This is a genomic window from Tardiphaga sp. 20_F10_N6_6 (genome assembly GCF_052076045.1).
Taxonomy (GTDB): domain Bacteria; phylum Pseudomonadota; class Alphaproteobacteria; order Rhizobiales; family Xanthobacteraceae; genus Tardiphaga; species Tardiphaga robiniae.
The window spans coordinates 1,075,541-1,190,883 of sequence record NZ_CP197239.1 but is presented as its reverse complement, the minus strand read 5'-3'; the positions used below and the strand labels follow the sequence as shown (position 1 = coordinate 1,190,883).

General features: G+C 60.0%; 102 protein-coding genes and 2 pseudogenes (2 of these 104 running past the window's edge). 47 read left to right on the top strand and 57 right to left on the bottom strand.

All coding sequences use genetic code 11. The features are described 5' to 3' along the window. Both AB7813_RS05635 and AB7813_RS05630 read right to left on the bottom strand, forming a co-directional pair. Positions 1–97 carry the start of an ImmA/IrrE family metallo-endopeptidase gene (locus tag AB7813_RS05635; protein ID WP_439083388.1) on the bottom strand. Its footprint begins 1,067 nt before the window's first position, so 97 of the gene's 1,164 nt are visible here — the first part of the coding sequence; its start codon is at positions 95–97; its stop codon lies off the left edge, out of view. A gap of 151 nt (positions 98–248) precedes the next feature. Then, positions 249–1,160: a hypothetical protein gene (locus AB7813_RS05630; RefSeq protein ID WP_439083389.1), complete on the bottom strand. Its 912-nt coding sequence runs from the start codon at positions 1,158–1,160 to the stop codon at positions 249–251. Between the two features lie 301 nt (positions 1,161–1,461). On the opposite strand from AB7813_RS05630, the pseudogene AB7813_RS05625 reads away from it, so the two are divergent. Then, positions 1,462–2,598, top strand: a pseudogene (locus AB7813_RS05625) (IS3 family transposase). 564 nt (positions 2,599–3,162) lie between these two features. Here the strand turns inward: AB7813_RS05625 and AB7813_RS05620 are convergent. From AB7813_RS05620 to AB7813_RS05590, 7 genes are all read right to left on the bottom strand, one after another. Further along, entirely contained in the window at positions 3,163–4,872 is a 1,710-nt protein-coding gene (locus tag AB7813_RS05620) for an integrase (RefSeq protein WP_441227957.1), read from the bottom strand. Positions 4,873–5,170: 298 nt separating this feature from the next. Further along, on the bottom strand, positions 5,171–7,132 hold the full coding sequence (locus AB7813_RS05615) for a hypothetical protein (RefSeq protein ID WP_441227956.1): 1,962 nt from the start codon (positions 7,130–7,132) through the stop codon (positions 5,171–5,173). Then, a complete protein-coding gene (locus AB7813_RS05610) occupies positions 7,129–8,112 on the bottom strand; it encodes a tyrosine-type recombinase/integrase (RefSeq protein ID WP_441227955.1) in 984 nt (327 codons plus the stop codon). The genes AB7813_RS05615 and AB7813_RS05610 overlap by 4 nt, the downstream gene beginning before the upstream one ends. Before the next feature lie 1,938 nt (positions 8,113–10,050). Next, the gene (locus AB7813_RS05605) at positions 10,051–10,359 is read right to left on the bottom strand and encodes a hypothetical protein (RefSeq protein ID WP_441227954.1); all 309 of its coding nucleotides are present in this window, start codon (positions 10,357–10,359) and stop codon (positions 10,051–10,053) included. Between the two features lie 347 nt (positions 10,360–10,706). Then, positions 10,707–11,105, bottom strand: a complete 399-nt coding sequence (locus tag AB7813_RS05600) for a hypothetical protein (protein ID WP_441227953.1) — start codon at positions 11,103–11,105, stop codon at positions 10,707–10,709. 10 nt (positions 11,106–11,115) lie between these two features. After that, positions 11,116–11,307: a hypothetical protein gene (locus AB7813_RS05595; RefSeq protein ID WP_439071653.1), complete on the bottom strand. Its 192-nt coding sequence runs from the start codon at positions 11,305–11,307 to the stop codon at positions 11,116–11,118. 1 nt (position 11,308) lies between these two features. Next, a complete protein-coding gene (locus AB7813_RS05590; protein ID WP_441227952.1) occupies positions 11,309–11,701 on the bottom strand; it encodes a hypothetical protein in 393 nt (130 codons plus the stop codon). A 1,427-nt stretch (positions 11,702–13,128) separates the two neighbouring features. Between AB7813_RS05590 and AB7813_RS05585 the strand changes: the two genes are divergently transcribed. The 5 genes from AB7813_RS05585 (at position 13,129) to AB7813_RS05565 (ending at position 20,976) form a co-directional block, all read left to right on the top strand. Continuing rightward, on the top strand, positions 13,129–14,820 hold the full coding sequence (locus AB7813_RS05585) for an outer membrane beta-barrel protein (protein WP_441227951.1): 1,692 nt from the start codon (positions 13,129–13,131) through the stop codon (positions 14,818–14,820). Between the two features lie 1,623 nt (positions 14,821–16,443). Beyond that, the gene (locus tag AB7813_RS05580) at positions 16,444–16,650 is read left to right on the top strand and encodes a hypothetical protein (protein ID WP_441227950.1); all 207 of its coding nucleotides are present in this window, start codon (positions 16,444–16,446) and stop codon (positions 16,648–16,650) included. A 1,808-nt stretch (positions 16,651–18,458) separates the two neighbouring features. Next, positions 18,459–18,770 (top strand): PilZ domain-containing protein, encoded by a 312-nt coding sequence (locus AB7813_RS05575; RefSeq protein ID WP_184514749.1) that lies wholly within the window; start codon positions 18,459–18,461, stop codon positions 18,768–18,770. Between the two features lie 121 nt (positions 18,771–18,891). Continuing rightward, positions 18,892–19,728, top strand: a complete 837-nt coding sequence (locus AB7813_RS05570) for a type I restriction enzyme HsdR N-terminal domain-containing protein (RefSeq protein ID WP_441227949.1) — start codon at positions 18,892–18,894, stop codon at positions 19,726–19,728. A gap of 114 nt (positions 19,729–19,842) precedes the next feature. Beyond that, positions 19,843–20,976, top strand: coding sequence for a hypothetical protein (locus tag AB7813_RS05565; RefSeq protein ID WP_441227948.1), 1,134 nt, complete (start codon positions 19,843–19,845; stop codon positions 20,974–20,976). Positions 20,977–21,004: 28 nt separating this feature from the next. On the opposite strand, the gene AB7813_RS05560 is transcribed toward AB7813_RS05565, so the two are convergent. Further along, the gene (locus tag AB7813_RS05560; protein WP_441227947.1) at positions 21,005–21,997 is read right to left on the bottom strand and encodes a SphA family protein; all 993 of its coding nucleotides are present in this window, start codon (positions 21,995–21,997) and stop codon (positions 21,005–21,007) included. An 862-nt stretch (positions 21,998–22,859) separates the two neighbouring features. On the opposite strand from AB7813_RS05560, the gene AB7813_RS05555 reads away from it, so the two are divergent. From AB7813_RS05555 to AB7813_RS05525, 7 genes are all read left to right on the top strand, one after another. Continuing rightward, positions 22,860–23,834, top strand: coding sequence for a formylglycine-generating enzyme family protein (locus AB7813_RS05555; RefSeq protein WP_441227946.1), 975 nt, complete (start codon positions 22,860–22,862; stop codon positions 23,832–23,834). Further along, the gene (locus AB7813_RS05550; protein ID WP_439058294.1) at positions 23,831–24,340 is read left to right on the top strand and encodes a hypothetical protein; all 510 of its coding nucleotides are present in this window, start codon (positions 23,831–23,833) and stop codon (positions 24,338–24,340) included. Before AB7813_RS05555 ends, AB7813_RS05550 begins: the two co-directional genes overlap by 4 nt. Positions 24,341–24,354: 14 nt before the next feature. Continuing rightward, positions 24,355–24,816 carry a YidH family protein gene (locus tag AB7813_RS05545; protein ID WP_439058295.1) on the top strand — a complete coding sequence of 154 codons (462 nt, stop codon included), beginning with the start codon at positions 24,355–24,357 and terminating at the stop codon, positions 24,814–24,816. Between the two features lie 94 nt (positions 24,817–24,910). Next, on the top strand, positions 24,911–26,455 hold the full coding sequence (locus AB7813_RS05540; protein WP_441227945.1) for an arylsulfatase: 1,545 nt from the start codon (positions 24,911–24,913) through the stop codon (positions 26,453–26,455). Positions 26,456–26,560: 105 nt separating this feature from the next. Further along, entirely contained in the window at positions 26,561–26,938 is a 378-nt protein-coding gene (locus tag AB7813_RS05535) for a DUF1622 domain-containing protein (RefSeq protein ID WP_439058297.1), read from the top strand. A gap of 2 nt (positions 26,939–26,940) precedes the next feature. Beyond that, the gene (locus tag AB7813_RS05530) at positions 26,941–27,930 is read left to right on the top strand and encodes an HAD family hydrolase (protein ID WP_441227944.1); all 990 of its coding nucleotides are present in this window, start codon (positions 26,941–26,943) and stop codon (positions 27,928–27,930) included. A gap of 28 nt (positions 27,931–27,958) precedes the next feature. Then, entirely contained in the window at positions 27,959–28,276 is a 318-nt protein-coding gene (locus AB7813_RS05525) for a hypothetical protein (RefSeq protein ID WP_441227943.1), read from the top strand. 88 nt (positions 28,277–28,364) lie between these two features. Here the strand turns inward: AB7813_RS05525 and AB7813_RS05520 are convergent, their stop codons facing one another. From AB7813_RS05520 to AB7813_RS05500, 5 genes are all read right to left on the bottom strand, one after another. Beyond that, the gene (locus AB7813_RS05520) at positions 28,365–31,802 is read right to left on the bottom strand and encodes an autotransporter outer membrane beta-barrel domain-containing protein (RefSeq protein ID WP_441227942.1); all 3,438 of its coding nucleotides are present in this window, start codon (positions 31,800–31,802) and stop codon (positions 28,365–28,367) included. Positions 31,803–32,276: 474 nt separating this feature from the next. Continuing rightward, positions 32,277–32,627 carry a hypothetical protein gene (locus AB7813_RS05515; RefSeq protein WP_441227941.1) on the bottom strand — a complete coding sequence of 117 codons (351 nt, stop codon included), beginning with the start codon at positions 32,625–32,627 and terminating at the stop codon, positions 32,277–32,279. A gap of 279 nt (positions 32,628–32,906) precedes the next feature. Beyond that, on the bottom strand, positions 32,907–33,875 hold the full coding sequence (locus AB7813_RS05510) for a quinone oxidoreductase family protein (RefSeq protein ID WP_441227940.1): 969 nt from the start codon (positions 33,873–33,875) through the stop codon (positions 32,907–32,909). 45 nt (positions 33,876–33,920) lie between these two features. Continuing rightward, positions 33,921–34,487 carry a TetR/AcrR family transcriptional regulator gene (locus AB7813_RS05505; RefSeq protein ID WP_441227939.1) on the bottom strand — a complete coding sequence of 189 codons (567 nt, stop codon included), beginning with the start codon at positions 34,485–34,487 and terminating at the stop codon, positions 33,921–33,923. 164 nt (positions 34,488–34,651) lie between these two features. Then, positions 34,652–35,473, bottom strand: a complete 822-nt coding sequence (locus AB7813_RS05500; protein ID WP_441227938.1) for an oxidoreductase — start codon at positions 35,471–35,473, stop codon at positions 34,652–34,654. A gap of 303 nt (positions 35,474–35,776) precedes the next feature. Here AB7813_RS05500 and AB7813_RS05495 point away from each other — a divergent pair. Further along, positions 35,777–36,801: pseudogene (locus tag AB7813_RS05495) on the top strand (alpha/beta fold hydrolase). Positions 36,802–36,929: 128 nt separating this feature from the next. On the opposite strand, the gene AB7813_RS05490 reads toward AB7813_RS05495, so the two are convergent. Continuing rightward, positions 36,930–37,346 carry a hypothetical protein gene (locus AB7813_RS05490; protein ID WP_441227937.1) on the bottom strand — a complete coding sequence of 139 codons (417 nt, stop codon included), beginning with the start codon at positions 37,344–37,346 and terminating at the stop codon, positions 36,930–36,932. 285 nt (positions 37,347–37,631) lie between these two features. Between AB7813_RS05490 and AB7813_RS05485 the strand changes: the two genes are divergently transcribed. The 6 genes from AB7813_RS05485 to AB7813_RS05460 all read left to right on the top strand — a co-directional run bounded on the left by AB7813_RS05485 (position 37,632) and on the right by AB7813_RS05460 (position 44,548). After that, positions 37,632–38,672: an alpha/beta fold hydrolase gene (locus tag AB7813_RS05485; protein ID WP_441227936.1), complete on the top strand. Its 1,041-nt coding sequence runs from the start codon at positions 37,632–37,634 to the stop codon at positions 38,670–38,672. A 26-nt stretch (positions 38,673–38,698) separates the two neighbouring features. Next, the gene (locus AB7813_RS05480) at positions 38,699–39,211 is read left to right on the top strand and encodes a cytochrome P460 family protein (RefSeq protein WP_441227935.1); all 513 of its coding nucleotides are present in this window, start codon (positions 38,699–38,701) and stop codon (positions 39,209–39,211) included. A gap of 25 nt (positions 39,212–39,236) precedes the next feature. After that, positions 39,237–39,656, top strand: a complete 420-nt coding sequence (locus AB7813_RS05475) for an organic hydroperoxide resistance protein (protein ID WP_441227934.1) — start codon at positions 39,237–39,239, stop codon at positions 39,654–39,656. A 157-nt stretch (positions 39,657–39,813) separates the two neighbouring features. Further along, a complete protein-coding gene (locus AB7813_RS05470) occupies positions 39,814–42,090 on the top strand; it encodes a PAS domain-containing protein (protein ID WP_441227933.1) in 2,277 nt (758 codons plus the stop codon). Between the two features lie 75 nt (positions 42,091–42,165). Then, positions 42,166–42,801, top strand: a complete 636-nt coding sequence (locus AB7813_RS05465) for a response regulator transcription factor (protein ID WP_441227932.1) — start codon at positions 42,166–42,168, stop codon at positions 42,799–42,801. 160 nt (positions 42,802–42,961) lie between these two features. Continuing rightward, entirely contained in the window at positions 42,962–44,548 is a 1,587-nt protein-coding gene (locus tag AB7813_RS05460) for an ATP-binding cassette domain-containing protein (RefSeq protein WP_441227931.1), read from the top strand. Positions 44,549–44,888: 340 nt separating this feature from the next. Here the strand turns inward: AB7813_RS05460 and AB7813_RS05455 are convergent, their stop codons facing one another. Further along, positions 44,889–45,095 (bottom strand): LysR substrate-binding domain-containing protein, encoded by a 207-nt coding sequence (locus tag AB7813_RS05455; protein ID WP_441227930.1) that lies wholly within the window; start codon positions 45,093–45,095, stop codon positions 44,889–44,891. A 1-nt stretch (position 45,096) separates the two neighbouring features. On the opposite strand from AB7813_RS05455, the gene AB7813_RS05450 reads away from it, so the two are divergent. Further along, positions 45,097–45,789, top strand: a complete 693-nt coding sequence (locus tag AB7813_RS05450) for a hypothetical protein (protein ID WP_441227929.1) — start codon at positions 45,097–45,099, stop codon at positions 45,787–45,789. A gap of 21 nt (positions 45,790–45,810) precedes the next feature. Here the strand turns inward: AB7813_RS05450 and AB7813_RS05445 are convergent, their stop codons facing one another. Then, positions 45,811–45,951 (bottom strand): hypothetical protein, encoded by a 141-nt coding sequence (locus AB7813_RS05445; protein ID WP_441229018.1) that lies wholly within the window; start codon positions 45,949–45,951, stop codon positions 45,811–45,813. Between the two features lie 3 nt (positions 45,952–45,954). Between AB7813_RS05445 and AB7813_RS05440 the strand changes: the two genes are divergently transcribed. Further along, on the top strand, positions 45,955–46,290 hold the full coding sequence (locus AB7813_RS05440; protein WP_441228965.1) for a Fic family protein: 336 nt from the start codon (positions 45,955–45,957) through the stop codon (positions 46,288–46,290). A gap of 360 nt (positions 46,291–46,650) precedes the next feature. Here AB7813_RS05440 and AB7813_RS05435 read toward each other — a convergent pair whose 3' ends face one another. After that, complete coding sequence (locus tag AB7813_RS05435) at positions 46,651–46,866, bottom strand: DUF6894 family protein (RefSeq protein ID WP_441227928.1); 216 nt, start codon at positions 46,864–46,866, stop codon at positions 46,651–46,653. Positions 46,867–46,921: 55 nt separating this feature from the next. Here AB7813_RS05435 and AB7813_RS05430 point away from each other — a divergent pair, with 55 nt between their 5' ends. Both AB7813_RS05430 and AB7813_RS05425 read left to right on the top strand, forming a co-directional pair. Beyond that, complete coding sequence (locus AB7813_RS05430) at positions 46,922–47,494, top strand: hypothetical protein (protein ID WP_441227927.1); 573 nt, start codon at positions 46,922–46,924, stop codon at positions 47,492–47,494. A 2-nt stretch (positions 47,495–47,496) separates the two neighbouring features. Further along, complete coding sequence (locus tag AB7813_RS05425; RefSeq protein ID WP_441227926.1) at positions 47,497–47,742, top strand: hypothetical protein; 246 nt, start codon at positions 47,497–47,499, stop codon at positions 47,740–47,742. Positions 47,743–48,076: 334 nt separating this feature from the next. Here the strand turns inward: AB7813_RS05425 and AB7813_RS05420 are convergent, their stop codons facing one another. Further along, positions 48,077–49,819, bottom strand: a complete 1,743-nt coding sequence (locus AB7813_RS05420; protein WP_441227925.1) for a hypothetical protein — start codon at positions 49,817–49,819, stop codon at positions 48,077–48,079. Positions 49,820–50,450: 631 nt separating this feature from the next. Then, positions 50,451–50,687: a hypothetical protein gene (locus AB7813_RS05415; protein ID WP_441227924.1), complete on the bottom strand. Its 237-nt coding sequence runs from the start codon at positions 50,685–50,687 to the stop codon at positions 50,451–50,453. A 1,181-nt stretch (positions 50,688–51,868) separates the two neighbouring features. Between AB7813_RS05415 and AB7813_RS05410 the strand changes: the two genes are divergently transcribed. Beyond that, a complete protein-coding gene (locus AB7813_RS05410) occupies positions 51,869–52,213 on the top strand; it encodes a hypothetical protein (protein ID WP_441227923.1) in 345 nt (114 codons plus the stop codon). Positions 52,214–52,422: 209 nt separating this feature from the next. Next, positions 52,423–52,932 carry a hypothetical protein gene (locus AB7813_RS05405; RefSeq protein WP_441227922.1) on the top strand — a complete coding sequence of 170 codons (510 nt, stop codon included), beginning with the start codon at positions 52,423–52,425 and terminating at the stop codon, positions 52,930–52,932. Here AB7813_RS05405 and AB7813_RS05400 read toward each other — a convergent pair. Further along, positions 52,914–53,357, bottom strand: a complete 444-nt coding sequence (locus AB7813_RS05400) for a hypothetical protein (RefSeq protein ID WP_441227921.1) — start codon at positions 53,355–53,357, stop codon at positions 52,914–52,916. The genes AB7813_RS05405 and AB7813_RS05400 overlap by 19 nt on opposite strands. On the opposite strand from AB7813_RS05400, the gene AB7813_RS05395 reads away from it, so the two are divergent. Continuing rightward, positions 53,356–53,781, top strand: coding sequence for a hypothetical protein (locus AB7813_RS05395; RefSeq protein WP_441227920.1), 426 nt, complete (start codon positions 53,356–53,358; stop codon positions 53,779–53,781). The genes AB7813_RS05400 and AB7813_RS05395 overlap by 2 nt on opposite strands. A gap of 57 nt (positions 53,782–53,838) precedes the next feature. On the opposite strand, the gene AB7813_RS05390 is transcribed toward AB7813_RS05395, so the two are convergent. The 3 genes from AB7813_RS05390 to AB7813_RS05380 form a co-directional block, all read right to left on the bottom strand. Continuing rightward, on the bottom strand, positions 53,839–54,192 hold the full coding sequence (locus AB7813_RS05390; protein ID WP_441227919.1) for a hypothetical protein: 354 nt from the start codon (positions 54,190–54,192) through the stop codon (positions 53,839–53,841). A gap of 642 nt (positions 54,193–54,834) precedes the next feature. Beyond that, on the bottom strand, positions 54,835–55,167 hold the full coding sequence (locus tag AB7813_RS05385; RefSeq protein ID WP_441227918.1) for a DUF6634 family protein: 333 nt from the start codon (positions 55,165–55,167) through the stop codon (positions 54,835–54,837). 46 nt (positions 55,168–55,213) lie between these two features. Continuing rightward, on the bottom strand, positions 55,214–55,891 hold the full coding sequence (locus AB7813_RS05380) for a hypothetical protein (protein ID WP_441227917.1): 678 nt from the start codon (positions 55,889–55,891) through the stop codon (positions 55,214–55,216). Between the two features lie 146 nt (positions 55,892–56,037). Here AB7813_RS05380 and AB7813_RS05375 point away from each other — a divergent pair, with 146 nt between their 5' ends. Further along, positions 56,038–56,298, top strand: a complete 261-nt coding sequence (locus AB7813_RS05375) for a helix-turn-helix domain-containing protein (RefSeq protein ID WP_441227916.1) — start codon at positions 56,038–56,040, stop codon at positions 56,296–56,298. A gap of 553 nt (positions 56,299–56,851) precedes the next feature. Here the strand turns inward: AB7813_RS05375 and AB7813_RS05370 are convergent. Next, on the bottom strand, positions 56,852–60,595 hold the full coding sequence (locus tag AB7813_RS05370; protein WP_309945975.1) for a vitamin B12-dependent ribonucleotide reductase: 3,744 nt from the start codon (positions 60,593–60,595) through the stop codon (positions 56,852–56,854). A 754-nt stretch (positions 60,596–61,349) separates the two neighbouring features. Here AB7813_RS05370 and AB7813_RS05365 point away from each other — a divergent pair. Then, positions 61,350–62,249: a DMT family transporter gene (locus AB7813_RS05365; RefSeq protein WP_068736749.1), complete on the top strand. Its 900-nt coding sequence runs from the start codon at positions 61,350–61,352 to the stop codon at positions 62,247–62,249. Here AB7813_RS05365 and AB7813_RS05360 read toward each other — a convergent pair. Continuing rightward, positions 62,212–62,823, bottom strand: a complete 612-nt coding sequence (locus AB7813_RS05360; RefSeq protein ID WP_439083391.1) for a cytochrome b — start codon at positions 62,821–62,823, stop codon at positions 62,212–62,214. The two genes, AB7813_RS05365 and AB7813_RS05360, sit on opposite strands and share 38 nt — an antisense overlap. 177 nt (positions 62,824–63,000) lie before the next feature. Between AB7813_RS05360 and AB7813_RS05355 the strand changes: the two genes are divergently transcribed. Continuing rightward, positions 63,001–64,461 (top strand): glycosyltransferase family 2 protein, encoded by a 1,461-nt coding sequence (locus tag AB7813_RS05355; protein WP_439083392.1) that lies wholly within the window; start codon positions 63,001–63,003, stop codon positions 64,459–64,461. A gap of 3 nt (positions 64,462–64,464) precedes the next feature. On the opposite strand, the gene AB7813_RS05350 is transcribed toward AB7813_RS05355, so the two are convergent. Next, on the bottom strand, positions 64,465–65,661 hold the full coding sequence (locus AB7813_RS05350) for a GAF domain-containing sensor histidine kinase (protein ID WP_439083393.1): 1,197 nt from the start codon (positions 65,659–65,661) through the stop codon (positions 64,465–64,467). Positions 65,662–65,861: 200 nt separating this feature from the next. Then, positions 65,862–66,377, bottom strand: coding sequence for a BA14K family protein (locus AB7813_RS05345; protein ID WP_093758378.1), 516 nt, complete (start codon positions 66,375–66,377; stop codon positions 65,862–65,864). Between the two features lie 287 nt (positions 66,378–66,664). Between AB7813_RS05345 and AB7813_RS05340 the strand changes: the two genes are divergently transcribed. Both AB7813_RS05340 and aspA read left to right on the top strand, forming a co-directional pair. Next, a complete protein-coding gene (locus AB7813_RS05340; protein ID WP_089264087.1) occupies positions 66,665–67,075 on the top strand; it encodes an NADH:ubiquinone oxidoreductase subunit NDUFA12 in 411 nt (136 codons plus the stop codon). A 300-nt stretch (positions 67,076–67,375) separates the two neighbouring features. Then, positions 67,376–68,791, top strand: a complete 1,416-nt coding sequence (aspA, locus tag AB7813_RS05335; protein ID WP_089264088.1) for an aspartate ammonia-lyase — start codon at positions 67,376–67,378, stop codon at positions 68,789–68,791. A gap of 22 nt (positions 68,792–68,813) precedes the next feature. Here the strand turns inward: aspA and AB7813_RS05330 are convergent, their stop codons facing one another. From AB7813_RS05330 to AB7813_RS05315, 4 genes are all read right to left on the bottom strand, one after another. Further along, complete coding sequence (locus AB7813_RS05330; RefSeq protein WP_439063992.1) at positions 68,814–69,251, bottom strand: type II 3-dehydroquinate dehydratase; 438 nt, start codon at positions 69,249–69,251, stop codon at positions 68,814–68,816. Positions 69,252–69,265: 14 nt separating this feature from the next. After that, positions 69,266–70,546 (bottom strand): TRAP transporter large permease subunit, encoded by a 1,281-nt coding sequence (locus AB7813_RS05325; protein WP_068736733.1) that lies wholly within the window; start codon positions 70,544–70,546, stop codon positions 69,266–69,268. Further along, positions 70,543–71,118 carry a TRAP transporter small permease gene (locus tag AB7813_RS05320; protein ID WP_439083395.1) on the bottom strand — a complete coding sequence of 192 codons (576 nt, stop codon included), beginning with the start codon at positions 71,116–71,118 and terminating at the stop codon, positions 70,543–70,545. The genes AB7813_RS05325 and AB7813_RS05320 overlap by 4 nt, the downstream gene beginning before the upstream one ends. Before the next feature lie 61 nt (positions 71,119–71,179). Next, on the bottom strand, positions 71,180–72,199 hold the full coding sequence (locus AB7813_RS05315; RefSeq protein ID WP_439088855.1) for a TRAP transporter substrate-binding protein: 1,020 nt from the start codon (positions 72,197–72,199) through the stop codon (positions 71,180–71,182). A 163-nt stretch (positions 72,200–72,362) separates the two neighbouring features. On the opposite strand from AB7813_RS05315, the gene AB7813_RS05310 reads away from it, so the two are divergent. Beyond that, positions 72,363–73,097: a GntR family transcriptional regulator gene (locus tag AB7813_RS05310; RefSeq protein ID WP_441227915.1), complete on the top strand. Its 735-nt coding sequence runs from the start codon at positions 72,363–72,365 to the stop codon at positions 73,095–73,097. On the opposite strand, the gene AB7813_RS05305 is transcribed toward AB7813_RS05310, so the two are convergent. Genes AB7813_RS05305 through AB7813_RS05295 form a run of 3 tightly spaced genes read right to left on the bottom strand, consistent with a single transcriptional unit; the run spans position 73,094 to position 75,370 of the window. Next, the gene (locus AB7813_RS05305; protein ID WP_439063988.1) at positions 73,094–73,585 is read right to left on the bottom strand and encodes a GFA family protein; all 492 of its coding nucleotides are present in this window, start codon (positions 73,583–73,585) and stop codon (positions 73,094–73,096) included. The two genes, AB7813_RS05310 and AB7813_RS05305, sit on opposite strands and share 4 nt — an antisense overlap. 30 nt (positions 73,586–73,615) lie before the next feature. Beyond that, positions 73,616–74,563 (bottom strand): alpha/beta hydrolase, encoded by a 948-nt coding sequence (locus AB7813_RS05300; RefSeq protein ID WP_439063987.1) that lies wholly within the window; start codon positions 74,561–74,563, stop codon positions 73,616–73,618. A gap of 27 nt (positions 74,564–74,590) precedes the next feature. Next, the gene (locus AB7813_RS05295) at positions 74,591–75,370 is read right to left on the bottom strand and encodes an SDR family NAD(P)-dependent oxidoreductase (RefSeq protein ID WP_439063986.1); all 780 of its coding nucleotides are present in this window, start codon (positions 75,368–75,370) and stop codon (positions 74,591–74,593) included. A gap of 225 nt (positions 75,371–75,595) precedes the next feature. On the opposite strand from AB7813_RS05295, the gene AB7813_RS05290 reads away from it, so the two are divergent. Next, the gene (locus AB7813_RS05290; protein ID WP_115028915.1) at positions 75,596–76,516 is read left to right on the top strand and encodes a DUF2155 domain-containing protein; all 921 of its coding nucleotides are present in this window, start codon (positions 75,596–75,598) and stop codon (positions 76,514–76,516) included. 15 nt (positions 76,517–76,531) lie between these two features. Here the strand turns inward: AB7813_RS05290 and aat are convergent, their stop codons facing one another. Continuing rightward, entirely contained in the window at positions 76,532–77,218 is a 687-nt protein-coding gene (gene aat / locus AB7813_RS05285; protein WP_093758385.1) for a leucyl/phenylalanyl-tRNA--protein transferase, read from the bottom strand. Positions 77,219–77,505: 287 nt separating this feature from the next. Between aat and AB7813_RS05280 the strand changes: the two genes are divergently transcribed. Both AB7813_RS05280 and AB7813_RS05275 read left to right on the top strand, forming a co-directional pair. Then, positions 77,506–78,861, top strand: coding sequence for an NAD(P)/FAD-dependent oxidoreductase (locus AB7813_RS05280; protein ID WP_439088856.1), 1,356 nt, complete (start codon positions 77,506–77,508; stop codon positions 78,859–78,861). A gap of 451 nt (positions 78,862–79,312) precedes the next feature. Continuing rightward, positions 79,313–80,758 (top strand): DASS family sodium-coupled anion symporter, encoded by a 1,446-nt coding sequence (locus AB7813_RS05275; RefSeq protein WP_439063984.1) that lies wholly within the window; start codon positions 79,313–79,315, stop codon positions 80,756–80,758. 57 nt (positions 80,759–80,815) lie between these two features. Here AB7813_RS05275 and upp read toward each other — a convergent pair whose 3' ends face one another. Genes upp through AB7813_RS05260 form a run of 3 tightly spaced genes read right to left on the bottom strand, consistent with a single transcriptional unit; the run spans position 80,816 to position 83,996 of the window. Beyond that, positions 80,816–81,445 carry a uracil phosphoribosyltransferase gene (gene upp / locus AB7813_RS05270; protein ID WP_089264099.1) on the bottom strand — a complete coding sequence of 210 codons (630 nt, stop codon included), beginning with the start codon at positions 81,443–81,445 and terminating at the stop codon, positions 80,816–80,818. A gap of 39 nt (positions 81,446–81,484) precedes the next feature. Continuing rightward, positions 81,485–82,729, bottom strand: a complete 1,245-nt coding sequence (locus AB7813_RS05265) for a URC4/urg3 family protein (protein ID WP_439061660.1) — start codon at positions 82,727–82,729, stop codon at positions 81,485–81,487. Between the two features lie 10 nt (positions 82,730–82,739). Next, positions 82,740–83,996: a GTP cyclohydrolase II gene (locus AB7813_RS05260; protein WP_092143569.1), complete on the bottom strand. Its 1,257-nt coding sequence runs from the start codon at positions 83,994–83,996 to the stop codon at positions 82,740–82,742. Between the two features lie 251 nt (positions 83,997–84,247). Here AB7813_RS05260 and AB7813_RS05255 point away from each other — a divergent pair, with 251 nt between their 5' ends. After that, positions 84,248–84,745, top strand: a complete 498-nt coding sequence (locus AB7813_RS05255) for a Crp/Fnr family transcriptional regulator (protein WP_320444282.1) — start codon at positions 84,248–84,250, stop codon at positions 84,743–84,745. Here the strand turns inward: AB7813_RS05255 and AB7813_RS05250 are convergent. From AB7813_RS05250 to AB7813_RS05210, 9 genes are all read right to left on the bottom strand, one after another. Next, positions 84,672–85,511 (bottom strand): metallophosphoesterase family protein, encoded by an 840-nt coding sequence (locus AB7813_RS05250; protein ID WP_439063983.1) that lies wholly within the window; start codon positions 85,509–85,511, stop codon positions 84,672–84,674. The genes AB7813_RS05255 and AB7813_RS05250 overlap by 74 nt on opposite strands. A 147-nt stretch (positions 85,512–85,658) precedes the next feature. Then, positions 85,659–86,753 carry a response regulator gene (locus AB7813_RS05245; RefSeq protein ID WP_439063982.1) on the bottom strand — a complete coding sequence of 365 codons (1,095 nt, stop codon included), beginning with the start codon at positions 86,751–86,753 and terminating at the stop codon, positions 85,659–85,661. Beyond that, positions 86,750–87,190: a response regulator gene (locus AB7813_RS05240; RefSeq protein WP_089264105.1), complete on the bottom strand. Its 441-nt coding sequence runs from the start codon at positions 87,188–87,190 to the stop codon at positions 86,750–86,752. Before AB7813_RS05240 ends, AB7813_RS05245 begins: the two co-directional genes overlap by 4 nt. Next, entirely contained in the window at positions 87,187–88,710 is a 1,524-nt protein-coding gene (locus AB7813_RS05235; protein ID WP_120289358.1) for a sensor histidine kinase, read from the bottom strand. Before AB7813_RS05235 ends, AB7813_RS05240 begins: the two co-directional genes overlap by 4 nt. 116 nt (positions 88,711–88,826) lie before the next feature. After that, positions 88,827–90,179 carry an acetyl-CoA carboxylase biotin carboxylase subunit gene (accC, locus tag AB7813_RS05230; RefSeq protein WP_120289360.1) on the bottom strand — a complete coding sequence of 451 codons (1,353 nt, stop codon included), beginning with the start codon at positions 90,177–90,179 and terminating at the stop codon, positions 88,827–88,829. Between the two features lie 30 nt (positions 90,180–90,209). Beyond that, complete coding sequence (gene accB, locus AB7813_RS05225) at positions 90,210–90,704, bottom strand: acetyl-CoA carboxylase biotin carboxyl carrier protein (protein WP_089264108.1); 495 nt, start codon at positions 90,702–90,704, stop codon at positions 90,210–90,212. Between the two features lie 51 nt (positions 90,705–90,755). Then, on the bottom strand, positions 90,756–91,223 hold the full coding sequence (gene aroQ, locus AB7813_RS05220; protein WP_093758393.1) for a type II 3-dehydroquinate dehydratase: 468 nt from the start codon (positions 91,221–91,223) through the stop codon (positions 90,756–90,758). Between the two features lie 290 nt (positions 91,224–91,513). Then, entirely contained in the window at positions 91,514–92,266 is a 753-nt protein-coding gene (locus AB7813_RS05215; protein WP_439063980.1) for a DUF1236 domain-containing protein, read from the bottom strand. A gap of 113 nt (positions 92,267–92,379) precedes the next feature. Then, a complete protein-coding gene (locus AB7813_RS05210; RefSeq protein ID WP_089264111.1) occupies positions 92,380–92,586 on the bottom strand; it encodes a DUF6894 family protein in 207 nt (68 codons plus the stop codon). 134 nt (positions 92,587–92,720) lie between these two features. On the opposite strand from AB7813_RS05210, the gene AB7813_RS05205 reads away from it, so the two are divergent. Then, complete coding sequence (locus tag AB7813_RS05205; RefSeq protein WP_439063979.1) at positions 92,721–92,888, top strand: hypothetical protein; 168 nt, start codon at positions 92,721–92,723, stop codon at positions 92,886–92,888. A gap of 141 nt (positions 92,889–93,029) precedes the next feature. Continuing rightward, the gene (locus tag AB7813_RS05200) at positions 93,030–95,054 is read left to right on the top strand and encodes a pyrroloquinoline quinone-dependent dehydrogenase (RefSeq protein WP_439063978.1); all 2,025 of its coding nucleotides are present in this window, start codon (positions 93,030–93,032) and stop codon (positions 95,052–95,054) included. A gap of 1 nt (position 95,055) precedes the next feature. On the opposite strand, the gene AB7813_RS05195 is transcribed toward AB7813_RS05200, so the two are convergent. From AB7813_RS05195 to AB7813_RS05185, 3 genes are all read right to left on the bottom strand, one after another. Next, the gene (locus tag AB7813_RS05195) at positions 95,056–95,964 is read right to left on the bottom strand and encodes a cation diffusion facilitator family transporter (protein WP_439083398.1); all 909 of its coding nucleotides are present in this window, start codon (positions 95,962–95,964) and stop codon (positions 95,056–95,058) included. A 197-nt stretch (positions 95,965–96,161) separates the two neighbouring features. Beyond that, positions 96,162–96,944, bottom strand: a complete 783-nt coding sequence (locus AB7813_RS05190; protein WP_093758397.1) for a DsbA family protein — start codon at positions 96,942–96,944, stop codon at positions 96,162–96,164. A 133-nt stretch (positions 96,945–97,077) separates the two neighbouring features. Beyond that, positions 97,078–98,337 (bottom strand): GGDEF domain-containing protein, encoded by a 1,260-nt coding sequence (locus tag AB7813_RS05185; RefSeq protein ID WP_439063976.1) that lies wholly within the window; start codon positions 98,335–98,337, stop codon positions 97,078–97,080. A 306-nt stretch (positions 98,338–98,643) separates the two neighbouring features. Between AB7813_RS05185 and AB7813_RS05180 the strand changes: the two genes are divergently transcribed. The 3 genes from AB7813_RS05180 (at position 98,644) to AB7813_RS05170 (ending at position 100,903) form a co-directional block, all read left to right on the top strand. After that, complete coding sequence (locus AB7813_RS05180) at positions 98,644–99,366, top strand: hypothetical protein (protein WP_441227914.1); 723 nt, start codon at positions 98,644–98,646, stop codon at positions 99,364–99,366. Next, the gene (locus AB7813_RS05175) at positions 99,323–99,664 is read left to right on the top strand and encodes an adenylate/guanylate cyclase domain-containing protein (RefSeq protein WP_441227913.1); all 342 of its coding nucleotides are present in this window, start codon (positions 99,323–99,325) and stop codon (positions 99,662–99,664) included. Before AB7813_RS05180 ends, AB7813_RS05175 begins: the two co-directional genes overlap by 44 nt. Positions 99,665–99,775: 111 nt before the next feature. Continuing rightward, complete coding sequence (locus tag AB7813_RS05170) at positions 99,776–100,903, top strand: patatin-like phospholipase family protein (protein ID WP_439063974.1); 1,128 nt, start codon at positions 99,776–99,778, stop codon at positions 100,901–100,903. A 239-nt stretch (positions 100,904–101,142) separates the two neighbouring features. On the opposite strand, the gene AB7813_RS05165 is transcribed toward AB7813_RS05170, so the two are convergent. The 4 genes from AB7813_RS05165 to AB7813_RS05150 all read right to left on the bottom strand — a co-directional run bounded on the left by AB7813_RS05165 (position 101,143) and on the right by AB7813_RS05150 (position 105,605). Then, complete coding sequence (locus AB7813_RS05165) at positions 101,143–102,402, bottom strand: ATP-binding protein (protein ID WP_439063973.1); 1,260 nt, start codon at positions 102,400–102,402, stop codon at positions 101,143–101,145. After that, positions 102,399–103,124, bottom strand: a complete 726-nt coding sequence (locus AB7813_RS05160) for a response regulator (RefSeq protein WP_089264118.1) — start codon at positions 103,122–103,124, stop codon at positions 102,399–102,401. Before AB7813_RS05160 ends, AB7813_RS05165 begins: the two co-directional genes overlap by 4 nt. A 105-nt stretch (positions 103,125–103,229) precedes the next feature. After that, positions 103,230–104,078, bottom strand: a complete 849-nt coding sequence (locus tag AB7813_RS05155) for a DUF3313 family protein (protein WP_184516964.1) — start codon at positions 104,076–104,078, stop codon at positions 103,230–103,232. A gap of 114 nt (positions 104,079–104,192) precedes the next feature. After that, positions 104,193–105,605: a M48 family metalloprotease gene (locus AB7813_RS05150; RefSeq protein ID WP_439084227.1), complete on the bottom strand. Its 1,413-nt coding sequence runs from the start codon at positions 105,603–105,605 to the stop codon at positions 104,193–104,195. A gap of 114 nt (positions 105,606–105,719) precedes the next feature. Between AB7813_RS05150 and AB7813_RS05145 the strand changes: the two genes are divergently transcribed. From AB7813_RS05145 to AB7813_RS05135, 3 genes are all read left to right on the top strand, one after another. Continuing rightward, on the top strand, positions 105,720–106,922 hold the full coding sequence (locus AB7813_RS05145) for a pyridoxal phosphate-dependent aminotransferase (RefSeq protein WP_184516961.1): 1,203 nt from the start codon (positions 105,720–105,722) through the stop codon (positions 106,920–106,922). An 11-nt stretch (positions 106,923–106,933) separates the two neighbouring features. After that, on the top strand, positions 106,934–107,545 hold the full coding sequence (locus AB7813_RS05140) for a biotin transporter BioY (RefSeq protein ID WP_439064630.1): 612 nt from the start codon (positions 106,934–106,936) through the stop codon (positions 107,543–107,545). A 118-nt stretch (positions 107,546–107,663) separates the two neighbouring features. Then, on the top strand, positions 107,664–109,004 hold the full coding sequence (locus AB7813_RS05135; protein ID WP_089264122.1) for a dicarboxylate/amino acid:cation symporter: 1,341 nt from the start codon (positions 107,664–107,666) through the stop codon (positions 109,002–109,004). A gap of 74 nt (positions 109,005–109,078) precedes the next feature. Here the strand turns inward: AB7813_RS05135 and AB7813_RS05130 are convergent, their stop codons facing one another. Further along, positions 109,079–112,276, bottom strand: a complete 3,198-nt coding sequence (locus AB7813_RS05130) for an Rne/Rng family ribonuclease (protein WP_439063971.1) — start codon at positions 112,274–112,276, stop codon at positions 109,079–109,081. Between the two features lie 699 nt (positions 112,277–112,975). Between AB7813_RS05130 and AB7813_RS05125 the strand changes: the two genes are divergently transcribed. Together AB7813_RS05125 and AB7813_RS05120 are read left to right on the top strand one after the other, a co-directional pair. Next, positions 112,976–114,274 carry an N-acetylmuramoyl-L-alanine amidase gene (locus AB7813_RS05125; protein WP_439063970.1) on the top strand — a complete coding sequence of 433 codons (1,299 nt, stop codon included), beginning with the start codon at positions 112,976–112,978 and terminating at the stop codon, positions 114,272–114,274. A 247-nt stretch (positions 114,275–114,521) separates the two neighbouring features. Beyond that, positions 114,522–115,343, top strand: the 5' portion of a protein-coding gene (locus tag AB7813_RS05120; protein WP_320444266.1) for a penicillin-binding protein 1A. It continues 1,671 nt past the right edge of the window; 822 of the gene's 2,493 nt are visible here — the first part of the coding sequence; the start codon lies at positions 114,522–114,524; its stop codon lies off the right edge, out of view.

Here is a 115,343-nt window from a genome sequence, read left to right as displayed (position 1 = left end):
GATCATGAATGTCTAAAAATTTTCGGATCAGCCGCGCCCGTTGCGCTATTTGCGCTGGCGTCAGATGCTCGTCTACGGATCGCTTATCGTACGGCATGTGGCTTTCTTTCCCAGCACGCTTTCGAATCGAATCACAAGCTAATGCTAGGAAAAAATCTGCAGTTGGCTACTATATATTGATGTGTATCCACTGAATTTGTTGGAGTTTTGTGCTGCTCGCGAGGGGGCAAGTAGAGGTATCCCCTAGGCTACGGTTGGTCGCTGGGATAGCTGGACCAGTCGCACGATCCGCACGTGGAATAGTAGTCGCCATTCTCCCCGATCGCGATATCAAAGTGTGTTCTCAGGTCTCGTGAGCCGCACCGCGGGCATGTTTCGATATTGTCCGTCTTACGGCGAACCAAGAGTTGGACGATGTGGCCAATGAGAGTGTCGCACGAATGCATGCAAATCGACGTGGCCGCGGAATTGGCGTCGCGGTCATGAGCAAGCCAATTGGCGAGTTGCCAAGTTTCCTTGGCCAGTGCCTTCATGTAATGCCGCAGTTGTTTGTTTGATGAGCTTGGCAAGAGTGCGTTCATCAAGAGGTCACACCAGCCTATGAAATCTGCTTCTTTAGGATGGAGTTGGTCAGAAATTTCGATGTGGCGGCGAATCGTCGACATCAAAGACATTAAACATTCGCGTAGTTGAAGCCCGATAGATTGAAACTCTTCCGGTTCGACGCAGAGATCAAAGCGGTCCTTTATTTGTTGCTGCCGTCGCCATATTTCGTCGAAAGGCGCGTGATCGTCTTCAAGACCGCGAGCGTTGTTCTCGCGCATTCGCAGCATCAGTCCAATGTGAAATGATAGTGTGTAGTCTAGGCTAGGAAAATGCTTCTGAGAGTAGAGATTGGTGAGATTGCCAATCACCCACCATCTGTTTGTATCGGTTACGACATCCCAAATGTCGTACCTCTCGCCCATGACTATTTCATCTTTTATCTTCTCAACGTGTTGGACAATCTCATCTCGGGTCTGGCTTTCGACGTACGCAGCGATGTCGCTCTCCAAAGAGGGATCGCGATTTGGGCTATAACGTTGGACTTCTTCGGCAGGGATGGGATGCGTATGGGAGCAGTCGTCGTTGGACAGGCGGTCGGTTTCTTGTTCCGGCATGGGGTGCTTCCGAATTTCGCGTTGGGCTGGTTCGTCAGTTCCACCGGTACGAATAGAGAAAAGGGCCGCTCTAATAGAGCAGCCCTTTGAATGTTCTCTCTTAGAGTATCACGAACACCCCGTCGTGCTGCCATAATTCCATTACGGGGACACATGGATTTCGGCGGGAAATCAATGGGGTAGTGCGCGGCATATGCCAAAATATCTGCCAGAAGCATATGAGCCTTGATTGATCGCCTGCGCCAGTGATCTGACCGGACCAAGCTTTGTGAGAAAGTGAGCTTGGAAAGGAGCTTTGGTCATGCCGAAGAAGAGGTTCAATGCGGAGCAGATCGTGGTTCTGCTACGCCAGATTGAAGTGTTGATGTCACAGGGGAAGGCCGCGCCGGTGGCCTGCCGGGAAGCCGAATTTCGCAGCAGAGTGATTATCGCTGGCGAAATGAATACGGTGGTCTTGAGCTCGATCAGGCGAAGCGGATGAAGGATCTGGAGCGGGAGAATATCCGCCTCAAGCGCCTCGTTGCCGATTTATCGCTGGAGAAGCAGGTGCTCAAGGACGTTGCCTCGGGAAACTTATAAGCCCCGAACGGCGCCGGCAGGCGGTCGAGGGCATTCGAGGGAAATACGGTCTCTCCGAACGCCAGGCCTGCCGGATCGTCGGCCAGCACCGCGGGACACAGCGATACGCCACCATCGTTCGATCTGATGAGGATGCGTTGACGAGAGCGATTATCTCTCTCGCGTCCCAATATGGGCGATATGGCTATCGTCGGATCACGTCGCTGCTGGTCGATGCCGGCTGGCACGTCGGATGTGATCGGGTCCAGAGGATTTGGCGCCGTGAGGGGCTAAAGGTACCCAGGAAGCAGAAGCGCGGGGGCGACTCTGGCTCAACGACGGATCCTGCATCCGTTTGAGGCCGCAGCATCGCAATCATGTCTGGAGCTACGACTTCGTCGAGGCGCAGACCCTCGATGGGCGCAAGCTGCGGCTGATGACTTTGATCGACGAGTTCACCTGGGAATGTTTGGCAATCAAGGTGGCTCGCCGGATCAACAGCTTCGGTGTCATCGAGACGATGGCCGACGTAATGCTTGCCAAAGGTGTTCCTGAACACATCCGGTCGGACAACGGCGCGGAGATGGCGGCTAAGGTCGTGCGTAACTGGTTCGCAAAGTTCGGAGCAAAGACGCTCTATATTGCGCCCGGCAGCCCATGGGAAAACGGCTACTGCGAGTCCTTCAACGGCAAGCTGCGCGACGATTGCCTGAACGGTGAAATCTTCTACAGCCTGAAGGAGGCCACTGTCGTCATCGAGCAGTGGCGCAAGCACTTCAACACGATCCGCCCGCACTCATCTCTGCATTACCGGCCGCCGGCACCGCAAACATCGGCGCCGACACTGCAGCATCTGGATCGGAGCGCAACGATGCAGTAGTCTCTATCACGCTGGTCCAAAATATTCGTCAGGTCACCAGTGAAAGGCCGTGCGCCATCTCCAACGTGTCACGCGAGGCGCCTCAGTCCCGCACAGGATTGTTCTGCCTATGCCGGCTGATGGGTATTACATTTGCTGGCTGATGCCTCAACTCAGTGATCTGAGCTTCCAACTCTTCGATCTTGCGGTGGGCTACTGTCAAATCTGAGAGGGTGGCAGCGTGTTGAATTTCGGCCTCAGCGTATGCTTGCATTAAGGCGATAACTTCGGGGCTACGGTGGCGGTTGCTTCGGGGAAGGGACTGCCGAAAGACGACACGAGATCGCTTCGAGAGAACTCCAATGCGATTAAGTCGCTCGATAGCCTTTTCCTTGAGGCTCTCAATCCCGCTGCGGTTCTTTGCAAGATATGAGGAATTCAGGCCCGCCAGACGTAGAACGGCAGCCATTGTCAATTTGCCGGATGTCGTTAGGGGGTACACGCCGTCGTTGTCTTGTACAGACCTCTCAATCTCTTCAATCACAGCGAAGAGACGTGTTTCACCGTCGTGTCGATTGGGACCTCTCATTTGGCTGGATAGTCCCTTTGCAACCAAACCTGTTGAAGGTGCGGATGAGCATTTAAAATGCGAGCCCGCACAGAATCCCATCTCTTGAGGTTTGCGCGGATTTCTCCGTCCAACCTCGCAACAAGCATGTTGTTTCCGTCAGCGAGCGCGGCCGCCCTTTCGATGACGAGGTATTCGAGGGATTCCTCGCAATCGCGCTCCGCCCTTGCCGTCTCAAGACGATGGTCACAAGACGTGCGGCATGCACCGGGATCTGGCGCTCCGCGCCCGCGCGTACAAGGTCCAAATTGACCATCCGCCTTCGTACATAGCACTCCGGGCCTTACAACCGACCACGTTCTGCCGTTGAACGTCAGTATCTCGATTAGCTCGCGCATATTTGTTGCCGAGAAGTCGATTTCTCCTCGGCTGAGAGCCAGAGATTGTAGACTTGCTTCGAGGGTGTTCGCAGCTGGGCCGGACGTCTCACCGGATATGTTCTGGGATACGACCTCTTCCATCATCGCATGAGACGCTTCCTCTGCTACCTTTAGTGCGAGTTCAACGATATCGGGATTGGAGCAGAGGTAGGTAAGAGTTGACTCAATGTTGTCATGGCCAAATAGGTCCTGCAGTATCTGAGGCGAAGATGTAAGAGTTATTGCGATCAGTTGAGCCATCGTGTGTCTCCATCTATGAATGTGGGGGGCATCATCGCCTGTAAGGTCGCTGAGGCCCATAAATTCTACAGCCGCTGTCAGAGGCCCTGTCATTTCATGTAGGGGCGTGCCAGTGTCCTCTCCTTTGAAGAGCATCACCCAAAGATGATCAGTTCCGGGCTGTCTCAGCGAAGAAGATAAAGTCTGTTGCAACCTAACGCCGCGTACAGCGATCGGATGCAGCGGCCAGTCACGCCGCGTTCCTTCATGATGGCTGGAGAATTTGAACACGCGCGAGTGGAAACGGTCGTTACTGAGTTGCTGCGGCGTATCCTTTGCGCCGAGAATCTCACTCGAGCGAGCGCCAGTACAGAAAGCGACTATGCCTGCGATAACCGATTGGATGAGCCCAATAACTCGATTGAGCCCGCGCGTATCGATCGGCGGCCAGTCAGTGGTTGCCGCATCGCGGTAATGCAGTACGAAGGGAAGTTCGAAAATCGGTTCGCCCGTTTTGTCGGTCCAGACGAAATCGGCAATCCGTGCAGCCCTCATCTTGCTTATCGTCGGATGAGCCGATGACATTCCAAGCGCTCGTGGAATCTCTCTCAGCTCAAGCCAGAGACGTATTGCATCCTCCGCGATGTTCTCGATTATCCATATGCTGCGGCTAATAAATTCGGTCGTGAAGATATCGGAGAAGGGCTGCCAATTTCTCTCTAAGCTCGGAGTTAGCTGTACCAGCTCTTTCGCACCGATCTCTATTCGTTCGACTGTTGGTTCACTGTGTGCGGTCTCAGGCTCATCGTAGTGGCGTGGCCAATCCGAGATGACACCACGTTCTCCTGCGTCAATTAGCCGATTGATTATTCTGAAGAGGTTCGTTCGTTCCACCTTACTTGGTGACAACGCTGGGATAACCTCATCATGCATCACTTGCCTGGTAAATCTCTCAAAGACGGACGTGTCGCAAGAATTTGGGTGGTCAAAATCCCATCGAGCAAGGTTCAGCAGAGTTCGGGAATAGCCGAGCCAAGTGGATGGTGCATAGCTGCGAACTCCGTTCATGGTCATTCCGGGAAGCCATAACGCCAGTAGGGCGCGGCGAATGGACTCGTCACGCGATGAGGCAAGCGCAGAATTCGTCGGCACACCGGCGCAACTTGGATCGATTGTGCGAGCCGAAAGCCGCCGCCTCTCGCCGGCCGGGGGCCAAGAATCGGGCATGATTAGGAACTCGGAGCCAAGAGGGCATCCAGGAAATAGCTCGACCAATCGAAGGTCGGACCAGGGGATTGCGGCAATTTCCGAGAAGTTTCCGAGGCATGAGAATGTATACTTGCGCCAATCGGAGTAAGTGGGAATTTTAATAGGAGGGGTAAGTATCATGAACTCTAAGTTCTCCCGAGCGAAAGCGGGTAATCCAGCTATCGATGCGATCTTGGACCTCGCTGGCCGGAAATAGCTTCAGCGTTTCCGCTAATGATATCAGCTCGTCGGCGAAGCTTGATCCGCTCCACGCAGCGAAAGGTATTGTCCGTTGTATGTGGACGAGCTCAGCGTATGCCCTTGTGAGCAGATCAATGCTATCCGCAAAGATAACACCGTGCGGACAACCAGTGCACCGCTGGACGCGGCAGAGCGTACCATCGACATGATCGGGAGCGATGTTGCGGGGAGGTGTGTATGGGGCGAGGCAAGCGGCACCGACTCGAGTGCGCTGTCGGAGGTCGAGTAAGCGACGCTCCTGCTCATCAGATATTTGCCCGTTCTGGACTAACAGTCTTAGGCGTGTAGGATCAACAAGTCGTCCCGCCGAGATCTCGTCGAATACTGCATTGTATAGTTTCCGAGCGGAAATCTCGCTCAACGCGCGATATCGCATAGACTTCAGATAGTGCTTTAAGGTCTTTGGGCTCTTATGAAATGCGGCAAGTTGAGCGATTAGAACATGATATCCGCTCTGAACGTAGGCGTACTGAATCCAGGTGTCGCGCGGTGATGAGGATGTAATGGTATCTAGTTCAGGATACTCTTCAACAAGATCATTACGACGTGCCACCTCGCGGATAATTGCATTAAGTGTGGAGGTGGGACCAGTAACGGCGGAAACACCGCCAAGGCGTTTTGACTGATGCAGCCAGGGACTTCGAATTATTGCCATCAGTTCGGCGATCCGTGCTGCCAATTTGGGCGTTGGCTCCGCGGCTTGCTTGTTGCGCGCTTGTTCTAGTTCATATCGCGCCGTTGCCCGCAGCGTCGATGTGATCTCCAGCGCGTACCGGATAATCTGATGAGGGTGAAACTCTGGAATTGCCAACGAGAAGGCGATTTGACGCCGCTTAGAGCGAGCTTTCATGGCGTGAATAATGACAAACTTCTGATTGGTAGGGTGTGCCTCACACCAATTCCGCTCCTCCGAAACGTCTAGTGCCAATGCCGTGGATAGATTCCAGCCGGTTCCGATCAAGAAGAGCCACAACAAGAGCGCGATATCACTGAGCGTGGGATGAAACCATCGAAGAGCTCCACTCCAGCCAACCGCACCGCGTTTCCCAACAAGCGGAGAAAGATACGAAGGGCCTTGCCCCTGATGTGCGTAGAGGGCGCGATAGACTCCGCGAGCCGATAACTCGTCCTTACTTAACAGGCGTAACGTAGAGGATTGTGCGGCCAGAAATGCCCGGTTTTCGGGCTTCGACCAGTGGAGTGGGGGTTCGTCATCATCAGGCATGGCGCCTGCTCGCGCGAGTTGTAAGCCCTCTCGATGCATGCGCTTAAGTTCGCGGCATTCTGCTTTCACCGCTTTGTAAAGTGCGCGCGCAGCTCCAGGAGACATAGGTTCCTCGGCGGCGATTACGTCCGGGCGTCGAGCCGGCCAGAATAGGGGTGGCATGCTGTAGTGGCTGCGCATGGCGTCTACAACAGCCTTAACGGAACGATAGTTAAACGGCTTGTCCGGGCCAATCCATTCGTGGATGCTGTAACCGTGCGCATCAGTTAGGTCCGCGAGTTGTCGAACGGGTGGTCCTCCGGATGCTTCGTCCTGGTCTAAAAATCGGAACAGCTCTCGCAACCCCGCCCGATATCGCTTCGTCGTCGTCTTGGGGAAGTTCTCACTCTGGATCATTCGGGCTAACTGTCGAGCGAAGGTAGGTCGCCCATTGAAGTCTCCTCGCCAGAGTCGCTTTACTCGTTCGTTTTTTTCAATGTATCGTCCACCAGTCGCGAATTCACGAAGATCGATCGCGTATCGAGAGCCGTCAGAGAACGTCACGAAGAAGCTCAGGTCGTCCTCCGACGGTGTGATTGAAGCTACATGGCTCATTCGCCTGCCTCGTCGTTCAGATAACGGTGCCATCCAGCGGCGTAATCCGAGATGCCAGCCGTTGCTACTAACCACCTCAGGTAGATCTGAGTTGTCTCTTCAGAGATGTGACCGAACTGCTTCTTCAGAAGCATGAGCCAGTGCCGTCCGCGATCGTAAATCCATTCAGGGCCCTTGGTTTTCAGTGAGGAATGCGAAGCCTGTGCTTCGCTCTCTAGAGCGTAAAGTACGAGGAAGACAGCATATGCGTGCCGTCCTTTGTGCGTGGTCCAGCGATCTGGGCGCGGCTCCACTTCTCGAAAACAACGCCAGATCGTCTGACCAGACAGGGGGGTGCCGGCATGCATTCCGGAGTCGGACAGAAACATGAGATCGATACGCCGTCCTGTGCGCTTGTAGTAGCGGTAGGCGTAAGTATTGCGCTTCTTGCGCCACGCTTGGACCTGCATCGCAAACGCCAAAGGAACTCTGATTTGACGGGGCCTTCCGCCTTTGGTGCCATGTTTGAGTGTCATGTGAACGAATGCACTGTTCTGTTGGATTGCCTTTGCGATGCGTTCGTCGCTAGGCCAGTCTGAGACCTTTAAGTTGGATACTTCGGACTTACGAGCACCAGTTTCTAGAACGAAGCGGCAGGCGAGCCACTTTGCTTCTCCCCGGATAGTCAGAACAGACTTGAGCCAGGCAGCGATCTGTGCCGCCGTGGGGAAGTGGGTTGGATCGTCTTCGTACAGAGCTTCGCGTGATCGACCGAGCCGGATAAGAAAGGTGCGTCGTCTACCGTTGATAATTCGATCGACAGTTTTGGTCTCGTAGTGAAATGATGGGCGAAGACCGTTCAGAGATGCCCACCGAAGAAAGTGCGTAACTTCATCTGCGCGTCTGTTAGCGGTTTTCGGGGTGACGCTTTTTCCGGCCGTTCCAAGCGAACGAAGTTGGCTGTTCTGATACTCGAGAACGTCCTCGTAACTGGCGGTCATCCAGCAGCAATCTGTCGCGGAACCCCAGTTAAAGAAGTGGCATAAGCGATATGCAACAGCACGTAGAGTCGCAGGGCGTGGATAGTCGTGTAGTTCACCGGCGGGTGAGTACTGCCGCGTCGCCCGCTCGCGGAGATATCGTGACGGGACGCGTAAGTATTCATAGCGATCATTGAAAAGAACTGGTGCGTTCTTCCAACGGCCAAAGCCGCGTTTCGTCATCTCGTCTGGATCTGGAATGAATACTTTTTGCATATGCAGAAGCTATGTGCTTGCAGGGCCCGCCTAGCGGTAACCAACTGGGATCGCTAATAAGGTCTCGCTGATGGTATAAAGTGTGTCCGCGTGGCAACTGCCTTGGCGCATCACGTCTTTGGCAATGCCTTCCCATAGGAGCCGCCTCTCGACCCACGCCGCTGATTGCCCATCATGCGTCTGATCTCAGCAGGAACCGCGGTCTCTACGGTGGCGTCGTCTAATATCGTGCCTCCGAACTTTTCGCGTCCAGTAAGTCGACCGACGATTTTCACTCGCCCCTCTCGGATCGCAGAGATCAGATGATCAATTCGGAAGTTCTTTCGATTTGGTGTGTCGGCTAGAAGTGAGCAGCCATCCGGCAACTCAGGAAAGTACGGAGGGTCGCCGACTAGGGTATCGACCCACGTCTCGACGTCAGCCCGACGGAAAACATATCGATGCTTATCGCCATGCTTTCCTCCCTGCATCCAAACAGGTATGTCCAGCTCGTCACGCATCCTCAATGCCATTCTAAGTCCGATGCCTAATAGCGGAGCTAATCCGGCGAAGGGAATTGAATTCGCGTACTCCTCTCGTAGTTGGTTGATGTCTTCGTTCGACACATGGACCATTGTTCGCAGCCCAGGGCGGACAGTGAGCATCCCCTTAGCAATAAGCATTGACTTTAGTGTATTGCGATTTACGCCGATTGCTCCCGCTGCTTCCGAGAGGTTCGACGCGGAGGCTGTTCGAGGCGTCCGACACGATTGCGGTCGATATTTCCAAGGGTCGTGTGACACAGTATCTCCGAAAGTTGTTGCTTAGCGCCGTAAAAATTAATCTGGGCGAGTGCGAGTATGCAAGTGATCACGGTGAGACGTGTTCGTTCTCGTGATCACGCATCGGGTATTTGCTATTACGATACTGCAGGTAGCTTCAAGAGGAAAATCTCTTGGAGGCAAAGGGGAGGTGAAGGGCAGAGTTTGTCTCGCGCCACACACCCAAGGATTCGTTTGTTGATTGGGTGAAGAGACGCAGAGGAGGGAAATGCGACTTCATTGAGTAGCGGAGATCGGATCAGAAGCGCGTATTGATAGTAGAGGAGAGATCACGTTTGGCTCGTCAGGGACGGGCGATGAGCAGTGCAAGGAGTAACTCACTCGTTGAGAGATAGACGTGGCATCCGTCCTCGTCTTGAGAGAAAACTACAGAAAGCGACTGTTCGGTACCAACGTTGAGTCCTTATTGGATTGAAGGACTCGTAGGAACTGAGAAGTGGAGGTGCAAAGGACACGTTGCATAGGTTGTGCTTGAGGTATGCAAGAATATGGTGGGGACAGATTGGGCGATTGAGGCGGCCGTCCTGTCCATCGAAACCAGGGCGACCGAAAATGCTTTGCAGTCTCTCGATATCAGCCAACCGGAATTCACGTGATCCGATGAATCACGGGAGTTTGCACCGGCGGCGAGCATCGAAGGCATCCCCGGCCAATCGATAGAAGGCGCGCGTTCTCCTAACCCGTAGCTCTGCCCTTCCGGGCGGCGTGACCGTGATATTGAAATCCTGATGCTTGAGAACATTTCTCGATACTGGGCGCAGGTGTCCTTGGCCGCGTTAGCAATTGCAGCAAGTTTCAATATCGGCGACTTCGGTCGAATAGGTATGCATTCAATTGGTGTCGTCGATCTGAGTAACGTCGTCTATTCGTTTGCCTCAGTGTTCGGCTTCCTGACCGCGTGGATGGTCTTCTTCTCAGTCATAATGTTGAGAGACTTGACCAGTTTGCTAGGCGGCCCCAGCGCCGCATGATCCTCGGGCTTCCATGATGCCGTGAAGGGACGCGTGCAGCGGGAAGGCGAAAGCCTCTCCGCTGCCGCATGGGTGAGGCGATGAATTCCATCATACTGCACGTCCTCCGGCGGATAAGCGTCCTTCTTAGCCTTATCGGTATCACCGAGACTTTTCAGGTCATACCCGTTGGTGTTCAACAACTGGACGAACTCGTCCATTGAGGGGTTCAGCTTGTCGGCATGAGGCCTAGTTTCTCTCTAGCCTTGATGCGGGCAACGGAAGTGCCTCAAAGTTCTGGCAGTCCTTCCTGGCCACGTCGTCTAACTTCAAAAGATTAGCCGCGTCGGGCAGGTGGATGGTCCAAGAACGCTCAGTTGACGCCTTAAGCGCGCGAGCCAGGCAGTAAACGCGGGCTCTAACATCCTGCTGACGCGATCGATCGGCCGCGAAGTTTCGTATAGCGCGCTCCAGGTTGACCATGGCGTATTCGACGGCTCCATCCTCAACCATAGACAGCTTGCTCCAGTAGAACCGATAAAATTCGCCTTTTGCGTTGGAATAAACGTCACTTCCTTGCTCGGCTGTAGCCAGTAACCCCCTTAAACTTCTTAGCCACTGTCGTCTTCGTAGCGGTCTTCTTTTTCGCGGCGGCGGCTTTCTTCGGGGCAGCTTTCTTGGCCTTCTTAATGGCCATGAACTCACCGGACGTCTTGTCCCGCTTCGTCCAGGTCGATGCCCCGCCCATGGTTGTCTTGGTCTGACTCCGCTTTTTCACGGCGCCTTTGCGGGCATTGTCGCCCGTCGGTTTGTTGGTCGCCATTAGGATGGTGTTCTCGAAACCGCCGGTGTCCGGGTCCCCGGCAAGAAACTCGTGTTGAGGGAAGGCGGCGTCCAACTCTGCAATGGCGCGTTCGACAGCAGCCGAAGACGCGTCAGGCGTGAGCGTGAAGATGAGCGTGGTCATTGCGCCTCGGTCATATCCCTAGGTCGCCCGGAACGTTTCCAGATGCAATAAGCGCCTCGAGGTCGTGGGCCATCTTTTGGTATTCGTCGGCAAGCTGCGCGAATGCGTTCCTTTTAACCGGGTTCGTGGCAAGCTGGCTGATAAGAAGGCAATCTTCCGCGTCCGCACGCAGCTTTTCCAGCCTCTGTTTGAAGTCCTGCATGCTACTCCTCGATATGGGCTCGTATTGCCGCCTTGGCCTTTCGAATACCGCGTGCCTTGTTTTGCACCGCCGTGGCCGGCCGTCTGAGGGCGGCAGCGGCCCGCGTCACCGTTGCGCCGCCATCTGCAAGAATAATCAATCGAGCAATGTCTTCTGGTGTCCAGGTCTTGTTAATCGGGCGTCTTGCCATGACAACACCCCAAGCAATCTTCCGATACCCTCTCTCGGTGAGCTTCACCTGATCGTCGACGACCTCGGCCAGGCCCATCTCAAGGAGTTCACTCAGCTGATCTTCGGTAATCGGCGACATCTTTAGCCGGTTGGCGTAGATGTCGCGAAGCGTCCAGTCGAGATCAATATCGTCTTTCCAGTTTCTCATCGTCACCACAGTCATTCTAAGTCGACCAACGGCGTTCCGCATCCCGCCCGTCAGTAAGAGCCGTCCTTTGGCTCCTCGTGCGTCTGAAGGATCAGCACTACGCCGAAGAGAAAGATGCCCAAAGTCATAAAATCGAAAAGATGGTCCTGCATCCCGCCATTTTACCCGATGGCGGGGAGGGCGTCACCGCGAGAGGCGTGTTGTTCTCGCCAGAGTGCTGAAGCCTTAGAAAATAACGGGGGGATCCGCGCGCTCAGCTCCAGTTCAGGAAGGAACAGGTAAGTGGTGACTGGGGCTTTTTGAATACAGGAAATACCAGATGAAGTTAAAGTTGGCTATTTTCGGGCTGCTCGCTCTAGCAGGCACGGCAGCATCAGGAGCGGCATCGGCGATGCCGCTCGGTCTGGCAACCGGCGCAGGTGTCGGACATAACACTGAGCAGGTGAGGCTAGTTTGCGACCGCTTCGGACGTTGCTTCCGCACCCCCGGTTATGCGCCCCGATACGGATACGGTCCACGGTATGGATACGGTCCACGCTATGGCGGGTGGGACCGGGGCTGGCGTGGCGGGCGCCGCTGGTAAATCATATCAGGGGCCGCGTTTACGCGGCTCCTATCGTTTTTGGGCTCCAGCCGCGACCACTTAACGATCATGCTCACGAGTGCGGAGGGGCTGGCTGCTCCATCCAGTGCGTTCGGCTATAGAGGGCATCCTTATGTGGATCGCACCAACCGAAGGCGTCATCCCAAATCATCACAAATGGCAAATACTCTTCGGCCATGTTGCAACCGAGCAGCGTTCGATCTTTTGGGGTAAAGCATTAAGGGAGCGTTCCCGTTGTTAGGTCGGTCAACCACCTCCCAAGGAAAACCGCACCTCGATCAGCCGTTGTTTCAACGAAGCCGCCGACGATGAAGGGGCGCAAAGTGGAGTAGTCACCTTTGCGATCGAAGAAGCTGTCGCAGGATGTCCCACCCGTTGAGACTATAAATTGGTCTCCGACCTTGGTCCCCTTAATAGGGGTCACGACCCGGACGGTCGCTTCAGGAGACCATTGCGTATCAATATTATGCGCAGGTGCGTTGACGGCAACGATCTCTACCTGGGCTGCCACGGAGTGGCGATCGTAATCAGGGCGGAAGGCTAGTAAGAAGCGTGTCGGTGTTCCTTTTCGGATCGCGGCATGCGTTAGCCGGCTGCAATGTTGCGGCGAAGACAGCGGTTGCGATGACAAGCATTCTCATAACCACGATTTCCTCGTTCATTAGTCGTGAGTGCGCGGGACGGGGCCCGTCTGGTCCTGCGCGGGTTTAAAAGCGCGTCGCCGGTCTGTCATCGTTGACGTCTTGCTAAAAAACACAGTTAGCGAAACGTAAAGGGGAAATTTAACGAATCTCGCCGAAGCTGCGCCCAATCTTGATGCGGGGTTCGAGTGGGGTACATGACCAGAGTATCTGTTGTCGTCGCTTCTCTGCTGCTTGGCGCAAGCCAGGCGGTCGCTGCGGATTTGCCGGAATACGGTCAGCCTTATCCCCTCGCGGTTTGGACATGGGCCGGACCTTATCTCGGCGTCCATATCGGCGGCGGATTGGGACAATCCAGATTTATAGATAGCAATGGCCCTTCCGTTTATGGCGGCGATGTCAGAACGCCGACGGCTTTGGGAGGCGCGCAGGTAGGCTTTAATTTTCAGCCGACTCGGAATCTGGTGCTCGGCGTCGAGGCCGATATTAGCGCAGTCAGCTCCAACGGCACCAATACGTGCCTTGCGTCATCCGGCTATTTCCTATCGGCCAATTGCCGCGTGCGGCAGAACGCGCTGGGCACCGTTACAGGGCGCGTTGGCTTGGCGACTGGCGAGGCCGGACGCACCTTGCTCTATGCCAAAGGTGGCGTCGCCTGGCTCAATCAGCAGATTGATATCAATACCAACCCGATCGACCTCTCGACTGGCACAAAGAACAGCCAATGGGGCTGGACCGCAGGCGTCGGCATCGAACGGGCGGTGGCGCCAGCTTGGTCGGTGAAGGTAGAATACGACTATGCCGGTTTCAACAGCTTCGGCATGTCGACGCCCGGCAGCTATTTCCAGCCGTTTCCGCCCTTTGCGCTGTATGGGACGACGCCGCCAGGCAGCACCAGCGTTTCGCAGAACATCCAGACTGTCAAAGTCGGGCTGAACATGAAGTTCGGCGGCGAAACCGATGCGCGGTGGGACGATGCCGAGAACATGCATCTGCGCGGCTCCCAAAGTGTTGAAGATCCGAGCATGCGCGGCGACATCGAGATCGGCGGACGCGTCTGGTATTCGTCGGGTCGTTTTCAGAAGGATCTCGGTGCAGGCACCGATCCGGCACAGCAGAACATCCTGAACTCGCGACTCACTTATGAGAGTCCGGCGGTCTCTGGCGAAGTGTTCGGTCGTGTCGATGGCCTGGCCGATTTCTTCCTCAAGGGCTTCATCGGCGGCGGCAAGTTGCTAAGCGGCAAGATGAACGACGAGGATTGGATGCCCGGCTACGGTGTTCCCTATTCGAACACGGTGTCGGACCCCGTGCAGGGCAGTATCGCCTATGCTACGGTCGATGTCGGCTATGCGTTTATCCGCGGCCCGGGAGTCAATGTGGGCCCGTTCATCGGCTACAATTATTATCGTGAGAACAAATCGGCCTATGGCTGCACGCAGATCGCCAATGCGACCGTCGCGGCACCTTGTGTGCCGGCGATCCCTGGATCGACGCTGGCGATCACGGAGGACGATACGTGGCATTCGTTACGAGTCGGCCTTAACGGGGTCGTCATGCTGAACGATCGGCTGAAACTCACCGGCGATGCGGCCTATCTGCCTTATGTTCGCTTTTCGGGCGTCGACGACCACGTGTTGCGCAACGCATATGATACCCGTTCGCCGGAGAGCGGCGAAGGCAGGGGCGTGCAGCTGGAAACGATCCTCTCATATTATGTGACGCCGTCATTATCCGTCGGTGCAGGCGCGCGCTATTGGGCGATGTGGGCCACGGAGGATGCCAAGACCAATTTCTTCGGCACGCCATGTCCGTGTCAGACCCTGCCGGCCCGCACCGAGCGCTATGGCGGCTTCCTGCAAGCGGCCTATTCGTTTAATACCGACTAAGAGCAATCCCAGTATTTCTCCACCATGATGTACGCTATCAAGATGGCGAAACACATGAGACAAAAGACTGCTAGCCGACCGTCGGGGATTGGTCAGGGGCGCGGCTGCATTCCTACGAGGTTGCCGACAATTGCGCTGCCGCATACGAGAACCCCGAGTCCCGCGAGCGTTACCAATATCATCGACAAGCCGAGCTCATCATGGCCGCCTTGGTAAAATTGCAACGCTGCGATGAAGGCAAATAAGCAAACGGCTAGCATAACCGCCTCAACAAGGATCTTCAACCAAACCCACCTTGCGGATAAGCGTGACGCTGCAAGCTTCGATCCGTAGCCCGCTAGAAGGGCGATCGGTACCAAGAAAATAAGCGCTCCGACGATAGTAGGCATCTTGAATTCTTCACCTTGGTCACCGGCCCTCATTGGGGCGGTCGCCGTTTGGTTGCTTGGACCGGGCGTCGCCTCGATGCGGATCTATCGTGCCGGATCTGTATCGCTCTGCCGGAGCGGGCTGGCTCTATCTTCGCCAGACCGCTTCCACACCCAACAGAGTCCTGCGCATGACGCTAATCCCCCCAGCAGCATTGGCCAAACCAGAACTGCCGCCGTGTGGTAGGCTTCGATATCGACCCGCCCCAGCCAAAGTTTAGAGTGGATAAACATACAGATGATCGCAAAGATCACGTCGAGAATAGCGAAAAGAACCGCTGCTGCGATCAGCAATGCAACTCTCCTAAGAATACTCATCGACATGTCGGGCTTTTTCAATATTACAATCGGCCGGAAAGGTCTCGTTCTTTGGTCAGCAGAGCAAGAGCATGGGAAGTCCCGGTGAATCCTAACGTGTTCCAGATGCTTGCCGGCCTTTTCGCCGCGCCGCTGCTCTGGCTCGCGTGGGGCTTTCTTAGCGGCACGTTCGATGGTCGAGATTTCCCGGCTGCCATCGGATGGATCATTCTGCCTTTTGGATCGCTAACGGGATTGTTCCTCTGGTTGGGCCGCGCTCGAAACGCGAGGCAGAATCCTGACTCACCATAGCCTGAGCTTTGGTCTGTGATCGCTGCGCCGTATCTCGCCGCAGAAGGCGCGAGCGACTTCAGGCTGCGGCGCCACGACGTTGGCGATGATACACTTAACGGCCATTTTGCTCTTCGCTCGTCGGTCAGAAGCGATGCACAGTCTGACTAGTTCGGGCGATTGACTTTTATACTGGCGGTCTCAGCCGACAGTTCCCGCAGGGCGGACTCTGCTTCTTTTTGCATATCATCCAAGCTGCATCCGAATGTGACTGGCAACGACACTGCTTTCTCAGGTGTATCGTCCCATGCAAGAGTGACGAGCGAGCGCCGTCGCGAGAGATCATGAGTGACTGCTGCAATCGTTACAGTTTTAGGCATCTAAACTCCGTTATTGGACGCGCGCTGAGGTCTCCTATAGTGAGCGAACAGTTCTGATTAGGCAACGCGCCTTATTCGTGTGCTCGGCACCAGGCTGCACGGTCTCCGACTGGCAGAATGACCTGTGGTACGCTTGGGGACACTTCATGTCGTTCTTTACTACATTCCACCACGCCCCGAGCGGCCTTCGCCAATGATGAAGTGGTGCCGTTTAAGAGGAAGCGGGAATGACGTTCATTGAAAAGGCCATGGCCATGACCGGCGACCAATCGAGAAAACTGAAAATTGGCGCCCGCGTCCATTGGAAGAACGACGCAGGCGACGTCGGCATCGTTACTGAGAACACCTGGAGCGGTGTGGTCATCAATTGGGACAATCGCGGACCTCAGGCGATCATGCACAACGATATGGCCGATGTATCGCTCGACCCTTGAGCTCAAAACTGTGGAACGCTCCTCTTGGGTAGGGGAGTGCGCCAAGTGTTACACCGAACGATCCGTATGATGTTCAAGAGGTCTAGCCCGGCCGTTGGCACTGGAATAGCTATCCCGGTAATCGCACCGTCCAGGGACCGGTCAAGTTTCGCTCACGCGAGCTTGCCGCAAAGCCTGCCGAAATCAATGATGGGATCGAGCGAACGCGGCGACAGGCTGCAAAAGGCGCCAACTCTCGGTTCACAAGCGGTACTTAGCGAACCAGTCGGCGCCCGCCCGGAAAGCACTTGTAGTCCGGCCCATGCTCTTGTTTGCATGAGGTGTGCATATCGGCCACGAAGAAGCCCGCCATAAGTACAATTAAAATCAGACACCCTATAGCTATCAAAGGATTCTTCATGAGAGGGGACCCGGCCGCGCTGGATTGAAAGTTTTCCGTCCGCTGAGGGGACTCGCGGTTCGGCGGGGCGGGTTCCTTAGGGGGCAGCCACAACCAGCCAAAGGCTTCCAGGAGGCTGGCAAGGACAACCGTCGCGCCGGGGCCGAGCAAGTAAACGCCTAAGCTTAGGGTGACCAGCACGGCGAAAACGATAGTCGCCGCGGTTCTAAAGCTACCCCATCGATCTTCGTACCGAAGCAACAATGCAATCATCGCGACCCCTGAGTGTTGCCGCTATCCTAACTAGCCCGCTAACATTCGCAACTGAGCTACTGGTGGTTGAAGGGGCAAGACCGTTTTGGGCGCAACGGAGGGCGGCAGCGGGAAGTCCGGCGGTGCAAAAGAAGCCCCGCCGGAGCGGGGCAGTTTGTGGACGTCCCGGGAGACTGAAGACTATCCGGCTCGGCAATCCCGAACCTCAGTCCTCGTTCCAAGGGTTTCGAGCCCCAGCACACAAAGCGAAAGCCCCGTCGGGGGAACGGGGCTCTCTACTGTCTTGGGGGACATATGGGCGTTGGGCCGCCCACGCTGAGTAGACGTCGGGCCGCGGGAAAGGTTCAGCCCTGCGACGAAATGGCTTTATGGATGGGCGACGGGTGCCATCCAGGCTCAGGTCTCAGTGTCACCCCGTGTCTTAGCCGCAAGGCACTTTGATGCCCATCGGGCGGGGGCTCGGGGTCTAAGGTTCGCCGAAGGCGGACGGGCGTCCGATAAATCAGTTTGCTTTGCCGAGAACCCGGCCCGGTCGCGAGCGCCGTCTCGGGCGTGATGGAAAGCTGGTCTGCCCTTTGGCGATACCCGGCAGACAGGGACTTCAGTCGGTCAATAGTCAGGTTATCGCCGACTGCGCGAGCAAGCCGGTCGGCTCTCTCTGCCTTACCGCGCAGATCCCAATGCAGTTCTGTTTTAGTTCTGATTTCATTTTGTCTTTTGAGTTTGGCCGGGAACATCCTGTCGTGTGGCCAGCGAAAAGGGACCGTGCTGGCGTCGGTTCGAATAAATTAACCATGAGATTGTAGGCTTAATTGCTGCGAGACATGTCTTGCCTGCTCGGAAACGAAGGAGACTGACCCTCATGCTAGAATTGAGAGTGAGCGACCCGGCTGACGTCCGACGAGCAAAAATGGCTCAGTATACGAACCGATCTGGCTCGATATGTCTGAACGGCAACGCGCTATTTGGGACGGTGATTTCGGTAATGTCAGACGTTGCAGATCGTGACATCCGCATCGTCAAGTTCTTGCCCATTGTGCAGCGGGCAGAGAGTCCACGCGCCCGGTCGAGGGTGCAGTACTGACGTCAGCGCTTTAGCATTTCACGCCTTGTTAGCTCGTAGGTACTAGGCTGCCCCTTTTAAGGCATTTCAGCCATGGTCACCGAAGAGCACCGGAAGGAGCATCGCGTTGTTTTCGCTCGCGGCTTCAACGTCTGGATTATGGGCATTGACGGAACTTGGCGGCGCGAATGCATCATGAAGGATGTATCGGAAACTGGCGCTCAACTCATAACCAAGACTTCCATTGGTGGTCTCAATCTCAAAGAGTTCTTCCTGCTCCTTTCGACCACCGGACTCGCATTTCGTCGTTGTGAGTTGGCTTGGGTGAATGGCGACCAACTTGGCGTCAATTTTCTACGGCCGGGTAAAAAGACTGCACGACCGGTTGATAGACCGGACGCTTGAGATTGCTGACGGAGCTAGTGCTGGGGGACTTCGTGAATTAACGTCGTCGCAGCCATAGCGCTAAAGTAGGCTTGAACTCGCTTCCCGGTTGCGAGATGATCGCAAAAAGGGGAGAGAATCGATGGGGATTTCAGCCAAGGTGTCTGCGCGCATAGCGATGCAGATGAAGCGCTATCAGGGCATTTTGCTGGCGATCCAAAAGCGCGACGTTAGCGAGGCTGACACCGTCACCGTCATCAATGACATCCTGTCCGATGTCTGCGGCTACGATAAATATCATCAGGTCACGAGCCAGTACGCGATACGCGGAACATTCGTAGACCTCGCCGTAAAAGTCGATGAGGACATTCGCTTCTTAATCGAAGTGAAGGCCATCGGAATCGATCTCAAAGATATTCACGTCAAGCAAGCTATCGACTATGCGGCAAACCAAGGCATAGAGTGGGTCATACTCACGAATGGCGCGGTATGGCGGGTCTATAAAGTTCACTTCGGACAGCCCATCGAGAAAATTCTGGTGTGTGAGGTTGACGTTCTTACTTCCAGTGCAAAGAGCGACGAAGTGATCGAGTGCTTCGGAAATCTTAGTAGAGAAGGCTTCTCGAAGAGTACCATGGCGGAACTGCTTCACCAGAAGCAGGTCACAAACAAGTTCACGGTCGCCGCAGTGCTGCTTTCAGATGAAGTGCTAGATGGACTTCGAAAAGAAATCAGACGGCTCGGCTCGGGCGTTCGGGTCGATATAGAATACTTACGCGCTCTGCTGTCATCAGAGATAATCAAGCGTGACCTGATTGATGGTGATGAGGCAAAGGCTGCAATACAGAATGTGAAGAAACTGCAGCGCGCCGCTTCACGTAAAAAGACTTCGCCGAAGGAAGCCGAGGAAATTCTGATCGTTGCTCCCGTGGGAGACGGTAGTTCGTCTCTGCCTCGTTCTATCGTTGAGACGAGCTAGGCCCGTGTATCCTACGAACTTCGATCCCAGACATCTCCGAACGCCGGAGGGAATCCAGGGCCATCGGTCCGGGATGCGATCGCCGGTCAGATCGCATCCCGGGTTCGGGCGATCATGTCTCTCGACGCGGACAACGACGGCAAAGTCTCGTTGCTTGAAGCCGCCAAATCGGCGAAGCCGAACCGCAGCGGCGGTTTCTCCGCGCGTGCGCAGCAACTCCTCGAACTCGACGCGACCTCCTCAGGCGTCGTCACACTTGCCGCCTACGAGGCGATGGGCGCGAAACTATTCCAACTGATCGATACCGACCGTGATGGCGTCGTTTCCCAGCAAGAGATGAGCGACTACCGTACACGAGCCGAGCGAGCAGGCTGCGAGATGCCGATGGCATCCGAGAAAGCGCGGGTCATCCTGTTCGGTTCGTACGAGACCGAGACATTGTCGAATGTAACCTTGGGATCGCAGGACAACGTCGTCCATACCGGGCGCGTCAACATCGAACCCGGCGCGGACCCGGTATACGTCGTCTTGACGAGCCACGCTCCGACAATCTGGCAATTCACCGGCGCGACGGAGCGCGTCGAGCGGGTCGTCGTGGCCAGTCAGTCCACGGGGCCGAATAGAAGCGACCCCGGGCAGCGTCCTCTTGCTGGCGTGACGGGTCTCGGCAAAGAACGCGTAACGTTCTTCAATCGGCCCAATTGCCTGCCATATTTCTACGAGGTGCCATCCGCAGGCTCTTTCCAGTCCGTCGGCACCGTGAGAACGGGCACCGGCAAGACCCCAGAGGTGACGTCAGCCGTCTACGAGGTAAGGTCGTTTGCCGCGCCCTCCGGCGCGTTTATCTCAGTGAAGAAGGATAAAAACGCCGAACCTGTTGGGCCCGCCAGCGAGACCATCACGAACGCTCCGAACAGCGAAGCAAAGAGCGACCTTTTCAGATTCTCGCCCGGCGGCGTCGTGGATATCGATCCACAGGCCGTGGTCGGCAGTGCCCCGGCCCAGAAGTACGAGGTGATGCCGCAACAGGCCGGGCTGGTGCAGTTGCTCTCGTCCGGTGCGCTGGTGCGTGCGAAGGGCGGTGAGTACATCGTCAAACAGAAGACCAGATTTCCGTCCGGCTTGCACGGTGCTCATTCCGTCACGTTCCTGCTCCCGACCGGTGTCCCTTATCCAGAAGGAGATCCGGGACATTCATGCGTGGTGATTGAAGAAACCGGTCTCACAAAGGGCGCTGGTTGCCGCTGAAATTCACCGCAAGATGTGCTGCCTAGCATTATTTCGATTTGACCGCTCCGGCGCGAACATTCGCGTCCATCGCGATTGGTAGGGACACCGTGAGAAAGCCAGCAGTTCCCTCCATCCGATTCTCCGCAGCAAATTCGCGGAAGACCTTGAGGCGCGTTGAAATGGGAAGCTTGCCAACTTCAAAAGTGTAGCCGATCGATCCGCCGAGAGCGACGACGCGCCCTTCAAATGACCCGAGGCGAGCGCCGCTTCCGGAATCGGCGGTCAACTGCTGATAATAATAGCCGACCAGGCCAAGTGTGAATTCCTTGGTCAGGTACTTCGTGGCCGCCCATTCAAGATGAAATTCGTCGCCGCTCTTGTAGTCCGTAGCCGTGTTGGGCTGATTGAACGTGAAGCCCGCGCTTGCGGAGAGATCCCAGCCCAGTGTCGGATCGAGCCACGTCAGCGCCGTGAAGACGTCAATGGCCGGGCGGTTCAGCGACGCGTTCGAGAGCTGCCCGGGCACGTAAGTCCCGGACGGGATCACACCGCCGACACCCACTTGCCAGTGGAAATTTCCGGAATGCCAGCCGACGAAGGAGTTGATGAAGAAATCGCTGAGAGCCAGTTCGGAATCTACTGCGTTGACGCCGATCGGTCCGAAGCGCGGCGAATTCACCAAGAGATTTGCGTTTACGCGCGGCTCTCCGAAGGGCGTGGTCAACGAGAATGCCAGGTCGCCACCAAAGATCTTGGCGGGCGTCACCCAGATCGTTGTCGGGAGGTTGATCCAAGTCTCCTGCGACACATTTGCGACAAGCAGGCCGCCCGTGGGCAAGGTTCTGCCGCCACCCAGTTTTCCGCTGTAGAAGTATGTGTCGTCCTGGAAGTACACGCCTGGTGGAGGAGTGATGCCGGCGCCAGGCCCCCGTGTCCCCAACAAATAGGCGCCTGTCGCTCCTTCAGCGGCTCTCGCAGAACGTGGGGCGCACGAGAGCGCAATAAACGCAAGAGCCGCAGCACCGAACGCACGTCTCATCTGGCACCCCTACCGTATGATAGAACGCTCGATTCAATGGCAAATCGAGTGGCACCATGTATTCACAGCTTCTGCGCTCTTTCAACCGGCACACTTTTCCAATGGACGATGGTCCGCTTCAGTCATCACAGATGGGAACGCGTCCAATTGAGTAAAACTGACCACGCATTCACCCACTCGTTTTGAGAAGCAGCGCATCCGCCAAATGGAACTGTTATTTGCATGATTGACGTCCGAGATAATATGCGCAGACTGGAGCAAATCCGAAGATGACTGCGTCCGATTGCGGACAAAAGCGATATCCCGAGATAGCTCTCCTGAAGTGTAGTGTGCTGCATCTTGAAAGGGTCGAAAATGCATTCGTTCGTGATGGACTCTATCCGGCGGGTCGGTCGTCTGCCGAAACTTTCCACTAGATCAACGTGCGCAGTCGCGATTTTTTGCGCCTGCGTTGTGTGGAATGCTGCACCTGCATCTGCATTCAGCCCAGACACCGGCCTCCATCAGCAAATTCGCAATGACAGTGACGTAACGCAGGTGCGGGCGCGCGGAGGCGTTGCGGTGCGTACGAGAACGGCGGTCGGCCCAAGAGGCGGCGTGTATCACAGTAGAACGGTTGTTCGCCGAGGAGCCGTGGTGCGTCCCGGGTATGCCGGCGGCGGGGTTCGATGGGCTCGTCCCTACGGCTGGCCCAGGGGAGGCGCGATAGCGGCGGGAGCGGCGATTGGAGTCGTAACCGCCGCGACTGCTGCAGCCTGGGCAGGCACTCCTCCGGCACCCGGGATGTGCTGGTACTACACGGACCCATCGCGCACCCAAGGTTTCTGGGACTATTGCCGGTAGATGCCGGGAGCAGCCTGTCATGACACTGTCGGACGCCCCTCCGGAACAGATTGAACGGCCGGTCGACGTCTCGGACATGATCCGGATTCCGGGCGGCATATTCCGAATGGGATCCGATGCCCATTACCCAGAAGAAGCGCCCGTTCACCGAGTAAAGGTGGAGGGCTTCCGGATCGACCGCACGCCTGTGACGAACCGCCAGTTCAAGGCGTTTGTCAGAGCGACGGGCTACAAGACGTTTGCCGAAATTCCGCCGGCCCCGAAGGACTATCCGGGTGCGCTGCCGAACATGCTGTACGCCGGGTCTTTGGTGTTTGCGCCGCAGCAGAGTGTGACCAATCTGCGCGACTGGAGCCAATGGTGGCAGTTCTTGAAGGGTGCCGATTGGCGTCATCCGTACGGACCGAAGAGCAACATCAACGTCCTCGATCATCATCCGGTCGTGCATGTGTCGTTCGCCGATGCCTTGGCCTATTCGCAGTGGGCGGGCAAAGACCTGCCGACCGAGGCCGAATGGGAATTCGCGGCGCGCGGCGGTCTCGACGGTGCTGAATTCGCATGGGGCGACGAGTTCACGCCGGACGGGGTCCATATGGCCAACACCTGGCAAGGTGAGTTCCCCCGTCAGAACGTGAACACGGACGGATATGAGCGCACTTCTCCGGTGACGGCATTCCCGCCGAATGGCTATGGCGTTCACGACCTGATCGGCAACGTTTGGGAATGGACGACAGACTGGTATGCGCCAAAGCATGATGCTGATGCGCCCAAGGCCTGCTGTATTCCGGAAAACCCGCGCGGCGCTCGGGAAGAGGGCAGCTACGACGCGGCTCAGCCTAACATCAGGATTCCGCGCAAGGTCATCAAGGGCGGGTCGCATCTGTGCGCGCCGAACTATTGCCGCCGCTACCGGCCAGCGGCGCGGCATGCGGAGCAGGTGGACACATCAACCAGCCATCTGGGATTTCGCTGTGTCGTGCGGGGCATGACATGACGGCTGCTCCTACTTCAGCGTTCGCGCGCCTCCTGACGTCCGCCGCGATCGTGCTGTCCGTCGTCCTCCTGTTGCTCGGCGCCTACCGATACGGGTGGTCGATGGAAATCCACCGTCGGTTCTGGGTGGACATCTTCGAGCGCCTCCACGGACCGATGACGTTCCGATTCTATCTGCAGCCGACGATGGCGCTGCTGGCGGCACTCCCCGACGGCATCCGGGATGCACGGCTCGGCCACCGCTCGTTCTTCTGGTCGGCTTGGTGGGACCGTAACGCCTCCACGGGGCGGCTGCGGGAAGGTGTAACATCCGTCGCGCGCATCGTGCTGCTCGGCATCAGCATGGACGTGATCTACCAATTCAAAGTGCTCGACCGTTTCTACCCGGTGGAAGCGTTGATGATGGCGATCATGCTCGCTGTCATTCCATATTTCGTCTTCCGATGGATCGTCGAGTTGATTGCTCGTTGGTGGTTCGCGCGAACGGGCACGGGCACGGCTATGTAACACAAGGACGTTCGATGATCGAAAGCGTGTCCTCCAAGTCCCCCGCCGACCAGATATCGGTCGAACTGTCGTCGCGTCGGACCGGGATGTCGTTTCAAAGGACGCGCATGAGCGCGGATCGCACCCTGATGTCCGTGATCCGGACGTCACTGTCGCTGATCTCGTTCGGCTTCACGATCTCGCAAGTGTTCGAGAAACTGCGCGACCAGAACGTGATCACGCACGGCGCTCCCGCGCGCAATTTCGGCGTGACGCTGGTGGCGCTCGGCATCCTGATGCTGATCGGCGGATTGATTTATCACCTGCAGTTCATGGTCCAACTGCGTGAAGAGCGGAAGATGATGGCTGCCGACGGGTTGATCCACGCCCAGAGCGGCTTTCCGGTGTCGCTGACACTGATCACCGCGGTAATCCTGCTGTTCATCGGCATCGCCGCCATCGTCAGCATGATGTTCCAGGTCGGGCCGTTCGGTTGAAAGTGGAGCGCCGACGCGTCCCGTCGAGACGACAATCAGTTTGAGACCAGAAGCGACCTCGAATTCGACAGATGTAGGAATGGGAGTTGATCGAATGGCCAAAAGCAGCAAGCCGAACATCATCATGATCATGGCCGACGACGTCGGCATCTGGAACATCAGCGCCTATCACCGGGGCATGATGGGTGGCAGCACTCCGAACCTAGACCGTATCGCGCGCGAGGGCGCGCTCTTCACCGACTACTACGGACAGCAGTCATGCACTGCGGGACGCGCGGCATTCATCACGGGGCAGACGCCGTTCCGGACGGGACTATTGAAAGTCGGATTGCCGGCGGCGAAACAGGGCCTGCAGGACTCGGATCCGACCATCGCCGAATTCCTTAAACCCCTCGGCTATGCGACAGCGCAGATCGGCAAAAACCATCTGGGCGATCGCAACGAATATCTGCCTACGGTCCACGGCTTCGACGAGTTCCACGGTATCCTCTACCACTTGAATGCAATGGAAGAACCCTACTACCCGGATTATCCGAAAGACGAGAAATTCCGTACAAAGTTTGGCCCGCGCAGCATTATCAGTACCGTTGCTACAGACGTCGACGATGCAACGGAGGATCCGCGTTGGGGCCGCGTCGGCAAACAGAAGATCACCGACGCCGGTCCACTTCCGCCGCATCCGGGCATGGACCCCGCCGCAAAGGTGAGCATGGAGGACATCGACGCCGATCTGGTGAAGCGCTCATGCGACTTCATTGAGCGCTCCGTGAAGGCCGAGAAGCCGTTCTTCCTCTGGCACAACTCCACGCGGTGCCATTCCTGGACGCATCTGTCCAAACAATGGGACGGCAAGACCGGCTATGGCTTGTTTGCCGATGCGATGGCCGAGTTGGACTGGGTCGTAGGCGAGCTGCTCGCCAAGCTGGACGAACTCGGCATTGCCGACGAAACGATCGTGATGTTCACCAGCGACAATGGTGCTGAAATCTTCAGTTGGCCCGATGGCGGCAATCATCCGTTCCGCGGCGAGAAAGGTACTGTCTACGAAGGGGGGTTCCGGGTCCCCATGCTCGTCAAGTGGCCTGGGGTCATCAAGCCGGGCACCATTATCAACGAAATCGTGTCGGCCGAAGACTGGATGCCGACCCTCGTCGCGGCGGCCGGCGGTGATCCGGATCTGAAGGCGAAGCTGCTCACCGGCTACAAGGCCGGAGAGAAGACCTTCAAAAACCATCTCGACGGCTACAATTTCATGCCGTTCTTCGAAGGAAAGGTAGCGGAAAGTCCCCGCCGGGAATTCTTCTACTTCAGCGACAACGCCGACCTCATGGCCGTGCGCTACAACGAGTGGAAGATCACCTTCAAGACCATCGTCGGCAACCTGTTCACGGGCAAGGAAGACTCTACCAATGTCCCGCTCGTAACCAACCTGCGCGTTGACCCGTGGGAGCGATACCAGACCGAGTCGACGTCCTACGGCGAATGGTGGGGGAAGGCACTGTGGGTCATGATGCCCGCCATGGGTATCATGGGTCAGTTCCTCGCTACCTTCAAAGATTACCCGCCAAGCCAAGCTTCCGGATCACTCAGCATTGAGAAGGCATTGCAGGCGTTGCAGGAGGGGGGCCGGAAGAACTGAACAGCGCGCAGCAATCGTGGAGCGACAGCGGACGATGACGGCATAGACATCGTCCGCTCGAAGCCGGTCGGGGCGACGTTCAGTCCGAAGCGGGAATGAAGACGCATGAAAGAGTGGCTGATCTATGCGACCGAGAACGCCATCGTCCTCATTGATGCGCTGGCGCTCGTCATCATCGTGGTGGGCACGGTGGAGGCCTTCTTCAGCGGCATGCGTGCGATGCTGGGGTCGCCGTCCGGGCATGAGCGGCGCGACGTCTGGCTGCGCTATGCACGCTGGCTGGTGGCGGGGCTGACGTTCCAGCTTGCCGCTGACATCGTCGAGACTTCGATCACGACCGATTGGAACGCGACAGGGCGGATCGCCGCGGTCGCGCTGATCCGTACCTTCCTCAACTACTTCCTCGATCGCGATCTGGAGGAAGTGCGCGGGCGGCAGCGCGAGACAGGCGCAGCGCCGGCGAAGCCGGTAGGAGGGAATTGACGATGCCCACCAGACGACGCCTGTTGGTTCTCCTGTTCGCGTTGTCGGTCATTGACCTGGCCGCCGCGCAGCCGTCGACGGATCCGCTGCAGTCGTGGAACGATGGTGCGGTCAAGAAGTCCATTACGGATTTCGTCTCGCGGGTGACGACGGAGGGCGCTCCGGACTTCGTGCCCGTCGCCGAGCGTATCGCCACCTTCGACAATGACGGTACGCTGTGGTCCGAACAGCCCGCTTATTTCCAGGCCGCCTTCGCGATCGACCGTGTCAAGGCGATGGCCCCGCAGCATCCGGAATGGAAGAAGCAACAGCCCTTCAAGGCATTGCTCGACGGAGATATGAAAGCGCTCGCGGCCTCGGGGCAAAGGGGCATGCTGCAGATCGTAGCCGCCGCCCATAGCGGCATGACTACGGATGAATTTTCGAAGTCGGTCGTCGAATGGATCTCGACCGCGCGGCATCCGCGCTTCGGCCGTCCCTACACGCAGCTTGTGTACCAGCCTATGCTGGAGCTTTTGGCCTACCTTCGGGCAAACGGCTTCAAGACCTTCGTCGTCTCTGGCGGCGGGGTCGAGTTCATGCGGCCATGGATGGAAAAGGTCTACGGCATTCCGCCCGAACAGGTGATCGGCTCCAGTGGCGTCGTCAAATTCGAGATGGGCGCGGATGGGAAACCGGCGCTGCGCAAGACATCCAAAATCGAGTTCGTAGACGACAATCAAGGAAAGCCTGTCGGCATCAACCGCTTCATCGGCCGCCGTCCGATCTTTGCATTCGGCAATTCCGATGGTGATCTCCAGATGCTGCAATGGACGGCGGCCGGTAAAGGCGCGCGTTTCATGGGGATTGTGCATCATACCGACGCCGAGCGAGAGTACGCGTATGACCGGCAGTCGAAGGTCGGCAAGCTCGACAAGGCGCTGAATGAAGGCACCGCGAAGGGCTGGACAGTCGTCGACATGAAGCAGGACTGGAAGACGGTTTTTCCTTGATCTCGAAGGCAACCTGAGGAGCAAACGAATGTACAGACCGATGCTTGCTGCTATCCTATGCCTTGCCTCTTTTGCCGCGACAGCAGAGGAAGACTCGAAACCTGCGATCAAGAAATGGCGGGCCTGTGCCGACGCCACAGCAACCCGATACGCAAAAAGTACGGAAAGCGCTCTCGTTGTCTCGCGCTTAGCAATATTGTCGTGCCGCGCTGAGAAACAAGCAGCTTGGCAAGCGATGTCGCAGGAAAGCGGGGCACACTTTGCTGACGATTACGTCGAAACAGTCGAGCGTCGATATACCGATTTGCTTGCGATCGATGTCATAGAAATGCGGCTGAAACACTGAATTGACGCGCAAAGCATCTATGAAAATTGCAACTGCAAGACGCCGTCAGAACGGTCTTGGGAGATACATCTCGCATGATGGCAGGCGCTTACCACGCAAAGCGCATTCCTACTTTGCCATCATATGCAGATCCCGCACCGTCGAAGCGGGCCTGGTAGGACGCGTTGGCATAAAGGGTGACGTTGGCCGAAAGTTGCCCGCTGGCACCGATGTTGATTTCACCAAACAGGCCGCCGAGATCTGCACGGAACGGAATGAAACCCGTCTCGGATGAGAATGACGTGACCGGATTGCCTCGGAATTCGTTCCAGAGATTGGGCCGAATCCATGCAGTCACGCTGCGCGGCCCGCCATCGATCGACCAGGTGCGGCCGAAGCGGGCACCGATGCGGCCGAGCAGAGAGTCGGCGTTGTCGAAGCGGACGAGGGCGGCTCCATCGCTTGCATTTGCGAATGCGATGCTCTGATAGACCATCTGCACCTGAGGCTCGATGAAATAGCCGTCCGCAAACCGGAACGGATGCCCGGCCTCGACCGATGCTGCCAGACCCTGGCCGCTGGTGTTGAGGGTCGCCAACCCTCGATGGGCGCTGCTGTTGACGTCATAGAACGTCCCCTGGAGGATCGTGTCGGTGTACCAGCCCTGCGGTCCGAAATGGGTCCAGTACCCGCCGAGGCTGTAGGCATCGAAGTTGCTGTTGCCCTGCACGCCGCTGATGTGGGTCACGCGGCCGCGGTCGTTGCCGATGGCGAAATAGACACCAGCCTGATCGCGGCTGCCATCCGGTTTGTCGTGGCGATAGACGTCCATGCCACCCTGAAGTCCACCGAACGAATAACTGTACTGCGGCCCGCTGCCGAAGATTCCGAGCCGGTCTCCGTTCTGGTGCCCGGTGACGCCGATGATGCGCGCCCAGCCGACTTTTCCGTTCTCCGGATTTGAGCGATTGCGCTGGTCTTCTTCCTCGCCGACGCGCTCATGCAGCGTGTCCAGGAGCGAACGTCCGTAGAGCAGCGCCATCGAGGGAATAGCTGCATAGAGCGATGTCTCGGGCCGGTAATTCGCGGGGTCCGGGGTTGGCTGGGCGCAGGCCGGGTTCGTCGGCTCCAGGGCGCAGTTGATCCGCGAGCGCAGATACCAGTCATCGGGGTTGCTGGCATCGATGATGCTGCTGCGGTGGAGCGTGTAGTCGTAAGGCCCGGCCGAGACGGGACCCGCAAGGACGAAGGTGCCTGGGGCGGTCGTACCGCCATTGATGGCATCGATCACGAGGATGCCGTTGCCGCGCGTCAGGTCGCCGCGCCCGATGGTGTTCGCTATCCGAAGAGGGGACAGGCCCGTCGCAGTGCCGCCGTCGATCACGAGGCGATCAGACGGCGCGCTGTCGTTGCCCAGATAGGTGTTCAGCCCGATGATGCCGTTGATGCCGACATAATTTACGGTCGTGAGCGTCTTGTAGCTTGACAGCAGATTGGCATCTCCGGTCGGCGGCGTGAACTGGATCAGGCTCGGGTCGTTGACGAGATTGGTGACGTTCGAGCTGCCGGTCATGATCCACGTGCTGTTGTCGAGCAACGTGACGTTCGACACGCTGCCGGGCGCGGTGTAGGCGGACCCGATGACAGTCGTTCCGGACAACGTCACATTGGCAAGACCGGGGACCACGGGCAGGGCGGCGGGCGGCGGGAAGATGATCGGGATTTCCGTGCCTTCCGGATCGGTGATGCCGGGCGGTCCAGAGTCAGGCGCGCTCAGCGGCGAGAAGTTGGCGATGGTCCCGACGCGCAGCCATTGACCGCTTCCGGAAACGAGAGAGTTTGTCAGCGTGACGTTGCCATTGCCGCCGACGCCGATGGTTGGACCATCGACATTGGTGATGCTGCTCCCGGTGAAGTTGGCGTTGGAGACTTGCCCCGGTGCGCCGGCGACATACAGACCCATAGCGTTGGCGCCAGTGGCGCGGACCGCAGAGTTGATGCCCGTCAGGAGACCGCCTCCTTCGGCGACCCCGCCGTTGGCGACGTTGCCTGTAGTCAGAACAGAGGTGGCATTGATATTGACCGACGATCCGAGGTCGCGTGCATGCAGACCGTTCGATCCGACGCCTTCGGCGAGGACGGACGTACGATTGGCATTGACCGTACCCGCCGTGATCGCCCGCAGACCTGCAGAGAGATTGCCATGGGTCGTGATCGAGGAATTGTCGAGCGTGATGACGGACGGAGCGACCAGGAAATGCTGCACTGATACGGCCCCATGCGCCAACTCTCCGAACGTCTCGACCGAAATGCCGGATCCGTTCAAAGTAGCGGGGAATTGCACACCCGCCTGCTCGACGGTCGCGTAGAGGCCAATGCTGCTGGTGCCGAGCGTTCGGATGGAATTGCCGTTCAGAATCATCGTGCCGCCGTCGTCAGCGACCGCGCCCATGGCAACTAGACCCTGCGTTAAAACCGAGGTGCCGTTGGCCGTGAGGATGCCACCGGGGTTACGCGCGGCCAGTCCATGAGGATAGGCGCTTAGTCTGACGGAATCGCCAAACGTCGTCACTGAGCCGCCGTTCAGGGTAATGTTGCCGCCAAGGTCTGCAAGCGCGCCCATCGCGTTGTCCGGCCCGCGGGTGACGATGGTGACGTTGTTTGCGACGATCGATCCGTTCGTGGCGGCGAATGCGGGACCGTCGCGCCCTTCCGTGGTGACTGATCCGCCGCTCATCTCCGCACTTCCCCCTGCATTGACACGCAGGCCGTAACCGACCGCAGCGGTGCTTCTGATGGTGCTGTCGGTCAGCTTGATCGTTGAACCCGCGTCCTGCACCAGCACGCCCGTATTGTTCGCGGAGAACAACGCGCTGTTGGTGAACTCGGCCGCGCCGCCATTAAAGATGAAAGCCGCCGGCGCTCGGGTCCCCGACACGGAGATCGTCGAGTCGAATACGGATGCAACTGAACCGACATCCTGCACGGAAATGCCGTTGCCGCGCTGTCCGGTCGTCGTGATCGTGCTACCGCGAAGTTCGATGAAACCGCCTGACATGACACGTGCCGCCGACGATGGATCGGTGTCGGCGGACGCCGTTGAACTTGTGCTGATCGTGGTACGGGTCAGGAAAATCAAGCCGCCGTTTTCCGCGCGCGCGCCGCTCGCCAGCAAACCCGAGGTGCTGATGGAGATGCCATCGCCGTTGATCCGGCTGCCGGCCCCAAATGAGATCAGCGCGTGACTGCCGATGGGACCGACGGTGTTCTGCACGCCCGTCGTTGAGATCAGCGCCCCGTTTCCAAGATTGATGACGCCGCTGTCCTCGGCCGTCACCGCGATCGATCCGCGAGAGGCCGTGGAAACGCCGCCGCCGGAGATGCCGATGGTGCTGCCGACTCCGGTTGCCACGACGCCGCGGTTGGTTAGGCCGTTCCCGCCGCCGAGCATCTGCAGGAAGGTGTTGGTGAGGGAAATCACGGTGCCTGCTTCCGCGAGCGCGCCGGTCATATTGCTGGCGGTCGTAGTGCCGTTCGGCGGCCCCATCGTGATCGTGGAACCCGTCGCAAAAATTTGGCTTCCCGTCCCCGTTGCGCGAAGACCGATCTGTCCGGCTGAATTCGCAGTCGTTGTCGCTGTGGTCTTAAGGGTGCTGCCGTCGAACGTGACACGGCCACCTGAATCAGAAAGCACCCCAGTCGTCGTCGCTGACGCGAGATTCTCGGTGATGCCATTCGCGGTGATGTTTCCCGCGTTCAAAGCATCGATTCCGACGTTTCCTGCGCCATTGACGTTGAGCGTTGTTCCTGACGGCACGGTGCACTGACCGCCATTAGCGATCGCTGGTGTGGGACATACCTGCGCCGAAACGGACGGGGCATTTGCAACAAACAAAACGACAGCAAGAAAACAGATCGACGCATGATGTTTTGGATAACAGACCGTCCACGCAAACGTCATCGTTGCACCTCAAGGCGCTTTCGAACGCTGTTATGTTCAAGTCAGGACGCTGTCGGTGTTCTACACTCGCGTCGGCATCTTCAGCCCATAGACCCGCATTGTTCGCCGTTTCTCGGCCACATCATCTGCTTGGCGGAAGTAGCCGAAATTGTGTCGCGCAACTCGGACGATCATTTTGGTCCGCCGGTGTGTTGGTCGCGCCACTAAATGGTCAGTGATGCGGACATAATATTCGCTGCGGTCGAAGGCTTGTGCGGAGTCGCGGAGCGGCGTCAGGCCGGGCTTTAAGTATCCGTGGTCCAGTCCGAGACCGCCATGAAGCGCGATTAGTGTCGGCTGCTCAACCAGTCGTCCATTCACTGGTTTAAGCTGCGCTACGTCGATATCGAAGTAAATTTCTGTCCCGTTCAACTCAATTCTTATTTGTACCCCGATCGGGCCAGGCACTGGCCGTTTGTATCGAAAAATTCGTCGTGCATTATCTCAGGGTTCCTGCAACACGCACGACCAAGAAGATCCAAGACCAGATAACAAGTCCTCGATTGCCATTCTAGACGTTACGCGCGACACCAACCGAAGGACGACAATGCGTTCGTCCTTCGGGCAGTACATCATGTAAAATAGCGTTTACAGAAATCGAAGAGCCTCAGTGTTCTTAGCTGTGCGAGCAGCCCCGATGGCTCCCACGCGTCATGGGATGAGCAGCAACTTTCCGATCGACGAACGGTTCTCGATGTCGGTGTGTGCCCTTGCAGCTTCGCTAAGAGCGTATTTTCCCCCGATCGTCACTTTCAGCTTTCCAGTTGCGATCCAGTCAAACAGTCGAGCGCTCCGCGAACGGAAAGCATCTGGAGTCGCGATGTGATCAAAGAAAACCGCGTAGCCGAGCTTGATGCTTTTCGGCAGGCTCATGATATCGATCGGGCCGGGACCGCCGAGAACTGGGCCATACCAGCAGAATGTGCCGGAACGACGCAGCGCCTTGAGGGAGCCTTGGAACGTCTTCGGTCCGGAACCGTCGTACACCACGTGCACGCCCTCACCATCGGTAAGACGTAACGCCTCTTCGGCGAAGTTGCCTTCCGCATCGACGATGACATGATCGGCTCCGGCTTGTTGGGCGACCGAGATCTTCTCTGTAGAAGAAACACGCCCGATGACCCGTCCGCCTTGGAACTTAATGATCTGGGTCATCAAAAGCCCAAGTCCGCCGGCTGCCGCGTGGACGAGGGCGACATCGCCGCTTTTCACTGAATAGAAGTCTGTCGTGAAATGACTCGCGGTCAGCCCTTGCATCATGACCGCAGTGGCAGTCAGATCATCAATGGTATCCGGAACCTGGACCAAAGAGGTCGCAGGCAGGACGACTTTCTGCGCATAGCTGCCCGGTCCGTAGACCCATGCGACCCGTTGGCCGGCGCGGAAATCGCTTACTCGCTCGCCAACGGCCAGAACGACCCCAGATCCTTCAACGCCGAGTACACGCGGAAGCGGCATTTCGGTCCACGCGGATCCCCGACGAACACCGATGTCCATGAAGTTTACGCCAGCGGCGGCTACTTGGATGAGAACCTCGGTGGGACCGGGTACCGGATCCGGCCGGGAGACGAGCTCCAAGACGTCCACTTCGCCGATTCCGTTCATAACAAGTGCTTTCACGCGCTTTCCTTTCTTGAATGATCGTTCCAAATTTAAGCAAAAAAATTATCTGACCGCTTGGAGGAGGGTTTGCGCCAACGAGCGGAGTTGCGCCGGACGGGCCCCGCCGCGAGCTGCCAGACGTATTGCGGCCAGATTCGCGAGCACGAACGCGGCCGCATCGGCCGGGTCAAGATCACGCCGGAGGTCTCCCTCGGCGAGAGCCTGCTGGGCCTTTTTCGTCAGCGCTGATCGCAACGCGCGATCCGCCGCTGCATGAATACCCTTCAAGTCGTCGCGTGAACTGCCGAACTCGGATAGTGAGCCTACCCCGAGGCACGGCCGTTCCGCTTCCTGAACTACGCGATGAATCATACAAGCGATGCCATCTATGGCCTTGGGTCCTTTTGAAAGCGCATGTAAGTGCGCTTCCCCCTCGGATGCTGCGTAACTACGAACAGCCTCGCAATAAAGCTGCCACTTGTCACCGAATGTGTCGTAGAGGCTTTGCCGTCCGATACCCATTGAATCGGTCAGCATCCCAGCCGAAGTGCCAGCGAAGCCGTGCTCGCGGAACACCTCTACCGCTGCCGCGAGCGCCTCCGTACTGTCAAATTCCTTCGATCTCGCCATTGAAGCTACATCGCAGTTCTGGAATGATCGGTCAAGTATGAATCGACGGAAAACTCATTGCGCGGGCGGCAGCCGGTCTTCAGAGGGGAGCGCTGGAATGTCCGACTTCTGGAGCGTGACGAAAATATCTGAATTCCGTGGATTTTCCGGCACAGCGATGACCCTCAGAAATCGATGGATCTGCTGAGGTTACGCCAGCGATCAACTTCGCTAAGGCGTTCTTCGTCCGCCGCTTCGATCGCTTGCACGGCGTCGCTGCCAAGCGCAATCCGCAGGGGAGGAGCGTCCATGTCCGCCAATCTCACGATCACCGATGCGGCCTTCGCAGGATCGCCTGGCTGTTGGCCATGATAATGTCGCTGCATCCGGATGGTCGCGCCGACGACGGCATCATATTCGGGGCGCCCCTCCGCAGATTTGTCCGCGGAGCGAGCAAAATCGGTGCGCAGTCCACCCGGCTCGACCACGGTGACATGTACACCAATCAGCTTCATTTCGCGTGCGAGTGATTCCGAGAAGCCTTCCACGCCCCACTTGGCCGCCGAATAAGCGGCGCGCGCCGGCGCGCCGATCCGGCCACCCACTGATGAGACCTGAATGATGTGTCCTCGACGCTGGGCGCGAAACGTCGGAATCGCGGCTTTGGTAACAATGATCGCTCCGAGCAGATTGGTCTCAATCTGTTCGCGAAAAGAGGCAAGCGACGTCTCCTCGACGGATCCCAAATCGCCGTATCCGGCATTGTTAACGACGACATCCAACCCGCCAAAGGACTGCGTTGCCAAATTGATCGCGTCTTTTGCGCTCTGTTCGTTCGTGACGTCGAGGTCGGCAACCCGGATCAGGTCACCGTATCTGTCCCGCAGATCTGTCAGGTCGTCCGAATTTCGCGCAGTCGCTACGAGGCGATTGCCGGCGGCAAGAACTGCTTCCGATAGCGCTCTGCCGAGCCCTTTTGAGCATCCGGTGATGAGCCAGGTCTTCATGACACCTCCATGTCAGCCATATGGGTTCGAGTTGCATCGCAGCCCGAAGCGTAGACTGCGCTCGGAGCGGCAGAGTACTACGGGGATCAGGTAATGCGGTATGGTCCGTTGCTCTCATGGCACTCATGGATCGACGACTAACACCTTGGTCGTAGTGGGCTGACTTCGAAGCGGATACGCGGGTCGGAAACGCGCCTGTATATCGATAAGGCGGCTTCGGCTGAAGAGCGTGCGCCGGACAAAATTCCGGCCCCGCAGGGGCTGTTCGACAGTTTGTTCAAGATGATATCTGGAGAGGTTCTGATGGATAACGACTTCAACGAGGGACGGCGGCATCTGCTCGGCGCCGCGGCCGCAACCTTCGCGTTCGCTCAGCTTGGTATGAGTGCGACGGAATCAAAGGCGGCGACACCCAAGAGCGGGGCATCGTTCGGTCCGCTGAAGCAGATCGATGCAGGTGTGCTCAATGTCGGCTATGTCGATACGGGGCCTGCAGACGGGCCGGTGGTTATCCTCTTGCATGGTTGGCCCTATGACATTCATGCCTTCGTCGAGGTCGCGCCCATTCTGGCGGCAAAGGGATTCCGGGTCATCATTCCGCATCTGCGCGGCTATGGCACGACTCGATTTCTGTCGAACGATACGCTTCGCAATGGCCAGCAGGCTGCCCTTGGCGTCGATGTCATTGCCCTGATGGACGCCCTCAAGATCGAGAAGGCCCATCTGGCCGGTTTCGACTGGGGCGCGCGGACCGTGAACATCGTTGCCGCCATGTGGCCGGAGCGCTGCAAATCGATGGTTTCGGTGAGTGGTTACCTCATCGGCAGCCAGGCGCCAACAAGACGCCATTGCCGCCAAAGGCCGAGTTGCAGTGGTGGTACCAGTATTATTTTGCAACTGAGCGCGGCAGGGCGGGATACGACAAGTATCGCCACGACTTTGCGAAGCTGATATGGCAGATCGCCTCACCGAAATGGCAATTCGATGACGCAACCTTCGATCGAAGCGCTGCCTCTCTCAACAATCCTGATCATGTCAGCGTTTCGATTCACAATTATCGATGGCGTCTGGGACTGGCCGAGGGGGAAGCGAAGTATGACGATTTGGAAAAGAAGCTAGCTTCAGCGCCCGTCATCTCCGTTCCGACGATTACCCTCGAAGGTGATGCGAATGGGGCACCGCACCCAGATAGCAACGCCTATGCCAAGAAATTCTCAGGCAAATATCAATATCGTTTGATCAAGGGCGGCATCGGTCACAACCTGCCGCAGGAAGCTCCGCAGGCATTCGCCACTGCGATCATCGATGTCAGTAAGTACCAAGTTTAGAAAGCGACATCGCGCGTAATCTGAACTGCATACGGTTGCGGCGGGCATGGAACGATGCCCGCCGTCGAAATGTCCGGATAGGACGCGTCGGATTGCGTCTCTGTGCGTATTGACCGACCCGGCGCCCATCACGCCGTTATCGAAGTAGACCCTGCTTCAAATGAGAACTGTCCGGACCAGTTGAAGGCGGAATTCTGCCCCTTGAAGCTTGTGCTTGTCGAATAAGTGTCGACGGCGTGAGCACTGGTGTGCGTCGGGCTGCCTGCCTTTCCATCTTCTTGGATCGCAAGCATAAATTGTTGAAGCGCATTCTTCATCGCCTGCTTAGCCATATCGGGCGCAGCCGTTTGCCCCGGTGTGAAATAGATGTCCTGGCCTGCTGGCTGAAGAAACCCGTAGCGGAATTCGCCTTTGATCGTTCCGTTCCCGCTCTCCGTGCTGACCGGGATTTCGAAGGGCACGCCACTTTGCAAGTCGCCTGCCGCGGTTTGGACGGCAGTCTGGTTGTTCGTTGATCGCGTTGATTGCGAGGAAATTTGCATCATCAGGCTCCGGGTTGCGATGACCCGGTCTATGTCTCGATTCGTTAATGCGATCCTGACGGAAGTAAAATGCGGTACGCGGCTTGCGATTGAGAGAGCAGACTAACACTTAGGTGTTAGTTCGGGGACCGACAGCACGATTTGATCCTGGCCCGGTTTGCGGCATTTCTCATATCGAACGCGAACTCCCTGCATCTCCGCTTGGTGTGGAGATCATGAGCACCTTGTGGAGTTCGCCTCAAGCCCATCGCGCATGCACCCGCGTGGCGAGATCATTGGAGAAATAGCGTGTTTGATCAAATCGACGAGCGCCGCCGTCGGCTGCTTGGAGCCTCAGCAGCGGCGATTGCCATGGCTTCCTTCGGTCTTCGAGGGGTGGCAAATGCCAAATCCTCCGGAAGTGCACAGAGTGGCACAGGAGCCGCGGAAGCCGTATTCGGACCGCTGAGGCAGGTTGATGCCGGTCTGTTGAATGTCGCCTATGTCGATGCGGGACCGGCCAACGGACCGGTCGTCATTCTCCTGCACGGTTGGCCATACGACATCCACGCTTTCGCAGATGTCACGCCTGTCCTAGCGGCGAAGGGCTTTCGGGTCATCGTGCCGTATCTGCGCGGATATGGAGCAACCCGGTTCCTTGCCTCCGATACGATCCGGAATGGACAGCAGGCCGCATTCGCGGTGGACGTCATCGCCCTCATGGATGCCCTCAAGATCGAGAAAGCCGTGTTCGGTGGATTCGACTGGGGGGCACGCGCGGCGAATATCGTTGCCGCCCTGTGGCCCGAGCGCTGTAAGGCGCTGGTGTCGGTCAGCGGCTATGACGTCGAGGACCGCGAAGCCGACAAGGCACCGTTGCCGCCCGCGGATGAAAAACGTTGGTGGTACGAATTTTATTTCACGACCGAACGCGGCCGGGCCGGCTATGACAAATATCGTCACGAGTTCGCAAAACTGATCTGGCAGCTCGCATCACCGAAGTGGCAATTCGATGACGCCACCTTCGAACGTAGCGCTGCGGCGCTCGACAATCCCGATCAGGTCAGCATCTGCATTCACAATTATCGCTGGCGTCTCGGACTGGCCGAGGGCGAGGCGAAATATGATGCGCTCGAGAGCAAGCTCGCAGCGGCACCCGTGATCGCGGTCCCCACAATTACGCTGGAAGGCGATGCCAACGGCGCCCCTCATCTCAAGCCTGGCGCATATGCCAAGAAATTCTCCGGCAAGTATATGCATCGGCAGCTCAAGGGCGGCATTGGTCACAACCTGCCACAGGAAGCCCCGCAGGCATTTGCCTCCGCGGTCATTGATGCAAGCCGTTCGTGATGCATCGAATGCAAGGAAACTCGAGCATGAAATTATTCATCGCAACCGTTGTCGCAGCGGCAGCGGCAACCGCGACAGTCCTGATCGCGGGTTCTCGGCAATCCGAAAGCGCCGAGGTGGGTGACGCGTCACCGATCTTCGGGGTGCACATCCCGGCCGGCTATCGCCAGTGGGAGATGGTCGCGCCGGCACAGGAGGCGGAGCCGCTGAACGAACTGCGGGCGGTCCTCGGAAACACCGTCGCGATCAAGGCCTACAAGGACCAGACCCTGCCGTTTCCCGACGGCACCATCCTGGCGAAGCTCGCCTGGAAGCATATCCAGTCGCCCGACTTCGAGCCTGCGTCGGTTCCGGGAGCGACAACGACGGTCCAGATCATGGTCAAGGATTCGAAGAAATACGCGGCAACGGGCGGATGGGGATTTGGACGCTTCATCGATGGCAAACCGGTGGATGAAGCACAGCATGAGACCTGTTTCGCCTGTCACGAGTCGCGCGTGAAAGCCCGCGACTACGTGTTCACCCGCTACGCCAAGTAATTCCAGCACAGCAGAGGAGATCTCCGTGGGAAATATCAACAACGTCATCTACACCGCAAAGACGCATACGTCGGGCGGCCGACTGAACGGGACGGCACGCAGCTCGGACGGGCGCCTCGACATTCGGTTTTCCGCGCCGGGCAGTACGGATGTCGGCACCAACCCCGAACAATTGTTCGCAGCAGGCTGGTCGGCCTGCTTCCAGGGTGCCATGGGGCTCGCGGCGAAGCGGCTGAAGGTGACGATTCCGTCGGACACGACAATCGATGCCGAGGTCGATCTTTGCCTGGCCGAGGGCGCGTATTTCCTGCGGGCACGGTTGAATGTCGGTCTGCCCGGACTGGAGAGCGATGTGGCACAGACGCTCGTCGATGCCGCCCACGAGACCTGTCCGTATTCCAAGGCGATCCGCGGCAATGTCGATGTTGTCATCAGTGTGATCTAGGGAGCGGTCTCACGAGGGATCGCGACCCGGCGCCGCGGGGAGGTCGCTTTTCGATTTTGCCGTGTGCTTCCGGCGGGATTATACAGTCGGCGACGTTAATCGATCACTCTGAACGGCGACAGTCCATGTCGCTGACGGAGTGGAGCGGAGCCTCTCTATGTCGTTCGTTCGTTTGCGGAAGCCCTTCAGGAGCCATGCCGCCGATTTCGCGATTGCCTCACTGGCAATCGCGGCCACATTAGTCGGCGGTCTGGGATTGCATCGGCTGTCCGGCATTGCGCCATCGGCATCCCTGTTTTCGTTCGCGATCATGCTTGTGGCCTGGAGCCGGGGTATCGCGCCGGCGATTCTCGCCACAGCGCTGACCGTGTTCGTGTTTAAATACTTCTTTCTTGAGCCGATCTATTCGTTTTCCGTGCGGGCGCACGATATTCCGCAACTCGTGTTCTTCGCTGTCGCCGCATTGTTGGTATCTTTTCTTTGCCATTCCGAGCGACGTGCGAAGCGGGCGCTGAAGGATGCCCGAACGAAGTCCCTCGCAAACGAGGCGAGACTCGCGGAAATCCAGCGTGAACTTCAGCTCACCATCGACTCGATACCCGCCATGATCTCGGCATATCGGCCCGATGGCGTTCATACTTATGTCAACGAAGTATGGACCGACTATACCGGCATGACGCTCGACGAAGTCGTGGCCGGCGGGGGCGCGGAGCTTTTTCATCTGGACGATCCGGAACGAGCGGCATGGCGGGCGTCGCTGGCCAGCGGCGAGCCGCTGATCGCCGAAGCGCCGATCCGGCGCGCGGACGGTGTTTATCAATGGTTCAGCATCCGGCGCACGCCGCTTCGCGATGACCAGGGTCGTATCGTCAGATGGTATTCCATCGGTTTCAACATTGAAGACAGAAGAAACGCCGAGAATGCCCTGCGGGACAGCGAAGCGCGTCTCGCTGCTGCGGAACGACAGCTTCGGCAGACGCTCGACCATATTCCGATCTTGGCCTGGCGGACGAAGCCGGACGGCTATGCAGAGTACTTGAACAAGCGGTGGCTGGATTATGCCGGGTTTACCCTCAAAGAGTCCCTCGGGTGGCAATGGATGACGGTAATTCATCCCGACGACGTTCCGGGATTACAGGCAGCGTGGACCGAAATGCTCGAAGCCAAAGTGCCGGGCGAATGTGAAGCCCGGATGCGCCGGGCCGACGGTGTATATCGCTGGTTTCTGTTCCGCGCCGAGCCGCTTTGGGACGAGGCCGATGCAGTAGTGGGATGGTACGGCACCAACACGGACATTGAGGATAGAAAGCAGGCCGAGACAGCTCTACAACGCAGCCAGGCCTATCTCGCGGAAGCCCAGAAGCTCAGCAAGACCGGCAGCTTCGCATCGAGCACCGGGACGGACGCACATTTCTGGTCTGACGAGACCTATCACATCATGCAGCAGCCGGTCGGAACGAAGGTGACGTCCGATTTGATTTTACGGCGTGTGCATCCAGACGACCGCTTAAAGATGGTGGGGGAGCTCGACCGGGTGTTGGGGGGCGGCGAAGAATGGGATTACGACGTTCGCCTATTGATGCCCGACGGCCATCTGAAATATCTGCACGTCATCGCCCGGCTAGTTACCTATGAACCTGGTCATAGTGAAGTGATCGGAGCGCTCATGGATGTCACCGAGGCTAAGAAGTCTCAGGAGGCGCTCTACGCGGCGCAGTCGGCCCTGGCTCATGCCACTCGTGTCGCGACGCTTGGTGAAATCAGTGCGACGATTGCGCATGAAGTGAACCAGCCGCTCGCAGCCATCGTCGCCAATGGTCAGGCTTGTCTGCGATTTCTCGATCGCGAAGTGCCGGACCTTGAGAATGTCAGAGGTGCCGTGGAGTGGGTCGTCAAGGACGGCAATAGGGCCGCGGATGTCATCCGGCGGGTTCGTGGATTGATGACAAAAGCTGACTTCGAGAAAAGCCTTCTTTCGGTCAACGAGGTCATCGAGGAGATCGCGGCTTTGCTGCGGCGCCAATTGGAAGCGAACGCGGTCCTGCTACGGTTTGATCTTCGGGACATTCCTCAGATTGTCGCCGACCGAGCCCAGTTACAGCAGGTCGTCATCAATCTGGTGATCAATGCTATCGAGGCGATGCAAGATATCACGGACCGCGCGCGGATTTTGGTGATCCGCTCCTTTCGGCATGACACAGGCCGCGTCGCGGTCGTTTTCGAGGACTCCGGTCCCGGCATCCCGGACGATCCGGAACCATTGTTCGATGCGTTTTTCAGCACGAAAGTCGGCGGGCTTGGAATGGGACTTTCGATCTGCCGTTCAATCGTGGAGACCCACGGCGGGCGTTTGTGGGCGATGCCAAGTCCGGGTAGGCTAGGGGCGGTATTTCAATTCGAGTTACCGCAGGAATGTACAAGCGATCGGAAATGAGCCGATGTACATCTGCGGAAAAAACCGATGACAGGGAGCGAGGCTTGTGCCCGTCCCATTCGTGATGGACGTACGATGCCGAACGATCATTCCAAGCCTCAACAAATTGTCGTTGTCGTCGACGACGACGAGTCGATGCGTGTTGCGATGACCTACCTGTTTCGCTCGATGGACATTGCCGTGAAGGTCTTCTCCTCCACCGCCGAGCTACTTCAGAGTGAGCTGCCCGATATGCCGCGTTGTCTCGTCCTCGACATCAGGCTTCCCGGGGTCAGCGGCCTGGATTTTCAGGATGCGTTAGTCAAGCAGGGCATTCGCATGCCGATTGTTTTCATGACCGGTCACGGCGATATTCCGATGTCAGTGCGAGCCATGAAGGCGGGTGCAGTCGATTTTCTGACCAAGCCTTTTCGCGATCAGGACATGCTTGATGCCGTGATGCGTGCACTTGAGGAGGATCGTTTGCGGCGCGAGAGCGAGAGCGCTCTGTTCGGATTGCGTGAGCGTTTCGAGTCGCTGTCGCCCCGGCAAAGCGAGATGTTCTCGCTTGTAGTATCAGGGTTGCTGAACAAACAGATGGCGGGGCTTCTGGATGTGAGCGAGGTTACCGTCAAGATTCATCGAGGAATCATGATGAAGAAGATGGACGCACGTTCTGTCCCCGATCTGGTGCGTATGGCGGAGGCACTCGGTGTCAAGACAACGACATAATCTCAGTTGAGATGGATTTGCGCGCCGAGCGTGTGTAGAATCTAACCGCGCCACCGGCACAACTCATGCCCAGACCAGCGCATCAGACACGAGCAGGAGAGCAAGATGAATATCGCCCATGACAAGTCGCACATCCTTGCCAGCGGAGATATCAAACATCATGCCTTCTTCTATCATCCTGTCCCGTGTGACGCTCACCGCGCCTGACGGCCGTACTCTTGTTCCCAATATCGATCTAAATTTCGCTTCTGAGCGGACTGGCCTCGTCGGGCGCAACGGCGTGGGTAAGACGACGTTGTTGTCGCTGATCGCCGGCCATCACCGACCAGGCTCAGGGGTGACGGCGATCGGCACTGTCGGCGTATTGCGGCAGAGCGTGCAAGGCACGGACGGCGAAGCGATCGTCGACCTGTTCGGATTGCGCGCCGCGTTGGCGCTGTTGCGACGTGCGGAGGAAGGCGACGCTACCAGCGATGAACTGGCAGAAGCTGACTGGACGCTCGAAGCGCGGCTCGCTGCGGCGCTTTCAAGCGTTGGATTGGACGCATCTCCCGAAACGCCTTTGATCAAACTCTCAGGCGGGCAGCTGACACGGGTCCGACTCGCTGCACTGATCTTTGCGAGACCCGACTTCCTGTTGCTGGACGAGCCGACGAACAATCTCGATCGCGGCGGCCGGAGGGCTGTGATTGAATTTCTCGCAGGCCTGCGGCGCGGAGCCATCATCGTAAGCCATGATCGGGAACTGCTCGAAACAATGGATGCCATTGTCGAGCTGACGTCGCTCGGAGCCACGCGCTATGGCGGCAACTGGAGTCATTTTTGCCATAGCAAACAATTAGAGCTTGCCGCAGTCCGACGTGGACTGGTGGATGCCGAGAAGCGCCTCGCCGACATCGATCGAAAGGCACAAGACGCCGCCGAATCTAAAGCGCGCAAGGATGCTGGAGGGCAAAAGAAGCGGGGAAAGGGAGGTATTCCCCGAATTCTCTCAGGGGCGCGAAAGGATCGTAGCGAGGACACGGGCGGCGAGAGCAGACGTCTGACTGAACGGAGGCGAACGCAGGCCGTGGAAGACAGCCGCATCGCTCGTGGCCGCATCGAAGTGCTGCAGCCCTTTAAGGTCGTTATCCCTTCCACGCGTTTGCCGACGAGCAAGGCGGTGTTACAGATCGACGGCGTCAATGTCGGCTATGATCGCAATATCCCGATCTTGAAGGATTTCTCGCTGTCGTTGACCGGACCGGAGCGAGTCGCGATTGTCGGTCCTAACGGCTCCGGCAAGACAACCTTGCTGAAGCTCCTCGGCGGTCAGTTGAAACCGTGGTCAGGTACCGCGCGTGTACTGACGACTTCTGCAATGTTTGATCAGACGGTCAGTGTTCTCGATCCTGTGGCATCTGTTCTGGAGAATTTTCGACGCATCAACCCTGCCGCTGGCGAGAATGCCTGCAGGGCCAGCTTGGCCCAGTTCATGTATCGCGCCGATGCTGCGACGCAGACCGTCGCTTGCCTGAGCGGTGGACAACTGCTTCGCGCTGGCCTCGCCTGCGTCCTCGGCGGCCTGGAGCCGCCATCGCTGCTGATTATGGACGAGCCTACCAATCATCTGGACATCGACTCCATCGAGGCCGTTGAAGCCGGATTGCGCGCCTATGACGGTGCGCTGCTTGTCGTCAGTCACGACGAAGCGTTTATGGACGCCATAGGGATCTCGCGAAGGGTTTCTCTCGGCGCGGCGGCCTAATCAGGTTGACGTCTTTCAACAGGTCTATCCGTCTTTTCGTCCTAGACCGCTTTATTGCCAAGTGCTGTGCATCTAAATCCTAATGTTGGATGCTCAGCAAAACGGCCGCCGGTGAGGGCGTGCTCAACTCTTCCACGATTTTCCGGAAGGCCATTCTAACTCCCGCGTTAGTCATTACGCGAGTAAAACGCCAGCGTCGCGCTGATCATTGCGGTACTTTTCGTCGCCGCTGTTTGTTTGGTGATTTGGTGGGAACTGGCTTTTCACCATTTGGCATTACCTGGACAGATGCCCTCCGAGACTTCGTTGGTGAGAGCCGCTCCGTTGGGCAAATTGGACGTTATCTCCCTGCGGAAAGGGCAGCCCGATCGTTCGTCACTGACCTCATACCCCTCTTCAACATGTCGATCAGTACGCGGGCTGCGGGCGACGGGTGTCGTGAAGGTACGTGCACAATATTCACCGGCCACGGCGGCGTCTCATAGTCTCGCAGCAGCCTTACCAGTCGGCCGCTCTGCAGAAGATCGTCGACGAGGTAGCACGTCATCGTGAACAGTAATGAGGCAGCAAACAACAATCTCGAGCTACTGTTCGGAACGTCGCTATACGACGAGAAAGTCAAAGAAATGCCGCCCGCGAAGGATGCAACGGAGAAGAACGGTCTTCGTGTGTTCGGCGTCGATGCTGCTCTGGTGAAGGTTTCCGGGCAGTTCTTCCTACAACATCCCGTTGAGGCACAGATCGCGCTTGGCTTGGTGCGAGACGTCTCCGGCATCCTGGGAAGATTGCTCGAGGGAGGTCATTCCATCATCGCCGGAAGAATAGCCGGAGCCTTCAAGCGCGTTGGCCGGGACGGGCTATCCGACGACATCGTCAAGACCATGAAGAGTGCGGGCTACGATTTCAGGGAAAGCGATCCGTTTTCCGAACAGCAGAACGTTTCTGCGGTTTTAACGGGCGCCGCGCCTATCGTCGCCCGGCTGAAGGCAATTTGGGAGAGCCAGCGGCAAGCCGTTCGCGACGTTTTGCCAAGAACGCCGGGCATTCCCGACGATAAAGATTCTTATATGAAATTTGTTGATGGCATCTACAAAAGCGATGCGTATCACTCCTTGTCTATGGAAGGTTACAGCGTCACGCCCGAACTCATCGACCGTGTTAGGCAGGGCAACTGGGATCCGAACGGAAACGAACAAGAGACGAAGAACCGGAACGCACTGGCGGCGCGTGGTTATTGGTAGGCCTTTCACAGCGTCAAGGCATCAATGAGCGATATTCTCAACGGTGCGGATCCGGGGGGCATCGCGCATGATCGACATCTCGACTGGTACCGCGAACTCTTCAGTCCGTCCGTTGTTGCTGGCATCCTTCGGCCGGAAGCGCTCGCCGGTTATCGGAGCCATCCGGTGGTTCTGCGCTGCTCATGGCATGTCCCTCCGCGCTCCGAAACGGTGTCCGACGGCATCGAAGCGCTATTCCAGCTTCTGGAGACGGAAAGAGAAGCGTCCGTGCGCGCCGTACTTGGGCATTGGCTTGTCGGTCACGTCCATCCATATCCTGATGGGAACGGACGAGTGGCGCGCTTTCTCATGAACGTAATGCTCACCCACCACACGATGGCGTCCGCCAAGCGTGCAACACTGGCTGAACTCACTGGACAGCGCCCTGAAGAACTTCGAGGGGCAGGCTGCTGTCACCGATTACCCCGCCAGCGATCACACCCGAGCTGCAGGAGTCCTTGAAGCAATCGGTCTGGGCTCAAACCAGCAAGCCGAGCCGGGACGATGTTTAGTCCTAAGCCTTATCTTGGCAAGAACATTGTAAGCGCGATGCGTACGTTTGAAAACATGGGCTAGTTATGCTGCGCGCCGGTGTCGTTTCGACCCCACGGATTGGAGTACGGCACGGGCGTCGTTGCCACTTGCTCGATGACTTCTTCGCATGCGGCGCAAGTGCTGCACGGTGCTCGGTCATCTTCAAACGACGTATTACGGTTGTCCAGAAAGAAGCGCGGCGATTAGACTGCGCGTTTCCAGACATGCGCGCGGTGAAAAAAGCAAGAATCGCCGCGGCATCGAGGAGGAAAACAGACTGCGGCAAACCTAAGAGGCGAGTGGTTTCGGCACGCGCTCGCGGTGCACCTCGTTGCCCTCATCGTCAATGGCGATGACGCTGCGGTCGGCCTTGATACCCGCAGCACCAACCGTGCGAGCGATAAGCTGGGCGTGGTCTTTTGCTTCTTTGTCGTTCCGCAGGCTTACGCCCACGGGGTCGGGAAGTTTGGTGCCGTCAACAATTGGAAAGTGATATTTGGGCATATGTTCTCCTGCGACGTTAAGTGCGAGGAGCCTTCACAGTTCCAGCACAAGCCTGTTGACTCTATCGTTCTCTTTTTATTCCATGGGCCATCATTCACGCGTGCAGATCAAACGGCAACAGAAAGACATCTCATCCCTTCAGAAAGCAGGCATCAGCACCGGTTCGGCCGTCGCCCTTTTGGAGCGGATGCAGGACAAGGTCGACGGGCTTTGCCAGGAGCGTGACCGGCTGAACGGCGAGGAGCGCCTCAAGCAGCGGACCTATCCCAGCGGCAAAGCCATTCGATACCAGACCATCGCAGGATGCGATGGACAACCTCCGGCGATTAACGCCGCCATGGACGGTCCAGGAAGGCGACGACCATTGCTTCCGGGTGTTCGATGCCACCAGCTTTTTCATTTGCGCGGTATCGCATCGCAAAGATTTGCATTCCCGGAACTACCAGTACGCCGACGCGCACATGAGGCGGGAGGAGGCGCGGCGGATTGCCAAAGCAATCTCGCGGCTGCCGGAGCTATTGAGGCGGCCTCCCTATTAGGAACCCGCGAGCGAGACGCCAAGGTCGCTCCATCTCAAGATTCAGAAGGTCGCGGCGCGGAACGAATCCAATTCGTGCCGTTTGAATAGGCATGAGAAACGATCCTGGCCAACTGGTTCACCTTGCTGTCCTCATGGAAGAGGCGATCCAGATTGCCTGGGATTATCTGGAACGGGCAGGCGAGATCGAGAACGCGGAATTCTGCAGCCACGTACTGCTGCACTCCGTGGAGAAGATGGTGCAGCAGGGCGTACGGAGCCGCCTGCTGCTCTCAAACAGAGCCATTACTCAATACATGGAAGCTCTCGAAGCGTGTACGCTTCAAGCGGCCTCGTAGAAGGGCCATGACGATGGTGATGGGCGGAAGTCAACTTTCTATCCGGCGTCAGCAGACGGGCATTGGATGGCTCATCGATAAGTGGCTGGCTTATTGTCAGGCTAAGCAATGCACCGCGACGAAAGGGGCAGACCGGTAGAGGATGAGGGAAGCCTCGTGCTTACCATCCTTGCCCTCATCCTTCTGACCGTGAGCATGCCATTTCTGTTCGGCCTCTAAATTACAGCCAAACCACGCCTAGATGGACATTAGTCGGACTTTGTCGTGCTCCTGCCGTCGAAGGAGCGCGCGACGACTGGTCGGTGTCCAGCACGGTCAACGACAGCATGCGCGCTTAGGCTGCAGAGTGCTTTTGGATATCGGAAACAGGACACGGGGCCGGCGGTCCGGCGATATCTGCAGGAGACGCCCCGATGGTGTCCGGAGACACCGCAGGAACGAGCGCGGCGAGATTCATCCTATCCGCTCCGTGAGCGCCGACTACCTCGGGCGAGACCGTCCCTGTTGCGGCAGTCGCCGTTATTTGCGCGACCGTGCCGCCGCTGGAATGGTGCGCCTTCGGCCGCCTAAACATGTAGACCACGGTCCCGAGCAGAGCGACGATCACGGCTGTCAGAAGCATTACCAAGCCGTTGCCATCACGCGGAGCTGATGGCGTTGAGGCTGGCGTCGCTGCGTTGGTCGGAGCTGACGGACGTAGGTCGATCGGGGAGCCGACCACCCGCACGGTCGCAGGCGTATCCGGTTGCGGAGCTGCGGACGGAGCAGCCTCTATAGGGGGCGTCGGCGCAGCGGGAGCGGCTGGTGGTTTGGGGACGGCTTGTGCCGGTGCGGCGGGCGAAGCTGTGCCGTCCTGCGGGCCCCCAGCGGTTTGTACTGCGACTGTAGTCTGCGTCGGTGGCTCGGTGGCGGCAGTAGCGGCGCCAGGCAACCGCGACGCGTCGATCGCGATCATGCGAAGCGCTCCGCGACCCCGTCGACCCCAGCTCGCGGTCCAGACGTAGCCCGGTCCCCCTTCGAGCCGATAGACAGGCAGCCCCGACTGCGCGGATTTCTGCGGATTCCCGATATGGTCGATGAGGAGGCCTGGCCGATCGTCGGCGCCGGCTGCCAGAGACGCCAGGCGATCCGGCTTGACGGCACGCAGAGTCACCGTGCCCCATGACGCGATGACGCCGTTTCGCGCTCCCCCGGTGTCCGACATCGGCAGCAGGGACGCCTTGCCGAACGACGCCGACAACCGGGTGATCTCGTCGTCGGCTTCGTCGTTACCGATATAGACGGGCTCCAGACTCTGACCTACGTAGACGACAGAGCCATCGGCGGCATGCAGCAGCGAAGTTGACACCGAAGTGCGGCGGCGACGCGAGCGCTCCGTTGTCTGACGGCGGCAGGCGGTCAAACCGGGGTATTGCCGGCTCGGTGTACACTCGAAGTCGCGGAGTCGCGAATTTTCGGCGACGACGCTGCCCAGTCGGATGTCATCGACGACATATCCCGGGTCGGCGGGCTCGGCGTCGGCCGAGGCGGCTGGCGTCTGCGGGGAGGCCCCGCGCGCCTGGAACGCGGCGATTGTCGTCAGCTGGATCTGCTTTATGCATTCGGCATCGGCGTCGCACGCGTGGCGCCGTTCCAGGAGCGGCTCCGATATGTTCTTCGCGACCCGAGATCCTCTGCGGGTCAGTACTTCTTGGTACGCCTGTACGACCGCGTGGTCGAGCCGCGCGAGCTCGGGATTATCGCAAATGACCTTCTCGTCAGGATAGGTCGCCGCACGGCACTCGAAGCTGGGCGTCGCCAAGTCGGCATTCGGGGGCACCTCGGCGCCACAGTCGCGGACGATGCGCGCAAGGCGAGAGTCCGAGGGCCCCACGCCGCGATCTATCAGGGCGTTGACAGACCGGCGGGCGCGACGGAGGCGGCCGTCGACGCACAGCAGGGCCTTCGGCGACATCCGCTCCCATTCGGCCTGGACCGTTTGTCGCCCCGATTGGTCTGAGTTCTGCGCCATCGCGCTGCCCAAGCTTGCCAGACCGACAAGGCAAGCTACAAGAAGTTTGACAGTGGAAGAGGTCATCGGCGCTCCGTGGACGCCGTAATGCATTGGGGCGGCGAATTGGTAGAACGCGTGGGTTTGCCTTTGGGTTCCAGAACTATCATCCCGCCTTCGCGCAGCTCCCGTTGGCCCGCAGGTCTTTTAGCGGCCTTCTTAACGGGGTGCCTGTCGCGAGCGCGGAAGTAATCATCCAGGATGATGACGGTGCCTTTCCTGCGACCTGAACGAGAGCCAGTCGTCAGGATCTCTCCTATTTGAGCACAGTCCGGCGCGCTCCTCGACGCTTCGAGCCTGTTCCTGATACTTTGCCGCCAGCGCATCTAACCGATCGGACACCGATCGATAGCCGACGAATTTTGAGAACTCGGCGCACCTTCGAGATATCGCTCTCAGTCGAGTAGCCGCTGCGATCGCATCTCGTTGGGACTGGGTCAGAGCCATCGGCGTCCTCGGTTTGAACCCGCGGCCAACAGCTCCCATTACCCGGCAAGAAGCGTTCTTCCGCGTTGCGAAACACAGTCGCCGGGAGCGGGAGGGAGGCAATGCATTCATCGCGATCGCCATTTCGATCCTATGGCGGACAACATGGCGCTTAGCTTGCTGGGCGGCGACGATCCACCGCCGCCCGATAATGGCATATGCCGAGAAATGGTTAGCTCTCGGTGCACACCTTAATGGTCTTCATGCCGGTTTCGGCTTCAGTCCTGGTCTTGAAAGTTCCGTTGTCCACGATAGTGGTGGTGGTTGTCGTCGGCTTCTTATCGACGATGGTACACTTTTTAGTGCTGGCGTCGCGGACCACGTAATACTCAGTCGAAACCGCCGCTTGGCCAAATGCCGCAGTAGCGGCGAAAGCTGAAATGGCGGAGACGATAAGAAACTTTTTCATAAATATTCCTCCATTTGTATGCGGAAAATAACCTCCGCCCTACCCAAATACGGAGGATTGCCGAAAGTTCCCGATTGGTATCCGAACTGCGTGGGATTGAAACTAACTCGGCGAGGGGCTCAGTTGAATAGCTCTGGCTGAGGTAGGGAGGAAGCCCTAAACACAACGCAAATCCGCAGCACCAGCGCGGTATCTTGCGTGTCGTGATGGATTTTCTGATCGAGGGTTCGAACCTCTCCAGCAGACTTACAACTGGGCTCTCAGCTGGCGGACGCCAGCCAACGGGGCATAGGGTTGCTCTTTACGGACCTAACGGGCCGGCCGAGCGTTGCTGCGGCCCGCAAAGTGCTGCGCCGGAGAGCACATTCTTCCAGCTTGGCGACTTCTTCTGCGTGCCATCGTCTCGCGAGCGGGCGCTTGATTACGGCTATTTCTCGGGCGGTCGCAGGTCGCTGTTCAACCAGCCCTTGGCTTTGATCCCGGTATCTGGCTCAGCAACGGTATGAAGGAATGTGCACTTTGGGCATTCGTAAAAATGCACAACGAATCCCTTCTTAGGGAGGGAGCATCTGACCCAACGAGTAGCCGCATCGCAATTCGGACAGCTCGGGCTTCGCGTGTGTGGCATGGCATTCCAATAAAAACCTATTGTAGATTGCCTAATTATCCCGATCAAGAAGGGGCGCTGTTTGCTCCTAAAATAAAATGGTTCCTCTCAATGATTGAGAGGAGCGACGCTAATTTCATTGTCGGCTCCGTCGGTGGCAACGCCAATGAAACTAATTTTTCTAATGCACGTCATCCATCGCAATGAAAAAGTCAGTCCTCAAGCTAGTTCTAATCGCCTACGTCAGCGGGTGCATCATCTACACTGTCGTGCAGGCCGTGGTCGGTCATCGGCTCGGCTTTACTGGGTCCACTTGGCTTCATGGCTCGCTACTCCACGCTCTATACTCTCCGTGGTGGCCGCTGTTGCTGGTGTATCATCTGAGCTAACTCTCGTGACGATTGCGCGTGTCCCGTGGTCCACCCAAGGCCGACGGCCGTCCGGATAGCATGTCTTTCATGATGGACTCCTCCGGTTGCGGTTGCAGAGCAAAGCAAGTGCGGTCGGTGCGGTCGGCCGGGAACATTCGGCAATCCGACGGGTTGGGCCTCCACCCAACGGAGGAGTTTGAATTATGAGAAACCTGGTTGTGTCATTCGCTATCGGTGCCGGGGCTCTACTGTCATCTGGAGCCAATGCGGCGCCGCTCACCATAAGTCCATCGATGCAGCCAGACACCGGCATCGAACAAGTGCGTTTGGTATGCGACGACTACGGCCGTTGCTATCGCACCCGCGGCGGTCGTCGTGTCGTCATTCAACAAGACTACGGCGATCGCTACAATTACGTGCCACGAGAGCGTTACGTCGAACGCCGCGGATATTATGACGGCGGCTATTACAACAGTGGCCCGAGCGTCGGAATCGGCGTCGGCCCGGGTGATGTAGGCGTAGGCTTCGGCGTCGGCCCGCGCTGGTAGGGTTGCCCGCGCGATTAGCGTGGTCAATGTGATTTGGAAAACGGCTGCGGACTTGCTCTGCAGCCGTTTTGTTTTCTAGCGCTGGAAAATACGAAACTGTGACCGGACGGGAATTTTCGGCAACTGCAGTACGGAACGTTTTCAAAAATCCTGGATTAGCATTCGCGTAGTTTTCATCGCTTTAAAAAACCTAAGAGGAGACTCCCAGTATGAAGATGCTAAAGATTTCGGCCGTCGCTGCTGCGTTGTTGGCCGGTACAGCTCTTGCGGTCGCACAGTCGAGTTCAACGGTCGGTACCGGCGGAACGTCGGCCGGCGGCGGCACCAGCAGTTCGAGCATCGGCACCGGCGGCTCGTCGGCAGGTGGCTCCGGCAGTGGTTCGGCTTCGACACTCGGCACGGGCGGCACATCCGCAGGCGGCGGCCAGAGTTCTTCGAGCGTGGGCACCGGCGGTTCGGCTGCCGGATCCGGCAGCGGTTCGGCCTCGACGCTTGGCACCGGCGGGACGTCGGCCGGCGGCGGCAAGAGCTCATCCAGCGTAGGCACCGGCGGCTCGGCCGCGGGCTCCGGATCCAACTCTGCTTCGACGGTAGGCACCGGCGGTTCGTCGGCGGGCGGCGGCCAGAGCGGATCCACCGTTGGTGCGGCGGGCTCCTCCGCGGGACATGCCAGCCCGCAGGGCATGGAGCACGGCAAGGGTCACAACAAGGACAAGTGACGGCTATTTCCGGGAGCGGCACGGCCGCTCCCGGTTCGTCTTGATCCTGGAACGAGGAATAGCAAAATGGCCCACGAAACGAAGCTTGCTGTCCTGGCGCTGATCGCCGTCATGGGTGGCGCCGCTTTCGGCGAAACAATCGTCAAGACTGGAAAGACCTCCTCGGGGGACACTTGCAAGGTCTCGGTCGAAAAGCATGCGGACGGCAGCATTACCGCGGCCGGATCGTCCTCGACGACAGGCAGCACCGGGTCGCTTTCCAGTAGTAGCTCTGCAGGCGGCTCATCGGTGAACGTCCAGGCGGGCGGCGGCAGCGTGTCGAGTTCATCTTCGACATCCGGCGGGCCTGGCGCGACCTCATCAAGCACCGTGACAGTGAACGGCTGCACGATATCAACTTCATCCCCGTAGAAGGAACGCGTCATGAAATCTTACTTCAAATGGTCTGCGGTCGCCGTTTTGTTGGCTGCCTCGTCTCCTCTGGCCGCTCAGACGAGCGTTTCCGGCGGAACCGGTGGATCGGCGGCCGTTGGCGGGACCTCTGCTTCGACAGTCGGAACCGGCGGCACTTCGACATCGCCGACGGGGACGGGATCATCCATCGCTGGCGGCGGCAGCGCAGCATCTGCGAACGGCAAGGCGCAATCGGGCAGTCACGTGAATCAGGGCAATGGTCCCGTGCTGAACTCGAACACCAGGGCCCAGGCCCATGACGGTGGCACCTTCAGCCGTTCGCAGACCCGCACCAAGGTGAAGGCGGGCGAAGAAGTCCAGTCCACCACCCGCACGATGGAGCATCAGCCTGGCTCTGCGCCGGTGAAATCGAAGTCCTCGATTTCGGCGCAGTAACAAGCTTTCTTTAGTCAGGCCCGCCCCGTGGCGTCCGGAGCGGGCCTTTGAATTGGGTTACGCCAATCCGTTGCGCGACAGTTGATCTGTGCCGGGAAGTTCACCTTCCGGTGCGGGGTTTTTCCACATGAAGAACCCGCCGCACTCGTGCATTCTGATAATGCCGTCGGCTATGAGCTTGTCGCGGCCAAGCGTGTATTCCGCGACGCTCGCCTTGTCCTTCCATATGAAGGTCGAATTCCATTCCCCGATTGGCATGCGGCCTTCGTCGATTCGAAGCGTTTTGGCGATCTCAAGCAGTCTGGCGGCGGCGTTGGCGGGCTCAGCGTAGGGGCGGGCTTTGACGAAGGCGATGTGCGGCGCGAAAGATGCTCGAACGCGAGATTTCCTTGAGATAGAACGGCTTTTCAATCGGGCATGAGACCGTAGTCCTGTCGCCCACAGAACTTTGGCTCAAAAGTCCAGAACTTTGGGTGTCCCACCAGGCGGGTGTTCGAGCTGCCGCACTAGCGGTCGATGATGGACGTTCTAAACCTTGCGCTGGCTTAGTTCGGATTGAATTGGCCGTTACGGCGTGATCGGACCTGATGACGCATTCGCGGTCGTGCGTGCCCGGATCGAACGAGACTGGTGGCTAATGGGGGGCGAAAAGGCGGTCTTCGGCGGGAACGGCGATATTGGTCGTTTTGGCATTGGGGTTTGCTTCCTCGGGCCGAGCAGGCGCGTTCCTCATATGGTCCTACGGATTTGATAGGCGGGCATTGATTCAACTAGCTTTTTTATAGGGAACAAACTTACAGGGGACGAACTATGTCGGTGCCCACAGCCGGCGCTTTGGATTCATGGCCATGTGCACGACACGCACGACTACACCGTTTGCAAGACCAGGATCGTCTGTAACCCGCGCGGTTACTCCCGCGGTGCCGGCTCGGCGGAGAATGGCGGTTTCATTCCAGATCTGGTCGTCGAGCTTTCTTAGGGAATGTCCCTTAGCTTTATCTGATGCAATGACGCATGACTGCTGGCCGGGAAAGAATTTCAACAAGTTGGATATCAGGAAGAATGCTTGCTGCCATAGGGGCGCCCCAGTCGGTACCAGCGTGACATCGTGCGAGCCACCCCCATATCCTCCACCAGCAGGTAAAGATCGCTCGTGACGATCGACCGCCCGGCGCCCGGCAGCGTAGGGTGATCCCAAACCGTTCCGGTGAGGCAGGCTGCACTGCGGGATGTTCGCATCCAGTTGTCGAGAACGGGAGCGTCCTTGCTCATGTTAACATGGCCATCGGCGAACAGCATTAGATCTGTCGCGAGCCGTTGAAGGCGATCGACCTCCGATGCCAACGAAAGAATGTCTACTGAACGTCCGTTTCGAACCTCGAACATGTCGTTTCCGCTTGAATTGTTCGGCACTGATCCGAAGGAAGCGCGACTAGATGACGAGCTCTGCGGCGGCCTGTGCAACCGAGACGGCTGCTTCGGCAATCCTTTTGCTGCAAAGGAAATTGCTTCCGTTGATCAGGTCATCAAGTTCTTCTCTAGAGAATTCAGGAATTCCGGGCAGCAGTATCAAAGGAGCTGCGAGTCCTCGTTGTGTTGGATCCTCGAAACGCGCGACCTTTGCTACGAGATCACTGTGACTCAAATCTTCTGGCCAAGTGATCGGAAGAATCCTGGTTGGATGACGCTGGACATTTCGCAAATCCTCGTTTGCGCGAACTGGATCCCTATGGATGATGAGATCACGATAATCTTGCAGAGCCACTTCGATCTCCGCGGCCGTGCGCCTCATGGGAAAGAGCGTGACACTCCTAGGCTTTAAGGCAATCTCCCAAACCGGTCGTCTGGTCATATCTATTACAACCGTATCGCACTTTGGCTGCGCCGCGATGGCTCGCTGGATCGCTTCGGGAGTGGCGTCATTTTCCGGAAGCCATGTTGTGGCAAACGGAACGCCTGCGGCGCGGGCGATGACGGGTGGAATCCCAGATAGCGTTAGTTGGACGTGGATCGGACGCCGACCGATAGCTGCAAGGCCTACTGCGAGAATGACGCTCGACGTCGTCCGGCCAGCGCCGCCTTTTGAGCCTTGGAGAATGAATGCTGTCATGAACGAATCCTTTTGAGCACAAGGATTCATATGAGGGTATAAAGTCATAGTAAAGAGAAATGAGACATGACACGGAGATTTTGAGACATGACAAGCTCAATGTGAGACATTGTTGACAAGGCTGCGGGCGGTTTGATTGTGCTCGAATGTCGATCCATCCCAAGATCCTAAAGGCAGCTCGGCTTGTGCTTAAAATCAGCCAAGACGACGTGGCCGAAGCGGCTGGGATAACCCGGCGAACGCTCACCAGACTTGAAACCCAAAGTCCCGACGCTTCTTTCCGAAGTATTGGAGCAGTTCGAAAAGCGCTCGAAGGCTATGGCGTTGTGTTCATTGAGGACGGGGACAAATGCGGCTTTAAATTAAGCCGAAGCATTCTCGATAGTGTTGCCGGGACTGATCCATAGGACCAGGGATTCAACCTATCAGCCGTCTTATAGTGTTCGATACGCCGTCTTCGACAGGGTGCCCCAGCGGCCCGCAGCTCTATCTTGCAGTCCAATTTGCGACAAATGCACTTCGGGTTGCAAAACGGCGTAGTCCACGACTCAGTATTTTGACTTGGTGCAACCGCGAGCCGACTATGTCCTGTGCTCGCCCTGCCGGCCGCTCGTTCGCTCCAGCGCATTAGGTGGGGTTGGGGGGCCTGCTATCGAGCGCTCCGTGCATAGTTGATCCACCCCCTTACGGGGCATGGAGTTACCCCTTAGCAAGAGAGTATTGTAGTCACGCGACTTACTCCCATGCACGGCCCTGCTTGCTTGCAATGTGGGAGCCGCTGCGCAGGGCCGTCCTCCATGTCAGCAGCGATTCCTCGCGGGTCAATAAACGGAAAAACCCGTCGTGGACGGGTTTTGCTTTTTGTTTCGAAATGAAAAACCCGCCATAGGCGGGTTTCGCATTTTATTTAGGTGATACCTGAGGAGGTATTATTCGGTACTTCCCCGCGGTTTGGCATACTTAACTGCACCCTGTAGTGGACCCGCACGTATCGCACTTCATACAAGTGCCATTCCGCACCAGCGTGAAGTTCGAACACTCTCCGCACATGTCGCCCTCATAGCCCTTGGCTTTGGCTTCGGCGCGGCGTTCGGCCTTGCTGGGCGCGGCGGCTGCCGCGGTGCCGGCTTTGCTCCAGGCTTGCGCCTCGAGCTTTTCGGTCGGCGAGAGCGCGTGCTCCGGCTCGGCGGTCTTGAGGGCCACCGCGGCATCTCCGCTGCCGTGACGGGCGGTCGCGCCCGACGCGTTCAGCGAGGTGACGTTGCCCGAAGCGCGGGCGTCGGTGTTCTCAGCCGGGGCCGGCGCGCGCATGACGACGAGGTTGTCGGTGCGCGAGCGGGTCAGGCCCTTGGAGACATACTTGTTCTGGTCGGCCGGCGCTTTGCCTTCATCCTCGCCCTTGCCGAGCGCATCGAAGCCCGACTCGGAGACGTCCACATGGCCGAGATCGAAGCGCGACATGTAGGAGACCGCGAGTTCGCGGAACACATAGTCGAGGATCGAGGTCGCGAACTTGATGCTGTCGTTGCCCTGCACCGGGCCCGCGGGTTCGAAGCGGGTGAAGGTGAAGGCGTCGACATATTCTTCCAGCGGCACGCCATACTGGAGGCCCAGCGAGACGGCGATGGCGAAGTTGTTGATGAAGGAGCGCAGCGCCGCGCCTTCCTTGTGCATGTCGATGAAGATCTCGCCGAGGCGGCCGTCATCATATTCGCCGGTGCGCAAGTACACTTTGTGACCGCCGACGACGGCCTTCTGGGTGTAGCCCTTGCGGCGATCCGGCATCTTCTCGCGGTCGCGCATCACCACGATGCGCTCGACCAGACGCTCGACCACCTTCTCGGAGATCGCGGCGGTGCGGGCCGCCATCGGCTTCTCCATCAGGTTCTCCAGCGCATCCTCGTCCTCGTCATCATCGCTGATGAGCTGCGAGTTGAGCGGCTGCGAGAGCTTGGAGCCGTCGCGATACAGCGCGTTGGCCTTCAGTGCGAGCTTCCACGACAGCAGGTAAGCGGACTTGCAATCCTCCACCGTGGCGTCGTTCGGCATGTTGATGGTCTTGGAGATCGCACCCGAGATGAAGGGCTGCGACGCCGCCATCATGCGGATGTGGCTTTCCACCGAGAGATAGCGCTTGCCGATCTTGCCGCAGGGATTGGCGCAATCGAACACGCTGTAGTGCTCGGCCTTCAGGTGCGGGGCACCTTCCACCGTCATCGCGCCGCAGATGTGCACGTTGGCGGCTTCGATCTCGCGCTTGGTGAAGCCGAGCGCGGCGAGCAGGTCGAAGCCGGGGGCTGCGATAGCCTCTGCTTCGATCTTGAGGGTGTCGCGCAGGAAGTCTTCGCCAAAGGTCCACTTGTTGAAGGCGAACTTGATGTCGAAGGCGGTCGGCAGGGCTGCCTCGACCTTCTTCAGCGCTTCGTCGGTGAAGCCCTTGGCTTTCAGCGTCGAGGCATTGATGCCCGGCGCGTTGGACAGCGAGCCGTGACCGACGGCATAGGCCTCGATCTCGGCGATTTCGCTCTCGCGATAGCCGAGCACGCGCAGTGCTGCGGGGACGGCGCGGTTGATGATCTTCCAGTAGCCGCCACCGGCGAGCTTCTTGAATTTCACCAGCGCGAAGTCAGGCTCGATGCCGGTGGTGTCGCAATCCATCACCAGGCCGATGGTGCCGGTCGGCGCCACGACGGTGGTCTGGGCGTTGCGATAGCCATGGAGTTCGCCGAGTTCGAGGGCGAGATCCCAGGCGATCTTGGCGCGGGTGACGATGTCGGCCTGCGGGCAGGAGGCATGGTCCAGCGCCACAGGCGCCACGGCGAGGCCTTCATAGCCGCGGGTTTCGCCATGCGCCGCGCGGCGATGGTTGCGGATGACACGCAGCATGTGGGCTGCGTTCTTCTTGTAGCCGGGGAACGGGCCGAGCTCCTTGGCCATTTCGGCCGAGGTCGCGTAGCTGACGCCGGTCATGACAGCGGTGAGGGCGCCGCACAGCGCGCGGCCTTCCTTGGAGTCGTAGGACAGACCCATGGTCATCAAGAGACCGCCGATATTGGCATAGCCGAGGCCGAGGGTGCGGAACTCGTAGGAGAGTTCGGCGATCGGCTTTGACGGGAACTGCGCCATCATGACAGAGATTTCGAGCACCATGGTCCACAGACGGCAGAGATGCTCGTAAGCGTGGATGTCGAAGGTCGCCGAAGCGGTGTCGTAGAAGGTCAGCAGGTTGGCCGAGGCGAGGTTGCACGCCGTGTCGTCCAGGAACATGTATTCCGAGCACGGATTGGACGCGCGGATATCGCCGGACGACTTGCAGGTGTGCCAGTCGTTCATGGTGGTGTTGAAGTGCAGGCCGGGATCGGCCGACGCCCAGGCGGCGTAGCCGATCTTTTCCCAGAGGTCGCGGGCCTTGATGGTCTTCATGACCTTGCCGTCCTTGCGGGCGATCAGGTCCCAGGTGCCGTCGGTCTCGACGGCGCGCAGGAAATCGTCCTTCAGCGAGACGGAGTTGTTGGAGTTCTGGCCGGCAACGGTGAGGTAGGCTTCGGAATCCCAGTCGGTGTCGTAGATCGGGAAGTCGATGTCCTTGTAGCCCTGCTTGGCATACTGGATGACGCGCTTGATGACGTTGTCATTGACCAGCGAGCGGCGCGCGAGCTTGATCTCGCGGCGCAAAGCCGGGTTCTTCTCGGGATCGAAGCAGTCGTCGCCGGAGCCTTCGCAATTCACGCAGGCCTTCAGGATGGCCTTGAGGTGCTTCTGGTTCATCTTCGAACCAGTGACCAAGGCCGCGACCTTCTGCTCTTCCTTCACCTTCCAGTCGATATAGGTCTCGATATCCGGATGGTCAGCATCGACCACCACCATCTTGGCGGCGCGGCGCGTGGTGCCGCCCGACTTGATCGCGCCGGCGGCGCGGTCGCCGATCTTCAGGAACGACATCAGGCCCGACGAGCGGCCGCCGCCCGACAGTTTTTCGCCTTCGCCGCGCAGCTTCGAGAAATTCGAGCCGGTGCCCGAACCGTATTTGAACAAGCGGGCTTCACGCACCCACAGGTCCATGATGCCGCCTTCATTGACCAGATCGTCCTCGACGCCCTGGATGAAGCAGGCATGCGGCTGCGGATGTTCGTAAGCCGACTTCGACTTGGTCAGCTTGCCGGTCTTCCAGTCCACATAGTAGTGGCCCTGGCCGGGACCATCGACGCCGTAGGCCCAGTGCAGGCCGGTGTTGAACCACTGCGGCGAATTCGGCGCGACCATCTGCTTGGCGAGCATGAAGCGCAGCTCGTCATGGAAAGCGTGGGCGTCGGCTTCAGAGGTGAAGTAGCCACCCTTCCAGCCCCAATAGGTCCAGCAGCCGGCGAGGCGGTCGAACACCTGCTTGGACGAGAGTTCGCTGACGAAGCGCTCTTTCTCGGGCAAAGCGGCCAGCGCCTCGGTGTCCGGCACCGAGCGCCACAGCCACGACGGCACGGTCTCTTCCTCGACCTTCTTCAATTTGGCGGCGACGCCGGCCTTGCGGAAATATTTCTGGGCCAGCACGTCGGAGGCGACCTGCGACCACGAGTCGGGCACTTCAACGCCTTCAAGCTTGAACACCACGGAGCCATCCGGATTGCGGATCTCGGACGTGGTGTGGCGGAAGTCGATCCCGGCATAGGGCGACTGTCCTTCGGTGGTGTAGCGGCGTTGAATCTGCATCGTGGTCGTGCCCCGTCTTAAGCCCGACACCCCATCTGGCGGCATCGGCGATTTCTGTTAGCGACGTCCGGGTTGCCCCAAATTCGCCGCAGCTTGGCCGGGTGAACCGGTCCTGTTTTCTCTGTGGAGCATGTGCTGGCCGTCATCTCGGCCACCCGGGACTGCCGGGGTCATGCTTCCTTGGATCGGGCTTCCTCGCTGTTGCGGGTCGACCTGATCCTAACGCCTCACCACGCTGTTTGAGCCGGTTTCCGGCCCGTTTTTTAGTGCTCCAAGCGCCGACTTTCCGGCCCGGATTCCAGGACGCAAATCCCCGATCCCGTAGCCTCGACTGGAGGACGGAGCGGTCAATCTGGAACCCGTTTGGGAGCGTCCGACGGGACAAAAAACGACCCGCGCCGAACAGTTCGAAAACTAGGCCAAACCGATCTCACCCGTCAAGGAGTAGTCGGGGTTCCTGAATCAAATACTAAATATGGTGGAAAGGGTGGATAACCAAGGGGGCAGAGCGCGCCTCGATTGAGGTCAAGTATCAGTGAGTCCTCATGGATTCGGAAGTCAAAAATATTTCTAAAACTGTCTGGAATTCGAGCTGCGCCCACTGTTCACAGCCCAACTTTATTTTGTCATCCAGGGATTGCGTTTGGTGGACTCAGGCCGAGCAGATGGTCGCCGGGCAGGTTCCCGCCACCGGCAGTGGTCAGACCCTCCAACTACGCGCATGGTCCCGCCGATTCCTTAGCCGGTTCCCTCCATGACAATGCCCAGTCCCCCCGTTTCGCGCGCGCGAATCGCTCCCTTCGGTCTCGTGTTGCTCGCCATCGCGTCGATCGCCTGGGGTCTGAACTGGCCGGTGTCGAAAGCGCTGCTGTCGGAATGGCCACCGCTGTCGGCGCGCGGCAGCACCGGCATCGTCGGGGCATTGCTGCTGGCCGGGATCGCCGTCTGGCGCGGTGAGAGTCTCCGCGTGCCGCATCATCAATGGTTGCATCTGGTCGTGCTGGCGGGCCTGAACGTGTTCGGCTGGATGGCTTTCGTCGGCTTGTCGCTGCTGTGGCTGCCCGCCGGCGAGGCCGCGGTGATTGCGTTCACCATGCCGGTCTGGGCTGCCGGACTGGCCTGGCTGATCCTCGGCGAGCGCCTGTCGATGCAGCGGATCGTGGCCATGCTGATGGCCTTTGCCGGCATCGCCGCGTTGATGGGGGGCGGTGGTCTGGCCGCGAGCGCGGAGAAGCTCCCGGGAATCGCTCTGGCGCTGCTGGGCGGGTTCGGCTTTGCGCTCGGCACGGTGCTGGCCAAGAAGTTCGGGCTCACGCTGCCACTGGTGACGTCATCCGCCTGGCAGATCGGGATCGGTTGTGTGCCGGTGCTGTTGCTGGGTCTGATCTTCGAAAGCCCGCATTTTGCAGCACTGACGCCGCTGGGCTGGGGGCTACTCGCCTATGTCGTGCTGGTGGGGTTCTGCATCGCTTACGTCTGCTGGTTCGCGGCGCTCAAGCAGTTGCCGGCCTCGGTGGCCGCAATCGGGACCATGGCGGTGCCGGTGATCGGCGTGGTCAGCTCGGCTATCGCCCTGCGGGAACCGCTCGGCGCCATGCAGATCGCGGCCCTGGTATTTACGCTGGCGGGCGTTGCGCTGGCGACAAGGGGCTAGGCGCGGGCGCATCGCCACCGGGCCACATCCGCTGCAGTTCGGGATGGCCGTCCCAGAACTGATGCTTCAGCGCGGCGGCGATATGCAGGGCCACGAGTACATAGAGCGCATAGGACAGCCACACGTGAATGCCGCCGAAGATGTCGTGCAGGCGTTCCTTGAAGGCCGGCTCGATCGACATGATCCAGCCGATGCGTGGCCACTGGAACAGGCCGAACAGATACATTGGAATTTCGCCGGCGGCCTTCCAGGCGGAATCGTGCATCCAGCCGGACAGCGGCAATCCGATCATCAGCACATAGAGTGCGAGATGGGCACCATGTGCGGCGGCTTTCTCGGCGGGCGGATAGGTCTCGGGCAGATCAGGCGGCTTGTTGGCCGCGCGCCATAACATGCGCATCAGCACGAGGCCGAGCACGGTGATGCCGAATGACTTGTGCGCATCGATGACGAACCGGATGTTGTCCTCAGGAATGAGGTTCACGCTCCAGATCAGCGCGACGTTGAGTGTGATCAGAACGGCAATCAGCCAATGCAGGATCATGGCGATGCGGCTGTAACGTTGAATCGGCATTTTCTGTGCGTGCATGGAATAAGTTTAAACAGGATTTGTCTTTTGAGGCATGACGACTTTGTGTGTTCGTCGTGACCGCAATCACGCGCTATTTGATCGCGGCTCCGCAACTCGATCACGATTCACGCGTAGCTCTCGCAGGATCGGTTTGCTCGAACGCGCGATTGAATTGACGGCATGACAATATCCCTTCAGGCGGCCTTCGCCGCCGCATCGCCGCGTATCACACCGCGCCGGATGCCGTTCATCAGCCTGATGATCTATCTCGCCGTGCTCGCGCTATGGGCGCTGCTGTTCGGCCGCGCGTTCTTTTTGAACAGCATCTGGGCGTGGTCAGCGGGCATGGTCTATATCGCCTATGACACGGTGCTGATGCTTTATGTGGTGTGGCAGACGCTGCCGCTGGCCGTGTCCGCGCGTGGTCCATCTGGAGCGGTTGCTGCGCAATCGCGTCCATCGGTGGGCATCCTGATAGCCGCGCATAACGAGGCACTCAATCTGCCGGAGGCGCTGGCAGCCATCGCACGCCAGTCCGATGCGCCGGATCTGATCCTGATCGCGGATGACGGCTCGCGCGATGCAACTGATACGCTCCTCCGCGACCGTTACGGTCTCGCCATTCCGGCGGTCGGCCAGAGCAGCATCGGCCAGTTTGGCAGATCGAGACTGCAATGGCTGCGCCTGCCGCATCAGGGCAAGGCGCGGGCGCTGAACACGGCGATCCTCAAGGCCGATACCGACATCGTCATCACGCTGGATGCCGATACGTTTCTGGCTGACGATGCCATCGCCGAAATGCGCGTGGCCTTTGCAGCGGATTCCGCACTGGTCGCGGCCGGCGGCATTCTCGTGCCGGTCTGCGACGACAGCGCCAGCGGCCGCGTGATGCAGTGGTTCCAGACCTACGAATATATCCGCAACATCATCTCGCGCTTCGCCTGGATGCGCGGCAACAGCCTGCTGTTGATCTCCGGCGCCTTTGCTGGCTTCCGCAGGGAGGCGCTGGTGGCCGTCGGTGGCTTCGATCCGGAGTGTCTTGTCGAGGACTATGAGCTGACCCACCGCATGCATCGTTATGCCGTCGATCACGGCCTCGACTGGCAGCTTCGCATGATCGGCACGTCGCTGGCGCGCACGGAAGCGCCGTCTCACGTCATGACGTTCCTGCGGCAGCGCCGGCGCTGGTTCGCGGGCTTCCTGCAGACGCAATACTGGAATCGCGACATGACCGGCAATGCGCGTTACGGCCGGCTCGGCCTGCGGATGCTGCCGATCAAGGCGCTGGATACGCTGCAGCCGATCTACGGCCTCACGGCCTTCGTGTTGCTGCTGGCTTTGCTCGTCACCGGCAAGACCGCCATCGCCGTGCCAGTATTCGGTCTGATCACCGCGAAGATCGTCGCGGATTTCCTGGTCTATCTCTGGACCGTGCATCTCTATCGGCGCCTGACAGGCGGCCGCACGCGGACGCGTTTTGTCGCAGCGGTATTCGCGGCGATCCTCGAACCGTTCAGTTTTCAGTTGCTGCGTCACGCCGGCGCGGCCTGGGGCTGGATCGCGTTCCTGCGTGGCAATCACGAATGGGGCTTTGCGCCCGCCGCATCGCCCCCGCGTCAGGCACCTAACGCGGGCGAGTAGTCGCTAGGCCGGTTTCGCCGCCAACGGCACTTTCACTGTGAAATGCGAACCGTGGGTGAGGTCAGACTTCACCTCGATCACATGGCCGAGCGCTTCGGCCGTGCGCCGAACGATCGATAGTCCGAGGCCAAGGCCCTCGCTGGCCGGATTGATCTGGTGGAAGGCATCGAAGATCGCGGTGAGCTGTTCGGCGGGAATGCCCGTGCCGGAGTCCAGCACCTCGATGGTCACCGCGTTGGCGTGCTTGCGACAGCCGACCAGCACGCGACCGCGTTCGGTGTATTTGATGGCATTGCCGACGAGATTGCCAAGAATCGCGCGCAGCATGCCGGGATCGCTGACAACCTGCGCCTTGCTCGGCACAATGACGAGGTCGAGGCCCTTGGCTTCGGCATGCAGGTGCCAGTTGGCGCTGATCGACTCGAACACGTCAGAGATCGGGAACGATCGCAGGTTCGGAATCCCAAAGCCGGCATCCAGCACAGATGTCTCGGCGAGACGGTCGAGCTCTTCCGCCATCCGCATGCCGGCATCGATGGCATAGCCGAGCCGCTCACGATCCTTCTCGTCGGTCAGCTTGTTGCGGATGCGGTCGATCGCCATGATCATGACCTGCAATGGCTGCTTCAGGTCGTGGCCTGCCACCGCCATCAGGCGACTGATATTGCGCTGAAGCCGATCCGACAGATGCAGCGCCCGGCGGAATTCCATTTGCGCCATGACCTGGCGGGCGAGGGCGGCCAGCACCTCGCGCTGTTCGGTCGACAGCACGCGCGGCTTGTCATCGAGCACGCAGACGGTGCCGAGCGGCAGGCCGTCCGGCGTGCGCAGCAGTGCGCCGGCATAGAAGCGCAAATGGGGCTCGCCGGTCACCAGCGGATTGCAGTCGAATCTTGGATCCTTGGTGACGTCCTCGACTTCGAGAAAACTGTGTTCGAGGATCGCGTGCGCGCAAATCGATTGATCCATCGGCGTCTGCCGCACGCCAAGACCGATCTCCGACTTGAACCACTGCCGGCCGTCATCGACGAGGCTAATGATCGAGATCGGCGTCTGGCAGACATAGCTGGCGATCTTGGTGATGTCGTCGAAGGATGGCTCAATGGCGGTGTCGAGAATGCCGTAGGAGCGCAGCGCCTTGAGGCGTTCGGCTTCATTGGGATGGAGCCTGGCGATCTTCGGCTTGTCTGACGCGTCCACTGAACCTGCTCACACCCGACGTCGACCCATCGAACCGGTAGATAGGTCCACATGTCTACCAACACTACGCGCGAGTTCCCTGAATGTCCCCCGTACGCTGCACCTACGTTCTTAGACCTTGAGACAGCAGGCGCAAACCAGAAACGACAAAAGACGATGCCGCGAGGCACCGTCTTTTGCGTAACGCTTAGATCGTCGTGTTACGGGCAGGCGTGACGCAGGCCGTCATAACCGAGATAGGTGCCCGTGCGGACATTGTACGACTTGTAGGTGCGGATGCAGTAGTCAACGTCGCCGCCGCCGGTGTCAGGAGCGACTTCGACCACGTCCGGCGCGTCGTCATAATAGCTGCTGCCGTAATACGGGCTGCCGCCGTAATAGCCGTAGGAATTCCCGTAATAGCTGCTGGCGGCCAGTCCGCTGCCGATAATGGCGCCGGCTGCGAAGCCCGGGCCGTAACCGCCGCCACGCCAGCCACCACCGCGCCAGCCGCCGCCGTGATTCCAGCCACCGCCGCCGGGGCGCTGGCCGCCATGCCAGCCGCCACCTCCGCCACCAAAGCGCTGACCGCCGCCAGAGAACGTGCCGATCGTGCGCGCACCGCCGGGGCCGACGCCCACGACCTTGGTGTTTTGTGCGTAGCTGGGGGTCACCGCGAAGGCGGGGATGGCCACAGCGACGGCTGCTGCGACACTCAAGATTTTCAAATTCGTCATCGTTTGCTCCTGTCTGGGATGCATGTTCAACCCCCTGAAGGGACTGCCGTTCCCTGCCGCCACGCGGTTATTGCGCAACGACAGAATGATCGTCCGGAACTGTATGCGGCATGAATGGATTGCGCCGTTTCTGCGACCGCCGGTACTTTGGAGGTAGGGTTCGGGGGAGGCCGATACGAGGCTTGTCACGATCAGTTGCAGGCGGCGATCGGTCGCGGCGGTAACTGGACATTTGGCGGCCCGGATGGCATCAACAACCCGACGAAAACCTTCGAACGGTTCAAAATATGAAACAGTTTTTGCTGAAATTCTTCACGTGGTGGAGCGGGACGACCTTCGGGACGAACCTGTGGACGTCGCGATTCGGCGAACTGGTTGGCACCGACGAGCAGGGCAACACATATTACCGCACCAAGGGCGGCAAGATCGACCCGACGCTGGGCTTCGAGCGCCGCTGGGTGATTTACAATGGCTATGCCGAAGCCACCAAGATCCCGCCGGACTGGCATGGCTGGATCCACCACACCGTGGACGTGCCGCCGACCGAAGAGAATTATACGCCGCGCGAATGGCAGAAGCCGCATCAGCCGAACCTGACCGGCACGCCCGCAGCCTATCGTCCGTCTGGTTCGACTCTGGCCAGCGGCCGGCGTCCCAAGGCGACCGGCGACTACCAGGCCTGGACTCCGGGCTCGTAACAACTCACCCGTTCTGGACGACTGGTTGTGCGGGCCGCTCTGCGGCGCGCACGGCCTCGCATTGTTTCCAGCCGCCAGCTCTTGCAGTGAGACCGGCAAGCACGTCCGGCGTGCCGCCCCGGATGAGCCCGCTTTGTAGGGCGGCGCCGGATTGTACTCGATCGATTGGGCTGGGGCGGATACGATATAGCCGCGACATGTGCGTTCGAGATGTTAGGTTTCGAAAGCTCACTGGGCATGATCGGGGACGGCTGACGAGATCGATCGTCTGTTCACAGCGACAACTCAGGAAAATCCGACATGACCAACGACACGCGCAGTGAGCACGACCTGTTGGGCAACCGCGATGTTCCGGCCGACGCCTATTACGGCGTTCATACGCTGAGGGCCGTTGAAAATTTTCCAATCACCGGGATTCCGATTTCCATCTATCCCGAACTCATCAGCGCGCTCGCCGCGATCAAGCAGGCGGCGGCACTGTCGAATATGGAGCTGGGGCTGCTCGACAAGTTACGCGGCGATGCGATCATCGCTGCCTGCGAGGAAATTCGCGCCGGCCGCTTGCATGACCAGTTCGTGGTGGACGTCATCCAGGGCGGCGCCGGGACCTCCACCAACATGAATGCGAACGAGGTGATCGCCAATCGTGCGCTGGAAATTCTCGGCCACGGCAAGGGCGACTATGGGTACCTGCACCCGAACGAACAGGTCAACATGAGCCAGAGCACCAACGACGTGTATCCCACGGCGTTGAAGATCGCGACCTATCACGGCGTGTTTCACCTGATCGATGCGATGGCCGTGTTGCGCCAGGGTTTCGAACGCAAGGCCGAAGAGTTCAAGGATGTCCTGAAAATGGGCCGCACCCAGTTGCAGGATGCGGTGCCCATGACGCTTGGTCAGGAGTTCAGCACTTATGGCGTCATGATTGGCGAAGACGAGGACCGGCTCCGCGAGGCAGCACTGCTGATTTGCGAGATCAACATGGGTGCGACAGCCATCGGGACCGGGATCACGTCCCATCCCGACTACGCGCGTCTGGTCTGCCTGCATCTCGTTGCCATCACCGGCATGCCGCTGGTCACCGCTGTAAACCTGATCGAGGCCACGCAGGACTGCGGTTCGTTCGTTCAGCTCTCAGGCGTGCTCAAGCGTGTGGCCGTCAAGATTTCCAAGATCTGCAACGACCTCCGGCTGCTGTCGAGCGGTCCGCGCGCCGGTTTCAACGAGATCAATCTGCCGGCGGTACAGGCAGGTTCCTCGATCATGCCGGGCAAGGTGAATCCGGTCATTCCGGAAGTCGTGAACCAGGTTGCCTTCGAGGTGATCGGCAATGATCTCACGGTGACCTTCGCGGCCGAGGCCGGCCAGCTTCAGCTCAACGCGTTCGAGCCGATCATCGCGCACAGCCTGTTCAAGAGCGTCAGTCATATGCGGGAGGCTTGCCTGACACTGGAAAAACGTTGTGTCGCGGGTATCACCGCGAACCGCGAACGTCTCCGCGCCTATGTCGAGAATTCGATCGGTCTCGTCACTGCGCTCAATCCCTATATCGGCTACGCCAATGCCACCGCCGTCGCGGTCGAGGCCCATGCGACCGGCCGCAGCGTCTACGATCTGGTGCTGGAAAAAGGTCTGCTACCTGCAGCGACCCTTGCCGCCATTCTCCACCCCGACGTACTCACCAAGCCCCAGAGCATGTTGATCCGCGAATGAAGGCCGCATCGGCCCGGCGCGATCAACGCGTGGGCATCTGCGCGACCGCCAGCATCGCTGCGACATAGCCGTACGGTCCGAGACCGCAGATCACAGCGGTGGCAGCCTGCGAGAGCACCGAATGGCGATGATACTTGTCGCGCGCGTGGATGTTCGAAATGTGCAGCTCCAGGATCGGTCCCTCGAACGCTTTCATCGCGTCGAGCATGGCGATCGAGGTGAACGAATAGCCCGCGGGATTGATGATGATGGCGTCGGCATCCTGACGGGCCGACTGGATGAGATCGACCAATACGCCCTCGTGGTTCGACTGGTGGAACGCCAGCGTCAATTTGAGTTTGACCGCCTGTTCCTCGCAACTGGCCTTGATCTGGTCGAGCGTGGTGGTTCCGTAGATATGCGGCTCCCGCACGCCGAGCAGGTTGAGGTTGGGACCGTTGAGGATCATCACGCGTTTCATTATCGAACTTCCTTCTAGCCGCCGAGCCACTTCGCCGGCACCATCACGAGCGACGGAAACAGCGTCAGCAGCGCCAGCACCACCAATTGTGCGATCATGAACGGCCAGACGCCGCGCATGATCTCGTCCATGCTCACCTTCGCCACGCCGCACACCACATTGAGCACTACGCCGACGGGTGGCGTGATCAGTCCGATCGCGTTGTTGATGATGAACAGCACCCCGAAATAGACCGGGTCGATGCCGGCCTCGCGGACGATGGGCATCAACACGGGCGTCAGGATCAGGATGGTCGGGGTCATGTCGAGTGCGGTGCCGACGATGACGACAATGATCATCAACACGATCATCAATAGCGTCTGGTTGCCCATGAAGGGACGGGCCAGTTCGACGATCTGGCCGGAAATTTCGGCCACCGTGATCAGCCATGACGACACCAGCGCTGCCGCGACCAGGAACATCACCACGGCGGTGATCTGGGCTGAACTGATCAGGATGTTCATCAGCTGCGCCAGTGTTAGCTCGCGATAGACGAACGTTGCCACGATGAAGGAATAGACTGCGACGACGACGGCAGCTTCGGTCGGTGTGAAGATGCCGAAGCGGAGGCCGACGATGATGATCATCGGCAACATCAAGGCCCAGAAGCCGTCGATCAGCGCGCGAAAGATCTGCGCCAGGCTCTGGCGCGGCGGGCTCACCGAGTTCTCGTTGCGTGCAACCCACCACCAGGCAAAGCACAGGCTGCCGCCGAGCATCAGGCCCGGCACCACGCCGGCGAGAAACAATTTTGAGATGGAAACGCCGGCGGCAACGCCGAAGATCACGAATCCGATCGAAGGCGGGATCACCGGCGCGATGATGCCGCCGGCGGCGACGAGGCCGGCTGCGGAGGCGCGGTTATGCCCGGCCGCAACCATCATCGGGACCAGCAATGCGCCGAGTGCGGCGGCGTCGGCGACGGCCGATCCGGACAGCGATGCCAGGATGCACGAGGTCAGGATCGCGACGTAGCCGAGGCCGCCGCGCAGATGGCCGACCAGGGCGATGGCGAAGTTCAGGATGCGGCGGGCAAGGCCACCTGTGTTCATGATCTCGCCGGCCAGGATGAAAAACGGCACCGCCATCAGCGGGAAGGAATCGACGCCATTGATGACGTTCTGCGCGATGATCTGGGAGTCGAATATATCCAGATAGGTCATCAGCGCGACGCCGCAGATGATCAGGGCGAATGCGATCGGCATGCCGATGGCCATCGCGCCGAGCAGCGAGAACGTGAAGATGCTGATGGTCATCGGCGGTCGTTCCCGTTGGCAGGGGCGGGCGCCGCAGGGACATGCTCCTCGGATTCACTGATGGTGATCAGCTCCGACGTGGCGAGTTGGCCGCTGAACAGGCGATAGAGGTCATGCAGCAGGATCGGGATCGAAGCGGCGCCGAAGACGAGACCTGCGGCGTAGAACAGGCCGACGGAGAGACCGGAGGCGGGCGCCGTCGTGTCCCAGTTCAGCACCGTCTGTTTCCACGAGCCTTCGGTGAGCAATACAGAGGCGTAGAGCATCAGCGCGTGACTGAGCGCGTAGCAGATCTTGCGGCCCATCGGCGACAGCAGCTTCACGAAACTGTCGACGCCGAGATGGGCGTGTTCGCGGAGGCCGACGATGGCGCCGAGAAACACCATCCAGACGAACAGCCAGCGCGACAGTTCTTCGGAGATGGCGATGCCGGAGTTGAAGACGTAACGTAGAACTACATTGCCGAATACCAGGACCACCATGGCGGCAAGCAATACCGCCATGACGATCTTGATCGACCGGTAATAAGCTTCGACGATCCTGCTTGTCGCAGTAGTTGATGAAGCGGGCATGGATGCTTTCGCAGTGAGCGTGGGGTCGCCGCGTAGTGACGGTTGGTGATGCGCGGCTCACTCAGTCCTTGTGAACGCGCTCAAGTTCACTATTGAACAGCTTGACGATCTCCTGATCGTAGTCGGCGGAGAATTTTGCCGCGATCGGCTTGGTCTTGTCGCGCATCTTCGCAAGCTCGGCCGGAGCGATCTCGTTGACCTCCATGCCCTTGGCCTTTAGCTCGCCGATGGAAGCCGCTGCGGCATCGCGGCTGACCTTGCGCTGATAGTCGCGGGCCTCGTTGGCAGCATCCTGCAGGATCTTTTGCTCGTCCTTGGTGAGCTTGTCCCAGAACACCTTGCTGACCAGGATGATGTTGGTGGAGTAGGTGTGGTTGGTGACGCTGAGATATTTCTGCACCTCGTAGAACTTGTTCGACAGGATCACCGAGAACGGATTTTCCTGGCCGTCCACCGTGCGTGTTTCCAGCGCGGTGTAGAGTTCGGAGAAGCTCATCGGCACCGGATTGGCGTTGAACGCCTTGAAGGTCTCGAGATAGACCGGGTTCGGGATCACGCGGATCTTGATCCCGTCGAGGTCTTCACCCTTGGTGATCGTGCGGCGGCTGTTGGTGACGTTGCGAAAGCCGAGATCCCAATAGCCGAGACCGATCAGACCCTTCTCCGGCAGCTTGGCAAGCAAAGCCGACCCGAGCGGGCCGTCGAGTAGCGCGTCGGCCTGTTTCGGTGTCGACACGATGAACGGGAAATCGATCAGCCCGTAGTCCTTGACGATGCCGACCAGCGAGGTCGTGGCGGGCGACTGCATTTCCTGAGTGCCGGCGCGCAATGCCGACTGCTGCTGCATCTCGGAGCCAAGCTGGTTGGCGGGATATTCGCGCACCTTCATCTTGCCACCGCTCTTGGCCGCAACGAGTTCGGTGAACTTCTGCACGCCCTTGCTGACGGGATGATCGGTGTTGTTGAGGTGACCCCAGCGGATCGTGCGCTCCTGCACCTGCGCGGATGCAGGGCCGCCGGCGATGGCGAGGGTGGCGGCGATAGCGGCAAGCCAGACAGCGGACTTCGGGTGTACGGACATGTTGAAGCTCCCTTGGATGGTATTTTTACTTCTTAGCGTCACCGTCATCTACGACAAAACAAAAATCAACCGATATTTTACATTATCTATGATGATTTGTGTCTGAGGCGCGGGGTGATGTATGGTGGCGCAGCGCGACCATTCCTCGTCACCAGGACCTTTCATGCTGGATACCCCCATTGCGGATCGCGCCGGAGAGACCGTCGGCGACAGCGCCTATCGGCGTATCCGCAACGACGTGATTTTCGGCACGCTTGAGCCCGGCCAGAAGCTGAAGCTGGAGAAGATGAGCGTCGCCTACGGCACCAGCGTCTCGACGCTGCGCGAGACACTGAACCGGTTGTGCTCGGAAGGCTTCGTCGTCGCCGAAGGCCAGCGCGGCTTCGAGGTTTCGTCGATCTCGGCAACCGAATTCCAGCAGATCGCCGAATTGCGCGAACTGCTCGAGGGCCATGCCATCGAGCAGTCTTTCAAATCAGGCGATCTCGATTGGGAAGCGCTGGTGGTCTCGGCTCATCACAAGCTGTCCGCCATGGAAAAGGCCATGCTGGCCGGCGACAAGTCGAAGACCGAGGCCTGGAAGCAGTGCGACTGGCAATTTCACCGCGCGCTGATCGCGGCCTGCGGCTCGCAGGTACTGCTCGATGCGTTGTCCGCGGCCTACGACAAGTATCTGCGCTACCAGATGCTGGCAGTGGTGTTTCGCGGCGAGGTGGCCGCGGTCGAGCATCGCGAGCTGATGAACGCCGCGCTGGCACGGGATTCCGCGAAGGCGCGAAAACTGCTGCACACCCACATCCATGACTGCGTGAAACATGCGCTTGGCAATTCGAATTGGCTGAGACCGGCTCCGTCGCGGCAGCAGACCATCCAGCAGCGCAGGAAACCGAAAACCTAGAACGGCTCGTCGCTGGGAGTCCGTTTCTTCTTTCTTCCCGGACGCTCCCAGACGACACCCGGAAAGCCCTTGAGCGGGACCAGCGGCTCGCCAGTGTAGGTCCACTCCTGCAACTCCTCGATGCCGATATGATAAAGCGGCTGTCGGCCGGTGCGGCTGCCGAACAGCGCGCGGGGAACGTTGACCATGTGCGGCGAGCGGGCGCGCTCGTAAAATAGTGGCGTGCCGCATCGCGCGCAGAAGCTTCGCGCCGTTTCCGACGTCTTGTCTTCAAAGCGTGTGATCTCCGCTTCGCCTGTGGTGACGCGGAAACGCTTGCGCCAGCTTCCGACATAGGTCGCGTAGGCCGCGCCATGCGCCTGCCGTGTTGCGCGGGAATGATCGTGCCAGGCCCAGCGCGCCGGAAAATCGATTTCGAATTGAACCGTGCCGCATAGGCAACGGCCCCTGACCGAACCGCCAGGCGCGATCTTCTCCGGCTTCTTCATTGCGATTGCTCCCGGGGCGCCGCCAGCGCGCTAGCCCAACCCTTTCAGCCATTCCCCCATCTCATGGAGCGCGGTGTTCGCCTTGGGCAGGATCTTGCCCATGGTGATGAAGCCGTGGAATTGCCCGGGATAGGTTTTATAGGCCACGGCGACGCCGGCGTCTGACAGGCGCCTAGCATATTCGTCGCCTTCGTCGCGCAGCGGATCGGCGCCGGCGGTCATGACATAGGCCGGCGGGAGGTCCTTCAGGTTCTCCACGCGGGCAGGTGACGCCCGCCAGTTGTCGACGTCGGCCTTGCTGGTGAGATAGTGATCGGCGAACCAGCGGATGACGTTGTGTGTCAACAGGCAGCTCGTTTCCGGCTCGCTGTGTGAGGGATGGTTCATGCGAAAATCAGTGGCGGGATAGATCAGCAACTGGCCGGCGAGCTTGGGCCCGCCATTGTCCCGCGCATCGATGGCCACGATGGCCGCGAGATTGCCGCCAGCGCTGTCGCCGCCGACGCTGATCTGCTTCGCATCCACATTGAGCTGCACGGCATTGTCGGCAATCCAGCGCGTCGCGGCAATGGCGTCGTCGATGGCGGCGGGAAACTTGTGCTCGGGCGCGAGGCGATAGTCGACCGAGATGACGATCATCTGGCCTTCATGGGCGAGGATGCGGCAGACTACGTCGTGGGAGTCGAGATCTCCGATCACCCAGCCGCCGCCGTGGAAGAACACCAGGCAGGGCGACATGCCGTCCTTTTTGCGTAGGGTCTTTGGTGTGTAGAGCCGCACGGGAATAGTGCCGGCCGGGCCGGGCACCGTCATGGATGTCACCGACGCCAGTTCCGGCGGTTCGGGATTGGCGACCGGGCGCGCTTTCAAATACCACTCGCGCGCTTCCTGCGGCGAGATGGTCTCATAGGGCGGACGGCCGGCATCGCGAAAGACGTTGAGAACGGCGGCGGCATCGGGATCGAGAACGACGGGCATGTGATCTGCTCTTGGTTTTCTTGATGTTTAAGCGGAGGTGCGGCCGCCATCGACGGTGTAAGCGGAGCCGGTGACGTAGCTCGCATCGTCGGAGGCGAGGAAGGCCACGATCGGTGCGACTTCCCGGGCGAGGCCGAGCCGGCGCTGCGGCACGCGATCGACGACCTTCTCGACAGGGGCGGGCGCGCCGCGGCCGACGCGTGCGTCCACGATGGCCGACAGCATGCGGCTGTCGATCAGGCCGGGACAAACGCAGTTCACGCGTACATTGGTGCCGGTGCATTCCTGCGCCGCGCTCTTGGTGAGGCCGATCACTGCGTGTTTGCTAGCGCTGTAGACGGCGACTTCGGCCGAGCCGATGACGCCGGCGATGGACGCGGTGTTGATGATCGAGCCCTTGTTGGCCTTCAGCATCACTGGCAGCACGTGCTTCATGCCGAGAAAGACGCCGACCACATTGACGTCGAGCACTCGCCGGAAGTCGGCGAGCGACATCTTCACGATGGGCGCAATCGTGCCTTCGATCCCGGCATTGTTGTAGAAAATGTCGATGGTGCCGAAGCGTTTCACCGTGGCGGCGACATAGCCGATGACGTCTTCCTCGCTCGTCACGTCGGCGGTGAGAGCGAGCGCTTCGGCGGAGGCGGGGAGTTCTGCGACGGCGCGTTTCAAGGCGGCGACATCGCGATCCACCGCGACGATTCTGGCGCCGCGCGCCGCCAGCAGCTTGATGGTCTCGGTGCCGATCACCCCGGCCGCGCCGGTAACGACGGCGATTCTGCCGTCCAGACGGATTCCGTCAGTCATCTTGAACGTTCTCCCCATGCTCCGGTTTGTTCCGGATTGATGGCTGGTCGCGTATCGCGCGCCTGCCTGATGTGGACTATTTCACGGGGAGAATGACCTGACCAGCCGGGCGGTATGGGGAGCAGGGTGCCCTTTCGCCGCCGCATTCGGCGTGTTAACCGGAGGCGATTACGCGGCCATTCTCCTACAATGTCGCGAGCCTGATTCTCGATTGAGCCGCGCCGCATGTTGCGAACCCTGACCATTGCCGGATTTGCGGCCCTTCTGGCCGCCACCTCACTGTCGCCTGCACCTGTGCAGGCGCAGTTCGGTCCGCTGTTCGGCGACACGCCGCCGCGCCCGCCGGGTGCCGTGCCGCGTGGCCAGCAACCCCCGCCGCCCATGGACGACGAGGAAGAGGTGCCGGAACTGCCGCAGGGCCGTCTGTTGCCGACCCGTCCCGGCATGGGCGCACCGCCGCCCGGCGCCGTCCAGTCGCAGCCACTGGCACCACCGCCTGGCAGCAACACCACTATCGTTCCGCAGAACCCGCCGGGGCAGGGACAGGCCCAGCAGCCGGCCGCGCCAGGGCAGCAACAGCCCGGCGTCGCCAACGCGCCGCCTGCCGCCGCTCCCGGTGGCCGCCAGCCGCCCAAGGTGGCGCCGCCGACGCCCGCCACGCTGCAGCCCGGCGATGAAGTCGTTACCGAGCCGCCGGCGCAGAAGATCGTCAACAAGAAGGCGAGCTTCTCGGGCCTCGACAAGATCACCGGCCGCATCATCAATTTCGACGCCGATATCGGCGAGACTGTGCAGTTCGGCGCGCTGCGCGTGAAGACCGATGCCTGCTACACGCGTCCGGCGACCGAGGCGGCGAATACCGACGCTTTCGTCGAGGTTGACGAAATCACGCTGCAGGGCGAGGTGAAGCGGATCTTCTCCGGCTGGATGTTTGCGGCCAGTCCGGGCCTGCACGGCGTCGAGCATCCGATCTACGATATCTGGCTGACCGATTGTAAGCAGCCGGAAGCCACGGTTGCGACGACACAGCCCGACGCACCGCGTGCCCCGCCGCCGGCCCAGAAGCGTGCGCCGCCGAAGCAGCAGCCGCGCGCCCAGCAGCAGCCCCTGCAGCCGCCGCCAGGCTTCCCGGCGTTCCGGCAGTAAGCGTTACGGCGCGTCTTAAGAGGCGCTATTCCGTCCCGCGATAATGTCCAGCACCGTCGCGCCCTTGAGCGGGAAATCCATCGGCAGTCTGTCGAATTCCGCAATGCCGTCGAGCGACGCGTCGAGCAGCTTGCGATAGCGGGCCCGCGGCACTTCCTGTGCGCCGAAGCTCAGCAGGTGATCGGTGACATATTGGGTGTCGAGCAGCTTGAAATCGCCGGCGATCAGCCGGGCGACCAGATGCACCAGCGCCACCTTCGAGGCGTCGCGCGCATGATGAAACATGCTCTCGCCGAAGAACGCGCGGCCGAGCGAGACGCCATAGAGCCCACCGGCCAGCGTGTCGTCCTGCCAGATTTCGACGCTGTGCGCGTGGCCCATCTCATGCAGCTCGCCATAGAGGTCGCGGATGCGCGTGTTGATCCAGGTGTCCTCGCGGCCCGGCTTTGGCGCGGCACATTCGGCCATCACGCGCTTGAAGGCGGTGTTGACAGTCACTGTGAAAACGTCGGAGCGCACGGTGCGGGCGAGGCGCGAGCTGATGCGAAAACCATCCAGCGGAATGACGCCGCGCATCTCGGGCTCGACCCAGAACAGGCCGGGATCGTCGGCGCTTTCCGACATCGGAAAGATGCCGCAGGCATAGGCGCGCAGCAGCAGTTCGGGCGTGACCTCGGAGGAGGCAGAGTCGCGTGAGCTCATGCGGCCAGCATAGCAGGCCGAGGCCGCCCGGGCGACGGTCTCGGCGCTCCACAGGCGCTGAGCGGATTGAGGGGGCATCGGAGGATCGGAATCACGAACCAAGCAATGCTTATGCCCGGCATTTGGCTTACTTATTGGATCGGTCCTGGTCGCGCAGGGCACACTGATGCCAACGCGGGCTGATCAATCTGGAACCGCTCAACAACCGGCCTGGCGCGTCCGATTGTTGCTTGATTGTTCGGACGACGGGCATAGCTATCAGGATGCAGGCAGGGAGCCTGTTCACCATGACGAATATCGTGACAATCGACGGCAAGGCATCGATCAGAACGACAACGCCTCATCGGGTGGTCGTTGTCGGCGCCGGCTTCGGCGGGCTGGAGACCGTATATCGGCTGACCGGTGCCGATATCAGCATCACCATTGTCGATCGCCGCAATCATCATCTGTTTCAGCCGCTGCTGTATCAGGTCGCGACCGCATCGCTGGCGACGTCGGAGATCGCCTGGCCGATCCGTTATCTGTTGCGTGGACGCAAAGATGTGACGACACTGCTCGGCACCGTGACCGGCGTGGATGCGGCGGCGCGCCGGGTGCTGCTCGATGACGGGCAGACGCTGCCCTATGACACGCTGGTGCTCGCCACGGGTGCCGGCCACGCCTATTTCGGCCATGATGAATGGGAGCCGTTCGCGCCGGGCCTCAAGACGCTGGAAGATGCGACCACGCTGCGCCGCCGTATTCTCACGGCCTTTGAGCGTGCCGAACGCGAGAGCGATCCCGTCAAGCGTGCGGCACTGCTCACCTTCGTGATCATCGGCGCCGGACCGACTGGTGTCGAACTCGCCGGCACCATCGCGGAGCTCGCGCGGGTGACGCTGCCGGAAGATTTTCGCAATATCAATACGCGCGAGACGCGCGTGGTGCTGATCGAGGCGGGGACACGCGTGCTCGCTGGATTTCCGGAGGACCTGTCGGCCTATGCACAGCGCTCGCTGGAGAAGCTCGGCGTCGAAGTCGCGCTCGGACATGCGGTGTCGGATTGCAACATCGATGGCGTTGTCTACGGCGACAAGGCACTCGGTGCCAGGACGATCATCTGGGCGGCAGGCGTGCGCGCGTCGCCGGCTGCCGAATGGTTGGGCGTTGCCGCTGATCGCGCCGGGCGTCTGCAGGTCAATCCGGATCTCACAGTGCCGGGTCATCCCGAGATATTTGCTGTCGGTGACACCGTGACCATTGCTGCCCCTGATGGCAAGCCAGTACCTGGCATTGCCCCGGCAGCAAAGCAGGAAGGGCGCTATGTCGCGTCAGCAATCAAGCAACGTTTGCGTGGTGAGACGCCCGCACCGTTTCGTTATTCGCACGATGGCAGCCTCGCACAGATCGGCAAGAAGCTCGCCGTGATCGACTTCGGCCGCGTCAGGCTGCGCGGCGCGCTGGCGTGGTGGATCTGGGGCATCGCCCATATCTATTTCCTGATCGGGCTGCGCAATCGTCTTGCCGTTGCGATCAACTGGCTCTGGATCCACACGCTGGATCAGCGCGGCGCGCGGCTGATCACGCAGGGGCGTGCCGTGGTCGACAGCCAATCCGTGCCGTCGCATAGCGGCGAGGAGAAGCGCGTCAGTTCGGCGCGCTGAAATCTCGGGACGGTTGCCAGGGCGGCTTGGCAAAAATAGATGCCATGGATGCCGCCAAGCGTGGGCCGCGGCTGATCCAGTATGAGAGCGTCGCCTGACTATACGCGCCGGCGAGCTGCGCGCACGCAACGTGCCGGCGATCGGCAGCGGCAGCTTCACTTATGACCTGTCGTCGGCTTGCTCCCCATGCGGTGAAGAAAACCATCCGATAGACCGGCATTTCCTGCCGCTCCACGTCGCATTTGGGGGTGTCGACGCAACGCCGCGCGTGACCCGGCTCCATGACAGCGCGACGTTTGCTGCGGATGCGAAAGGAAAGAGGGGCGCGCTCTAAGATGGTGATACATGCGGCGCAGATCGCGTTGGCGGTTGCTCGCCGGGCAACAACTGGTGTTACGTTGCCGGACGTATTGTCGCAGGTACGGCGGCTCGGCTCGCCGGAGGAGATGCCGTGTCGCTGAGCTGGAAGAAGATTGCACCTCTCGCTGTCTGGCTGGTGCTGTACGTCATCCCGATTCCGGCAGGGCTTGTCGCCAATCAGTGGCATTATTTTGCCGTTTTCGCTGCGGTGATTACCGGCCTGATCCTGGAATCCATGCCCGTAGGCGCGGTCGGTCTGATCGGTCTGACCTTTGCGGGCGTGATGGGATATGTCGAACACGATCCCAACAAGTCGCTGCGCTGGATGCTGAGCGGATTCTCCGAAAGCACGGTGTGGCTGATTGTCGGCGCCTTCGTATTCTCGATCGGCTATCGCAAGAGCGGTCTTGGCAGGCGTCTGGCATTGCTGCTGGTTCGCGGCCTCGGGCGCAACACGGTGGGACTGGGTTATGCCGTTGCGCTGTCCGATCTCGTTCTCGCGCCGGCGACGCCATCGAACACCGCGCGCAGTGGCGGCACGGTCTATCCGATTGTCAGCAACATCCCGAAGATCTACGGATCGGAGCCGGGTCCGACAGCCGGCAGGATCGGAACCTACGTGATGTGGACCGCCTTCGCGGCGACTGCGGTCACGAGTTCGATGTTCCTCACCGCGCTTGCGCCCAATGCGGCTGCACTGAGCATCGCCAAGAAGATCGTGAGCGTGGACGTCGGCTGGTCACAGTGGTTCATCGGCTTCGCGCCGCTCGGCGTGCCGCTGATTTTGCTTCTGCCACTGCTGAGCTACGCAATTTGCCGACCGGAGGTGAAAGAAAGCCCGGAGATCGTGGCGTGGAGCGCGGGTGAACTCGCATCCATGGGCGCGTTGTCGCGTAGCGAATGGATCATGGCCGGACTGGTCGTGCTTGCGATGTTCCTATGGATCACCGGATCCAATCCCGACATCTCGCTGCCGGGCGTCGGTTCGAACTTCATCAATGCGACCATGGTGGTGTTCGTTGTGATCTCGCTGATGCTCGTCACCGGCGTCATCACGTTTTCCGACATCATCGCCGAGAAAGCAGCGTGGGAGGTGTTTTTCTACTTCACATCGCTGCTGACGTTGTCATCCGGCCTCAACGACATCGGCTTCATCAAATGGGCTGCCGCCGGCCTGGCGGCTCCGCTCGCCACATTCAGCCCGACCATCGCGATGATCCTGCTGGTCTCGATCTTCTTCTGGATCCACTATTTTTTCTCGAGCATTACGGCGCACGCGGCGGCGATGCTGCCTGTCGTGCTGGCGGTGGGGTCAAGCATTCCAGGAATCCCGATGTCGACTCTGACATTGCTCTGCATCTACTCGCTTGGCCTGATGGGCGTGATCTCGCCCTATGCCACCGGACCGGCACCGATGTATTTTGGCAGCGGCTATATCGGCAAGGCCGACTTCTGGAAGTTCGGCCTGATCTTCGGGTTGATCTATTTCGCCGGCTTGCTGCTGGTCGTAATGCCCTGGCTGCTGATGATCAACTGAGCCACAGTCCAAGGAAGCGTCGCGTGGTAGGAGGCGCCCGCGTGTCGGTGCATCTCGCTACCTGGTGCCGTAAGCACGATCACCGGCGTCACCGAGACCCGGCTCGATATAGGCGTGCTCGTTCAGCCGATCATCGATCGCCGCGGTCCAGATCGGGACGTCCGGATGATAGCCGCGCAGACGTTCAATGCCTTCGGGCGCGGCCAGCAAGCAGACAAAGCGGATGTCCTTGGCGCCGCGCTCCTTGATGCGATCGATGGCGGCCACCGCGGTGTTTGCCGTGGCCAGCATCGGATCGATCACGATGACGAGGCGTTCGTCGAGATTGGTCGGCGCCTTGAAGAAGTATTCCACGGCCACAAATGTTTCGGGATCGCGGTACAGGCCGATATGCGCGATACGCGCTGACGGGACGAGGCCGATCATGCCTTCGACGAAGGAGAGGCCGGCGCGGAGGATCGGCGCAAATACCAGTTTCTTGCCGGCGATTTCCTTGCCGGTCATCTTCATGATCGGCGTTTCGATCTCGACATCGGTGAGCGGCAGGTCGCGCGTCACCTCGTAGCACAGCAGCATGCCGATTTCGTTGAGCAGTTCGCGAAAGCCCTTGGTCGAGCGGTTCTTGTCGCGGATCAGCGTCAGCTTGTGCTGCACCAGCGGGTGATTAACGATCGTGACGCCGTCCATGAACCTCATCCGTTGCGAGAGTGTAAAACCGTCTTTGATCTAGAAAACCGTACCGTCGCTGATGACCTTCACCGGCGGCGAATGATCCTCGCGGCGCTCGCGCGCCAGGATGCGACCGGCGGCCCATGTGCCACCTTCGAGCACCTTGGCCAACGGCAGCGACGTCGCGTCGAGCTTCAGTCTTTGTCGCAGGCCGCCGGCGACGCGGTCAAGTAGCGCCACGGTCAGCGCCCGCCATTCCACCACCAGCGGCGACGATACGTCGTGCTCACGCGTGGCGTCAGCGGGATCGCGGAATTTCAGGACACCACCATCAACGAAAAGGCCACCATTGCGATATTCGGCCAATCCCGTGAGGCCGTCGATATCGGTCACATCGATGCCTGCGGTCTGCAGCGGTTCGATCAGCGAATAGGCCAGCCATTGCGACAGCTTGTGCAGGGGCACAAGGCCGCTCGTCGCATCCGAGGTCGTCATCGCCGGATGCTTCCAGCAATCGCCGAGCGCGATGCCGTCCAGCGTCAGCCGCGACGGCCAGATCGGACCAAGTTGCAGCAGCAGTTCCGAGAGGATGGTGGGAGCGGGCAGGCGGCCATTGTCAGCCAGCGACGCCAAGCGGTCGAACAACCCACCGGGCCGCGGCGTATCCTTCGTGCCGAACATATCGGGCTTCGACGCCACGTGTTCGCCAAGCCGGCGCAACAGATCGGCGCGGCCGTCGATGCCGACCATTGGATTGGTGTCGGAGACCTGCATGCCGCGCTTGAGATCGCTGACATCGAGCTCTGTGAGCTTGCTGGCATCGGCGCGCAGCGGCTGTGCGGGATCGGCAGAGAATGTGCCGCCGGCGAACATCGCGAGGCTCGCGAGACCGAGACCTTCGGAGCGGCCGATCGCCGCGCCGGTTTTGGGATCGGTATAGCGCCAGGTCGGACCGGCCCCGGCATCGAGAAACACGCTGGTGATGGCGAGATCGAATTCCGCGCGTCCGCGTGCCGCGCGATCAGGCCATGAAATGCCACCCGCGACATCGGCCCAGCGATCGTCGCCGGCATTGACGAAGTGACGCCAGCGCGAATGGAACGGGACATCGAGCGACGGATAGGAGGCGCGCGTCGTGTCCAGCACCAGGTTGATCACGTCGTCCATGCGCGTGAGATCAATACGGAAGTTCGGCAGTTTGTCGTCGAGGCCGAGGTTCAGCATACGTTGCGCACGGGTGCGCACGGCGTGAGCTGACAGTAACGAGAGGGCGGCAGAGGCTTCCGGGGTCTGGGGATTCACTGCTGATATCTCAATACTTCTCGAGCCCGCGACCGACGGAGTCGATCAGATCCTGTGGTGTCACCGGGTCCGGCGTGAAGTAGCCGGCCGCCTTCTTGGCGGCGATCTCCACATGCGCATCGGCCGGGATCATGTCGTCGGGGATCGGCACGCGCTCGACGATCTCGACGCCCTGACTGGTCAACGCATCATGCTTCATGTCGCTCATGGAAATGAAGCGATCGATGCGCTTGAGGCCGAGCCAGTGCACCACATCCGGCATCAACTGCTGGAAGCGCGCGTCCTGCACGCCGGCGACGCATTCGGTGCGTTCGAAATACTGCGCAGCGGCGTCGCCGCCCTCCTGGCGCTTGCGCGCATTGTAGACCAAAAATTTGGTAACCTCGCCGAGCGCACGGCCTTCCTTGCGGTTGTAGATGATGATGCCGAGACCGCCGGACTGGCCGGCGCGTGCGCATTCCTCGATGCCGTGAATGAGATAGGGACGGCAGGTGCAGATATCGGAGCCGAACACGTCGGAGCCGTTGCACTCGTCGTGAACGCGGCAGGTGATCTTGGTCGTGTGATCCGGCAGCTTGCTGACGTCGCCGAAAAGATAGGCGGTAGTCCCGCCGATCGGCGGCAAGAACACCTGCAGGTCAGGCCGCGTCACGAGTTCGGGAAACATGCCCGCGGTCTGTTCGAACAGCTGACGGCGCAGATTGTTCTCGCTGGTATCAAAGCGTTTGGCGAGACCGGGCAGATACCACACGGGATCGATGGCAATCTTGACGACGGAGACGCTGCCATTGGCATGCACAACGTCGCCGTCGTGTTTGAGGCGACCGCCAGCGATCGCGGCCTGCAGCTCGGGCAGATCGAGCCGCGCCTTGGTGATCGCAATGCTCGGGCGGATATCGATCCCTTCGGCGATCTCGGGCGCAAAGTTCTCGGCAACGAGATGACCCCAGGGATCGAGCGATACGATCTTCTCGGGATCGGTCCATTGTCCGAAAGGCCCGACGACAGCAGCGGGATGGGTGTTTGTGAGGTCGGGACGCTTCAGCGGATCAAGCGCGCCGGATGAAACCGCGAGTGCGCGATAGACCGAATAGGAGCCGCCATGGGTGCCAATGACGTTGCGGTCCTGCGGGCGGGAAACGGTGCCGATGACCGGTCCACGTTCGCGTGCGGAGGCTGCGCCCCACTGGATCGGGAAGTGATGCTTGGCGCCCGGCGCAGGATGCGACGTCAGGCGAATATGATCGATCCGGTTGGAACGGCTCATCGCAAAGGCCCCCTAAAATGGCAACGGCCCGTCTGGAAGGACGGGCCTTATTGCTAAGGAAGCAACTAACTATAACTATCTCCCGAACAAATGCAACAGGGAGAAAGACGTGGTAGCCGGGGCGGGACGTCTCGCAAGCTCCGCCGCACCCAATATGCGCCGGTTGCCGACAATTTCGGCGCATTCGGGCCTTGTGTCACGCGATCGTCACGGCGAGCATACGCTTTATCAACCATGTTGGAGTGCCTGATATGCGCGCCGTTCTGGATCATTGCAGCGATGGCGTGAAGCACAGCGTTGCAGCTGGCGATACGATCATCCGGGAAGGACAGACCAGCGGGCATTTGTTCGTGCTGATCGAAGGGCAGCTCGATGTCGTCAAGGGCGACACGGTGGTTGCGAGTTTGACCGAACCCGGTGCGGTGGTCGGTGAAATGTCGGTGCTCCTCGAACAGCCGCATACGGCCACGGTGCGTGCTGCCATCGATACGCAAGTCTACGAGTTCGAGAATGCGACGGATTTCTTGCGGGCTCACCCGACCGTCGTGCTGATGATCGCGCGGCTGCTGGCGCAGCGGCTCAATGTGGCGACGAGCTATCTTGCCGATATCAAGCAGCAATATGCCGGCCATGGTACGCATCTGTCGATGGTCGGTGAACTCCTGGACAACATGGTCAACCTGTCGCCGACGAAGGTGTCACCAGGTTCGGATCGGGGCTCGGATCGACAAAACGATCCACGGATGTGAGCCATGCGGGCGCGACCTTGATCGGTAACGCCGGACGCTGCAGCGGAGCGTTCAGATCGATATGGTCAGCGCCTTCCGCCGATAGCCAGAATGCTGTGCCGTCATCGAGGTCGAGCACGATGTAAGCCGGCGGCCGGCCGAACTGGCGGCCTGCATTGAACACCCAAGTCTCACCAATCCGGTCGTACCAGGAACCGTCTTTGACAAACGGAGACTCATGCACATGGCCGGAGATCACCATCGCGGGCCGATGCGCTTCGATCCACTGCACCAGTTCGATATCGCCGAAGTAACGTTTGCCACCCCAGCTCGTCGGTGAGTTGGTTGGCGGCGCGTGATGCACCCAGATCCAGCGTTTTGCATTTTGTGCGGATGCTTCGTTGAGTTGTTGCGCGATACGCTGCTGGACCAACGGACCGTCCCACCACGGACAGACCGTGAAGAACGTATCACCAATGGTGAGGCTGTCACCATCGCAGGCGATGCCGAGTTGTCCCACATCGCCAACCCAGCGCGCGACCTTCTCGCCCTCGGCATTGCGTTCGTCGAGATCGTGATTGCCAGAGCACAGGATCACCTTGGTGCGTTGGGCAAGCAGGCCGAGATACTTTTTCACCACCAAGATTTGAGCGCGGAAGTCGACGACCGAGGCGATATCAAGAGCGTCGCCAGCAAAGATCACGAGGTCGAATTGCGGCGCGACGCTGAGTAGCCAGTCGAACTGGGGCAGCGAATAATGCAGGTCGGCCACGACAAGGCAGCGCATATGAAATCCGAGGTCCGGAAAGAAAGAGAAATATCAGCAGACTGAAAGGTGCAGTCTAGGCATGCGATGGAACCGCGCAAGGCGAACGGGCGCGGCATATTTGTGCAGGTTGGGGGTGTTTAAGGCGCGGCCGCAGCGCAGACGGGCCTAGCCCGCAGCGCTGACCGGCGGTTTGGCCACGGGCTTGGTGACGGCGCAGAACCGCAGCACGATACGCGTGCCGGTATGGTCGGGATCGCGTTCGACGGACGCTTCGAGCTTGCTGGCCATGGCATTGACGATGCGCTGGCCCATGCCGGTGGAGCGCGGGTCGACTTTCACGTTGAGGCCGACGCCATCGTCAGTGATCGACAGTTCGAGCTGGTCGCCCTGCGCGGTGAGCACGACATGGATCGGGCCGGCTCCGTCGGGATAGGCGTATTTGACGGCGTTCATCACCAGTTCGTTGACGATGATGCCGATGGCTACGGCGCGGTCCGGATCGATCTCGACGGACTCCGCTTTCAGCGTCAGTCGCGACATCCGGTTGCCTTCGGCTGAGCGACGGAGATCTTCCAGCAGGGCTTCGAGATACTGATTGAGCAGCACGCTGTTGAGGTCGTGCGAGGTGTACAGCCGGCGATGGACCTGCGCCACGGCGGCGACCCGGCCCATGGCGTTGGTCAGCGCCACCTTGACGTGATCTTCGTTGGTTGAGTTGGCCTGCAGATGCAGCAGCGAGGCGATGATCTGCAGCGAGTTGCCGACGCGGTGATTGACCTCGCGCAGCAACACCTCGCGCTCGGCTGCAAGGGCCGCATAACGATCGCGCGACGCGTGGACTTCGGCTTCGGCGTCGTCGCGGGCCTTTGATATCAGGGCCTGTTTGATGGCGGTCGTGCAGGCGACATGCAGCAGCGGCAGGAAGTCGCCCTGGGTGTCCTTCACCAGATAGTCGGCGGCACCCGCCTTGAGGGCGGTCACGGCAATCTTGCTGTCCTGCGACGCCGTGACGAACACCACCGGGGGCGGCGAGGGCAGTTTCTGGATCTGCTCAAGCGTTTCCAACCCGTCGAGGCCCGGCATGTACTGATCGAGCGCGATGACGTCGATGCCACCCTGCTTGATCCGTTCGATACCGGCTTCGCCATTGTCGCAATGCTCGACGCCAAAGCCCTGCCGCGTCAGGCCGCGCGACACCAGCCGCGCAAGACCTGCGTCGTCATCGATATACAGCAGCGTAGGCGTCGTGGCAGATGTCATGTGGACGCTTGTGGAACCTGAATGACGGAGAAAAACAGACCGAGTTGGCGGATCGCGTTGGCGAAGCTCTCGTAGTTCACGGGCTTGGTGATGTAGACGTTACATCCGAGCTCGTAGCAGCGCTTGATTTCCTGCGCATCGTCGGTGGTGGTGAGGACCACGACGGGCGCACATTTGAGAAATTCGTTCTCTTTGACCCGCTTCAGGATATCGATCCCGGTCATGTCGGGCAGGTTGAGGTCGAGCAGAATCAGCAGGGCTTCGCCCTTGTGATCGAGGCCAGTGCTATCCTTGCCGAACAGGTAGTTGACGGCGTCTGTACCGTTGGTGAACGGGATGATCTCATTATTGACACCCGAGCGCCTGATATTGCGTTCGATCAGACGGGCGTGACCCTCGTCGTCCTCGATCATAATGATGGTGACTGGCTTACTCATGTTTGTTTATCCCGGTTATGCCCCGTCCATCTGGCCGGCAGCGTGACGGTGAAGTTGCTGCCGTTGCCGAGTTCCGATGACACCGACATGGTGCCGCCCATTCGTCGCACCAAAGCGCGCACATGGGCCAGTCCGATGCCCTGGCCGGGCTTGTCCTGTGTACCCGCACGGCGGAAAAGATCAAAGATGCGCTGATGATCCCGGGGATCGATGCCGCGGCCGTTGTCGATGATCTCGAAGATCGCAAAGCCCATCTTGGTGCGGCCCTTGACGAGAATGTCGCCAGGGACGCCGGGCTTCAGATATTTCAGCGCATTGTCGATCAGGTTGCCGAAGATCTGTTCCATTGCGAGACGATCGCTCTCGATGTCAGGCAATGGCTCGATGCGGATCTGGGTTTCGGTCTCGGCTGCCTGATGCGCTACGGTGGAAGCGATGCCTTCGATGAGTTCGCGGGTGTCGATCTTCACCGGCTTGAACTCCCGCCGGCCCTCGCGGGTCAGATTGAGAATAGCGCTGATCAAGCGGTCCATCTTCCCGATCGACGATTTGATGAAGCCGAGCGCTTCGGTGAAATCGGCGGAGAGTTGCTTGTCCTGTTCGGGCAGCGCCGGCTCCGGCAATTCGCCGTTCACATCGGGCACGACGGGGTCTGCATTGGCGAGCGTTGCGATGCGCCTGAAGATATCGCCGCGCAGCTCTTCGAGCTCGCTGGTGAAGCCCATGATGTTGACCAGCGGCGAGCGGAGGTCGTGGCTGACGATATAGGAGAAGCGCTGCAGCTCGTCGTTGGCTTCGCGCAAGTCGGCGGTGCGCTCCTCAACGGCGGCTTCGAGGTCGATGTTGCTGTCGCGCAACCTGGCCTCCGCCTCATCGCGGGCGTTTGACGAGCGGCGCACGAGGAAGATCGACAGCGCCGCCAGGAGCACCACCAGACCGGAGCCGGCCACGGTGACTAACGAGGCCCATTGCTGACTCTGGTCGGCCGTCCGGGTGCGTTCGACAAACAGGCGGCCTTCTTCGGCGCGCATCGCGCGGGTGATATCGGCGATGTCCTGAACGGCCTGATTGGCGCCGCCGCGACGAAGGATGTCGATGCTCGACTGGATGTCGTTGTTCTTGATGCGGTCGATCCCCCTGGCGAATTCCGCCAGTCGCTGCTCGACGGCTGCACGCAGTTTGACCGTGTTGGCGACCTGGGCCGGATTGTCGTTGGCGAGGGCCACCAGTCTGTCGACGGCCGGCAGGATCGCGGCCGCCGAGGTTTCGTATTCGGAAAGGAATTGTGGACCGCTGGACAGCAGATAGGCGCGGGTCGCGCTTTCGGTCCGGCGGATTTCCAGCAGCAGGTTCGATATCTGGTTCTGGACTTCGACGGTGTGGACCACCCACCTGGAATCGTCACGTGCCTGGTTCACCAGGATAACGGAGGCCGCGCTGATGGCGGCAAGCACCAGCAATCCCGCCAAGAGCACCAGGATTTGCCATAGCGCTCGCCTGCGGGCGGCGTCAGCGGTCACGTAGTACTCGCTTGGATTGCAGATTGGACTTCAATATGGCCCCCGCCGCCGGACGTCTCCCGGCAGCACAAAAAACGCGGATCGAGGCGATTGGTTCCAGACTGATCCCAAATGTTTCAGGTCTTGGGAGCCTTGCCGGCCAGATACTGTTCCAGCCAGTGGATGTGATAGTCGCCCTCGATAATATCGCTTTCCCGGGCCAGGGCCCGGAACAGCGGCAGGGTCGTCTCGACGCCGTCCACTACGATCTCGTCCAAGGCCCGTCGCAGTCGCATCAGGCATTCCGGCCGGTTCTTGCCGTGAACGATCAGCTTGCCCACCAGCGAGTCGTAATAAGGCGGGATCTTGTAACCCTGATAGACCGCGGAATCGATGCGGACGCCGAGGCCGCCGGGGGCGTGATACTGGGTGATCGTGCCGGGCGACGGCCGGAAGGTTTCCGGGTTCTCGGCATTGATGCGGCACTCAATGGAATGGCCGATGATGTTGACCTCTTCCTGAGTGCAGGGCAGGTCGCCGCCGGCGGCGATGCGGATCTGCTCCAGCACAAGATCGATGTCGGTAATCATCTCGGTGACGGGATGCTCGACCTGGATGCGGGTGTTCATTTCAATGAAATAGAACTCGCCGTCCTCGTAGAGGAATTCGATGGTGCCGACACCGAGATACTGCATGTCCTGCATCGCCTTGGCGCAGATGCCGCCGATCCTGGCGCGCGCTTCCGGTGACAGGATCGGCGAAGGACCTTCTTCCCAGACTTTCTGGTGACGGCGCTGCAGCGAGCAATCGCGCTCGCCGAGATGCAGCGCGCCGCCGCGGCCGTCGCCGAGCACCTGAATTTCGATGTGGCGCGGCTTCTGCAAGTACTTTTCGAGATAGACCGACGCGTCGCCGAACGCAGCCTTGGCCTCGTTCGAGGCAGTGGACAGCGCCATCAGCAGATCGGCTTCAGTCTGCGCGACCTTCATACCACGGCCGCCGCCGCCGGCGGCTGCCTTGACGAGGACCGGGAAGCCGATCTCGCGGGCGATCGCTATGGCATCGTCTTCGGGGCCGACGCCGCCGTCCGAGCCGGGCACCACGGGAATGCCAAGCCGCTTGGCGGTCTTCTTGGCTTCGATCTTGTCGCCCATCAGGCGGATGTGTTCGGCCTTGGGGCCAATGAACTTCAGATTATGGTCGGCGAGGATCTCCGCGAAGCGCGCATTTTCCGACAGGAAGCCATAACCGGGATGCACTGCATCGGCGCCGGTGATTTCACAGGCGGCGAGCAGCGATGGGATGTTGAGGTAGCTGTCTTTCGACGCCGGCGGGCCGATGCAAACGCTCTCGTCGGCGAGGCGCACATGCATGGCGTCGGCGTCCGCGGTTGAATGCACGGCCACGGTCGCGATGCCGAGCTCCTTGCAGGCCCGCAGGATGCGCAATGCGATCTCGCCGCGGTTGGCGATCAGGATTTTCTCGAACATGGCGTTCCGAAGTCAGAGGACGTTGTGGTGTTACTCGATGATGACCAGCGCTTCGCCGTATTCGACCGGCGAGCCGTCTTCGATCAGGATCTGCGTCACGGTACCGGCCCGCGGTGCAGGGATCTGGTTCATGGTCTTCATCGCCTCGATGATGACCAGCGTCTGTCCGGCAGCAACCTTGGCGCCGACTTCGATGAAGGCCGGCTTGCCGGGCTCCGGGGCGCGGTAGACGGTGCCGACCATCGGCGAGGGCACAGCGCCAGGATGCTTGGTCATGTCGGCGGCGGCCGGTGCGGCAGCAGCTGCGGCGACAGGCGCGGGTGCAGCAGCCGGTGCGGGCGCATAAGCTGGCACAGCGGCAGCAACGCTGATGTTACGCGCGACGCGCACGCGCAGACCGGCGCGCTCGACCTCGATCTCGGTGAGGTTGGTTTCATCCAGCAGCAGCGCCAGTTCGCGGATCATGCCGCTATCGTTGCTGGCTTTCGGCGTTGCGGTCTGTGTGTCGTCAGGCTTGCGGGCCATGGGCAATCCAATGTCTGAAGTGAAAGACGAATAATGAGCGAAGCGGGCGCGTCACGCGATGGCGTTGGCACCGATTTTTGCGGCGAGGCCGCTGATCGCAAGGCGATAGCCCTCGATGCCGAAGCCGCAGAGGCTGGCAAAGGCTGCCTTGGCGATGAAGGAATGGTGGCGGAAGCTTTCGCGGGTGTAGACGTTGCTGACATGCACTTCCACGGTGGGAATGCGCACACCGACGATGGCGTCATGCAGGGCGATCGAGGTGTGCGAATAAGCGCCGCCATTGATCACGATGCCGGCCACGTGTTTCTCGCGGGCCTGATGGATATAGCCGATGAGCTCGCTCTCGCTATTGGACTGCCGGCAATCTGCGGTCAGGCCATATTGCGCGGCCGTGGTCACGCACAACTTCTCGACGTCGGCCAGAGTTGCATGCCCATAGGTGTCCGGCTCGCGGATTCCCAGCAGGTTGAGGTTGGGGCCGTTGAGCACGTAGATGGTGTTGGTCGTGGTATTGGCCATCGGACATCCCGGGCAATAGCAATGGGCGCGGGTGGGCGCCGTTCTGCCCGGGGTTATAGGTAACCAAACCGCGGAGGGGAAGCCTCTAGACCCCCGGTTCCCCCAGCCAAATACCTCACCCAATTCATAAAAAGCCCACTGGAACCTGTGGAAAATGCTTATTAACCAAGGTTAAAGCCACTGGCGCCATTTCCGGTGATCTGCCGGATCACGACAGGGGCGGAGCGTCCCGGATAGCAAACGGGCGGACCCTTTCGAGCCCGCCCGGGTGTCACATCAGATGCGCCGCCTTAGGCGTCGATGACTGCGACGATCTCGAGTGTTCGCGGGTTCACGACGATGATCTCGTTGCGAACCAGGAAGAACTCATAGCCGCGCCAGTCCGGATAGACGGTGATGATCTCAGCCGGAAGCGGGTGGAAGCGGACCTCGCGCGGCACACGGGTGCCGACCGAGATCGAGAAGTTCACATTGGTCACCGGCTGGATATTTTGCTGCTTGATGACCGTGGTGACCTTGGTGCGCTGCTCGGTGGTCAGCTTGGCGCCCGCGCCGGCCTGACCGGTGGTCGTGGTCGACTTGGTCTCCGTCGATGTCGACTTGGTGTCGGCACCTGACTTGGAGTCGGTTGACTTGGAGTCGGTCGACTTGGAATCGGCCTTCATATCCGTGCCGGCTTTTCCGCTGTCACGGGTCGAGTCGGTCGTACGCTTGTCGTCACGCTGCATCTTGTCGTCGGACTGCGTCGACTTCACCGCCGGCTTCTGCTCGGACTTATTGGTGGTGTCGGTCGCTTCGTCCTTGTTGACTGGTGCGGTGCGTTCGGCCGGCGCAGCACGATCAGCAGCCGCGCCGCCTGCGGGCGCGCTCGTTGCGCCGCTACGTGCAGCACCGCCTGCCGGCGCCTCACGGGTCATTCCGGCACCTCCGGCGCCGCCACCCGATGTTGCAGCTCCTGCGCCGCCGGGATTTTGCGCGCTAGCCAAACCCGAACCTGCAATCAGTGCAGCGGCGGCGACGCTCATCAATAAACGGTTGTTCATCTTGGTTCTCCTCGCGATGCATTGCCCGCCGTACAACGGCATTGGCGGAGGGATGTTCCTGAGAAAGTGTAGTTCCATTGCTTTTGTTACGCTTGAGTATACGTCACGCCGCGTCAGGGCTTGATCTTCGTCTTGTAGACTTCATCGCCGTTGTCATCGATGACGACGACCTTCCGGTCACAGTCGCCTGCGATATCAACTGCGATTTGATGAGCAATATTCTTGGCTACATCCCTGGCTTGCGTGTCGTCGCTACAATCCAGACCTACGGGGTCCTCAAGCCGGAAACCATCGACAATCTCGAAATGATATTTTGGCATTGCTCTTTCTCCTCCTCCGTAAAGGGCAATCCACCACCGTTGGCGATGTTCCTACGTCGGAAATGGAATGAAGACGGTCTCAGCCGGAACCAAATGGCAGCACGTGCATTGCACCATCGAATAAGGAAAATGCGATGCCAGCCTTTGTGGAGATAATCGTTCAGAAGATAGCGGAAGCGGTGCCGATCGAGAATTCGGTCTCCGATTTTGTCGCCGGCGTCCTGGAAAATACGGCAAACAGGCTATCGCGCTTTGAGCAGCGCTCGGATGACGGCGAGACGACAGTCGAGGACATCGCGTAACCATCGCTATAATATTTATCGAGTTTCAAAGAGGCCGGCTGTTACGCAGCCGGCCTCTTTACTATGCGTTCGACATGGACAGGGCAGGCTCAACGACTAACATCTGGTCATGTCAGTCGGGATCTGCGGAGCTGTGCTTCGATGAGGAATTGGATTGGAAGAATCCTGGCGCTGGTAGTCTTGTCGGCTGTGCCCGCGCTCGGATGGGAGCATTGGGGCGGCGACCGTGGTGGCTCTCGCTTTGCGCCGCTTGAGCAGATCACCTCCGACAATGTCGGCCGCCTGATCGAGGCTTGGCGCTTCCAGACTGGCGATCTCCTGCGTCGCACACCTGCGCAGATGGCGCGCACCAAGTTCGAAGCGACGCCGTTGCTCGTTGAAGACAGCCTGATCTTCTGCACGCCGTTCAACGAGGTAATCGCGCTCGAGCCCGCCAGCGGCCGGCAGAAGTGGCGTTTTGATGCGCGGGTCGCGCCAGACGTGCGCCCCGCCAACCGCTGGGTTTGCCGGGGCGTGACCTATTGGCGTGACGATCGCGCAGCATCCGGCGCGACCTGTCGCAGCCGCATCTTCATGGGCACCAACGATGCCCGTATCGTTGCGCTGGATGCCGCGACCGGACTGCCATGTGCCGACTTCGGCGCGCAGGGTGAGGTCAAGCTCGACCCGGGAATGCCGCTTGATGGCCCCGGTGAATTTCAGATCACATCGCCGCCGGTGGTCGGGCGCGACGTCGTCGTGGTCGGTTCTGCACTCGCCGACAATCGGCGTGTGAGCGCGCCCAAGGGGACCGTCCGCGCGTTCGATGTGCGCAGCGGCGCGCCGCGATGGTCGTGGGATCCGCTGGTCCATGACGGTATCGAAGCCGGCCACGCCAATGTCTGGGCGCCGATGTCGGTGGATGACGAACGCGGATTGCTGTTCTTGCCGACGTCGTCACCCAGTCCGGATTTCTGGGGCGGTAAGCGGCCCGGTAACAATGCGCACGCCAATTCGGTCGTTGCGCTGAAGATCGACACGGGTGAACTGGTCTGGTCGTTCCAGACCGTGCATCACGATGTCTGGGACTACGACGTGCCGGCGCAGCCGACGCTGGCCCGCATCGATCTTGCAAGCGGTCCCCGCGATGTCGTCATCCAGGCCACCAAGCAGGGCTTTCTGTTCGTGCTGGATCGCAGCAGCGGCACGCCGATCTGGCCGGTGGAGGAAAGGGCCGTTCCGCAGGGCGGCGTTGAGGGCGAAGCGCTGTCGCCCACTCAGCCCTTTCCAACGCATCTTCCGACACTGGTGCCGCAGCGGGTAATGCCGGATGAGGCGTTCGGCGTGACATTCTGGGATCGCGGCAAGTGTCGGGATGAACTGGCCAATGGACGCAACGAAGGGCTCTACACGCCACCTGCGACCGTTGCGGGCACTTTGCTGTTTCCGATGACCGGTGGCGGCGTCAACTGGGGCGGCGTTGCCTTCGATCCCGTCAGTCAGGTGCTCTATGCCAATACGAGCCGCGCCGTACACCGGGTCACCCTGATCCCGCGCGCCGAGGCGCAGAACTACAGGCCGCCGGCAGGTACGGATTTTGGCGCGCAGCGCGGCGCGCTTTTTGCCATGACGCGGGCGCTTGTAACGTCGCCGCTCGGCATGCCCTGCAACAAGCCACCATGGGGCGCGATGGTTGCGGTGGACCTCAAGGCGGGCAAAGTGCTGTGGGAGTCGAAAGTCGGCACCACCGAGGACACCGCGCCACTGGGGCTCGCACTGGCCACCGGCATGCCGCTGGTCAATGGTCTGCTGCCGACGCGCGGCGGCGTGATCTTCACCGGCGCGATGGATGCCTACCTGCGTGCGTATGATGCGAAGACTGGCGCCGAACTCTGGCAGGGGCGACTACCGGTGCCGGGCGTCGCCAATCCGATGACTTACGCCGCGAATGGAGAGCAGTATGTGGTCATCGCCGCCGGCGGTCATTCGGAAGTCGGCACCTCGATCGGCGACAGCGTCGTGGCGTTTCGTCTTGCGCACGACGGAGAGGCGCCGTCGCTGCGCTCGCTTTATATCGATCGTCCCGGCGGCCGGCTTCGCGCCGGCGCGATCGTGCTTGGCGTGGTGCTCGTCCTGTCTCTTGCCTTTGTTCTAGCCTGGCGTGTTCGGCGCAAGGCTCGGGTGTGATTTACACCCAGCGCTTGTCGGCGGTGAAATCCACCGTCAGCCAATAACCCGGGCTGAGGCCGCCCATGGCCAAAGCGATCTCGGCGCGGATGGCGTCAAGTTCGGCGAAGGTCTTGCTGATCTCGCCGGACGGTGCCACCAGCCCGATTTCGATGAATTGCTGACGGCCGGAGCGCATTACATGCGAGCTGCAGTCGCTGAAGCCGTGTTTGTACGCGATCGATTGCGCGAGCTCGCGAACCTCCTCGTCGAGATCGCTCGGTGCGACCTGCAGGATGTCGCGCCCGGCATTCCAGATCGTCGAGAGCGGAAACGGCAGCAGGCAGATCGCAACCACCAGCAGGATCAGCGGATCGACCAGCGGTGCATAGGCCGCTGCTGGAGTCTTCGCCATCACCGCTCCGAGCAAGAAGCTGATGCAGACCGCCAGACTGAGTACGCCGCCCATCAGCCAGGCACGGGCATCGATGTCGAGCAGTTGCGAGCCGTGTTCGCCGGCCGAGCGGCGGATATAGATGCTCATGCCGAAGCTGATGGCACCCGCCACCGCAGCGAAGATAGCGCCGGGGCCGAATTCGATGGCCCGCCCGCCCGTGATCAGTCCGTTAAGGCCGTCGATGAAGGCATAGGCGCAGGCAAAGCTGAGCACCGTGCCGTTGATCAGCGCGAGGATCGGTTCGAGGTGCCAGTAGCCATACTGGAAGCGGTCGTCCTCGCCTCTGCTGATCAGTCTTGCGGTCAGCAATGCAAGGCCGGTCATGGCTGCGTCGATCAACGTGTAAAAACCGTCGAAGGCGATGGCGCGCGAACTGATGGCGAGCCCGAAAGCGATGCTGGCAAATGAAATGAGAAGCGTGACGTAAATCGAAATCTTCAGGAGCCGCTGCTCCTGTTTGGTATCGGTCAACATTGGGAACTTAGGCGGGGTGTCCGCTGCATCCTTTTACCGTTGGGGATAGGTTACCCTATCACAGATGGCGTTCAGCCGCTTTGACCGCTACCGCAAGATAAATAAAAAACCGGCTGCGATGCAGCCGGTTTGTCATATTTCCGAGATGTTCGTGTCGGCGCGGGCGACGGTATGAATCACCCTGGCGGTGTCTGGGTTTACGAACAGAGCGCCTTGCCACAGCGGGCCTGATTGATCTTCTCCTTCAGCGCGTCTGCCCCGACGGCACCGATGATCACCTGCTTGCCGATGACGTAGCTCGGCGTGCCGTTCATGCCCATGGATTCCGCGAGCTTGAAGTTCTCTTCGATGGTCGCGCGCACTTCCGGGCTGGCCATGTCCTTTTCCAGTCTGGCGACGTCGAGACCTGCTTCCTTGGCCGCTGCCAAGGCGCGGGCCTTGTCGGCCTGGCCGCGGCCGCTCAACAGCTTCTGGTGGAAGTCGAGATACTTCTTGCCGGTCGGGTCCTGCATGCGCACGGCGACAGCAACCTGGGCGGCTTCAACCGAGCCGGGCCCGAGCACCGGGAATTCCTTCAGCACGACCTTGAGCTTCGGATCGTTCTTCATGATGCCGACCATGTCGTCCATGGCGCGCTTGCAGTAGCCGCAATTGTAATCGAAGAACTCGACGAAGGTGACGTCGCCATCCTTATTGCCGACCACGACGCCGCGCGGCGAGTTGAAGATGGTGTTTGCGTTCGCGGCGATCGCAGCCTGGTGCTTCTCGGCTTCGGCCTGGGCCTGACGCTTGGTGAGTTCGGCAGAAACCTCTTCGAGGATTTCCGGATGGGTGATCAGATAGTCCTTGATGATCTTCTGGATCTCGCCGCGCTGGGCGTCATTGAACGTCTGCGCCGATGCGACCGCGGGCGCGCCACACAGCGCGAGGGCCAAAGCCAGGGCCGGGCCGGCGGAGGCGAGAAAACGGAACGAAGGCATGGGCAAATTATCCTTTGGAAAAGGCCGAGTCAGAAAGCCACGTGTCATTCGGGAAGCTGCTTAGCATTTTGAGGGCGAAATACGCGTTATTTGTGAAGGCGGTCACGCGCAATTCATCATGGCGCCGCAGGTCTCAGAAGCCGGAATGGTGGTGATCCGGCCCGGTCATTGCAGTGAGGGCATGCGGTGCCGGCAAGGGAGTGCTTCCGATCTCGTCATCGAAGATCGGTGCCAGCGGTGGTGCGGGCTCATAGAGCACGACCCGGTTCTTGCCGCTGTGTTTGGCCTGATACAGGGCGTGATCGGCAGCCGCCATCAATCGCTCTGGGGAGGCGATGAGGTCGGGGGACCACTGCGCGACGCCGATGGAGGCGGATAGGGTTCTCACTGTGTGTCCGGCATTGCCAAATTGTCGCGGGCAAGCCGCCAGCACGCGCCGCGCGATCTCGCCGGCCTGCTGCAGGTCGGTGTCGGGCAGCACGATGCAGAACTCGTCGCCGCCGCATCGGGCCAGCGTATCGCCGGGGCGCAACTGATCTTGCGCCGCTTGGGCGAATTGCTTCAGGCAGTCATCGCCGGCGCTGTGACCGAAGCCATCATTGACCGCCTTGAAGCCGTCGAGGTCGATCGCCAGCAGTGCGTATGGGCGTGCGGTCCGCCGCGCCATCGCACATTCCTCGTCCATCCGCTGCAACAGGCGGCGGCGATTGCCGGCGCCGGTCAGATCGTCGATCAGCGCCAGTTCGGCTGCGTCGCCACGCAGGCGGTCGATCGCCATCATCAGCAGTCCGTAATTCCATGTCATGGCGAGGAATGCCGCCACCAGCATGAAGCCGGCCTGTACCGCATCGACCGTCACCATGGTCGTCTCGCTGCCGCCCAGATGAAGCAGCGCGGCAATCGCGCGGCAGGCAAAAGCAACAAGCAAGAGAATCGAGAGGTAGCCGGCCATCCGTGCGCCGTGATTGCTGCGCCGATGATCGCGCGACAGTAGCAGCGGTAGCGTCAGCGCCACGGGAACGCCCTGGCTCAGCGAGTAGACGACAACGCGCATCGCATAATCGTCGATGACCAGTCTGAAGAACATGAAGCCGGCGAGGCTCGCGGAAATTACCAGGGCGGTGGCGATCCAGGATGTAGGCCTGTCGTAAAAGCGGCGGATACCGACCTCTGACAGACAGTAAGCGAGAACTGTCATCTGCGCGGCGAACAGCAGGCCGACGGGATTGGGAAACAGCAGGCCGAGAGCAGGGCCGATCGACGCGCTCAGTGAAGCGGCGCTCCAGTAGCGGGCCGGGACGAAGTTCGGATAGCAGCGTGCGACATAGGCCCAGACGAGACCTGATGACAGGAAGTTGGCGAGCGTGAACCAGAAGATGGTCGTCGTGCTCATTGCCGCCGGTCCCACGTGCGTGTGACGCCGCTGTGTGCGGTTTCGTGCTCCGATGGCTGCATTGGTCTCCCCGCCGGACGCGATGAGCGCATCCATTTTCACTAAATGCAGCGAGTTCCGTTAACGGAACCTGACCGCTGCCGGCGAGAAGCTTGGGGTGGTTGTAAAAGGATGAAGATCATATCGGCGTGGATGGCAGGGTTCGGTGAGGCGCCGCAGGCGGGCAACCTTTGCCATCGGCCCGTGTCAGCCCTCCCCTGGATGATTTGATATACCCTCCCGTCGGCTGTGCCGGTGGGAGGGACCATGAACGCCAGGCTTGAACGGAAACTAAGGGTCCTCACGACGATTATGGCCGCTGGCGCCGCCGCCGGCGTGGCGTTCAGTGCCACCCACGATCTGCCCATTCTGCCCGGGCTCGTGATCGGATTGGTGATCAGCACGGTTCTGGGCGGCTTCGAAATCATGGTGGCCGATGGTCCGATCCGGATCTGGCTGAGCGGTCGCTCGTTCACCGCCAACCTGCTGATCAAGAGCGCGTTCTACGCCGTCGTGATTTTGGCCGTGCAATGGTTTCGGCTTGCGGATGTGCTGATCGGGCGGACGGTCGAGATCGCGGAGGATACGTTCTGGTCGAGCTTGGTCTATTCGGTCGTCGTCTCCATCGTCGTCAATCTGGCTTTGGCAATCACCAATCTCGTCGGCGGACGCGCGTTGTTGAACTTCTTCACCGGGCGCTATCACACGCCGGTCGAGGAAGAGCGTTTCGTCCTGTTCGTGGATATTGCGGGCTCGACCAGCCTGGCCGAGCAACTTGGTGGCGTCGGTATCCACCGTTTCCTCGATCGGACCTTTCGCCTGCTATCGCTTCCGGTTGTCGACTATCGCGGCGAGGTACTTGCCTATGTCGGCGACGAGATGATCGTGACCTGGACGAAGCGGGACGGTGCGGTCGATTGCCGTCCGTTGTCCGTTGCGCTGCTTCATGGCCATGCGCGACGAACTGGCGCGCAAAGCGGGGCAGTTTGAGCGCGAGTTTGGCACGGCGCCCCGCATTCGCGGCAGCCTGCATTTCGGGCCGGTGATCATCGGCGAAATCGGCGACGTCAAACGTGCGATTGTCTTCAATGGCGACGTCATGAACACCGCCTCGCGGCTGGAAGAGCTCAGTCGTGGTGTAGAGGGCGGTTTTGTCGCATCGAAGGCGGCGATGGATTGCTTTGCCTCGGCGCCGCCATTCACGGTCAGCGCACTCGGTCATCTTCCCATTCGTGGACGCGTGGATGGAATTGTCGCATTCGGTTTGCAGCCGCCGCACGAAACATAATGAAATAAACGCGCAAACAAATGGCAAATCAACCGTGCAAGAGTTTCCGGACATGGAAACCCGCATGGCCCAGTATTCAAGATTCACTTTGATCGTTGCAGAGCTCGCGTGATGCCTCGCGCGACGCTTCCCATTATTTGCACGGCGCTGCTGCTGTCGGCCTGTGCGTCGCTGCCGCGCGCTCCGCTGATAGCAAGCGCGCGCGCGACGATCCCGCAGATTCCGTTGGCCAGGATATCGCCCGACGAAGGCTATCGCATCTTCGCGGGATCGCGGCGCGGTGCCGCACCGCTCACCATTCTTGCCTTGTCCGGCGGCGGCGCTGACGGCTCCTATGGCGCAGGATTCCTGCAAGGCTGGTCCGACTCCGGACTGCGCCCCGATTTCGATATCGTCACCGGCTCCAGCGTTGGCGCCCTGATTGCGCCATTCGCGTTTCTCGGCCCGGGCTATGACGGCCGTCTCGAAGCGATCTTCACCAGCGGCGCTACTGAAAATCTGATGCGTATCGCGGGGATCAACGCCGTTGTCGGATCGGGCGTCTTCAAGGCGGGGCCGATGAAAGACCTCATCTCGAAATATGCTGATGATCGGATCATCGATGCGGTCGGCGCACGGTATCGCAGGGGCAAGATGCTCATCGTGGCCACCACGAACCTCGACACCCAAGGGACGACGCTCTGGAATATGGGGGAGATCGCGAGCAGCGACAGTCCTGGCCGCTATGAATTGTTCCGGAATGTTCTTGCTGCGTCGGCCGCTATCCCCGGGATTTTCCCGCCAGCCCTGATCGCCGTCGAGTCCGGCGGAAACATGTATTCCGAGATGCATGTCGATGGTGGCGTGACATCGAATATTCTGGCTGTGCCGGAGGGCGTGTTGACGGCCCATGCTGGATCGCTGGCTACGAAGTCTCGGGTCTTCGTGATCGTTAACGGTAAGCTGTCGCCCGACGCCTCCTATACATCGGATCTGACGCTTCCGATCGTGGCGCGCTCGTTTCAGACCTCGGTGAAGGCCAATACGCGCAATGCGATGATCGCGACATACGATTTCTGCAAACGCAACAACTGGGATTTCAAAGCAACGGCCATCGACGCGGGCAAGCTTACCACGAGCGATCCAACCAATTTCGATACTGACTATATGAAAGAGCTCTACGCCTACGGTCGTGCCAAGGGCGGTTCGGCCAGTGGATTTCAATCGAACCTGGAAGGGTTGAGGGGGCAGGGTAGCTAGATGTGTCGCATCGCTCCAACAGCGTCCTTGGAACGCTCCCGAATACGGATATCCGTTCGGCGCCTCTGGTCTCGTACAAAAGACATCGCGTTCTTGAGCGTGGAGGTTGCGTATTATCCGTTGCTCGTCTTCGGGATCGCGATGATCTTGTGGTCCAGCTGAGCAGGCACTGCTTGCGAAGGGTTGTTCTTCAGCGATCGTCTGCAGCGGCCCGTGTGGCCGCATGGCGAGCGCGTCGTTCAGGCTGCGACCGATGATACGTTTGCGATATCGATCTCGATGGAAAGCGTCTGCCTTAACCCGTGAGGCTGCCGGTTCTCGATTCCGAGCGTGCCACCCTGCCGCTCGACAATTTCCTTGGCGATGGCCAGGCCGAGCCCGGCGCCGGGAATTGACTGGCGGCGGGCTGGATCGACGCGAAAGAACGGTTCGAAGGCACTTGCCAGGAATTGTTCGGGAATGCCGGGACCGTTGTCATCGATCAGGACGACAGCGCGGCGATCGTGAACGCGCAGGCTTACGATGGCGCCGCCGCCATGGGTTGCAGCATTGATGATGAGATTGCGCAGGGCGCGCTTGAGTGCGAGAGGCGAGATCTTGACGATGCTGTGATCGAGTCCGGCAATTGTCACCCGCATCTTGATCAGGGTGAGTTCGGCACAAACGTCCCCGACGAGTTCGTCGAGTCTGACGTGCTCGGTGCCTTTTCCGACGGTCTCTTCCCGAACGAGCTGGATGGCGCTGTCGGCAATGTGATCCATTTCATCGAGGTCATGCAGCCACTCCTCACGCTCTCGTTCGTTGAGAAACTCGGCGCGCAGACGCATGCGTGTCATGGGTGTCCGCAAATCGTGCCCTGCGGCAGCCACAAGTCTGATCTTGCTGTCCATCGCTTTTTTCAGACTTGCGCCCATCATGTTCAGTGCCTGAGCGGTTGCCTTGATTTCGATAGACCCTTCTTCTTTGAGCACGGGCAGCACGCCGTCCTTGCCAACGGACATCGCCATGCTCTGCAGCAATTTAAGCTGGTTCGTCGTCTGATGGGCGACCGTAAGAGCAACCCCGATGACGCCGACCGTGATCAGTACCATCCAGCCGGCGAGGCCCCACCACACTTCAGGAGGCGGCGCGTGCTCGCGTATGGGCCAGCTCAGCCAGCCGGGGCCCATCTTGATGGACGCCCATCGTTGGCCATCCGGCGTTTGCTTGACGAAAATGTCGAAATTGGCTTGCGATTTTTGAAATGCTTCCTGCAGAAGCTTGGTCGGCGCTTCCAGAAGCTTTCCCTCGATGGGCGCCGGCTGAAGATGAAAGACTGCATCGTTTCCGCGAAAGGTGATGCTGTTGGAAAATGCAGCGACGCGAGACGTCAATCCGTCACGAAAATCCTTTTCGACCAGCCCGAGTATCATTTGCGACATCACGGCGCTGGCCAGGATCACCACACAAAGGACCGAGCCCACCAGCATCAAGGAAAATCGAATGCGTATGGAGTTCATGTGTCTGCACCGATCGTTTCAACGCGTGCCGAGAAAATGTAGCCGCCGTTACGCACGGTTTTGATCAACTGGAAATCGTCATTGTCGCCGAGCTTCTTGCGCAACCGGCTCATTAACACGTCGATTGAGCGATCGAACACGTCGTCGGAGCTGCGGTTCGTCAGTTCGATCAGTTGATCCCGGGAGAGCAGGCGGCCCGGCCGTCTGACCAGCACGAGCAACAGTTCGAATTCAGCTGTCGTGAGATCGAACGGCTGCCCGTTTTCGTCCAGCAACTGCCGCGCGCCGGGATGGAGTTTAAATCTGCCGAAGTGATGTTCGAGTACCTGGGAGAGCTGGATATCCTGCGTTACCTTGCGGCGGAGCACCGCGCGGATGCGGGCGAGCAACTCGCGCGGATTGAACGGCTTGCCGAGATAGTCGTCCGCGCCGATTTCGAGGCCGATGATCCGGTCGACATCCTCCTTCAGCGCCGTCAACAGGATGACGGGTATCTCGGAGCCCTCCCGCCGAAGATCTCGGCAGATATCGAGCCCCGACCCATCGGGGAGCAGGACATCGAGAACGATCAGGCTGACCTCGTTGGTCTGCAGCGCTTCCTTCATCGTTCGCTGGTCGGAGGCGATGGATACGCGGTAGCCTTGTTCGGTCAGATAGCGTCCCAGCAGTTTTCGTATTGCAAGATCGTCATCGACGATGAGGATGTGAGACATGGTCTGCATTGGGCGGCATCCGGCTCCAGGCGGTTGTTCGTTCAACGTGACTGCTAATGTCGTAGCATAGCTGTCTTGGGCGGAGGGACGGTAATCACTGTCATGCATGTCCGGTCATTCCGTCACCGGCATCGCGTCGTCGTTCCACTCGGGAGGTGCTCCCATTTTCCCGCCGATGAAGGCGGAAACGCCGGTGCGCCCGAAGGCGTCACAGGCAGCGTATTTAGGCTTCCCCCCAAAAGCCGAATTCACGCGCTGTAGACTGGGCGTGGACAGCTTCTTGTCGAACGGATTTTCACCGGTAATGAGGAGCTTGCTGAAATCTGCGCCGAACTCGCCCGCCAGATCGTAGGCGTCGCCGGATGCCGCAACGCGCGGTGTGCTCGTCAACATGTCGGCATCGCGAGCCCAGACGAATGCCGCTTTCTGCTGGCCTTGTACGTCGCGGGCTTCCGCTTCCACCGACAGGCCGCCCATGCCGTACGGGATCCGGGGTACGACGATGGGAAAGCCTGCACTGATGAACATCGGTGCGGCGGAGGCAACCTTGGCGGCCCCAGCGACATTCGGATCGGTGACGGTCACACGCGTCACGGTGACATGCACCGTCAGGTCGGCGGGTTGCCCGGATGGGACCACATTGAAGCGGTCGCTCAGTCCGATACAGACGGAACGGTCGACAGCATTCGCGATGACGCGACGTTGCTTGTCGGTGAGGGCGGCTCGAGATGCGGCATGAGAGAATGACGTGGGTATGATGCTGACACTCCTGGCCGCCAGGACACCGGCCTTGTCGACGCGCATCTTGGACTTGGTAGTGATGCCGTCGGCCGGCGCGAGGTCGTTATACGAGGCGAGAGACCCTGATGTCTCCAGCTGCGCCGTGGCGCATCCAGCGACAGTTGCTGTCAGAGCGTGCAGGCATATCAGTTTCAACACGTGGTTGATGGCGTTCGCGCGCATAGAGATGTCCCCCAATAGTCAGGGACACTGCGTACGGAGACAAATTGTCAGCCACATTGCGAAAGATTACGGATCGGCCGCCATTTGTTTCAGAACATTGCAGAGGGAGGCGCGCTAGTTCTTGCCCGGCATTTTCGCGGCGATGATGTCATCGGCCTTGACCCAGCCGGGCGTGCCCACGGCAAACCGCGCCTTGGCGCGCGAGGCAAGGTCGCGGGCGGTCTTGTTGTCGCCGCGAAGGAAGGCGGCCTGGGCCGACGCCAGGTCGGCCTCTGCGAGTTCGCCCTTGCGGCCATAGGCCATGGCGAGCTGCATGTAGCCGACGGGCGCTTCACTCTCACGCGTCACAGCAGTGCGCAGGATGCGGATCGCCTCGTCGGTATAGGCCTTGTTGTCGGAGGCGACGAGTGCCTGGCCGAGCATCATCTCGATCAGTGGCGCGTTGTTGGAGAGCTGCACCGCGCGGCGCAGCGGCGCGATCGCCTCATTGGGCTTGCCGCCTTCCAGCAGCGCCTGGCCGCGCAACTCGTAGAAATACGGATTGTTCGGCTGCGCCTTGATCAGCGCATCGATCTGCTCGACGGCCACGCGCAGATCGCCATGGCGATAGGTGGCGATGGCGCGGGCATATTGCGCGGGCAGGCTGGTGTCGGACGGCGGATAGCGCCGCAGCACCGTGTCGCGCTGCTCCATGAAGCCGGCGGTCTTGGCGCGCATCAGCTCGTGGCGCAGCATCAGCGCCGGATCGTCCTTCTTGTCCCAATAGGGACTCGACTTCGCAAGCTCCTCGAGGGCGGCAACGCGCTCCCGGGGCATCGGATGCGACATCATATACGGGTCGCTTCCGCGTGCTGCGAACAGGCTGTCGGTGCCGAAGCGCTGGAACGTCTCGTACATGCCCTTGGACGACTGGCCGGTCTGGTTCAGGAATTTGACGCCGGCGCGGTCGGCATTCTCTTCCTGCTGCCGCTGATAGGACAGCATCGTATTCATCATCATCGCTTGCGGCGCGGCGACCGCTGCGGCGCCGATATTGCCGGCAGCACCATTGGAGTTGCCGCCGCGCGCTCCGGCCGCCATGGCGCCGACGCCGAGCAGCATCGCCACGATCATCTGGGTCTGCGCCTGCGCCATGCGCTCGCGCAGCTTTGACAGATGGCCGCCGGCGAGATGGCCGGTTTCGTGGGCGAGCACGCCGATCAGCTGGTTCGGCGTCTGTGACTGCATCAGCGCGCCGTGATTGACGAAGATGCGGCGACCGTCAGCGACAAAGGCATTGAAGCTGGCATTGTTGATGATGACGACCTGGATGTTTTGCTTTTCGAGGCCTGCGGCGCGCAGAATCGGGCGCGTATAGTCACGCAGCAGCTGTTCGATCTCGGCGTCGCGCAGCAGGCGCGGAGCGTCGCCTTGCTGCGCTTGGGCGGCCATTGGCGTCAGCGTCAGCGTCGCCGCGGTCAGCAGCGTGGTCAGCTTCGAGAACAATCGAGATGCAGCCCTTTTAGGCTGCAGCTGCAGGTCTTTCATCATTGGCCGAGGTTCGGATTCGATATAAGCCCTAACAAGTCAAATATTGCGGCGGGAGCGCGGCGTTGCTCCCATGCCGTAACGTGCATAACGCCGCGCAAATAGCAGATTTCCATGCCAGATACGATCCTCAAAACCCGGGCACACAGCCTTCTTGCGGCGTCCGGACGCAGCGATGTTCCCCCGTTCATGGTGATGGATGTGATGGCCGCCGCGGCGCGGATCGAGGCCGCTGGCGGGCATGTGATTCACATGGAAGTCGGGCAGCCGGCAGCGCCCGCGCCCAAGGTGGCCATTGAGGCTGCGCAGGCCGCACTGGCGCACGGGCGGATTGAATATACCGCTGCGCTTGGCACCCCGTCGCTGCGCGCGCGGATCTCCAAGCATTATCGCGACGTCTATGGCTGTACGGTCGATCCGGAGCAGATCGTGGTGACCACCGGCTCCTCCGGTGCGTTCATCCTGTCCTTCCTGGCCCTGTTCGAGCCCGGCGACCGCGTCGCCGTCACCGTGCCCGGCTATCCGCCGTATCGGCATATTCTGACTGCGCTAGGCTGCGAGCCGGTGCTGATCGAAACCCATGCCGACAAGCGGCACGCCTTGACCGCCGAGGATCTGCTCGCCGCGCATCGTGAAAAGCCGCTGAAGGGCGTGCTGGTCGCGAGTCCGGCCAATCCTACGGGCACCATGATGTCGCGCGAAGCGCTCACCAGCCTGATCCACGCGGCCGATGACGCCGGCATCCGCTTCATCTCGGATGAGATCTATCATGGGCTCGATTATGCATTTCCGGCCGTGACCGCGGCCGAGCTGTCGCCGAACGCGCTGGTGATCAATTCCTTCTCGAAATACTTTTGCATGACCGGCTGGCGCGTCGGCTGGATGGTTGTGCCCAAGCCGCTGGTGCGGTCCATGGAACGGCTGCAGCAGAACCTGTCGATCTCGGTGCCGACGCTGTCGCAGATTGCGGCGGAAGCTGCGTTCGACGGTCATGCACAGATGGAAGACATCAAGCATGGCTATCAGGAGAACCGCCGCATCCTGACCGCAGGATTGCCGCAAGCCGGCCTCACGGACTTCCTACCGGCCGATGGCGCCTTCTATCTCTATGCAGACGTGTCGAAATTCACGTCGGACAGCTTCGATTTCGCCAAGCAGATGCTGGAACAGGCGCATGTCGCCGCAACACCCGGCAGCGACTTCGATCCGATCCATGGCAAGTCCTATATTCGCTTTTCGTATGCGAGCTCGACCGAGGACATGCATGAGGCGGTCGCGCGGATCAGCAAATGGCTCGGGCAGGGTGGTCCGAAGTGAGCGAGCCCATCTTGTCGGATGCATCCACCGCGAACGCGCGTCGTGTCCCCATCGCCGACGTGTGGTGGCCGGCCCGCCGCAAAGGCTTCGCCGTCGTACGGCGTGCCATAGTGCTGGCGGCGTTTGGAGTCGCGTTGTTGGCGGTTTCGGCGAAGATCAACCTGCCACTGCCCTATGTGCCGATGACCCTGCAGACGTTGGTCGTTTTGATGATCGGCGCCGTCTATGGCTGGCGCCTCGGCACGTTGACGATCATCGCCTATCTCGCCGTCGGTGCATTGGGATTGCCGGTGTTCGCCGGGCCCGTTGGCGGTCTCAAACCGCTCACAGGGGCGACGGCCGGCTTCCTGTCCGGCTTCGTCGTTGCTGCATTCGTCACGGGCTGGTTCAGCGAACGCGGATGGGATCGCTCGATGGTCCGCCTGTTCGTTGTCATGGCCATCGGCCACATCGTGATCATGGCCATGGGCTTTGCCTGGCTGGCTTACGGTATGAAGCTCGGCGCCGAGAAAGCCTGGTTGGTCGGCGTGATGCCGTTCCTGGCGGGGGCATTAGTGAAGAACACATTGGGCGCGATCCTGGTACCCGTCCTGCGCGGAATGGTTGATCGCCGGTATCGCTGAACGCTCGGCGCGATATTTGTTCGTTAATCGCCCAAGTAATTCCGTGTGGCGGCTTGCAAGAGGCCGCCCATGTGACTAATGACCGCGGCAGTAAAAATGCTCAGGGAGTTGAAGCGGAATGTCTGCGGTAACGGCAACGGCGGGTCCGGGAGTGGCCGCTCCGGTCAAAAAGCCCTGGTACAAGGTTCTCTATATTCAGGTGCTGATCGCTATCGTGATCGGTGTGCTGGTCGGGTGGCTGGAGCCTCAGTTCGCCACCAATGAATGGATCAAGGCGCTCGGCGACGGCTTCATCAAGCTGATCAAGATGGTGATCGCGCCGATCATCTTCTGTACCGTGGTGTCTGGCATTGCCCATATCCAGGACGCCAAGAAGGTCGGCCGCGTCGGCATCAAGGCGCTGGTCTATTTCGAGATTGTCTCGACCTTCGCGCTGATCCTCGGCCTTGTGATGGGCAACCTGTTCCAGGTCGGCCATGGTCTGGTGACCAAGACCGAAGGTAGCGCAGGCGCAGTCGCCAATTACGTCAAGCAGGCTGAAGCAACGAAGTCGGTCGATTTCGTGCTCAACATCATTCCTGACAGTGTCGTTGGCGCCTTCGCCAAGGGCGACATCCTGCAGGTGCTGTTGTTCGCGATCCTGTTCGGTTTTGCGCTGATGGCGCTGGGCGAGCGTGGCCACAGGTTGCGCGACATGATTGATGAGACGTCGCATGCCGTGTTCGGCGTGATCGCCATTGTCATGAAGGCAGCCCCCCTCGGAGCATTCGGCGCGATGGCCTACACCATTGGCAAGTTCGGCCCGGCGGCGCTCACCAACCTGTTGAGCCTGATCGTGCTGTTCTACGCGACCGCAGCACTGTTCGTGGTGGTCGTGCTCGGCATCATTGCCCGCATCGTCGGCTTCAACATCTTCAAGTTCATCGTCTACATCAAGGATGAGCTTTTGATCGTGCTCGGCACTTCTTCGTCGGAAAGCGCGTTGCCGCAGCTGATGGAGAAGCTGCAGCGTCTGGGCTGTTCGAAGTCGGTCGTCGGCCTCGTGGTGCCGACCGGCTATTCGTTCAACCTCGACGGCACCAACATCTACATGACCCTGGCGACGCTGTTCATCGCCCAGGCGCTCGGGGTGGATCTGTCGTTCGGCCAGCAGGTGACTATCCTGATCGTGGCGATGCTGACCTCCAAGGGTGCTTCGGGCGTCACCGGCGCCGGCTTCATCACGCTGGCAGCCACGCTGTCGGTGGTTGATCCGCGTCTGGTGCCCGGCATGGCGATCGTGTTCTCGATCGACAAATTCATGAGCGAGGTGCGCGCGCTTACCAACATCACGGGCAACGGCATTGCTACGGTGTTCGTGTCGTGGTGGGAAGGCGAGCTTGATCACGACACGATGCACGCCAATCTCAACAAGACCATCGATCCATCGGATGTCGAAACGGCAATCACGACGGACTGATCCGCAGTAGATTGCAGCACTAAAAAAGCCGCCCGGTTTTGCCGGGCGGCTTTTCGTTGTTGCGTTGAGAGCGCTTAGTCGTTGCCGAGGACGCGTGACCACCAGCCGGCTTTACGCGGCTGGCTTTCGACCGCGGGGGCCGGTGCAGCGGCAGGAGCAGGTGCCGGCTCCGGGGCTGTAGCGACGGGCGCTGCCGCGGGCTGTGGCTCCGGAGATGTCGAACCGAAGTTGACCTTTTCGCGGACCGTCGAGCGGCGGCGGGCTGCGGCTTTGTCATCTTCCTGCGGTGCCGCGGCTTCCTGCACGGGGGTAGGTGCTGCGACGGGAGCAGGAGCGACCGGCGTCGGCTCGGGCACGGCTGGAGCGAACATTGGCACGGCGTTGTGACGGCTCTGTTCGGCCTCTGGCTGTGGGGCTGCATAGGACGTCACGGTGTCTGAAGCTGCGTACTGGTGCGGCTGTGCGTCGTGGCGCGTGTCCTGACCTTCGAGATCGGCCACGGCATCGCTGGCTTCCGAGGTCTGCGTCGGTCCGAGTTCATCGGAGATCGATCCGGCCAGACCTTCGTCGTTACCACCACGCCGGCGGCGTCCGCCGCGACGGCCACGGCGACGCGGGCGACGCTCGCCATCGGCCGGCTGATCGGCACGGGCCTCACGAGGCTGATCGTCGGCCTCGTCGTCTTCACCTTCGCTGTCGTCGCCAACGGTTTCGACGTTACCTTCGACCGTGCCTTCAGCGGCGTTCTGGAGATCTCCGCCCTCGCGACCGGGAGCGCCGCCTTCGCGGGTTTCACCGGAGCGACCACGACGGCGCCGACGGCGCTTGCGCTTGCGCCCATCGCTGTCTGTATCACCGGTGGCGCTTTCACTCGAGGTCTCGTCGTCGGTGAGACCTTCGGTCTCCTCGGTTTCGATTTCGGCTTCCGTCTCGAACAGATCTTCGTCGTCGAAGGGTTCTTCTTCCAGCGGCGGCGGGAAGGCTGCGACCTGAGCCGCGAGAAGTGCCTTGGCGGCTTCCAGCGTGTGGACCTGTTCGCCGCGGTCGATCACGAAGGACTGCTGACCGCTGACATTCGGATCGGCGATGACGGCGAGGGTCACCTTGAAGCTGTTTTCGAGATCGCGCAGATGGCCACGCTTGTGGTTCAGCACATAGAGCGCGACATCGGTGCGGGTGCGCACGATCAGGTTATGCGTGGCGCCCTTCATCAGGATTTCTTCGAGGCCGCGCAGCAACTGCAGGGCCACCGACGACACCGAACGAACGTGACCGCTGCCACCGCAATGCGGGCAGATATCCGTGGAGCTTTCCAGCACGCTGGCGCGGATGCGCTGGCGCGACATTTCGAGCAGGCCGAAATGCGAGATGCGGCCGACCTGAATGCGCGCGCGATCCTGGCGCAGGCAGTCGCTCATCTTGCGTTCGACAGCGCGGTTATTGCGCTTCTCGTCCATGTCGATGAAGTCGATCACGATCAGACCGGCGAGATCGCGCAGGCGCAGCTGACGCGCGACTTCCTCGGCGGCTTCGAGATTGGTCTTTAGCGCGGTGTCTTCGATGTGGTGTTCGCGGGTCGAACGGCCCGAGTTCACGTCGATCGAGACCAGAGCTTCGGTCTGGTTGATGACGATATAGCCACCGGAGCGCAGTTGCACGGTCGGCGAGAACATTGCGTCCAACTGGCTCTCGACGCCCATGCGCGAGAATAGCGGCTGGCCGTCGCGATATTGTTTCACCGCGCGCACATTGCTCGGCATCAACATGTGCATGAAGTCGCGTGCTTCCTGATAGCCGGCTTCGCCAGCGACCTGAATTTCGTCGATTTCCTTGTTGTAGAGGTCGCGCAGCGAACGCTTGATCAGCGAGCCTTCCTCGTAGACGAGGGTCGGGGCCTGCGACTTCAGCGTCATGTCGCGGACGGTTTCCCACATCCGGATCAGGTATTCGAAGTCGCGCTTGATTTCCGGTTTGGTGCGCGAGGCCCCGGCGGTGCGCAGGATGATCCCCATGCCTTCCGGCACGTCGAGGTCCGACACCACTTCCTTGAGACGCGAACGATCCTGTGCCGAGGTGATCTTGCGCGAGATGCCGCCGCCACGGGCAGTGTTCGGCATCAGCACGGCGTAGCGGCCGGCGAGCGACAGGTAGGTGGTCAGCGCAGCGCCCTTGTTGCCGCGCTCTTCCTTGACGACCTGTACCAGCATGACCTGGCGACGCTTGATGACTTCCTGGATCTTGTACTGGCGACGCGGACGGAAGGCTCGCTCGGGCACTTCCTCGAGAACGTCGTCACCGCCGACGGATTCGACCTGATCCTCTTCGGCCTCTTCCTCGCCGTCGTCTTCGTCTTCCTCGTCGTCGTCGTGTTCGTCGCTGTCAGCGGCAGCGGTGTGCTCACCCTCGGCGCGCTCTTCGTGGTGAACGTCCTCGGCATGCGCCGCGTTCTCTTCGGCGTGAGCGGCCTGAATCTGTTCGTCATGCGCGTGATCATTATGCGCTTCGGCGGCGACTGGCGCCGGCGTCTCCGCAACGGCTTCGACCGGTGCAGGCGAGAAGCCTGCCGAAACAGGCTGTTCGGTCACAGGCTCCGATGCAACGACCTCGGACACGACGACCTCGGGAGCCGCAGCTTCGGCAGCGACGCTCTCGGACGCGACCGGTGCGGTGGCATGATCGTGGTGATCATGGTCGTGCGCATGATCGCCTGCGGCGTGCTCATGCGCGTGGGTATGCTCGTGACCGTCATGGTCATGATGGTCGTGATCGGCAGCGTGGTGCCCGTCATCATGGGCATGATCATGAGGATGGCTGTGGACCTCGAAGGCCGGATCGCGCGGCTGTTCGGCCTGCGACGGATCGATCGCTGTCGTATCGACGACATCGCTCTGCACCCGCTCGCCACGGTCGCGGCGACGGGAGTTGCGATGACGCGAGCGCTTACGGTTGGAGCGGTTTTCGGTCTCTTCCTCAGCTTCGCGATGGGCCCGTTCATCCGCCTCGATCAGCGCCTGACGGTCGGCGACCGGGATCTGGTAATAGTCCGGATGGATTTCGCTGAAAGCGAGAAAGCCGTGGCGGTTGCCACCGTATTCGATGAACGCGGCCTGCAGCGACGGTTCGACGCGCGTGACCTTGGCGAGGTAGATATTGCCGCGGAGCTGCTTGCGCTGCGCAGTCTCGAAATCAAACTCTTCGACGCGATTGCCGCGAACCACGACGACCCGGGTCTCTTCCGGGTGGGTCGCATCGATCAACATTTTGTTTGGCATTTGGAAGCTCATGGAGGCGGACGGCGTGCGTGGCGGCAAGCGCGTATCGCGCAGCCGGGTGACGCAACGGTCCACCTGATTCGGGGGTGAGGGGAAGGCCGAAACACAGCCCTGAACGCCGTGCCGATCGCGAGGTCAGTGCGGGGCGACGCGCGAGGCTTGGGCCTCGCATCGGCATAGTTCCCACCTGGGTCTCGGTCGGCATCACAGTCTGGCGCATCAAGCGTCGGCCCGTCTGAACATCTTGGCGGCAAAGGCGCCGCCTTTTGCTGACGTCCGGCGCGCCGCAGAACGCGGTCACCGGCTGTCGCATACTCCGCCCGTAAGGCCGGAATAATCGGTCATGAAGTGTCTAAAGCCGCCCCGGGAGCGAGAAAGGACCTGGGACCGGACACCGCCTGGGCTAAGACCGCCTCTCTGGGCAACCGCGCGCTGCGCTGGTTGTAGAGAGGAGGCCGGAAAACGCTGGATCCACCGATAGATGGTCGGGGGAACGAGCGTTGCACCGGGAGGCTGAACGCGACACAACCGGGAGTTAAACCGTCAGCTCTTCGTACATACGAGGAATGGGGGTCGCATGCAAGGGAAGCGTCACAAGGCTGCAACACTCAGGCTTATTCGATATGGCCGACTTAAGCTCTGGTTAACCCTGCAATCCTATTGGGTTAATGAGGGGCTGCTTCGGAGGCAGTGGATTCGTTGACGAGCCGCGCAAACCACATCGTCAGGCTGGCCACGGTGCTCTTCAGTGCCGGTTTTGGACTGTTTTGGTGCCCGAACTCCGCCCAGGCCGCCGGCGAGGCGCCACGCGCGGAAGTCGAGGGCGTTTTTCCGATCGCCTCCGACGTGCGGATCGCCGGTGACGAGAAACAGACCCGTTTCATTCTCGATCTCGACCGGAAGATCCCGCTGCGTGCCTTTGCGCTGGCTGACCCATATCGGGTGGTCATCGATCTTCCCCAGGTCAATTTCCATCTCGATCCCGGCGCCGGGACGGTCTCCCGCGGCCTGATCAAGGCGTTCCGCTACGGTCTGGTGATGCCGGGCGGGTCGCGCATGGTGTTTGACCTGACCGGACCGGCCAAGATCAAGAATTCCTACGCGCTCGATCCCGCTAACGGGCAGCCGGCGCGGATGGTGATCGAACTCGAATCGGTCGATCGCACCACATTCGTACAGGCGCTGGCGGTTGAGAATCGCCCGGATCTGCGACCGGCCGTCGGAACGACTGCTGCGGCGTCTCCGGTTGCCACCAAGGTGGTCGCCAGCGCGGTGCCCGATGCCGCGCCGGACGCCCGTCCAGTCATCGTGATCGATCCCGGTCATGGCGGTATCGACAACGGCACCCAGGCCGGCGGCGAGAGCGAGAAGGGGATCGTGCTGGGTTTCGGTCTGGCCCTGCGTGACCGTCTGGAGAAGCTTGGCAAATACCGCATCGTCATGACCCGCGCCGACGATACGTTCATCCCCCTGGATGAACGGGTGAAGGTGGCGCGCAACCAGTCGGCTGCCTTGTTTGTCTCCATCCATGCCGACGCATTGCCGCGAGGCGAGGGGGATGCGCAGGGCGCCACCGTTTACACACTGTCTGACAAGGCCTCCGACGCGGAGGCGGAGCGGCTGGCAGACTCGGAAAACAAGGCCGACGCCATCGCCGGCGTCAATCTGACGGAAGAGCCAACCGACGTTGCCGACATTCTGATCGACTTGGCGCAGCGCGAAACCCGGACCTTCTCAAACCGCTTTGCCCGGCTGGTGGTGGGCGAGATGAAGACCACGGCGCGGATGCATAAGCATCCCCTGAAATCGGCAGGTTTCCGCGTCCTCAAGGCCCCGGACGTCCCCTCAGTGCTGATCGAATTGGGTTACGTGTCCAACAAGGACGATCTCCAGCAGCTGATGTCCGAGAACTGGCGCTCCAAGACCGTCGGGGCGGTCGCCAAGGCGATCGACGGGTTCTTCTCCAAGCGGATGGTCTCTGCCGGCCCGGGAAACTGACGACCGGAACTGAAAATGACAAATCTTTCAGTACGAAAGCCCCGGCCTTCAGTATGAAAGCCCTAGTTTGGCCACAGCCGGCGCTCTATAAAAATTTCCGGGCGGCTGTCAGAATCGGTCAAGACTGACGGCCATTTTTTGGGTTGTCTCCTTGCTGATTTTTGCCGCGGGACTTTTTGCTGACTTCACGCCCATAGGGCTGCCGTATGCTATATTGCGGCACAGCGATTGAAACGGATCGTCGATAATGCGTCTGCTGGTGCGGTTTATGGGTTTCTTGTTCGCCGCAGGAACCGTGGTGTTCCTGGTGGGCGTCGCCGCCGCAGCCGGGCTGATCTGGCATTATTCCAAGGACTTACCCGATTATTCGCAGCTTCAGGATTATGAGCCGCCGGTGATGACGCGCGTCCATGCGGCGGACGGTGCACTGCTTGGCGAATACTCCAAGGAGCGCCGGCTCTATCTGCCGATTCAAGCCGTGCCGAAGCTGGTGATCAACGCTTTCCTCGCGGCCGAAGACAAGAATTTCTACGAGCATGGCGGCCTCGATTATTCGGGCATGGCGCGCGCAATGGTGCTTTACGCGCAGAACCTTGGCTCCAACCGCCGGCCGCAGGGCGCATCGACGATCACGCAGCAGGTTGCGAAGAACTTCCTTCTGACCAACGAGGTCTCCTTCACCCGCAAGATCAAGGAAGCCTTGCTGGCGATGCGCATCGAGCGCACCTATTCGAAGGACAAGATTCTCGAATTGTATCTCAACGAAATCTATCTCGGCCTCGGTGCCTATGGCATCGCCGCCGCCTCGCTGGTCTATTTCGACAAGTCGGTGAACGAACTGACCGTGTCGGAAGCGGCGTATCTCGCAGCTTTGCCGAAGGCGCCGTCGTCGCTGCATCCGATCAAGAACCGCGACCGTGCCATCGAGCGCCGCAACTATGTGGTTGATCGTCTGCTGGAGAACGGCTGGATCAAGCAGGCCGATGCCGACAAGGCGCGCAAGGAGACGCTGAGCGTCACCGGCCGCAACAGTTCGGGTCACATCTTTGCCGGCGAGTATTTTGCCGAG

Coding starts and splice junctions, on each gene's coding strand:
- AB7813_RS05630 (WP_439083389.1), bottom strand. CDS start 1,160: ATGCCGGAACAAGAAACCGACCGCCTGTCCAACGACGACTGCTCCCAT.
- AB7813_RS05620 (WP_441227957.1), bottom strand. CDS start 4,872: ATGAACGGAGTTCGCAGCTATGCACCATCCACTTGGCTCGGCTATTCC.
- AB7813_RS05615 (WP_441227956.1), bottom strand. CDS start 7,132: ATGAGCCATGTAGCTTCAATCACACCGTCGGAGGACGACCTGAGCTTC.
- AB7813_RS05610 (WP_441227955.1), bottom strand. CDS start 8,112: ATGACCGCCAGTTACGAGGACGTTCTCGAGTATCAGAACAGCCAACTT.
- AB7813_RS05605 (WP_441227954.1), bottom strand. CDS start 10,359: ATGGACGAGTTCGTCCAGTTGTTGAACACCAACGGGTATGACCTGAAA.
- AB7813_RS05600 (WP_441227953.1), bottom strand. CDS start 11,105: ATGACCACGCTCATCTTCACGCTCACGCCTGACGCGTCTTCGGCTGCT.
- AB7813_RS05595 (WP_439071653.1), bottom strand. CDS start 11,307: ATGCAGGACTTCAAACAGAGGCTGGAAAAGCTGCGTGCGGACGCGGAA.
- AB7813_RS05590 (WP_441227952.1), bottom strand. CDS start 11,701: ATGACTGTGGTGACGATGAGAAACTGGAAAGACGATATTGATCTCGAC.
- AB7813_RS05585 (WP_441227951.1), top strand. CDS start 13,129: ATGACCAGAGTATCTGTTGTCGTCGCTTCTCTGCTGCTTGGCGCAAGC.
- AB7813_RS05580 (WP_441227950.1), top strand. CDS start 16,444: ATGACGTTCATTGAAAAGGCCATGGCCATGACCGGCGACCAATCGAGA.
- AB7813_RS05575 (WP_184514749.1), top strand. CDS start 18,459: ATGGTCACCGAAGAGCACCGGAAGGAGCATCGCGTTGTTTTCGCTCGC.
- AB7813_RS05570 (WP_441227949.1), top strand. CDS start 18,892: ATGGGGATTTCAGCCAAGGTGTCTGCGCGCATAGCGATGCAGATGAAG.
- AB7813_RS05565 (WP_441227948.1), top strand. CDS start 19,843: ATGTCTCTCGACGCGGACAACGACGGCAAAGTCTCGTTGCTTGAAGCC.
- AB7813_RS05560 (WP_441227947.1), bottom strand. CDS start 21,997: ATGAGACGTGCGTTCGGTGCTGCGGCTCTTGCGTTTATTGCGCTCTCG.
- AB7813_RS05555 (WP_441227946.1), top strand. CDS start 22,860: ATGACACTGTCGGACGCCCCTCCGGAACAGATTGAACGGCCGGTCGAC.
- AB7813_RS05550 (WP_439058294.1), top strand. CDS start 23,831: ATGACGGCTGCTCCTACTTCAGCGTTCGCGCGCCTCCTGACGTCCGCC.
- AB7813_RS05545 (WP_439058295.1), top strand. CDS start 24,355: ATGATCGAAAGCGTGTCCTCCAAGTCCCCCGCCGACCAGATATCGGTC.
- AB7813_RS05540 (WP_441227945.1), top strand. CDS start 24,911: ATGGCCAAAAGCAGCAAGCCGAACATCATCATGATCATGGCCGACGAC.
- AB7813_RS05535 (WP_439058297.1), top strand. CDS start 26,561: ATGAAAGAGTGGCTGATCTATGCGACCGAGAACGCCATCGTCCTCATT.
- AB7813_RS05530 (WP_441227944.1), top strand. CDS start 26,941: ATGCCCACCAGACGACGCCTGTTGGTTCTCCTGTTCGCGTTGTCGGTC.
- AB7813_RS05525 (WP_441227943.1), top strand. CDS start 27,959: ATGTACAGACCGATGCTTGCTGCTATCCTATGCCTTGCCTCTTTTGCC.
- AB7813_RS05520 (WP_441227942.1), bottom strand. CDS start 31,802: ATGGGGCCGCCGAACGGCACTACGACCGCCAGCAATATGACCGGCGCG.
- AB7813_RS05505 (WP_441227939.1), bottom strand. CDS start 34,487: ATGGCGAGATCGAAGGAATTTGACAGTACGGAGGCGCTCGCGGCAGCG.
- AB7813_RS05500 (WP_441227938.1), bottom strand. CDS start 35,473: ATGAAGACCTGGCTCATCACCGGATGCTCAAAAGGGCTCGGCAGAGCG.
- AB7813_RS05490 (WP_441227937.1), bottom strand. CDS start 37,346: ATGATGCAAATTTCCTCGCAATCAACGCGATCAACGAACAACCAGACT.
- AB7813_RS05480 (WP_441227935.1), top strand. CDS start 38,699: ATGAAATTATTCATCGCAACCGTTGTCGCAGCGGCAGCGGCAACCGCG.
- AB7813_RS05470 (WP_441227933.1), top strand. CDS start 39,814: ATGTCGTTCGTTCGTTTGCGGAAGCCCTTCAGGAGCCATGCCGCCGAT.
- AB7813_RS05465 (WP_441227932.1), top strand. CDS start 42,166: ATGCCGAACGATCATTCCAAGCCTCAACAAATTGTCGTTGTCGTCGAC.
- AB7813_RS05460 (WP_441227931.1), top strand. CDS start 42,962: ATGCCTTCTTCTATCATCCTGTCCCGTGTGACGCTCACCGCGCCTGAC.
- AB7813_RS05455 (WP_441227930.1), bottom strand. CDS start 45,095: ATGACGTGCTACCTCGTCGACGATCTTCTGCAGAGCGGCCGACTGGTA.
- AB7813_RS05445 (WP_441229018.1), bottom strand. CDS start 45,951: ATGGCTCCGATAACCGGCGAGCGCTTCCGGCCGAAGGATGCCAGCAAC.
- AB7813_RS05435 (WP_441227928.1), bottom strand. CDS start 46,866: ATGCCCAAATATCACTTTCCAATTGTTGACGGCACCAAACTTCCCGAC.
- AB7813_RS05425 (WP_441227926.1), top strand. CDS start 47,497: ATGAGAAACGATCCTGGCCAACTGGTTCACCTTGCTGTCCTCATGGAA.
- AB7813_RS05420 (WP_441227925.1), bottom strand. CDS start 49,819: ATGACCTCTTCCACTGTCAAACTTCTTGTAGCTTGCCTTGTCGGTCTG.
- AB7813_RS05415 (WP_441227924.1), bottom strand. CDS start 50,687: ATGAAAAAGTTTCTTATCGTCTCCGCCATTTCAGCTTTCGCCGCTACT.
- AB7813_RS05410 (WP_441227923.1), top strand. CDS start 51,869: ATGAGAAACCTGGTTGTGTCATTCGCTATCGGTGCCGGGGCTCTACTG.
- AB7813_RS05405 (WP_441227922.1), top strand. CDS start 52,423: ATGAAGATGCTAAAGATTTCGGCCGTCGCTGCTGCGTTGTTGGCCGGT.
- AB7813_RS05395 (WP_441227920.1), top strand. CDS start 53,356: ATGAAATCTTACTTCAAATGGTCTGCGGTCGCCGTTTTGTTGGCTGCC.
- AB7813_RS05400 (WP_441227921.1), bottom strand. CDS start 53,357: ATGACGCGTTCCTTCTACGGGGATGAAGTTGATATCGTGCAGCCGTTC.
- AB7813_RS05385 (WP_441227918.1), bottom strand. CDS start 55,167: ATGTTCGAGGTTCGAAACGGACGTTCAGTAGACATTCTTTCGTTGGCA.
- AB7813_RS05380 (WP_441227917.1), bottom strand. CDS start 55,891: ATGACAGCATTCATTCTCCAAGGCTCAAAAGGCGGCGCTGGCCGGACG.
- AB7813_RS05375 (WP_441227916.1), top strand. CDS start 56,038: ATGTCGATCCATCCCAAGATCCTAAAGGCAGCTCGGCTTGTGCTTAAA.
- AB7813_RS05370 (WP_309945975.1), bottom strand. CDS start 60,595: ATGCAGATTCAACGCCGCTACACCACCGAAGGACAGTCGCCCTATGCC.
- AB7813_RS05365 (WP_068736749.1), top strand. CDS start 61,350: ATGACAATGCCCAGTCCCCCCGTTTCGCGCGCGCGAATCGCTCCCTTC.
- AB7813_RS05360 (WP_439083391.1), bottom strand. CDS start 62,823: ATGCCGATTCAACGTTACAGCCGCATCGCCATGATCCTGCATTGGCTG.
- AB7813_RS05355 (WP_439083392.1), top strand. CDS start 63,001: ATGACAATATCCCTTCAGGCGGCCTTCGCCGCCGCATCGCCGCGTATC.
- AB7813_RS05345 (WP_093758378.1), bottom strand. CDS start 66,377: ATGACGAATTTGAAAATCTTGAGTGTCGCAGCAGCCGTCGCTGTGGCC.
- AB7813_RS05340 (WP_089264087.1), top strand. CDS start 66,665: ATGAAACAGTTTTTGCTGAAATTCTTCACGTGGTGGAGCGGGACGACC.
- aspA (WP_089264088.1), top strand. CDS start 67,376: ATGACCAACGACACGCGCAGTGAGCACGACCTGTTGGGCAACCGCGAT.
- AB7813_RS05330 (WP_439063992.1), bottom strand. CDS start 69,251: ATGAAACGCGTGATGATCCTCAACGGTCCCAACCTCAACCTGCTCGGC.
- AB7813_RS05325 (WP_068736733.1), bottom strand. CDS start 70,546: ATGACCATCAGCATCTTCACGTTCTCGCTGCTCGGCGCGATGGCCATC.
- AB7813_RS05320 (WP_439083395.1), bottom strand. CDS start 71,118: ATGCCCGCTTCATCAACTACTGCGACAAGCAGGATCGTCGAAGCTTAT.
- AB7813_RS05315 (WP_439088855.1), bottom strand. CDS start 72,199: ATGTCCGTACACCCGAAGTCCGCTGTCTGGCTTGCCGCTATCGCCGCC.
- AB7813_RS05310 (WP_441227915.1), top strand. CDS start 72,363: ATGCTGGATACCCCCATTGCGGATCGCGCCGGAGAGACCGTCGGCGAC.
- AB7813_RS05305 (WP_439063988.1), bottom strand. CDS start 73,585: ATGAAGAAGCCGGAGAAGATCGCGCCTGGCGGTTCGGTCAGGGGCCGT.
- AB7813_RS05300 (WP_439063987.1), bottom strand. CDS start 74,563: ATGCCCGTCGTTCTCGATCCCGATGCCGCCGCCGTTCTCAACGTCTTT.
- AB7813_RS05295 (WP_439063986.1), bottom strand. CDS start 75,370: ATGACTGACGGAATCCGTCTGGACGGCAGAATCGCCGTCGTTACCGGC.
- AB7813_RS05290 (WP_115028915.1), top strand. CDS start 75,596: ATGTTGCGAACCCTGACCATTGCCGGATTTGCGGCCCTTCTGGCCGCC.
- aat (WP_093758385.1), bottom strand. CDS start 77,218: ATGAGCTCACGCGACTCTGCCTCCTCCGAGGTCACGCCCGAACTGCTG.
- AB7813_RS05280 (WP_439088856.1), top strand. CDS start 77,506: ATGACGAATATCGTGACAATCGACGGCAAGGCATCGATCAGAACGACA.
- upp (WP_089264099.1), bottom strand. CDS start 81,445: ATGGACGGCGTCACGATCGTTAATCACCCGCTGGTGCAGCACAAGCTG.
- AB7813_RS05260 (WP_092143569.1), bottom strand. CDS start 83,996: ATGAGCCGTTCCAACCGGATCGATCATATTCGCCTGACGTCGCATCCT.
- AB7813_RS05255 (WP_320444282.1), top strand. CDS start 84,248: ATGCGCGCCGTTCTGGATCATTGCAGCGATGGCGTGAAGCACAGCGTT.
- AB7813_RS05250 (WP_439063983.1), bottom strand. CDS start 85,511: ATGCGCTGCCTTGTCGTGGCCGACCTGCATTATTCGCTGCCCCAGTTC.
- AB7813_RS05245 (WP_439063982.1), bottom strand. CDS start 86,753: ATGACATCTGCCACGACGCCTACGCTGCTGTATATCGATGACGACGCA.
- AB7813_RS05240 (WP_089264105.1), bottom strand. CDS start 87,190: ATGAGTAAGCCAGTCACCATCATTATGATCGAGGACGACGAGGGTCAC.
- accC (WP_120289360.1), bottom strand. CDS start 90,179: ATGTTCGAGAAAATCCTGATCGCCAACCGCGGCGAGATCGCATTGCGC.
- accB (WP_089264108.1), bottom strand. CDS start 90,704: ATGGCCCGCAAGCCTGACGACACACAGACCGCAACGCCGAAAGCCAGC.
- aroQ (WP_093758393.1), bottom strand. CDS start 91,223: ATGGCCAATACCACGACCAACACCATCTACGTGCTCAACGGCCCCAAC.
- AB7813_RS05215 (WP_439063980.1), bottom strand. CDS start 92,266: ATGAACAACCGTTTATTGATGAGCGTCGCCGCCGCTGCACTGATTGCA.
- AB7813_RS05210 (WP_089264111.1), bottom strand. CDS start 92,586: ATGCCAAAATATCATTTCGAGATTGTCGATGGTTTCCGGCTTGAGGAC.
- AB7813_RS05205 (WP_439063979.1), top strand. CDS start 92,721: ATGCCAGCCTTTGTGGAGATAATCGTTCAGAAGATAGCGGAAGCGGTG.
- AB7813_RS05200 (WP_439063978.1), top strand. CDS start 93,030: ATGAGGAATTGGATTGGAAGAATCCTGGCGCTGGTAGTCTTGTCGGCT.
- AB7813_RS05195 (WP_439083398.1), bottom strand. CDS start 95,964: ATGTTGACCGATACCAAACAGGAGCAGCGGCTCCTGAAGATTTCGATT.
- AB7813_RS05190 (WP_093758397.1), bottom strand. CDS start 96,944: ATGCCTTCGTTCCGTTTTCTCGCCTCCGCCGGCCCGGCCCTGGCTTTG.
- AB7813_RS05185 (WP_439063976.1), bottom strand. CDS start 98,337: ATGAGCACGACGACCATCTTCTGGTTCACGCTCGCCAACTTCCTGTCA.
- AB7813_RS05180 (WP_441227914.1), top strand. CDS start 98,644: ATGAACGCCAGGCTTGAACGGAAACTAAGGGTCCTCACGACGATTATG.
- AB7813_RS05175 (WP_441227913.1), top strand. CDS start 99,323: ATGGCCATGCGCGACGAACTGGCGCGCAAAGCGGGGCAGTTTGAGCGC.
- AB7813_RS05170 (WP_439063974.1), top strand. CDS start 99,776: ATGCCTCGCGCGACGCTTCCCATTATTTGCACGGCGCTGCTGCTGTCG.
- AB7813_RS05165 (WP_439063973.1), bottom strand. CDS start 102,402: ATGAACTCCATACGCATTCGATTTTCCTTGATGCTGGTGGGCTCGGTC.
- AB7813_RS05160 (WP_089264118.1), bottom strand. CDS start 103,124: ATGCAGACCATGTCTCACATCCTCATCGTCGATGACGATCTTGCAATA.
- AB7813_RS05155 (WP_184516964.1), bottom strand. CDS start 104,078: ATGCGCGCGAACGCCATCAACCACGTGTTGAAACTGATATGCCTGCAC.
- AB7813_RS05150 (WP_439084227.1), bottom strand. CDS start 105,605: ATGAAAGACCTGCAGCTGCAGCCTAAAAGGGCTGCATCTCGATTGTTC.
- AB7813_RS05145 (WP_184516961.1), top strand. CDS start 105,720: ATGCCAGATACGATCCTCAAAACCCGGGCACACAGCCTTCTTGCGGCG.
- AB7813_RS05135 (WP_089264122.1), top strand. CDS start 107,664: ATGTCTGCGGTAACGGCAACGGCGGGTCCGGGAGTGGCCGCTCCGGTC.
- AB7813_RS05130 (WP_439063971.1), bottom strand. CDS start 112,276: ATGCCAAACAAAATGTTGATCGATGCGACCCACCCGGAAGAGACCCGG.